Source organism: Anaerostipes caccae L1-92 (assembly GCF_014467075.1).
In the GTDB taxonomy this organism is placed as follows: domain Bacteria; phylum Bacillota; class Clostridia; order Lachnospirales; family Lachnospiraceae; genus Anaerostipes; species Anaerostipes caccae.
The window spans coordinates 1,179,478-1,294,820 of sequence record NZ_AP023027.1 but is presented as its reverse complement, the minus strand read 5'-3'; the positions used below and the strand labels follow the sequence as shown (position 1 = coordinate 1,294,820).

121 protein-coding genes, 1 riboswitch and 1 other annotated feature (2 of these 123 only partly in view) are annotated in these 115,343 nt (G+C 44.8%); of the genes, 21 read left to right on the top strand and 100 right to left on the bottom strand.

Annotation, left to right across the window (positions count from 1 at the left end):
• Positions 1–492, bottom strand: the 5' portion of a protein-coding gene (locus tag ANCC_RS06350) for a Gfo/Idh/MocA family protein (RefSeq protein WP_006568867.1). Its footprint begins 480 nt before the window's first position; 492 of the gene's 972 nt are visible here — the first part of the coding sequence; it begins with the start codon at positions 490–492; the stop codon falls past the left edge of the window.
• A 140-nt stretch (positions 493–632) separates the two neighbouring features.
• Between ANCC_RS06350 and ANCC_RS06345 the strand changes: the two genes are divergently transcribed.
• The gene (locus ANCC_RS06345) at positions 633–974 is read left to right on the top strand and encodes a DNA-directed RNA polymerase subunit delta (RefSeq protein WP_233458252.1); all 342 of its coding nucleotides are present in this window, start codon (positions 633–635) and stop codon (positions 972–974) included.
• Positions 975–1,020: 46 nt separating this feature from the next.
• Here the strand turns inward: ANCC_RS06345 and ANCC_RS06340 are convergent, their stop codons facing one another.
• The 16 genes from ANCC_RS06340 to ANCC_RS06265 all read right to left on the bottom strand — a co-directional run bounded on the left by ANCC_RS06340 (position 1,021) and on the right by ANCC_RS06265 (position 20,362).
• Positions 1,021–1,512: a GNAT family N-acetyltransferase gene (locus ANCC_RS06340; RefSeq protein ID WP_006568865.1), complete on the bottom strand. Its 492-nt coding sequence runs from the start codon at positions 1,510–1,512 to the stop codon at positions 1,021–1,023.
• A 19-nt stretch (positions 1,513–1,531) separates the two neighbouring features.
• Entirely contained in the window at positions 1,532–3,073 is a 1,542-nt protein-coding gene (locus tag ANCC_RS06335; protein ID WP_006568864.1) for a fibronectin type III domain-containing protein, read from the bottom strand.
• Between the two features lie 70 nt (positions 3,074–3,143).
• Positions 3,144–4,031 carry an Hsp33 family molecular chaperone HslO gene (gene hslO, locus ANCC_RS06330; RefSeq protein WP_006568863.1) on the bottom strand — a complete coding sequence of 296 codons (888 nt, stop codon included), beginning with the start codon at positions 4,029–4,031 and terminating at the stop codon, positions 3,144–3,146.
• Positions 4,028–4,792, bottom strand: coding sequence for a class I SAM-dependent DNA methyltransferase (locus tag ANCC_RS06325; protein ID WP_006568862.1), 765 nt, complete (start codon positions 4,790–4,792; stop codon positions 4,028–4,030). The genes hslO and ANCC_RS06325 overlap by 4 nt, the downstream gene beginning before the upstream one ends.
• 13 nt (positions 4,793–4,805) lie before the next feature.
• On the bottom strand, positions 4,806–6,368 hold the full coding sequence (gene cls / locus ANCC_RS06320) for a cardiolipin synthase (RefSeq protein WP_006568861.1): 1,563 nt from the start codon (positions 6,366–6,368) through the stop codon (positions 4,806–4,808).
• A gap of 288 nt (positions 6,369–6,656) precedes the next feature.
• The gene (locus ANCC_RS06315) at positions 6,657–7,430 is read right to left on the bottom strand and encodes an HAD hydrolase family protein (RefSeq protein WP_006568860.1); all 774 of its coding nucleotides are present in this window, start codon (positions 7,428–7,430) and stop codon (positions 6,657–6,659) included.
• A 48-nt stretch (positions 7,431–7,478) separates the two neighbouring features.
• Positions 7,479–8,057: a thiamine phosphate synthase gene (locus ANCC_RS06310; RefSeq protein ID WP_006568859.1), complete on the bottom strand. Its 579-nt coding sequence runs from the start codon at positions 8,055–8,057 to the stop codon at positions 7,479–7,481.
• Between the two features lie 14 nt (positions 8,058–8,071).
• Positions 8,072–9,169, bottom strand: a complete 1,098-nt coding sequence (gene thiH / locus ANCC_RS06305; RefSeq protein ID WP_006568858.1) for a 2-iminoacetate synthase ThiH — start codon at positions 9,167–9,169, stop codon at positions 8,072–8,074.
• Between the two features lie 4 nt (positions 9,170–9,173).
• Positions 9,174–9,941: a thiazole synthase gene (locus ANCC_RS06300; RefSeq protein WP_006568857.1), complete on the bottom strand. Its 768-nt coding sequence runs from the start codon at positions 9,939–9,941 to the stop codon at positions 9,174–9,176.
• Between the two features lie 2 nt (positions 9,942–9,943).
• Complete coding sequence (gene thiF / locus ANCC_RS06295; RefSeq protein WP_006568856.1) at positions 9,944–10,585, bottom strand: sulfur carrier protein ThiS adenylyltransferase ThiF; 642 nt, start codon at positions 10,583–10,585, stop codon at positions 9,944–9,946.
• A complete protein-coding gene (gene thiS, locus ANCC_RS06290; RefSeq protein WP_006568855.1) occupies positions 10,578–10,778 on the bottom strand; it encodes a sulfur carrier protein ThiS in 201 nt (66 codons plus the stop codon). The genes thiF and thiS overlap by 8 nt, the downstream gene beginning before the upstream one ends.
• Positions 10,779–11,411: 633 nt before the next feature.
• Positions 11,412–12,689 (bottom strand): amidohydrolase family protein, encoded by a 1,278-nt coding sequence (locus ANCC_RS06285; RefSeq protein WP_006568853.1) that lies wholly within the window; start codon positions 12,687–12,689, stop codon positions 11,412–11,414.
• 53 nt (positions 12,690–12,742) lie between these two features.
• Positions 12,743–12,841, bottom strand: a riboswitch (purine riboswitch).
• 57 nt (positions 12,842–12,898) lie between these two features.
• Positions 12,899–13,105, bottom strand: a complete 207-nt coding sequence (locus ANCC_RS06280) for an alpha/beta-type small acid-soluble spore protein (RefSeq protein WP_009288761.1) — start codon at positions 13,103–13,105, stop codon at positions 12,899–12,901.
• A gap of 64 nt (positions 13,106–13,169) precedes the next feature.
• Positions 13,170–13,340, bottom strand: coding sequence for a hypothetical protein (locus tag ANCC_RS06275; RefSeq protein WP_009288762.1), 171 nt, complete (start codon positions 13,338–13,340; stop codon positions 13,170–13,172).
• 121 nt (positions 13,341–13,461) lie between these two features.
• The gene (gene addA, locus ANCC_RS06270) at positions 13,462–17,022 is read right to left on the bottom strand and encodes a helicase-exonuclease AddAB subunit AddA (protein WP_006568849.1); all 3,561 of its coding nucleotides are present in this window, start codon (positions 17,020–17,022) and stop codon (positions 13,462–13,464) included.
• Positions 17,009–20,362 (bottom strand): PD-(D/E)XK nuclease family protein, encoded by a 3,354-nt coding sequence (locus ANCC_RS06265; protein WP_006568848.1) that lies wholly within the window; start codon positions 20,360–20,362, stop codon positions 17,009–17,011. The genes addA and ANCC_RS06265 overlap by 14 nt, the downstream gene beginning before the upstream one ends.
• Positions 20,363–20,510: 148 nt before the next feature.
• On the opposite strand from ANCC_RS06265, the gene ANCC_RS06260 reads away from it, so the two are divergent.
• Positions 20,511–20,942, top strand: a complete 432-nt coding sequence (locus ANCC_RS06260; protein ID WP_006568847.1) for a hypothetical protein — start codon at positions 20,511–20,513, stop codon at positions 20,940–20,942.
• 90 nt (positions 20,943–21,032) lie between these two features.
• Here the strand turns inward: ANCC_RS06260 and fic are convergent, their stop codons facing one another.
• From fic to ANCC_RS06245, 3 genes are all read right to left on the bottom strand, one after another.
• Positions 21,033–21,638, bottom strand: coding sequence for a protein adenylyltransferase Fic (gene fic, locus ANCC_RS06255; RefSeq protein ID WP_006568846.1), 606 nt, complete (start codon positions 21,636–21,638; stop codon positions 21,033–21,035).
• A gap of 73 nt (positions 21,639–21,711) precedes the next feature.
• Positions 21,712–22,074: a hypothetical protein gene (locus ANCC_RS06250; RefSeq protein WP_006568845.1), complete on the bottom strand. Its 363-nt coding sequence runs from the start codon at positions 22,072–22,074 to the stop codon at positions 21,712–21,714.
• 50 nt (positions 22,075–22,124) lie between these two features.
• Entirely contained in the window at positions 22,125–22,355 is a 231-nt protein-coding gene (locus ANCC_RS06245) for a helix-turn-helix domain-containing protein (protein ID WP_009288768.1), read from the bottom strand.
• Positions 22,356–22,537: 182 nt separating this feature from the next.
• On the opposite strand from ANCC_RS06245, the gene ANCC_RS06240 reads away from it, so the two are divergent.
• Both ANCC_RS06240 and ANCC_RS06235 read left to right on the top strand, forming a co-directional pair.
• A complete protein-coding gene (locus tag ANCC_RS06240) occupies positions 22,538–22,834 on the top strand; it encodes a helix-turn-helix domain-containing protein (protein ID WP_006568843.1) in 297 nt (98 codons plus the stop codon).
• A gap of 33 nt (positions 22,835–22,867) precedes the next feature.
• Positions 22,868–23,117, top strand: a binding site (T-box leader).
• A gap of 93 nt (positions 23,118–23,210) precedes the next feature.
• A complete protein-coding gene (locus ANCC_RS06235) occupies positions 23,211–24,866 on the top strand; it encodes a 2-isopropylmalate synthase (protein WP_182483052.1) in 1,656 nt (551 codons plus the stop codon).
• A 70-nt stretch (positions 24,867–24,936) separates the two neighbouring features.
• Here the strand turns inward: ANCC_RS06235 and ANCC_RS06230 are convergent, their stop codons facing one another.
• Positions 24,937–25,578 carry a YigZ family protein gene (locus tag ANCC_RS06230; protein ID WP_006568840.1) on the bottom strand — a complete coding sequence of 214 codons (642 nt, stop codon included), beginning with the start codon at positions 25,576–25,578 and terminating at the stop codon, positions 24,937–24,939.
• Positions 25,562–25,858, bottom strand: coding sequence for a DUF6514 family protein (locus ANCC_RS06225; RefSeq protein WP_006568839.1), 297 nt, complete (start codon positions 25,856–25,858; stop codon positions 25,562–25,564). Before ANCC_RS06225 ends, ANCC_RS06230 begins: the two co-directional genes overlap by 17 nt.
• 133 nt (positions 25,859–25,991) lie before the next feature.
• Here ANCC_RS06225 and ANCC_RS06220 point away from each other — a divergent pair, with 133 nt between their 5' ends.
• Positions 25,992–28,538 carry a transglycosylase domain-containing protein gene (locus ANCC_RS06220; RefSeq protein WP_006568838.1) on the top strand — a complete coding sequence of 849 codons (2,547 nt, stop codon included), beginning with the start codon at positions 25,992–25,994 and terminating at the stop codon, positions 28,536–28,538.
• Positions 28,539–28,711: 173 nt separating this feature from the next.
• On the opposite strand, the gene spoVAE is transcribed toward ANCC_RS06220, so the two are convergent.
• From spoVAE to ANCC_RS06190, 6 genes are all read right to left on the bottom strand, one after another.
• Positions 28,712–29,068 carry a stage V sporulation protein AE gene (gene spoVAE, locus ANCC_RS06215; RefSeq protein ID WP_006568837.1) on the bottom strand — a complete coding sequence of 119 codons (357 nt, stop codon included), beginning with the start codon at positions 29,066–29,068 and terminating at the stop codon, positions 28,712–28,714.
• Positions 29,069–30,085 (bottom strand): stage V sporulation protein AD, encoded by a 1,017-nt coding sequence (spoVAD, locus tag ANCC_RS06210; RefSeq protein WP_006568836.1) that lies wholly within the window; start codon positions 30,083–30,085, stop codon positions 29,069–29,071. It lies immediately after the preceding gene.
• Positions 30,085–30,546, bottom strand: coding sequence for a stage V sporulation protein AC (gene spoVAC, locus ANCC_RS06205; protein ID WP_006568835.1), 462 nt, complete (start codon positions 30,544–30,546; stop codon positions 30,085–30,087). The genes spoVAD and spoVAC overlap by 1 nt, the downstream gene beginning before the upstream one ends.
• Positions 30,547–30,856: 310 nt before the next feature.
• Entirely contained in the window at positions 30,857–31,267 is a 411-nt protein-coding gene (locus tag ANCC_RS06200) for a stage V sporulation protein AB (RefSeq protein WP_006568833.1), read from the bottom strand.
• Complete coding sequence (locus ANCC_RS06195; protein WP_009288776.1) at positions 31,254–31,877, bottom strand: stage V sporulation protein AA; 624 nt, start codon at positions 31,875–31,877, stop codon at positions 31,254–31,256. Before ANCC_RS06195 ends, ANCC_RS06200 begins: the two co-directional genes overlap by 14 nt.
• Positions 31,834–32,010: a hypothetical protein gene (locus tag ANCC_RS06190; RefSeq protein WP_022260861.1), complete on the bottom strand. Its 177-nt coding sequence runs from the start codon at positions 32,008–32,010 to the stop codon at positions 31,834–31,836. Before ANCC_RS06190 ends, ANCC_RS06195 begins: the two co-directional genes overlap by 44 nt.
• Before the next feature lie 147 nt (positions 32,011–32,157).
• On the opposite strand from ANCC_RS06190, the gene ANCC_RS06185 reads away from it, so the two are divergent.
• On the top strand, positions 32,158–32,715 hold the full coding sequence (locus tag ANCC_RS06185) for a DUF4364 family protein (protein ID WP_009288777.1): 558 nt from the start codon (positions 32,158–32,160) through the stop codon (positions 32,713–32,715).
• 22 nt (positions 32,716–32,737) lie between these two features.
• Here ANCC_RS06185 and yihA read toward each other — a convergent pair whose 3' ends face one another.
• The 7 genes from yihA to ANCC_RS06150 form a co-directional block, all read right to left on the bottom strand.
• Entirely contained in the window at positions 32,738–33,352 is a 615-nt protein-coding gene (gene yihA / locus ANCC_RS06180) for a ribosome biogenesis GTP-binding protein YihA/YsxC (protein WP_006568829.1), read from the bottom strand.
• 10 nt (positions 33,353–33,362) lie between these two features.
• Positions 33,363–34,298: a calcium/sodium antiporter gene (locus ANCC_RS06175; RefSeq protein WP_009288779.1), complete on the bottom strand. Its 936-nt coding sequence runs from the start codon at positions 34,296–34,298 to the stop codon at positions 33,363–33,365.
• A 16-nt stretch (positions 34,299–34,314) separates the two neighbouring features.
• Entirely contained in the window at positions 34,315–34,875 is a 561-nt protein-coding gene (locus tag ANCC_RS06170; RefSeq protein WP_006568826.1) for a manganese efflux pump MntP, read from the bottom strand.
• Between the two features lie 100 nt (positions 34,876–34,975).
• Positions 34,976–35,746 (bottom strand): polysaccharide deacetylase family protein, encoded by a 771-nt coding sequence (locus ANCC_RS06165; protein ID WP_006568825.1) that lies wholly within the window; start codon positions 35,744–35,746, stop codon positions 34,976–34,978.
• Between the two features lie 135 nt (positions 35,747–35,881).
• On the bottom strand, positions 35,882–38,002 hold the full coding sequence (locus ANCC_RS06160) for a glutamine synthetase III family protein (RefSeq protein WP_006568824.1): 2,121 nt from the start codon (positions 38,000–38,002) through the stop codon (positions 35,882–35,884).
• Positions 38,003–38,205: 203 nt separating this feature from the next.
• Positions 38,206–39,849 carry a hypothetical protein gene (locus ANCC_RS06155; protein ID WP_006568822.1) on the bottom strand — a complete coding sequence of 548 codons (1,644 nt, stop codon included), beginning with the start codon at positions 39,847–39,849 and terminating at the stop codon, positions 38,206–38,208.
• Between the two features lie 85 nt (positions 39,850–39,934).
• Positions 39,935–40,717: a polysaccharide deacetylase family protein gene (locus ANCC_RS06150; protein ID WP_006568821.1), complete on the bottom strand. Its 783-nt coding sequence runs from the start codon at positions 40,715–40,717 to the stop codon at positions 39,935–39,937.
• 272 nt (positions 40,718–40,989) lie between these two features.
• On the opposite strand from ANCC_RS06150, the gene mgtE reads away from it, so the two are divergent.
• Complete coding sequence (mgtE, locus tag ANCC_RS06145) at positions 40,990–42,321, top strand: magnesium transporter (protein WP_006568820.1); 1,332 nt, start codon at positions 40,990–40,992, stop codon at positions 42,319–42,321.
• Positions 42,322–42,410: 89 nt separating this feature from the next.
• Here mgtE and ANCC_RS06140 read toward each other — a convergent pair whose 3' ends face one another.
• The 10 genes from ANCC_RS06140 to ANCC_RS06095 form a co-directional block, all read right to left on the bottom strand.
• Entirely contained in the window at positions 42,411–43,214 is an 804-nt protein-coding gene (locus tag ANCC_RS06140; RefSeq protein ID WP_006568819.1) for an alpha/beta fold hydrolase, read from the bottom strand.
• Positions 43,215–43,235: 21 nt separating this feature from the next.
• A complete protein-coding gene (locus tag ANCC_RS06135; RefSeq protein ID WP_006568818.1) occupies positions 43,236–43,997 on the bottom strand; it encodes an N-acetylmuramoyl-L-alanine amidase in 762 nt (253 codons plus the stop codon).
• A gap of 71 nt (positions 43,998–44,068) precedes the next feature.
• Positions 44,069–44,905: a DUF6179 domain-containing protein gene (locus tag ANCC_RS06130; protein ID WP_233458254.1), complete on the bottom strand. Its 837-nt coding sequence runs from the start codon at positions 44,903–44,905 to the stop codon at positions 44,069–44,071.
• Between the two features lie 35 nt (positions 44,906–44,940).
• Positions 44,941–45,483, bottom strand: a complete 543-nt coding sequence (locus ANCC_RS06125) for a DUF6323 family protein (RefSeq protein WP_006568816.1) — start codon at positions 45,481–45,483, stop codon at positions 44,941–44,943.
• 150 nt (positions 45,484–45,633) lie between these two features.
• On the bottom strand, positions 45,634–45,996 hold the full coding sequence (locus tag ANCC_RS06120) for a hypothetical protein (protein ID WP_006568815.1): 363 nt from the start codon (positions 45,994–45,996) through the stop codon (positions 45,634–45,636).
• Positions 45,997–46,019: 23 nt separating this feature from the next.
• Positions 46,020–46,418 carry a HEPN domain-containing protein gene (locus ANCC_RS06115; protein ID WP_006568814.1) on the bottom strand — a complete coding sequence of 133 codons (399 nt, stop codon included), beginning with the start codon at positions 46,416–46,418 and terminating at the stop codon, positions 46,020–46,022.
• Positions 46,415–46,777 (bottom strand): nucleotidyltransferase domain-containing protein, encoded by a 363-nt coding sequence (locus tag ANCC_RS06110; RefSeq protein ID WP_006568813.1) that lies wholly within the window; start codon positions 46,775–46,777, stop codon positions 46,415–46,417. The genes ANCC_RS06115 and ANCC_RS06110 overlap by 4 nt, the downstream gene beginning before the upstream one ends.
• On the bottom strand, positions 46,777–48,165 hold the full coding sequence (locus tag ANCC_RS06105; RefSeq protein WP_006568812.1) for an MATE family efflux transporter: 1,389 nt from the start codon (positions 48,163–48,165) through the stop codon (positions 46,777–46,779). Before ANCC_RS06105 ends, ANCC_RS06110 begins: the two co-directional genes overlap by 1 nt.
• 10 nt (positions 48,166–48,175) lie before the next feature.
• Positions 48,176–49,342 (bottom strand): cation diffusion facilitator family transporter, encoded by a 1,167-nt coding sequence (locus tag ANCC_RS06100; RefSeq protein WP_006568811.1) that lies wholly within the window; start codon positions 49,340–49,342, stop codon positions 48,176–48,178.
• 38 nt (positions 49,343–49,380) lie between these two features.
• Positions 49,381–50,274 (bottom strand): LysR family transcriptional regulator, encoded by an 894-nt coding sequence (locus ANCC_RS06095; RefSeq protein ID WP_039947061.1) that lies wholly within the window; start codon positions 50,272–50,274, stop codon positions 49,381–49,383.
• 106 nt (positions 50,275–50,380) lie between these two features.
• On the opposite strand from ANCC_RS06095, the gene ANCC_RS06090 reads away from it, so the two are divergent.
• Positions 50,381–50,959 carry a chromate transporter gene (locus tag ANCC_RS06090; protein WP_006568809.1) on the top strand — a complete coding sequence of 193 codons (579 nt, stop codon included), beginning with the start codon at positions 50,381–50,383 and terminating at the stop codon, positions 50,957–50,959.
• Positions 50,950–51,507 (top strand): chromate transporter, encoded by a 558-nt coding sequence (locus tag ANCC_RS06085; RefSeq protein WP_006568808.1) that lies wholly within the window; start codon positions 50,950–50,952, stop codon positions 51,505–51,507. The genes ANCC_RS06090 and ANCC_RS06085 overlap by 10 nt, the downstream gene beginning before the upstream one ends.
• Before the next feature lie 133 nt (positions 51,508–51,640).
• On the opposite strand, the gene ANCC_RS06080 is transcribed toward ANCC_RS06085, so the two are convergent.
• From ANCC_RS06080 to ANCC_RS06065, 4 genes are read right to left on the bottom strand one after another with little or no spacing between them, the layout of a single operon-like run.
• Positions 51,641–52,885: a 3-isopropylmalate dehydratase large subunit gene (locus tag ANCC_RS06080; protein ID WP_006568806.1), complete on the bottom strand. Its 1,245-nt coding sequence runs from the start codon at positions 52,883–52,885 to the stop codon at positions 51,641–51,643.
• 1 nt (position 52,886) lies between these two features.
• On the bottom strand, positions 52,887–53,378 hold the full coding sequence (locus ANCC_RS06075) for a LeuD/DmdB family oxidoreductase small subunit (RefSeq protein WP_006568805.1): 492 nt from the start codon (positions 53,376–53,378) through the stop codon (positions 52,887–52,889).
• A gap of 12 nt (positions 53,379–53,390) precedes the next feature.
• On the bottom strand, positions 53,391–54,632 hold the full coding sequence (locus ANCC_RS06070) for a 3-isopropylmalate dehydratase large subunit (RefSeq protein ID WP_006568804.1): 1,242 nt from the start codon (positions 54,630–54,632) through the stop codon (positions 53,391–53,393).
• 3 nt (positions 54,633–54,635) lie between these two features.
• Complete coding sequence (locus ANCC_RS06065) at positions 54,636–55,112, bottom strand: 3-isopropylmalate dehydratase small subunit (RefSeq protein WP_006568803.1); 477 nt, start codon at positions 55,110–55,112, stop codon at positions 54,636–54,638.
• Between the two features lie 90 nt (positions 55,113–55,202).
• On the opposite strand from ANCC_RS06065, the gene ANCC_RS06060 reads away from it, so the two are divergent.
• A complete protein-coding gene (locus ANCC_RS06060) occupies positions 55,203–55,913 on the top strand; it encodes a lysoplasmalogenase family protein (protein WP_050754310.1) in 711 nt (236 codons plus the stop codon).
• Here ANCC_RS06060 and ANCC_RS06055 read toward each other — a convergent pair.
• The 5 genes from ANCC_RS06055 to ANCC_RS06035 all read right to left on the bottom strand — a co-directional run bounded on the left by ANCC_RS06055 (position 55,870) and on the right by ANCC_RS06035 (position 62,486).
• Positions 55,870–57,357, bottom strand: coding sequence for a TrkH family potassium uptake protein (locus tag ANCC_RS06055; RefSeq protein WP_006568800.1), 1,488 nt, complete (start codon positions 57,355–57,357; stop codon positions 55,870–55,872). The two genes, ANCC_RS06060 and ANCC_RS06055, sit on opposite strands and share 44 nt — an antisense overlap.
• Before the next feature lie 16 nt (positions 57,358–57,373).
• Complete coding sequence (trkA, locus tag ANCC_RS06050; RefSeq protein WP_006568799.1) at positions 57,374–58,741, bottom strand: Trk system potassium transporter TrkA; 1,368 nt, start codon at positions 58,739–58,741, stop codon at positions 57,374–57,376.
• Positions 58,742–58,848: 107 nt separating this feature from the next.
• A complete protein-coding gene (locus ANCC_RS06045; RefSeq protein WP_006568798.1) occupies positions 58,849–60,021 on the bottom strand; it encodes a PstS family phosphate ABC transporter substrate-binding protein in 1,173 nt (390 codons plus the stop codon).
• Positions 60,022–60,094: 73 nt separating this feature from the next.
• Entirely contained in the window at positions 60,095–62,233 is a 2,139-nt protein-coding gene (gene feoB, locus ANCC_RS06040; RefSeq protein ID WP_039947059.1) for a ferrous iron transport protein B, read from the bottom strand.
• 19 nt (positions 62,234–62,252) lie between these two features.
• Positions 62,253–62,486, bottom strand: coding sequence for a FeoA family protein (locus ANCC_RS06035; RefSeq protein ID WP_006568796.1), 234 nt, complete (start codon positions 62,484–62,486; stop codon positions 62,253–62,255).
• A 113-nt stretch (positions 62,487–62,599) separates the two neighbouring features.
• On the opposite strand from ANCC_RS06035, the gene ANCC_RS06030 reads away from it, so the two are divergent.
• The gene (locus ANCC_RS06030; protein ID WP_182483053.1) at positions 62,600–63,052 is read left to right on the top strand and encodes a metal-dependent transcriptional regulator; all 453 of its coding nucleotides are present in this window, start codon (positions 62,600–62,602) and stop codon (positions 63,050–63,052) included.
• A 17-nt stretch (positions 63,053–63,069) separates the two neighbouring features.
• Here ANCC_RS06030 and ANCC_RS06025 read toward each other — a convergent pair whose 3' ends face one another.
• The 17 genes from ANCC_RS06025 to ANCC_RS05945 form a co-directional block, all read right to left on the bottom strand.
• On the bottom strand, positions 63,070–63,675 hold the full coding sequence (locus tag ANCC_RS06025) for a manganese catalase family protein (RefSeq protein WP_006568794.1): 606 nt from the start codon (positions 63,673–63,675) through the stop codon (positions 63,070–63,072).
• A gap of 3 nt (positions 63,676–63,678) precedes the next feature.
• Complete coding sequence (locus tag ANCC_RS06020; protein WP_006568793.1) at positions 63,679–63,939, bottom strand: spore coat protein CotJB; 261 nt, start codon at positions 63,937–63,939, stop codon at positions 63,679–63,681.
• Positions 63,936–64,202: a spore coat associated protein CotJA gene (locus ANCC_RS06015; RefSeq protein ID WP_233458255.1), complete on the bottom strand. Its 267-nt coding sequence runs from the start codon at positions 64,200–64,202 to the stop codon at positions 63,936–63,938. The genes ANCC_RS06020 and ANCC_RS06015 overlap by 4 nt, the downstream gene beginning before the upstream one ends.
• A gap of 152 nt (positions 64,203–64,354) precedes the next feature.
• A complete protein-coding gene (locus ANCC_RS06010; protein ID WP_006568791.1) occupies positions 64,355–64,870 on the bottom strand; it encodes a ferritin in 516 nt (171 codons plus the stop codon).
• 66 nt (positions 64,871–64,936) lie between these two features.
• Positions 64,937–66,454, bottom strand: coding sequence for a sodium/proline symporter PutP (putP, locus tag ANCC_RS06005; RefSeq protein WP_006568790.1), 1,518 nt, complete (start codon positions 66,452–66,454; stop codon positions 64,937–64,939).
• A 102-nt stretch (positions 66,455–66,556) separates the two neighbouring features.
• Positions 66,557–66,745 (bottom strand): PspC domain-containing protein, encoded by a 189-nt coding sequence (locus tag ANCC_RS06000; protein WP_006568789.1) that lies wholly within the window; start codon positions 66,743–66,745, stop codon positions 66,557–66,559.
• Between the two features lie 13 nt (positions 66,746–66,758).
• Complete coding sequence (locus ANCC_RS05995; RefSeq protein ID WP_006568788.1) at positions 66,759–67,520, bottom strand: DUF4097 family beta strand repeat-containing protein; 762 nt, start codon at positions 67,518–67,520, stop codon at positions 66,759–66,761.
• The gene (locus ANCC_RS05990; RefSeq protein WP_006568787.1) at positions 67,517–68,197 is read right to left on the bottom strand and encodes a DUF1700 domain-containing protein; all 681 of its coding nucleotides are present in this window, start codon (positions 68,195–68,197) and stop codon (positions 67,517–67,519) included. The genes ANCC_RS05995 and ANCC_RS05990 overlap by 4 nt, the downstream gene beginning before the upstream one ends.
• Positions 68,190–68,516 (bottom strand): PadR family transcriptional regulator, encoded by a 327-nt coding sequence (locus tag ANCC_RS05985; protein WP_006568786.1) that lies wholly within the window; start codon positions 68,514–68,516, stop codon positions 68,190–68,192. The genes ANCC_RS05990 and ANCC_RS05985 overlap by 8 nt, the downstream gene beginning before the upstream one ends.
• Before the next feature lie 180 nt (positions 68,517–68,696).
• Entirely contained in the window at positions 68,697–68,996 is a 300-nt protein-coding gene (locus ANCC_RS05980; protein WP_006568785.1) for a PTS sugar transporter subunit IIB, read from the bottom strand.
• Positions 68,997–69,063: 67 nt separating this feature from the next.
• Positions 69,064–70,104 carry a zinc-dependent alcohol dehydrogenase gene (locus tag ANCC_RS05975; protein WP_039947056.1) on the bottom strand — a complete coding sequence of 347 codons (1,041 nt, stop codon included), beginning with the start codon at positions 70,102–70,104 and terminating at the stop codon, positions 69,064–69,066.
• A gap of 1 nt (position 70,105) precedes the next feature.
• A complete protein-coding gene (locus ANCC_RS05970; RefSeq protein ID WP_006568783.1) occupies positions 70,106–71,260 on the bottom strand; it encodes an iron-containing alcohol dehydrogenase in 1,155 nt (384 codons plus the stop codon).
• Positions 71,253–71,717: a PTS sugar transporter subunit IIA gene (locus ANCC_RS05965; protein ID WP_006568782.1), complete on the bottom strand. Its 465-nt coding sequence runs from the start codon at positions 71,715–71,717 to the stop codon at positions 71,253–71,255. The genes ANCC_RS05970 and ANCC_RS05965 overlap by 8 nt, the downstream gene beginning before the upstream one ends.
• 81 nt (positions 71,718–71,798) lie before the next feature.
• A complete protein-coding gene (locus ANCC_RS05960) occupies positions 71,799–72,461 on the bottom strand; it encodes a class II aldolase/adducin family protein (RefSeq protein ID WP_006568781.1) in 663 nt (220 codons plus the stop codon).
• A 17-nt stretch (positions 72,462–72,478) separates the two neighbouring features.
• On the bottom strand, positions 72,479–73,528 hold the full coding sequence (locus tag ANCC_RS05955; protein WP_006568780.1) for an alcohol dehydrogenase catalytic domain-containing protein: 1,050 nt from the start codon (positions 73,526–73,528) through the stop codon (positions 72,479–72,481).
• A gap of 65 nt (positions 73,529–73,593) precedes the next feature.
• On the bottom strand, positions 73,594–74,886 hold the full coding sequence (locus ANCC_RS05950; RefSeq protein WP_006568779.1) for a PTS transporter subunit IIC: 1,293 nt from the start codon (positions 74,884–74,886) through the stop codon (positions 73,594–73,596).
• A 24-nt stretch (positions 74,887–74,910) separates the two neighbouring features.
• On the bottom strand, positions 74,911–75,219 hold the full coding sequence (locus ANCC_RS05945; RefSeq protein ID WP_006568778.1) for a PTS sugar transporter subunit IIB: 309 nt from the start codon (positions 75,217–75,219) through the stop codon (positions 74,911–74,913).
• A 272-nt stretch (positions 75,220–75,491) separates the two neighbouring features.
• On the opposite strand from ANCC_RS05945, the gene ANCC_RS05940 reads away from it, so the two are divergent.
• The 3 genes from ANCC_RS05940 (at position 75,492) to ANCC_RS05930 (ending at position 77,390) form a co-directional block, all read left to right on the top strand.
• Positions 75,492–76,262 (top strand): DeoR/GlpR family DNA-binding transcription regulator, encoded by a 771-nt coding sequence (locus ANCC_RS05940; RefSeq protein WP_009288814.1) that lies wholly within the window; start codon positions 75,492–75,494, stop codon positions 76,260–76,262.
• 94 nt (positions 76,263–76,356) lie between these two features.
• Positions 76,357–76,785, top strand: coding sequence for a helix-turn-helix transcriptional regulator (locus tag ANCC_RS05935; RefSeq protein ID WP_039947054.1), 429 nt, complete (start codon positions 76,357–76,359; stop codon positions 76,783–76,785).
• Positions 76,782–77,390 carry an ATP-dependent Clp protease proteolytic subunit gene (locus ANCC_RS05930; RefSeq protein ID WP_006568774.1) on the top strand — a complete coding sequence of 203 codons (609 nt, stop codon included), beginning with the start codon at positions 76,782–76,784 and terminating at the stop codon, positions 77,388–77,390. The genes ANCC_RS05935 and ANCC_RS05930 overlap by 4 nt, the downstream gene beginning before the upstream one ends.
• A gap of 126 nt (positions 77,391–77,516) precedes the next feature.
• Here the strand turns inward: ANCC_RS05930 and ANCC_RS05925 are convergent, their stop codons facing one another.
• From ANCC_RS05925 to ANCC_RS05915, 3 genes are all read right to left on the bottom strand, one after another.
• Positions 77,517–78,818, bottom strand: a complete 1,302-nt coding sequence (locus tag ANCC_RS05925) for a glycoside hydrolase family 10-like protein (protein ID WP_006568773.1) — start codon at positions 78,816–78,818, stop codon at positions 77,517–77,519.
• A 100-nt stretch (positions 78,819–78,918) separates the two neighbouring features.
• Positions 78,919–80,199, bottom strand: coding sequence for a 3-phosphoshikimate 1-carboxyvinyltransferase (gene aroA / locus ANCC_RS05920; RefSeq protein WP_006568772.1), 1,281 nt, complete (start codon positions 80,197–80,199; stop codon positions 78,919–78,921).
• Positions 80,200–80,201: 2 nt separating this feature from the next.
• Positions 80,202–81,311: a prephenate dehydrogenase gene (locus tag ANCC_RS05915; RefSeq protein WP_006568771.1), complete on the bottom strand. Its 1,110-nt coding sequence runs from the start codon at positions 81,309–81,311 to the stop codon at positions 80,202–80,204.
• Positions 81,312–81,481: 170 nt separating this feature from the next.
• On the opposite strand from ANCC_RS05915, the gene ANCC_RS05910 reads away from it, so the two are divergent.
• Entirely contained in the window at positions 81,482–82,063 is a 582-nt protein-coding gene (locus tag ANCC_RS05910; RefSeq protein ID WP_039947052.1) for an HD domain-containing protein, read from the top strand.
• Between the two features lie 56 nt (positions 82,064–82,119).
• Here the strand turns inward: ANCC_RS05910 and ANCC_RS05905 are convergent, their stop codons facing one another.
• From ANCC_RS05905 to ANCC_RS05860, 10 genes are all read right to left on the bottom strand, one after another.
• Positions 82,120–82,905, bottom strand: a complete 786-nt coding sequence (locus ANCC_RS05905; RefSeq protein ID WP_039947050.1) for a ZIP family metal transporter — start codon at positions 82,903–82,905, stop codon at positions 82,120–82,122.
• Between the two features lie 116 nt (positions 82,906–83,021).
• On the bottom strand, positions 83,022–83,807 hold the full coding sequence (phnX, locus tag ANCC_RS05900) for a phosphonoacetaldehyde hydrolase (RefSeq protein ID WP_006568768.1): 786 nt from the start codon (positions 83,805–83,807) through the stop codon (positions 83,022–83,024).
• Entirely contained in the window at positions 83,804–84,901 is a 1,098-nt protein-coding gene (gene phnW, locus ANCC_RS05895) for a 2-aminoethylphosphonate--pyruvate transaminase (protein WP_006568767.1), read from the bottom strand. Before phnW ends, phnX begins: the two co-directional genes overlap by 4 nt.
• 15 nt (positions 84,902–84,916) lie before the next feature.
• Complete coding sequence (locus tag ANCC_RS05890) at positions 84,917–85,924, bottom strand: ABC transporter substrate-binding protein (protein ID WP_006568766.1); 1,008 nt, start codon at positions 85,922–85,924, stop codon at positions 84,917–84,919.
• Positions 85,921–87,603: an ABC transporter permease subunit gene (locus ANCC_RS05885; RefSeq protein WP_006568765.1), complete on the bottom strand. Its 1,683-nt coding sequence runs from the start codon at positions 87,601–87,603 to the stop codon at positions 85,921–85,923. The genes ANCC_RS05890 and ANCC_RS05885 overlap by 4 nt, the downstream gene beginning before the upstream one ends.
• A 15-nt stretch (positions 87,604–87,618) precedes the next feature.
• Positions 87,619–88,401 (bottom strand): ABC transporter ATP-binding protein, encoded by a 783-nt coding sequence (locus ANCC_RS05880; RefSeq protein WP_006568764.1) that lies wholly within the window; start codon positions 88,399–88,401, stop codon positions 87,619–87,621.
• 152 nt (positions 88,402–88,553) lie between these two features.
• Positions 88,554–89,231 (bottom strand): YoaK family protein, encoded by a 678-nt coding sequence (locus tag ANCC_RS05875; RefSeq protein WP_006568763.1) that lies wholly within the window; start codon positions 89,229–89,231, stop codon positions 88,554–88,556.
• 14 nt (positions 89,232–89,245) lie between these two features.
• Positions 89,246–90,514: a M18 family aminopeptidase gene (locus ANCC_RS05870; RefSeq protein WP_050754309.1), complete on the bottom strand. Its 1,269-nt coding sequence runs from the start codon at positions 90,512–90,514 to the stop codon at positions 89,246–89,248.
• Between the two features lie 450 nt (positions 90,515–90,964).
• Complete coding sequence (locus ANCC_RS05865) at positions 90,965–91,378, bottom strand: MarR family winged helix-turn-helix transcriptional regulator (RefSeq protein WP_006568760.1); 414 nt, start codon at positions 91,376–91,378, stop codon at positions 90,965–90,967.
• Positions 91,379–91,583: 205 nt separating this feature from the next.
• Positions 91,584–92,726 carry an acyl-CoA dehydrogenase family protein gene (locus ANCC_RS05860; protein WP_006568758.1) on the bottom strand — a complete coding sequence of 381 codons (1,143 nt, stop codon included), beginning with the start codon at positions 92,724–92,726 and terminating at the stop codon, positions 91,584–91,586.
• Between the two features lie 321 nt (positions 92,727–93,047).
• Between ANCC_RS05860 and ANCC_RS05855 the strand changes: the two genes are divergently transcribed.
• Genes ANCC_RS05855 through ANCC_RS05845 form a run of 3 tightly spaced genes read left to right on the top strand, consistent with a single transcriptional unit; the run spans position 93,048 to position 96,739 of the window.
• Positions 93,048–93,824, top strand: coding sequence for an enoyl-CoA hydratase-related protein (locus tag ANCC_RS05855; RefSeq protein ID WP_039947047.1), 777 nt, complete (start codon positions 93,048–93,050; stop codon positions 93,822–93,824).
• A gap of 21 nt (positions 93,825–93,845) precedes the next feature.
• Positions 93,846–95,405, top strand: coding sequence for an acyl CoA:acetate/3-ketoacid CoA transferase (locus ANCC_RS05850; RefSeq protein ID WP_006568756.1), 1,560 nt, complete (start codon positions 93,846–93,848; stop codon positions 95,403–95,405).
• A gap of 26 nt (positions 95,406–95,431) precedes the next feature.
• Entirely contained in the window at positions 95,432–96,739 is a 1,308-nt protein-coding gene (locus ANCC_RS05845) for a GntP family permease (RefSeq protein WP_006568755.1), read from the top strand.
• A 38-nt stretch (positions 96,740–96,777) separates the two neighbouring features.
• Here the strand turns inward: ANCC_RS05845 and ANCC_RS05840 are convergent, their stop codons facing one another.
• The gene (locus ANCC_RS05840; RefSeq protein WP_006568754.1) at positions 96,778–97,761 is read right to left on the bottom strand and encodes an electron transfer flavoprotein subunit alpha/FixB family protein; all 984 of its coding nucleotides are present in this window, start codon (positions 97,759–97,761) and stop codon (positions 96,778–96,780) included.
• The gene (locus ANCC_RS05835) at positions 97,758–98,498 is read right to left on the bottom strand and encodes an electron transfer flavoprotein subunit beta/FixA family protein (protein ID WP_006568753.1); all 741 of its coding nucleotides are present in this window, start codon (positions 98,496–98,498) and stop codon (positions 97,758–97,760) included. Before ANCC_RS05835 ends, ANCC_RS05840 begins: the two co-directional genes overlap by 4 nt.
• A 192-nt stretch (positions 98,499–98,690) precedes the next feature.
• Here ANCC_RS05835 and ANCC_RS05830 point away from each other — a divergent pair, with 192 nt between their 5' ends.
• Positions 98,691–99,080, top strand: coding sequence for a tautomerase family protein (locus ANCC_RS05830; protein ID WP_006568752.1), 390 nt, complete (start codon positions 98,691–98,693; stop codon positions 99,078–99,080).
• A 58-nt stretch (positions 99,081–99,138) separates the two neighbouring features.
• Here ANCC_RS05830 and ANCC_RS05825 read toward each other — a convergent pair whose 3' ends face one another.
• From ANCC_RS05825 to ANCC_RS05800, 7 genes are all read right to left on the bottom strand, one after another.
• Positions 99,139–101,829, bottom strand: coding sequence for an InlB B-repeat-containing protein (locus ANCC_RS05825; protein ID WP_006568751.1), 2,691 nt, complete (start codon positions 101,827–101,829; stop codon positions 99,139–99,141).
• A gap of 103 nt (positions 101,830–101,932) precedes the next feature.
• Positions 101,933–102,067 (bottom strand): hypothetical protein, encoded by a 135-nt coding sequence (locus ANCC_RS17800; RefSeq protein ID WP_006568750.1) that lies wholly within the window; start codon positions 102,065–102,067, stop codon positions 101,933–101,935.
• 318 nt (positions 102,068–102,385) lie between these two features.
• Entirely contained in the window at positions 102,386–103,537 is a 1,152-nt protein-coding gene (locus ANCC_RS05820; RefSeq protein ID WP_006568749.1) for an iron-containing alcohol dehydrogenase, read from the bottom strand.
• Positions 103,538–103,573: 36 nt separating this feature from the next.
• A complete protein-coding gene (locus tag ANCC_RS05815) occupies positions 103,574–104,359 on the bottom strand; it encodes a 5-deoxy-glucuronate isomerase (RefSeq protein ID WP_039947043.1) in 786 nt (261 codons plus the stop codon).
• 15 nt (positions 104,360–104,374) lie between these two features.
• On the bottom strand, positions 104,375–106,312 hold the full coding sequence (gene iolD / locus ANCC_RS05810; RefSeq protein WP_006568747.1) for a 3D-(3,5/4)-trihydroxycyclohexane-1,2-dione acylhydrolase (decyclizing): 1,938 nt from the start codon (positions 106,310–106,312) through the stop codon (positions 104,375–104,377).
• Between the two features lie 6 nt (positions 106,313–106,318).
• A complete protein-coding gene (gene iolC, locus ANCC_RS05805) occupies positions 106,319–107,335 on the bottom strand; it encodes a 5-dehydro-2-deoxygluconokinase (RefSeq protein ID WP_039947039.1) in 1,017 nt (338 codons plus the stop codon).
• A gap of 793 nt (positions 107,336–108,128) precedes the next feature.
• Positions 108,129–109,160, bottom strand: coding sequence for a LacI family DNA-binding transcriptional regulator (locus ANCC_RS05800; protein WP_054335282.1), 1,032 nt, complete (start codon positions 109,158–109,160; stop codon positions 108,129–108,131).
• A 178-nt stretch (positions 109,161–109,338) separates the two neighbouring features.
• Between ANCC_RS05800 and ANCC_RS05795 the strand changes: the two genes are divergently transcribed.
• Entirely contained in the window at positions 109,339–109,944 is a 606-nt protein-coding gene (locus tag ANCC_RS05795; RefSeq protein ID WP_006565922.1) for a flavin reductase, read from the top strand.
• A 237-nt stretch (positions 109,945–110,181) separates the two neighbouring features.
• On the opposite strand, the gene ANCC_RS05790 is transcribed toward ANCC_RS05795, so the two are convergent.
• The 6 genes from ANCC_RS05790 to ANCC_RS05765 all read right to left on the bottom strand — a co-directional run bounded on the left by ANCC_RS05790 (position 110,182) and on the right by ANCC_RS05765 (position 114,057).
• A complete protein-coding gene (locus ANCC_RS05790; protein ID WP_330367835.1) occupies positions 110,182–110,961 on the bottom strand; it encodes a sialate O-acetylesterase in 780 nt (259 codons plus the stop codon).
• Between the two features lie 213 nt (positions 110,962–111,174).
• Positions 111,175–111,615 (bottom strand): GNAT family N-acetyltransferase, encoded by a 441-nt coding sequence (locus ANCC_RS05785; protein WP_006565924.1) that lies wholly within the window; start codon positions 111,613–111,615, stop codon positions 111,175–111,177.
• Positions 111,616–111,662: 47 nt separating this feature from the next.
• The gene (locus ANCC_RS05780; RefSeq protein WP_006565925.1) at positions 111,663–112,211 is read right to left on the bottom strand and encodes a GNAT family N-acetyltransferase; all 549 of its coding nucleotides are present in this window, start codon (positions 112,209–112,211) and stop codon (positions 111,663–111,665) included.
• Positions 112,212–112,277: 66 nt separating this feature from the next.
• The gene (locus tag ANCC_RS05775) at positions 112,278–112,520 is read right to left on the bottom strand and encodes a GNAT family N-acetyltransferase (protein WP_009288852.1); all 243 of its coding nucleotides are present in this window, start codon (positions 112,518–112,520) and stop codon (positions 112,278–112,280) included.
• Positions 112,521–112,699: 179 nt separating this feature from the next.
• Positions 112,700–113,161 carry a hypothetical protein gene (locus tag ANCC_RS05770; RefSeq protein WP_006565928.1) on the bottom strand — a complete coding sequence of 154 codons (462 nt, stop codon included), beginning with the start codon at positions 113,159–113,161 and terminating at the stop codon, positions 112,700–112,702.
• Positions 113,162–113,223: 62 nt separating this feature from the next.
• Positions 113,224–114,057, bottom strand: a complete 834-nt coding sequence (locus tag ANCC_RS05765) for a Cof-type HAD-IIB family hydrolase (RefSeq protein ID WP_006565929.1) — start codon at positions 114,055–114,057, stop codon at positions 113,224–113,226.
• Between the two features lie 235 nt (positions 114,058–114,292).
• Between ANCC_RS05765 and ANCC_RS05760 the strand changes: the two genes are divergently transcribed.
• Complete coding sequence (locus ANCC_RS05760; protein ID WP_039946231.1) at positions 114,293–115,057, top strand: DeoR/GlpR family DNA-binding transcription regulator; 765 nt, start codon at positions 114,293–114,295, stop codon at positions 115,055–115,057.
• An 86-nt stretch (positions 115,058–115,143) separates the two neighbouring features.
• On the opposite strand, the gene ANCC_RS05755 is transcribed toward ANCC_RS05760, so the two are convergent.
• Positions 115,144–115,343, bottom strand: the 3' portion of a protein-coding gene (locus ANCC_RS05755; protein ID WP_006565932.1) for a cytidylate kinase-like family protein. It continues 409 nt past the right edge of the window; 200 of the gene's 609 nt are visible here — the last part of the coding sequence; the start codon falls outside the window, past its right edge; it ends in the stop codon at positions 115,144–115,146.

Sequence of the window (115,343 nt, the reverse complement as noted above, 5' to 3'; positions counted from 1 at the left end):
AAATCGGTTCGTAGAATCATATCCTTTGTTGCTTCCGAAGTTTACCTGCACCATCTTTACGGTTCCAATGTCTCCTTTGTCAATTCTGTCCTTCAGCTCTTTAAACAGCGGCATATGGCTGATGGTCATGGCTTCCCTTACTGTCAGATTCTTCTCTTCCGCCAGGGAAACGATCTCCTCCAGCTGATGGTCATTGACTGTGATCGCTTTCTCACATAAAATATGTTTCCCGGCCCCAATCGCTTTTTTCATATTCTCATAGTGCTGGCTGTGTGGAGTTGCAATATAGATCACATCAATGTTTTCATCCTCAAGCATTTCTTCATATGATCCGTAGACATTTTCGACGCCGTATTTTTCCGCAAATGCTTCTGTCTTAGTCTGTGTCCGGCTGCTGACCCCGTAGACCTTTCTTCCCATTTTTTCAAATGCCTGCGCCATCTCGTTGGCTATAACCCCGCATCCTAAAATACCCCATTTTAAATCGCTCATCTGATTCTCCTTCCTGAAGTGAAATCATATTTCTTATCTAAATTTTATCACGAAACTTTATTTTGTCAAGCATTGCGTTGCTTTTTCCAATTTTTCATATTACAATGATTATACCAGAAATGAGAAAGGAGCACGACACTATGGGTAAAAAATTGAAAAAATTTCTGAAAGTTGTGACTGCCATCATCTCCATCGGCGGAATTGTATATATCGCCAGAGACCAGATCAAAGCAATCATAGACAAGCTGAAAGAATTAAAGGATCAGGAAAAGGATGAAGATCTCGATGACTGGGATCCGGATGCATTTGACGATGACGATGTTTTCCCGGATTCAGCGGAAGACAGCCGTGATTACTTCTCCATCCACATCACGGACGAAGAAGAAATGAAAGAAGAAACATCTGAGGAAGAGACTCCTTCCGAGGACAACGTTTCCAACGAGGATAAGACTTCTGACACACCAGAAGAAGATGATAAATAAAAGAACTCCTATGCTGATTTTATCGGCATAGGAGTTCTTTAGTTTCTTATAAATCAAGCTGGAGGATGTAGTCATCCATGATAAATCCGTTTCCGATATCAGTTTTTACGGAATCAACCTCTGCAAAGCCTTTCGCTTTGTAAATATCCAGACTGTTCTGATTATATTTGTTGCAGGTAAGATAAATGGCTTTTTTATCCATCTTCTCTGCAAACTCTATGGCCTTTCTTAATAGAATGCTGGAAAGCCCTTTTCCGCGGCTCTTCTTGTGCAGATACAGTTTACTCAGAAACAGACGGTTCCCATCCGGCTTCACGCCGCAGAACCCCACTAACTTTCCTTCGTCATATCCAAGAAAATAGGTATAGTGTTCTTCATCAATCGCCTTTTTTAATGCCTGGTAGCTCTGGAACTTCTCTACCATATAGTCGATCTGTTCCTTTGAGATAATAGATACAAAATATTCGTGCCAGATCTCAGAGGCCAATTCCGCCAGTGTCTGCACTTGTTCTTCTGTCTCACACACTTTAATTTCCATGTTGTCACCCGTCCTGTTTTTATTTTATCTTTACTTTCTTTGCCTTGGAATAGCTTCCAAAATATTTTTTGCCGTTGATCGTCTTATAAGCTCTCACCTTTACGTAGTAAGTCTTTTTTCTCTTCAGTTTCTTGCTTTTATAAGACACTTTTTTGCCGCTGGTATACTGTTTGACTCTCTTGTACTTTCCTTTTTTCCCGGTTCTTATGTAAATTCTGTATCCGCTGGCCCCGGAAATCTTTTTATATTTAATCTTCAGCCGCCGTCCGCTTCTTTTTACCGTAACTCTCGGTTTCGCCGGCCTTGTCCCGGATTTTAACGGCGCAGAGTATGATCCGTAGTATCTGTCACCGAACACATCGCTGTACGCCCGCACTTTATAATAATAAGTCTTACCGGATTTCAGTTTCTTATTTGTGTATGAGGCTGTTTTTGAAGAAAGCTGTTTTAAGTACTTATAACCGGAGTTTTTCTTTGTGGAACGGTAAATCCTGTATCCGGACACGCCGTTTAATTTGTTCCATGAAACTTTGATGGAGGATGTCTTGCTGGAAGACATCTTTGTCTTGATTGTTCCCAAAGGTTTCAGGGATACATTATAAGACAGAGGTATCGTTGAGATCTGTCCCCCTTCGATACAGCCGCCGTGAGAGTCAAGAGTCACTCCCGGCACCGGGTTTCCATTGGCATCGTACGCATCATTATATACGATCAGAAGTTCTGACAGCATGAATGCGATGCGCTTATTTTTAATATCAAAGCTGCCTGTCGTGGCAGCATCCGCAAAGTCCCTTTTTAAATTACTTTTCGCTGTTAAATTCAGAGTGTTGGTTCCTCCGACTTTATTGCCCGAACTTGAACCGTAATATTCATATTTGCCGTTAGAAAACGTGAAATAGCCGTTCGGATCAAGAGTAAATTTGAGTACAGGGGCTGTTCCTGCATTTTTGTATGTCACCCTTAATGTTTTTTTGCTCTGGCAGTAATCAATGGTCCCTATGCTCTTTACTGTTCCGAATCCAAAAAAATAAGCATACTCTCCGCTCCACTGGGATACTGAAATGTCGTGTTCATCCCGGTATCCGGCTGTATCATAGGAAAACGGAATTCTTTTGACAACATCGTTGCCTTCTTTTAGCAAAATTGCAGTCCTGTTAAGACAAGGTTCTGTCTTCTTATCTGCAAAATTTATTTTAAGACTCACTTTGCTTTGTGCCCTCAGTTGTTTTGAAGAGAGCACAAGATCTATATCGTTTGTGCAGCTGTCCTCCTCCAATACTGCTCTGAGATCTGTATAATTCTGATTCCCTGAATTTTCAAGAACCATCACTTTATCTGACGGCATCACAATGGTCTGGTCCAGATTTCTTCCCTTTGAAGAAAGTGCATAGCATTCTTCCTCATTGGGAGCTTCCCCTGCTTTATACTTTTCACCGCTATAACTTTTTACAGTAATTTTTTCATCCAGATTTGGATAGGTCTCTGCCGCCTTTACCTCGCTGATCTGCGGTATGATGAAACACGCTGTCAGCAGTACTGTGATCAGTCTTTTAATCTTCATCTTTCACCCTCCTTTCCTCATATAATATCATTTTCCGACAAAAAAAGCCACGGTCTCCCATGGCTTTTCTTTATCTTCCGGCTTCGGTTTTTTCTGCCATCTGTTTCAGCTCATCCACACTAAATGTGTAATGTGTATTGCAGAAATGACAGTTTACTTCTATATCTTTACCGTCTTTGATCATATCATTAATCTCATCTTTTCCCACGCTGATAACCGCTTTTTCCACCCGCTCCTTGGAACAGTTACAGGAAAACTTTGTCGGCACAGTCTCATAAAACTTGACTCCGAACTCACCCAGCAGTTCATTCATTATGTCTTCCGGAGTTTTCCCCTCCTCCAGATGCGATGTGACAGACTCAAATTCTGCAATCTTTTTCTCCAGAGCAGAGATCACTTCCTCAGACGCATACGGCATCATCTGAATAATAAAGCCCCCGGCATGCCGGACGGTGTTATCCTTATTCATTAAAACGCCAAGCGCCACAGAAGTCGGTATCTGCTCACTCGCGGCAAAGTAGTAGGTCAGGTCCTCTGCGATCTCCCCTGATACAAGATGGGTCTGTCCAGAATACGGTTCTTTCATGCCGATATCTTTTATAACCGTCAGCACCCCTAAGTCCAGGGCCTTTCCTACATCGAGCTTTCCTTCTTTGCTCGGCGGCAGCATCACATCCGGATGTACCGCATATCCCTTTACATTTGCTTTTGAATCAGCAGTCACCGTAAGACCTCCGATAGGACCGCTGCACTTGATTTGAAGCGTGATCAAATCCTGTTCATTCTTGCACATACTCCCCATCATAGCCCCGGCGGTCAGAAGGCGGCCCAGGGCAGCCGTGGCCACCGGGCTTGTATTATGCCTCTGTCTGGCCTCCTCCACAACATCTTTCGTATAGGCAGCGAAAAAACGCACCTGATCGTCTGCCGCCGTACCTCTTACAATATAATCTTTCATTTGTCCACCTCATGATTTATCGTTGAAATAAAATACAGCCGTTCACTCTCTGTCTCCGGCTCTTTTAAAGTATCTGCATCCACGACTTCCCGGATCTCAAACCCGGCCAGGCGCAGTGCCTCCTTTATCTCTTCTGTCTCATATGCCCTCTGAAAATGCACTTCCTCAAACTTCTGATAGAGCCCCGACTCCATCCGGATAAACAGTGTCAGGTCATATTCATTGATGCCGTCTTCCTGATCATAGAAATTCTGCCAGATAAAACTGCACTCCTCCCGGTCTTCCGCAAACGTATTTTCAGCAAGCAGTGTTTTATATTTAAAAAGCGTGTTCATGTCAAACAAAAAGACCCCGTCTTCTTTAAGGTTCTCCCGCACACGCACAAATACCTGTATCAGATCTTCCGGCTCTAATATATAATTGAGGCTGTCACAGGTCGATATGACTGCATCCGCAGGATGCAGAAGATCCAGTTCCCTCATATCCTGACAGATATAGAAAATTTCAGAATTCCCGGAACCGGCAGCAATCTCAAGCATTTCCGGAGAAATGTCCATCCCGGTCATCCGGTACCCAAAACCATCCAGCAGATTCGTCATCCTGCCGGTGCCGCAGCCCAGGTCCAGGACATCTGCTCCGTCCTTAACTTTGTATTTTCTCAGATACTGCCTGATATTTTCTCCCCACAGTCTGTAAGGGGTCTGATCCATAAATTCATCATAAACCTGCGCAAAACTCTGATAGCTTGAAAACTCATCCATTTTCTCCTACTCCTTACAGAAGCGGTGCCAGGACACGGAGCACACTCTGCATCAGCCGCTTCACCATATTGCCCTGACAGTGTTCTTTTGTGATCAGCTCACACTGCTTAAACGTCTTCAGCATATCGATCTTGACTTCCGTCACCGCCAGGCAGTGATACATAAAGACTCCATTTTCAAAATGCAGGTAAAGACTCCGGTAATCCATATTAATAGTTCCTACGGTAGCAATGACGTCATCGCTGACAAAACATTTTGCATGAATGAATCCGGGCGTATACTGATACACTTTTACCCCTGCTTCCACCAGCTGTGCATAGTATGACTGTGTCAGCAAAAAGACAGTCGGTTTATCCGGAATTCCCGGTGTGACAATCCGCACATCGACTCCTCTTTTGGACGCCAGACAGAGCGCTGTCATCATTTCATTATCAATGATCAGATACGGCGTATAGATATATACGTAATCTGTGGCCGCATTGATAATATTGAGATACACATTCTCCCCGACTGTCTCTGTATCCAGGGGATTATCCGCGTAAGGCTGGATAAAGCCGTCGTCGACAAACCGTCCCTCATGGTGGCCGTGGGGCACAAACATGCCGTAGCCCTCATCGGTCTTCCGGATCGCATTCCAGACCTGGAGAAACATCACAGTAAAGTTCCACACCGCATCTCCGATGACCTTGAGTCCCGCATCTTTCCAATAGCCGAAGCGTTCCTTCCGGTTGATATACTCATCTGCCAGATTAAGCCCTCCGGTATATGCCGTATGTCCGTCTATGACCACTACTTTGCGGTGGTCCCTGTTGTTCCATGCAGTGGACACCAGAGGAATGATCGGATTAAATGCCACACAGGAAATGCCGCAGCGTTCCAGTTCTTTATAATACTTGTATGGGAGCAGATCAACACATCCCACATCATCGTACATAAATCGGACTTCCACACCGTCGTCCACCCGTTCTTTGAGGATCTCTAAGATCGTATTCCACATATATCCTTCTTCTACAATGAAGAATTCCATGAAAATATAATACTTTGCTTTTTTCAGGTCTTCGATCATCTCTTCAAACATGGCCTCGCCGGACGGGTAATACTTCGCCGAGGAATTCTGATAGATCGGATACCCTCCGGACGTATCGATATATTTTGCCTGTGCCGCCGCCTGGGGACTCCTCTGTCTTAAGTTGTTCATGACACTCTCGCTCTGGGACAGCAGAAAATCTGTCTCACCCAGAGACCGTTCCAGCTCCAGCCTCAGCTTCTTTGCCGGTTTTTTATTGCCCAGAGTAAGGTATAGAAGACCGCCGAAAATCGGGAAGATCAGAATCGGAATGGTCCACGCCAGCTTATAGGCCGGGTTCTCTTCTTTATTCACAATATATATCACCACTGCAACACTGACCAGCTGAAGTCCCCATTCAATGAACTTAGAATGTTCTCCGATCACCTGGGCCAGCCAGATCAGCCATGCTATCTGGAGCACAATAACGACGCCTACAATCACAAGGCGTCTCAGCAGGACCTTCAGCATCTTCGATATGCCCTTTTTCATTACTTTTAAAATTCTCATAACTCCTCCTGCTGTTCAATAGATCCTTAAATAAAGAACAAAGTAGGCAAGCCCACTTCAGCTCTTAGGCCCCTTAATCTTTGAGGGGCTTGACAACTTTGCGTGCCAGATGCGATTTGACGCTGTCAAATGATTTCCTTACGCATCTGTGTACAGCCCGCGAAGCGTTTTCATTTCATAGAGAAGGTCGTTGACCTTCTCTATGAAATGAAAAGAAGACCAGAAAATTCTGGTCTTACTATTCTATAATGATTTAAGGAATCGTGTCAAGAAGGCTTCTTATCCTTTTTAAATCCAGCCAAAGTGCTCACATGCCTTTTTAATCCCGTCATTTACATTGGTGTCCGTCACATAGTCTGCCTTATCTTTCAGATCCTGGCAGCCGTTCCCCATAGCGATGGAAAACCACTCAGGGCTGAACATATCCAGATCGTTATAATCATCTCCGAACACGACTACATCTTCAAGAGGTCCGTTTAAGTGTTCCATCATTTTTATGATGCCCTCTCTTTTATTGTCCGGCTGGAACATCAGGTATTCAGGCTCAAACCGCAGATGTCCGATGAGATCTTTTGTTGTCAGACGTTCTTCCTCTTCTTTCGGAATTGCTACGTATATTTTATAGAAATCTTCGACCTTATGTATATCCAGAGTATCATCGATAATATAGCGGGTCGGCTCTTTTCTCTTGCCCACCTGTCTTAAAAACAGATCATCGGTCATATAGACATCCTTCGTATCGTCTACAGCGATGCACCATCCGTATCCGAGTTTCTCTGTCTCCTCAATGATTTTAATGCATCCTTCTCTGTCCAGAGGAATATTCTCCACAAACTCATTGTCAATGACAAATCCGTTTCCTCCATTGCAGACCATATTCTTAAAACCGTTGGCCTTTATAAACAGATCCGCTTTATAATGTGCCCTTCCTGTTGCGATTGCCACAAAATGTCCGTTTTCCTCCAGCTTTTCCAGTGCCTCCAGTGCGCTTGGAACTACCTGGTTGGTAGAGCGGTCGGTCAGTGTTCCGTCGATGTCAAAAAAGCAGTATTTCTTTTTCATAAGTACCCTCCATCTTGATATATTTCTATTTCAAGTATGCCCCAGCACTCATGGCTTGTCAATAATTTTAGGAGACTTCATGAAACCTGACATCATACACCCTCCGGCGGCTCCTGTATCTAAAACATCCCCTATATTATACGGAGTGATCCCGCCGATGGCATAGACCGGAATAGACACGGATTGTACCGTTTCTCTCAAAAACTCAAGCCCCCTTGGCGGAACACCCTTTTTGCAGTCCGTCTGAAATATATGTCCGGCAATTACAAACTCTGCGCCCATCCGTTCTGCCTCCACTGCCTCTCCCGGGGCATGAATGGAAGTACTTACATGAATATGCTGATCAATCTTACCTGCATTCTCCCGAAATACAGGGTACGGCAGATGGATCCTGTCTGCTCCCAGGCCGCGGGCCGCATGAAAGTACTTGTGGAGAGTCAGCGAAGCCCCTGTTTTCCTGCATATTTCCATACACCGGGCTGCCAGTTCCCCGTACTCTTCTTCCGAAAGATCTTTTTCCCGCAGGATGATCGTCTTTAACCCCTGTCCCGCGAGAGTCTGCACCGTCTTTAAAAACTCACCGCCGCATTGTTTCCGGTCTGTGACGGCGATCCACTCCTGATTCATGTCAGCCTCCGTTTCTAGACTCTCACATAGTCTGTATAGATACCCTGCATGCCTCTGCGGTCAAGCATATTTACGACTTCATCCACACTTCTCGGATCTGAGATCACAAACTGGGCGTCTCCCTTTTCCTCTTCTTCGTGGCCTCCGACCCCTGTGCTGACCCCGGCGGAAATTTTCGTCGCTGCCATGCCGACCACATGGTCGCGGAATCCGGCCCGTTCTCTCGTAGAAATCGTAATCCCCGCAAACGGCATGAAGATGCGGTGTGCCAGCATCACTTGCAAAAGCTGCCTCTCATGGACGTCTTTTGCATCGTTGGTTTCATTGTTCTTATATGGTCTGAGCCGGGGCACAGAGAAGGAGACTTCCGCCCGGGGATATTTTTTCTGGAGAAGGGACGCATGGATTCCGGAGGCGAATGCATCTTTTCTAAAATCATCAAGCCCCAGCAGGGCTCCGCATCCCACTCCCCTCATACCGCCTTTTAACGCTCTTTCCTGGGCATTCAGGCGATAAGAAAATACTTTTTTCGGACCGCTTAAGTGAACCTCATCATAGGTCTTCGTATTATATGTCTCCTGATAGACGCTGACAAAATCTGCACCTTTATCGTGGATATATGCGTATTCATCCACGTCCATCGGATAGACTTCAATACCAATGGTGGAAAAATATTTCTTTGCCAGCTCTACGGCTTCTCCGATATACTCTACTCCTGACGCCTTTTTAGATTCCCCTGTGAGAATCAGAATTTCTTTCAGCCCTGTCTTTGCGATAGCCTTGTATTCCCGCTCAATCTCCTCCATCGTAAGCTTCGCCCGGTGGATTTTATTCGTGCAGTTAAATCCGCAGTATACGCAGTGATTGACACAATAATTCGCGATATAAAGGGGCGTGAAAAGACAGACAGTATTCCCGAAATGCTTCATTGTCTCCTTTTTTGCTCTCCTGGCCATAGGCTCCAGAAACTCCATGGCAGCCGGAGAGAGCAGTGCCTTGTAGTCCTCAGCACTCACTGTATCCTTTGAAAGGGCTGTGAGCACATCGTCTTTTGTGTAAAGATTGTAATCATATCCATTATACGCCTTTAATACTTCTTCTAATATCTCCATCGGCCTAGTCCTCCAAAAATCCTGTCAACGGAGATGATGCATCTCCTCCCTGATAAAGAACACGTCCCAGCCCCGCAAGGTATGCCTTTCTTCCGGCATCCACTGCCATTTTAAAAGCCTTTGCCATGGATACGACATCTTTTGCTGTTGCCACCGCCGTGTTTGCCAGGACCGCATCGGCTCCCATCTCCATTGCCGCACAGGCCTCGGACGGCTTCCCGATTCCGGCATCCACGATGACCGGAAGATCGATATCGTCAATCAGCATCTGGATAAATTCCTTCGTCAGGAGTCCTTTGTTGCTTCCGATCGGTGCTGCCAGAGGCATGACCGCGGCGGCTCCTGCATTTTCCAGGTCTCTTGCCGTATTCAAGTCAGGAGTTACATACGGAAGAACCGTGAACCCCTCGTCTGCAAGAATCTCCGTGGCTTTGATAGTCTCTGCGTTGTCAGGCATCAGATACTTGGTGTCCCGTATCACTTCGATCTTGATAAAATCACCGCAGCCAACTTCTCTTGCAAGCCTTGCAATGCGCACAGCCTCCCGGGCATTTCTTGCCCCGGAGGTATTTGGAAGCAGTGTCACCGTATCCGGTATGTACTCTAAAATATTGCTGGAACCTGCCTCCTTTGCCCTCCTGAGCGCCATGGTAACGATCTGGGCATCAGCCGCATTTACAGCCTCGGCTGTCTTTTCCAGACTGAACTTTCCGGTTCCAAGCAGAAACCTTGATGTAAATTCCTTTGTTCCGATTTTTAATGTATCACTCATCTTTATACCTCTTCTTCTCCTAAAATCAGCCGTACTGCCATATTCGCCTCATGTCCCGCACAGATGGATACTCTGGCCGCGGTCAGGGATTCTTCGTCGGATATCCCGTGTGTCCCGTCTCCGCACACATAAAGCCGTTTCATTTTCTTTGCCGTTTTTATCTGATTCGAGCTGTAAGCCCCGGCCATCCCGCTGCCGGAAATAACGGTATTGCCAGGCAGCTGAGACAATATACTGTTGACCAGGTCCGCTTTCGCCTCCGGCGAGTCAAATGCTTCGCAGATAATCGGATATGGCCGAAACAGCTCTGCCGCATTTTCTCTGGTAACCCTTCCGTCAAAAAACTCCAGTTCAATCCACGGGTTGATCTGGCGGATCAGTTCGCTCATGGCTTCCGTCTTTTTCATTCCGATCTGGGAAATGGTGTATGCCTGCCGGTTTAGATTGGATGGATCTACCCGGTCAAAATCTGCCAGAAACAGCTTCCTGATCCCCGTTCTTGCAAGCATCAGGGCTATATTGGAGCCAAGACCCCCAAGACCCGCAACGGCCACGGTTCCTTCCCTGAGCCTTTCCCTCACTTCCGGCGTCTGACGTCCGGCCAGTTCCTGTTCAAATCGTTCTCTCGTCAGCATCTCATCCACCGCCTACGAAACTGACAATCTCCAGTGTATCCGCCTCTGTCAGCATAATTGTCTCATACTCGGCCTTTGGCGCGATCTCTCCGTTTCTTTCCACCGCAATGTGCTCAAGCCTGTAACCCTCTTTCAGAAGAAATTGCTTCAGAGTGGTCCTGCCGGCTTCAAGGCATCTTTCTTTTCCATTGACACGCATCATAACTCTCCTTTCGTTTCCCGGAGCTACAAACGAAAAAAAGATGAAGCGTAAGCTCCATCTCTGTGTTCTATCGATTGAAAACTCCCTACGCTAGTGCTAACTAACAGGTTCCATGAATCTTCGGGTTATACCCTCTTCTCAGCCGATAACATCGGTTCTCCAGTTTTACTTGTTTATGAAATTATATGACAGACATTCCTTCTCTGTCTTACGAAAAACTATTATAATCCTGAAACGTAAAAAATTCAAGTATCTTTTTGGTTATTCGCGGTCCCCTCTATGTCGTTTGCGCTTTTTTAACCCACGCCGGGACTCAATATGCTATAAGTAATACATCAGAACATTTGCTTTTGTTTCAACCTACATGGCAGAAGTTAAATAGATAAAAACGCTTTTTCATTAGATCTAGAATGAATATAGTATCATAAATTCGTTAATGATTGTCCCCCAATGGTTAATAAATATTACTATAAAAATCTGCGAAATCCTTAGTTCAAAAATAATTTAGTATATCTGATAGATAAAGTTGAATCTCCTCCATCTTTATTGGAAAAGCAAATGTAATGATAATCGAGTCATCCTCCAGGGACTTCCTCTTAATCGGTCCCTGGAGGATGACTTTTTTCTGTCGGATCATAAGCGCTCAAATATCTTCCTTCCGCCCACATATTTCGCTGTGATCTCTTCTGTTCCGCTTAAATACATGGCTCTTTCCATCCGCTGGTCCATCTGAAGATCGAGTGCTGTTCCCAGAGAAGCATCATTTAAAACGACAGCGTCAAACTCATATCCCTCCTCGAAACTTCCAACCTGCCCGAAAAAGCTTCCGCCTCCCTTGGTCCCAAGATAAAACGCTTCCGGGGCAGACAGCGGTTTTTTCTTTTTATCCAGATATCTCCAGTACATTTTTGATACCTGTACTGCATCTGTCATCACCCGCAGCATCGAAAGGCTGGCACCCCCGGCCATATCGGTCCCAAGACCCACATGAAGCCCTTCCTCCAGCATAGTTCTCACCGGAGCGATCCCTGAGGAAAGATTCAGATTGGATTGGGGACAATGGGCCGCATAGACACCTCTTGCTTTCATCAGTGCCCTCTCCTTTTTTCCGGAGTACACACAGTGAGCCATAACCGTCTTTGCTGTGCCGCCGAAAAGCCCGAAACGGTCATAGGCATCTCCATAGTTTTCAGACCATGGAGCCAGTTCTTTCACCCACTCCACCTCTTCCGGGTTTTCTGACAGATGAGACTGCACATACAGGCCGGTCTCTCTCTGGAATTTCCCAAGCTGCTCCATCAGTTCATCGGAGCAGGAAGGCAGGAACCGCGGCGTCAGGATCGGCCTCATCATCGTCCTGTCTTTCACAGTCTCATACCACTTTCTGGTCTCCTCGGCGGATGTCCGGGCATCCTCTTCCCTGTAATCATCGGGACAGTTCCGGTCCATGCATACCTTCCCCGCAAACCCGCAGATCCCTGCTTTCTCAAGCAGATCCATCAGCAAAACCGCAGCCTCCCTGTGAATCGTCGCAAACACATTGACTCTGGATGTTGCACTCCTTCTCAGATCTTCTGTAAATATCTCATAGGCTTTTTTGGCATATTCAAGGTCACCGTATTTTGATTCTTCCGGAAATGTATAAGTTTCCAGCCAGGGAAGCAGTTCCATGTCCATTCCGATCCCCCGGAAGGAATATTGGGGCGCATGGATATGAAGATCACACAGTCCCGGAAAAATAAGCTTTCCGCTGTAATCCTCCACTCTGATCCCCGAAAATCGTTCAGGTAGTTCTCTCCATATTCCCTTCACCTTTCCGTCCCCGCAGACCAGATAAGAGTCTTCGTGGCACCGGAACTTACCGGGTTCAGGCGTATAAATAATATCTCCTTTTAAGGCAAAATTTTTCATCGGTCTATCCTCCTGATCTGATGAACGCAAAAAAAGTTATTCCCCATTTAGAATATAAAAAGGGAATAACTTATAGTCCGGCTTTCGGAAGCCTGGTAGAAACTCCCGGGCCGTTATCCCGGGAATATATAAGTCTTTTGTATCTTTCTCACAGAGTCATCTTATCAAAGTAGTTTCCAGCTGTCAATCTCCGTGTTCAGGACAACGGTTTAATCTTCTGCTTCCTGTGTTTTCTGTCTCTTTCTCTTGGTCATCAGGCCGCCGATCCTTCCGGTCTCGCTGGCAGAAAGAGCTTTCCAGCCCTCCTCCTTTACTTTGTCAGCCAGTCCAAGTTCCACAGCGATCTCGTACTTTAACCGCTCATCTTCTGTCATCTCTTCAAATGACTTTTCTATAAAATCTTTTTCTTTGGACATCATGTACTCCTTTCTCTTATCCCCCGGCTTTTGCCGGTCCTATATAGGATAACCAAAGAAAGGCCTAGTCATTCATCTGTTCTATGACAATATGTCCTGTTTCATTCTCACTTACTTTAATCTTATCTTTCACTTTTGAGATGTTTGATGTGCCTGCCAGCAGAGTTGCGGCCAGGGCAAATGTTAAACTCTTCTTCATCAATTCTTCTACTGAAAGCGTTGCTTTCTCTGACATGGTCATCACTCCTTTGCTTCATGTCTGATTCGTTCTTTGCTTTCCATGTTTTTATGATAGCAGAAAAATGTGATTTCCCTATGCCCAGTTTCTTAAAATTATCTGACGGGATGTTAAATAATTATAAACTGATGGCTTTCCTGAGAGGAATGGAGTAAATGTAACATTCTTTTACCTTTTTTTGCTCCATCTGTTCCAGCGCTTTTTTGTAGTACTGAAGCTGTGCCCTGTACCTTTCTGCAAGGACCTCCTCTTCCCCGGGTTTTACGCGGTCTGTCTTATAATCCACCAGGACAAGTTCCCCTTCTTCTTTAAAATACAGGTCGATGATCCCCTGGACCACCACATAATCACGGCTTTTCGCCTCCGGTTCCATCTCACTGAACTTTACTCCCATGACAAACTGAGCTTCCTTGTACTGTTCTTTTCGCCCTGCAGCTTTCTTGATCCGCAGTCCCAGATCGGAGTTAAGAAAAGCCAGGATGTCTTCCCGGGGAATCAGTTTTTCCATCCCTTCCTCAATCTTTTCTTCACTGCTCCACCGACTGATTTGTTCTTCCAAAAGCTCCGGTGTATAGTCCAGAGAAAAATCCATAAGTTCCAGTACTTTGTGCACTGCGGTACCTCTGGAGGCCGGAGAAGCTTCTTTCTTCTCCTTCAAAAACTTTGGATACAGCCGCTCTTTCTGCGGTTCCGGCTTGTATGACTCCTCAGGTTCTGCCGCCTGAGACATTCTTTTGATCTCAGAAACAGAATACTTCAGCCTGCCGTCCCTTTCTTTGTCATACGGATACCGGTACGCAAAGGCCTCCCGCATGCCCTGCGCCTCTTCTGATCCTGCCATGGATTCCAGCTCATCCGTTAATAACCCCCTGTCTCTGTAAGATGTGAAAACTTCTTCTGCGCTTGAAAGCGCCACATCCTCCTCTGAGAGAAAATGGATTTCAAAAGGACTCTCCTCCATATTTCCGGCAGCCATGAGAAGCCACTCCAGATAAGACCTGGCGCTCAGCAGATCCACATAGGAGACCGGCCCTTTGCCGCCGGGCTGATGGCGGCTTCCCTGTACTCCCGTCATGATAAGTTTTTCTTTTGCCCTTGTGAGTGCCACATACAAAACGCGCAGTTCTTCTCCAAGCGAATCCTTCACCAGCTGTCTTGAAATCATGCCTTTCATAATGGTCGGCTCTTTCGTTCTCTGCCTGATGTTCACAAGATCCGGTCCTATAAAATAATCCGGATGAAACAAAAGGCTGCCGCCCGTGTCCCGTAAATTAAATTTCTTGTGTGTTTTGGCAAGGAATACAATCGGATATTCCAGTCCCTTGCTCTTATGGATACTCGTGATCGTAACCAGGTTTTCATTTCCGCCCAGTGTATTGGCCTCACCGAAATCCATTTGATATTCTCTGCACTGTTCCATATAGCGGATAAAATGAAATACCCCTTTGTAGCGGCTGGCCTCATAAGTCTTCGCCTGCTCTGCCAGCATCAGAAGATTTCCCTGGCGTTTGGCGCCCTGAGGCATAGCCCCGACATAGTGATAATACCCCGTAAGGTCAAATGCCAGCCAGAGCAGCTCGCGGAGGGACAGGAAGGTTTTCGCCTCCCTGAGCCTTTTCAGCACCGAAAGTGCAGTGTCCGCCTTCTCATCTTTCCCTGCTGCCTCGGTGAGGCAGTCATACATATACTTTTTCTTTCCGCCAAGTTTCAGTTTCGCCAAATCCTCCCCCGTCATGCCGATCATGGGAGACCGGAGAAACGCAGCCATCTCGATGTCCGCATACAGATTATCCACCACAGTCAGAAGGCTCAGCACAGTGCGCACTTCCACCGTATCAAAGTACCCGCTCTGGCTGCTTGATATGGCCGGGATGCCGGCGTCCATTAACACCTCCTGAATCTTCTCTGCATTTCCTTTCACAGACCTCAGGAGAATAACAATATCTCTGTATTCAGCCTTCCGGTAAACTTCACTGCCTTCCTCATCATAATCCAGCACCATCTGAGGTTCAGGCCCGTCCACCATCTTTTTGATCCGGTCTGCGATCATCCTGGCCTCCAGCACATCTTTGTCCTCCTCAGATGCATCGTTCCAATCTCTGCTGACCAACAGAAGTTCCGCATTACCGCCTGCACCACCCGACTCCTCATAAGGAAAACTTGGCACCAGAGCCACATCCTCTGTATATTCGATATTCCCAAGGGATGCGTGCATGATCTGATAAAAAATATCGTTGACCGTAAAAAGCACTTCCCTGCGGCTCCTGAAATTATTTCTCAGTTCAATGAGTTTTGAGTTTTTCCCATCCTTTTTAAATCCGTGATATTTCTCTATGAACAGCTCCGGTCTCGCGAGGCGGAAGCTGTAAATGCTCTGTTTGACATCCCCCACCATAAAAATATTGTGTTCACCAAGGCTTTGTCCGGACACACTCCTTAAAATCGCATCCTGGAGAAAGTTGCTGTCCTGATACTCGTCAATATAGATCTCATGGAAATATTCTGCTTTTTCTTTCGCGATCCCGCTGACGATTGGAGTCCCGTCCTCCGAAAAGCCCGAGGTTAAAAGTTCCAGTGCCAGATGTTCCAGGTCACTGAAATCTAAAAGGTTGTCCAGCTTTTTGCGCTCCATGAAGCGGTGATAAAACTTTTCTGTCAGTCCGATAAAGCCTTCCATAGGCTGCCGTACCCTGCGGATCTGCCGGATGATCTCACTTTCCGGCTTATAAAAATAGCTGCTTCTGATAGAATCGATCAGGTCATAAGCCTTTTTTCTCAAATCCTTGCAGTACTCCTGAAGGTCTTTGTCAATGATATCGTCCTTTTTCTTTCTTCCGTTCAGGCGCGGTTTTGTAAAGGATAAAAACAGCTCTCCGAAATCCTTATATGACTCTGCACTCCGGATCTCTTCCATGGTTTCCAGATCTGCCGTGAGAGTCGGAAGGTAAAAATACGGTCCCCCGGTCTCGGATGCCGCTTCTTTTGCCTTCTTCATTATAGCACAGGCGGATTCCGCCACCGCCTTCGCATCTTTCAGGATTTCCTTCATCCAGACTGCCCGGTGAAGTTCTTCCTTCGTACGGATCTGAAATCCCTGTCTTGCCTGTGAAAGCCAGAGAAGCGGATCGATATGACTTCTGGAACTCTCATAGAGCCCCAGGACATAGTCTCTGATCCGGTCATCGTTTTTCCCCGGAATATAGCTTTCGATAAATTCCACGAAAGCATCGCTCTGTTCGGCGTAGGCCTCCTCCAGCACATCATCCAGCACTTCCAGCTTCATAAGGTCCATCTGTCCCTGGTCTCCAATCGCAAAATTCGGGTCCAGATCGAGCTTGTAGTAGTAATCTCTGATGAGATTGAGACAAAAGCTGTGGATCGTCGTAATCTGAGCCTTGTGAATCAGAGAGAGCTGACGGATCAGATGTTCATTTTCCGGGTCTTCCTCCACCTTCTTTTCTATGGCTCTGCGGATCCTCTCCTTCATTTCATTGGCCGCAGCGTGGGTATAGGTCACCACCAGCAGACGGTCCACATCCACCGGTTCCTCTTTTGACGATATCTTTTCGATGATCCGTTCCACAAGCACAGCCGTCTTTCCAGAGCCTGCCGCGGCAGACACCAAAAGGCTGCAGCCTCTCTCCTCTATGACCTGCTGCTGTTCTTTAGTCCAAGGCATCGTCTGCCCCCTTTCCCTCTGCTAATAACTCCTTTGCCTCAGTAAGGCCGATCTTCTCAAGTTTTCTGGATTTCATCAGTTTTGGCTCATACGCACAAATACTTTTGAATGCACAGTAATCGCACGGCATTGACTGATATTCATACGGACTTATAGAAATATCTCCGTCCATCATAGCCTCTCCGAGCTGCTTCATTTTTTCTTCCACCTTCCGGCCCAGATTCTTAAATTCATTCGTGGAGAGCAGCGCAGATCCTTTTTTGTATCCCGTTTTTGTCCTTGTGACCGGAAGGGTTACGATTCCGTACTCATCCTCCTGCTCCAGATGCTCCACGAGTCCGAAATCCTCATTCACAACTCCCCTGAGCTGAAGATTTTTGAGAACTTCTATCTCAGGCTCCCCGTCTGTTTTCGGCGCTATGACCGGATCGTCCACGTGAAAATAAAACATGCCTGCCGGGACCATCCGCTTTTCGGGGTACTTTTTCCCTTCCAGTTCTAAAATGGCATTCATATAAACGACCAGCTGTACCTGCAGACCATTTAAAATTTTTGTAAAGTCAAACTGCATATTTCCGGATTTATAATCGATGATCTTTAAATATAGATTCTCCTCATCCTCATAGCAGTCCACCCGGTCGATCACCCCGGTAAACTTCATCTTGGTGCCGTCCTTCAGGGAAAGGTTTGCACAGGAGAGACCGTCGTCCGCAGAAAATCCCAGTTCATATTCATACGGAGTGAATTCTCCTCTTTTTATCTGCTGCTCCACAGCCCAGACGGCCCGTTTTGCCATCCTCCTGATCCGCTCCTTTGTATATTGATTCCGGCTGCTGCTCTCAAAAATCTCCTTTTTATCCGGATCTTCATCCAAGGCACGCTCTACCATGGAATCCACAAACCGATCCCGTTCCCTGTCATCTTCCCAGTCCCAGCTTCCTTCCTGCCCCACAAACTGCAGAGTCCGGTGAAATACCTGTCCCATATCCATAGGCAGGATCTCATGTACCAGCCGTTCCCGAAGCCGCAGTCCGTACTGAAGAAAATGGGCAAAGGCGCAGCCTGAGAACTTTTCTACGCGGGTCACGCTGTTTTCCAGTTCCTTACCGTAGAGAAGTGTTGTCAGATGCCTGTCCAGGTTCTTTTCCTCATTGCTGTAGAAATATGCATCCAGATACGGTGAAACCAGCTTTCGTTCATTTAAGACTTCATATAATGCGGCCATCTCCTGATCCGGCTTTTCCTCGCCGAGTTCCTGAAGTTTTTCAACAAACCGTTCTCTTGCCTCGCTGACGGAATAAACTGGTGTCTCTTGCAAATCGAGGTCTTTTTTCAGCCCGGGAAACAGCTTTTCAATTCTTCCAATCAGATATGAAGGAGCTTTGCTTTCCCCGGAGGAATCCATAGAAGCATAAGTCAGATACAGCTTTTCATCCGGCTTTGACATGGCCAGATACAAATAGTACTGCTCCATGTACGCCTGGTTTGCCGCCCCGGGTGCAAGGGAAATTCCGGCTTTTAAAAGTTCTTCTCTCTGAGAGTCCGTCACGAGGCCTCCGCCTTTCGACGGCTTCGGCACTACTCCCTCATTGATGCCGGCAAAAAACAGAACCTTAACCCCTTCCACTCTCGTCCGCTCGATATCTCCGACGATTACCTGATCAAGCCCCGGCGGAATCACGCCCACCGTCATCTCTGAGAGCCCGGTCTCCAGGACCGCGCAAAATTCATCAAAAGAAAGCTCTTCTTCTCCGAGAATCTCCGCCATCTGGTCCATGATGTTTAAAACTTCCCCATAGATCTGATCATAGGTTTTGGCCATAGCCAGATCCCCGGCCGCTTCAAATTCCTCTTTTTTCCTCTCCATCTGTCCCTGGATATCCAGAGTGAGAAAGAACCCGTGAAGGTGCGTAAGTCTCTCTAAAACAGTGATTCCCCGCTTCCTGATCCCTTCCTTGAACGGACCGGTCTCTTTCATAAATGTTTCCCTGGATTGGTTGATCTGTTTCATCTCTTCCTTTGTAAACGCCCGGCTTTTAAAAGGCCTGTTCCACCGGGCATATCCCCGGATGCCGGAAGCGATCACAAAGTTTTCAAGGAGATCGGTCTCCTCTGGTTCAAGGGCAGAAAATCCTGATTTTAAATACCGGAATACCATCTCATAAGAAAAATCCATCTGGATCATTTTCAGCGCAGAAAGAATCGTTTCCACGCATGGATTATTCCTGAGTGCCCTGTTCCCGTCAATAAAGCAGGGAATGCCGAAATCCTCAAAACATTTTTCAAGTTCCGGCTGATACGTTTCCATGTCACCGGTCAGCACGACCAGATCTTTGTACCGGTATCCTTCCTTCCTGACCAGATGTTCAATACAGCCCAGTATGTACCGGCTCTCCTCCTTTGGATTCTTAAGACAGCAGACTCTGATGTCCTTTGTCTTACCCCTGTACACATGAAAAGGATACCGAAACAGGTTCTGCTCCAGATGGCGCAGTTCTTTTGATCCCGCAGCATTCGGGTGCAGAATCACATCCGGCAGTATGGGGACTCCCTGTCTTACCGCCATCTCTTTTAATTGAGAAATCTCTTTTTTGGGCATGGCAAACAGCTCATAATCCCTGTACGGCCCTCCGGCACGTTTCTCATCGATGGTAAACGCCGCCACAATTTTTTTTGCATACGGCAGCAGTTTCTTGAGTACTTTATTTTGTATGGGTGTAAATCCGGTAAACCCGTCAATATAGATCGTGGCACCTTTGAGTTTTTCGGATTCCGTGATCTTTTGAGCCAGTACGTCCAGCAGCTGTTCCGATACCAGATAGCGGTCCTTCATATAGTCCTCAAACTTCTCCAGGACCAGGACGATGTCTTTCATCTTCAGCGTCAGGCTGTCCGTGTTCTCAAAAGATTTTACGGCCTCCTTAAGCTTTTCCAGAGACACATCATACTGGTAGGTTTCCGCAAAGAAAGACTTCATCTCATCGATAAAGCCCTGCTTTTCCATGCCTGAACCGAACACGAGAAGATCCTTTCGGCACTCCCCCATGACCTTTCTTATGACCATGGATTTTCCCTCGTCATTGAGCAGTTCTTTGGGAATATAGGAAAGCTCCTCAAACACTCTGTAAGAAAGGCGGTAGAATCCAACCACGTCGATGTTCATAGTCCCGTGATTCGGATGCCTGGTGATCAGCTCCCTCTGCGCATTCAGCGTCGACTGGTCCGGAACGAGAAAAAAGAAGTTTTCATCCCGATTCTCCATAGACTCTTTTATCATCTGCTGATATATATAATCCGTTTTTCCTGTGCGGCCTGCGCCCAGGACACACTGTAATGCCATCGGCTTCCTCCTGTCATGTTATTTTCATTTTCGGCTTCTATTATACATGAAAACCGCCGCCCGCTCTACATGGAAAAATTTTTTCCGCACAGTTCTATTCTGCCTGTCCGGACCATATACTATAATAGAATCTTTTTAGGAGGACCCTATGTCAGCAAAAACGAAAATCGTCGTATTTAAGGCGAAAGAACTAATCTACACCGGCATCTTTGTCTTGCTTGGAATCTTGCTTATCCTGCTTTTGATTTTTATGTTTGCTCCGTCCAAGGAACATAAGAAAAGCACGGAGACTATGGAGTACATAGAAGGGGTATATTCCTCTCCTCTCACACTGGGAGAAAATGAGCTGGAAGTGGAAGTCACTGTTAAGGACAACAAAGTCAATCATGTTGCTTTAAAGCATTTAGATAAAAGTGTAAAAACCATGTACCCTCTGATTGAACCGGCCCTGGGTGAGATCAACAAACAGCTTCCAAAAGTAAAATCTGTGGATGACATCCAGTTTGATGATGAAAGTCAGTATACCAACACCATCTTAAAACAGTCCATCAAGAATGCCCTGAAGCAGGCACAGAAATAAAAATTTTTATTTTAGAAAAGAAAAAGACACAGCTGCCAGAGTCTCAAAAACGCTCTTGGCTGTGTCTTTTTTGTGACGGATCTCTTTGATTTACAGTTCTTCGGCTTTAAAAGTTGTATATCCCTCATAGTAGTAGCTGTGATCAATGCCCTTCATATAGACTTCACGGCTGTTAATATCGTTTGTCAATGCCGGTCTGAGAATGTGTTTAATCTCTATATCCCTCACAGGGCTGCGCTCCATAGCAAGTAAATAGTCTTCTTTATCCACCTGACTCCAGTCAACGACCTTATGAAGCTCATTTTTAAGTATCAAATCGAGCCAGATACGAGTACTGCGCCCATTGCCTTCTCTGAAAGGATGAGCAATATTCATCTCTACATACTTTTCTACAATCTCTTCAAAGGTAGACTGCGGCATTTTATCAATATTCTCAAGAGCAGTTTCTAAATACATAAGCGGAGCAAAACGAAAATTTCCTTTTGCAAGATTTACCTTGCGGATCTCACCAGCAAAATCGTAAACATCCTCAAAAAGATATTTGTGAATTGCTTTCAGCGAAGAAAATTTTCCTGCTTCCAACTGATCAAGCAGACCGGTTTCAAATAACGCAACAGCTTTTTTCTTGCTGATTCTTTCTTCTTCACGGGCAAGGTCAGCAGAATTATCAATTCCTAATTTATTCTCAAGTGCCATGCTGCACCTCCAACATTTAATGACTTTTTCTACTTCATTATATCACTTCCCTAAAAAGAAACAACTCAGTCCGTCAGCCCTTTAAATATTGGCCCTTTTCCATCCAGTGTTCCACTCCCTCAGCAAGGTCAAATACAATGATACCCTCTTCCCCCGCTTCTGACGCCTCATGAAGGTCCTCCCCGGAGCCCAGGCGGATCTCCCCGATCCGGACAGATGCCGCAAAAAGGCCGCTGCAGTCAAGCAGCTGAGCCTCTTGTCCGGCCACATGCTGTCCTTTTACAAAGGATACGGACATCACAAGCCGGCCGTTTTCTTTATAGATTCCCTCCACATAGGCCAGACTCCCTGCCTCTTCATGAAGCCGGCAGACTCTCTCTTTCCCTTCCTCATATTCTCTGGTTGTATGAACTTTAAATCTGTCCAGAAATCCCATCTCAGTCTCCTGTCTTTTTTAAGTTGATTATAATACAACCAGGTAAAAACTCAACGCCCGATTTGATTTATTTCAAGAAATTCTTCAAACTCTTCCATATTGCCTCCCAGCTCCTGAATCAGCGGGACGATAAATGCAAGCCCGGTCTTTCTCCCATGCAGAGCTTCTGAGATCCTCGGATAGGCGATCCCCATTCTCTCCGCAAGCTTCCTCTGTGTCAATTCCTGACGGATCATCTCAATCTTTACCCATTTTTCAAATTCCTTATACGACTTTATCATTAGCCTCTCCTTTCCCTCATCCGACTGTAAGAAACTTACATAAATTATATCTCTATACGTAGAGAGAGTCAAGAAAATGGTACAATTTTCCACAGTATTTTCGTTACAACTTCGTTTACACTAAATTTCATCTATGCTACAATAAACGAGTAAATTTGTTACACGCCAGAGAGGGAAAATGCATGAAGTTTGCAGAAAATTTAAATGAATATCTGGACAGCCATGATATTTCCAATTATCGTATCTATAAAGACACAGGCCTGTCTGACAGTCTGATCGGATACTGGAGAAAAGGCCAGAAGCAGCCGACTCTGGAGAATCTGGTCATTCTATGTGATTATCTGAACGTTTCGATCGATTACCTTGTCGGCAACATCTCTGCCAGAGAAGAAAAACTGCTCCACTACTACCGCTGCCTGTCCCCGGAAAAGAAGGACGAAGCAGATACCTATATGAATAATTCTGCCATTGACACATAGAATGAAGTGTGGTAGATTATCATTATTAATAATCCAAATGCTTTGATGAGGAATAGTAGGATATAGAAGGCATTCAGAGAGCCGCTGGCTGGTGAAAAGCGGCTGCCCGGTATATGTGAACTCGCCTCTGAGCAGCGTGCTGAACAGCCAGTAGGCATCGCCGGTTCCAACCGTTATATTGGGAAGATATCAGTTGTTTCAACTCGTATCGGTAGTGAGTGCACGCGGTTATGGCGTGAATTAGAGTGGTACCACGGAGTGTCTATGACCCTTCGTCTCTATCCAGAAATGGAAGGAGACGAAGGTTTTTTTTCGCCGTATTGCACGAGTGCAGTCTGTTTTTTATTCTCAATTAATGAAAGGAGATTTAATATCTATGAATTCAGAAAAATATAAACGCCAATACTTTATGCCTCCTGAAGAGTGTCTTGACTGGGCCAGAAAAGAGTACATAACAAAAGCTCCGGACTGGTGCAGCGTGGATCTTCGGGATGGAAACCAGGCACTGATCATCCCGATGAGCCTGGATGAAAAAGTAGAGTTTTTCAAATACCTGGTAAAGGTGGGATTCAAGGAGATCGAGGTAGGATTCCCCGCCGCATCCGAGACAGAATACACGTTCCTGCGCACTCTGATCGAACAGGACCTGATTCCTGATGACGTCACAATCCAGGTGCTGACACAGGCAAGGGAGCATATTATCAAACGTACTTTTGAAGCTTTAAAAGGGGCGAAGCGTGCCATCGTTCATGTATATAATTCTACTTCTCTCGCCCAGAGGGAACAAGTTTTCAAAAAGTCCAAAGAAGAGATTTTAAAGATTGCCACGGACGGCGCCAAACTCCTGAAAAAGCTGGCAGACGAGACAGAAGGGAATTTCCAGTTCGAATACTCTCCGGAGAGTTTCACCGGAACCGAAGTGGAATATGCGCTGGAAGTGTGCAATGCGGTCCTGGACATCTGGAAGCCGTCTCCGGACTGGAAAGTCATCATCAATCTTCCGGTCACCGTTCAGCTCTCCATGACGCACGTGTACGCAAGCCAGATCGAATATATGAGCAAACACATGAAATACCGTGACAGTGTCGTACTGTCCATTCACCCTCACAATGACCGCGGATGCGGTGTGGCGGATACGGAACTGGCCCTTCTGGCAGGAGCAGACCGGGTGGAGGGAACGCTGTTTGGAAATGGCGAGAGGACCGGAAATGTGGATATTGTAACCGTCGCTCTCAATATGTATTCTCACGGAGTGGACCCTAACCTTGACTTTTCCAACCTTCCGGAGCTCACAAAAAATTATGAGCGCCTGACCCGCATGAATGTCTATGAACGCCAGCCCTATTCCGGGAAACTGGTATTCGCGGCATTCTCAGGCTCTCATCAGGACGCCATCGCCAAAGGAATGCACTGGATCGACGACCGCCATCCGGATTACTGGTCTGTTCCTTATCTTCCGATCGACCCGAAAGATATCGGCAGGGAATATGAAAGCGATGTGATCCGAATCAACAGCCAGTCAGGAAAAGGCGGTATCGGCTATGTGCTGGAAGAAAACTTTGGTTTCCATATTCCGGGCAAGATGAGAGAGGATGTAGGCTATACGGTCAAAGACGTATCCGACAAGCAGCACAGGGAACTGGTTCCGAAAGATATTCTGGATGTATTTAAGACCGTGTATGTTAACATATCATCCCCGATCGCTTTAAAAGAATGTCACTTTATCCAGAAAGACGGAGGCATTGAGGCCGAAATCTCACTTGAAAAATCTGGTGTGGATAAACTTTACCACGGAAGGGGTAACGGACGTCTGGATGCGGTGAGCAACGCGCTTCAGCGTCACAGTGATCTGGATTACTCCATCGTAAGTTACCAGGAACACGCACTCACTGTCGGATCGAATTCAAAGGCCTGCTCCTATGTAGCCATTCAAAAGCCAAACGGCACAGTGGTGTGGGGCGCAGGAATTCATGAGGATATCATCACAGCTTCCGTTCTCGCATTAATCAGCGCTGTAAACAGAATACAATAAATATTGAGCCGCGGGCAGACACCCGCGGCTCTTTTTCATCTCTGTTCATTGGCCACAATGATTGATTGTTTTAAAGTTTCTTTTTATCTGACACCGTATATTCGGTGCCCGCGTCCTGTATCTCTGCAGTACCGCCTGACAGGTCAATAATCTTCTTCTCAATCTGTCCGCATCTCGCTTCCGGTACCAAGTACTCCAAAGTTACTTTCTCTGTGTAATCCGTTTTTATGATAGGAATGTCTTCGGTCTCAAGAAAATACTGAATCTTTCCTGCTGCAGAATAATCACATCCTGTCCTGAATCTGCGCCCAAGACCCATGGTCACGATTCCTGCATCCTCCACTGCTTCCTGGGCAGCCTTCGTATATGCCCTCACGAGTCCCCCGGTGCCGAGCAGTGTACCTCCAAAATAACGGGTTACAACGATGACAATATTCAGAAGCTGACTGCCTGTGATTACTTCCAGAATCGGTTTTCCCGCCGTGCCGCTGGGCTCACCGTCGTCATTGGCTCTCTCAAGAGGTCTCTCAATGCCTGCACAAAATGCGCTGCAGTGATGCCTGGCGTCCCTGTATCTGCGCTTTTCATCCTCTATCACCGCCAGCGCCTCTTCTTCCGTGGAAACCGGCACCGCAATCCCGATAAATCTTGACTTTTTTTCTGTCACCAAAGACTGTCCTGTTTTCCGGATCGTTTCATAGTATTCCTTCAATTTTCTCCTCCAACTCCATCACCGCATCCAAACTCTCAAAAAAAGAAATCGGTGTCACTTCATATTTGATCAGCAGCCGAATGAAATGTTCTGCTTCCTGTCTGTTCAAAAAGGCCTCTCTTACCTCTTCTGTCTCAAGAACTTCCGGCTCTCCGGTCGTTCTCTCCAGTGCGGCGCCGTAGCTTCCTCTGGCAGAATCATTCAGCATATAATAGGATACTACAAATCCGCCCCCATTTCCATCTTTCAAATAATTCGTTCCTAATTTCTCCTTCTTCATCTTTTGTTCCTCCTCTTTTGTAAAAAATCTATAACTCTCCTCAAACGTGATTTCAATAAAATACCCTTCATGCGGGCGCGTTATTTACTTGTTATTTCTTATTTGTTATAATGCTAAACATAGGAGGTCTTACATGAACTTTAACAAGCAAAAATCAAAGCAAAAAAAGGATACCCTTTCTTCACCGAAATTACGGCGCAGTTCGCACCTTACGCTTTTTTTCTATAAATATGCACTGGTTGTCATCATCGCACTGATCGTCACGGCCGCCGGTCTGTCCATAGGTTTCATCCGCGGAATTTTAAACAACACCCCGGATGTCTCTCTGGATTCGATCCACTCCAAAGGTTTTATCACAATGATTTACGATAAAGACGGCAAGGTGACAAGAAAGCTCTCTACCAGTGATTCAAACCGTGTCTATGTATCGCTGGACAAGATCCCGGCAAATCTTCAAAATGCCTTTATCTCCATAGAGGATGTGCGGTTTTATAACCACAATGGTATCGACATGCGGGGCATTGCCAGATCCTTCTTCCTGGGTCTCAAAGAAAAGTCTCTGGACCAGGGCGGGAGTACCATCACCCAGCAGCTTGTAAAAAATAATATCCTGGGAATACAGCCTGAAAAAACTACGATCGAACGCATAGAGCGCAAGATCAAAGAACAGTCCCTGGCTCTGGAATTAGAAAAAATCACTTCAAAACAAAAGATTCTGGAAGAATATTTAAATGCGATCAATCTGGGGGAAGGCACATTAGGAGTGCAGACTGCATCCCAAAAATACTTTAATAAAGATGTATCAGATTTGACTTTGTCAGAGTGCACCGTGCTGGCCGGCATCACAAAGAACCCAACAAGAATGAACCCGATCACACATCCTAACAATAATGCTGCCCGGAGGATGTCGATTCTGAAAATCATGCTGGAAGAACATTATATCACAAAAAGTGAATATTCGGAAGCAGTGAATGATAATGTTTATGAAAGAATTCAAAAGATCAATGCAAGGCAGCAGAAAAACTATACCGCCAACTCTTATTTCGATGATGCACTGATCCTTCAGGTGGTCCATGATCTGAAAGATAAACTTGGATATGATGAGACAAAAGCCTACAATGCCATTTACAGCGGAGGTTTAAAAATATATTCCACACAGGACTCCAAGATCCAGAAGATCGCAGATAAAGTGACCAACGACCCGAAGAACTATCCGGCGGGTACGAAAGTGGCTCTGTCTTATTCGCTGACAGGCACAGACAAAAACGGTAAGGAAGTCAGTTATTCGGAAAACGATGTGCTGAGTTATATGAAAAAGCATAAAATCGGTACCAGCCTCATATTCGCAGACAAATCATCTGCCGAAAATATGGCCCGCAAATTCTCCAAATCCTTAAAAAAGAATGGGGTCAGTGTGATCAACGAGCAGGTTTCTACAGTGATCCAGCCACAGATTTCCATGACCATCATAGACCAGCGCACCGGACAGGTGGAAGCCCTTGTAGGCGGCCGCGGAGTCAAATCCGAAAATCTGTCTTTAAACCGCGCTACCGGTACAACAAGACAGCCCGGATCAACCTTCAAAGTACTATCCACATTTCTTCCGGCGCTGGATATGAAAAATATGACATTGGCTACCGTTTACGATGATGCTCCGTATGAATATCTCGATACGGGGCGCCCGGTCCGCAATTATTACAGAGGCTACCGCGGTTTTTCTACCATCAGGGAGGCAATCACGAATTCTATGAATATTGTGTCTGCCAAAACCATGGCTGATGTAACACCGGAAGTCGCCTACGAGTATTTACAGAAACTTGGCTTTACCACCTTAGTCGATAATAAAACTACGGCAGACGGCAAAACCTTTTCCGATGTCAATCAGTCCATGGCTCTGGGCGGCCTGACTTACGGAGTGACCAACCTGGAACTCACAGGCGCTTTTTCTGCAGTGGCCAACGGCGGCACATACCATCGGCCTTCTTTATACACGAAAGTTGTGGATCAGACTGGAAAAGTGCTCTTAAACTCGTCTTCTTCCGGCACTCTCGTTATGAAGGAATCGACTGCTTTCCTTCTCACCGATGCCATGAAGGATGTGGTCAAAAAGGGAACCGGTAAACCCGCTGCACTTTCTTCAGGAATGCCTGCAGCAGGAAAAACCGGTACTACGACCAGCGATTACGACTACTGGTTTTCCGGATATACCCCATATCACACCGCCTCTGTTTGGATGGGATATGACAGGAACACATCATTTTCTTCCGGCAGCCAGCACGAAAAAATCTGGAAACTTGTCATGGACCAGATTGTAAAAGAGAAAAACGAACCGGTGAAAGATTTTTCAAAGCCAAACAATATTGTCAAAGCCCGGATCTGCACAAAGTCAGGAAAACTGGCCGTCAAAGGCATATGTGATCATGATCCCAGAGGCAGCATGATAAAGACAGAGTACTTTGCCCTGGGAACCAAGCCAACCAAGCCCTGTGATATCCATGTGGCCGTAGATATATGCAAAGAATCCGGATATCCTGCCAACAACGCCTGCCCGGAAAATCAGCTGCTGCGGAAAATCTACATTACACGGCCAAAGGGCAGCAGGGGCATCACAGACGACACGCAATATCAGATCCCTGATCTGTACGTAAAATATATGTGCGGCCTGCATATTCCGGAATAATTAATTCCTGATTTCCCTGCGCATCTGTGTACAACCCGCAGAATTTTCCTATGAAACAAAGATAAGAGCGTTTCTGACAGCAGAATCTGCAGTCAGGAACGCTCTTTTATATATATAAAAAGCAATACCGCCGCGATGACGGCATCACTTAGTATCAAATACCTGCCATACGGCTATTTTTTTATTTTCGGCTGGAAGATCAGGGATGCCAGATAGGAGAAGATCAGAGCTGCAGATGTTCCCACAGCTGCAGCGGTAAATCCGCCTTCAAACAGTCCGAGGAATCCATGCTGGTCGATGGCTTCTTTCATTCCTTTCCACAGAGTAAACCCAAATCCTGAGAGAGGTACGGTTGCACCGCATCCTGCAAAATCGGCTATTTTTTCATAAATCCCGAGTGCTCCGAGCACTGCTCCTGAAACAACCAGTATGACCATGATCCGTCCCGGCTGTAGTTTGGTGTTGTCCATTAAAATTTGTACAAGAATACAGATAATTCCCCCGACAATAAATGCTTTTACATATTCCATCTATACTTCCTCTCTTTCCAACAAAACTCCGTGCGCAATACCCGGCACAGTCTCACCTTCATTGAAGCTCGTCTTTGAAAGCAAAGCTCCCGTAGGTACAAACAGGACTCTGTTCCATCCGCCGCTTATCATCTTTCTTGTGATCATAGAGGACAGGACTACAGCGCTGCATGCACATCCCGATCCCCCTGCGTGGGTATCCTGAGTCTCATCCTGATAGACTTCGATGCCGCAGTCTCCGTGTACTTTTGAAATATCATATCCATTGTCCTTCAGAAGTTTTATGAGAATTTCTTTTCCCACCTCTCCCAGATCTCCGGTGTAGATCGCATCATAGTCATCCGGCGTCATTGCAAAATCATTAAAGTGCTGATAAATGACTTCTGCAGCCGCAGGCGCCATGCAGGCTCCCATGTTCATGGAATCTTTCACGCCGTAATCTACGATTTTACCAGTTGTGATTCCCCGGACTTTGATCGGGCTTTTTTCTTTGGAGATTACGAATCCCCCGGCTCCGGTCACGGTCCATGTGGAGGACAGAGGTCTCTGGCTGCCGTATTCCAGCGGGAAACGGAACTGCTTTTCTGCACTTCCTATATGACTGGAGGCAAGGGCCAATGCATAGTCTGCATATCCCGCCGCTACTGTCATAGACGCAAGAGATATGGATTCTCCTGCGGTAGAACATGCTCCGTACAGGCCAAAGAGAGGGATCTCCAGGTCCTTGATCCCGAAAGATGTGGCCATGATCTGCTCCAGGAGATCTCCGGCAAATGCATAGCGCACCTGATTCTTTGTGATCTCTGCTTTTTGTATCGCAAGCAGGGCTGCCTGCCGCATGAATCTTCCCTCTGCCAGTTCCCATGTCTCCTGACCGAACAGAGGATCGTCGATGATCTGGTCAAATGCCTGTCCGAGCGGTCCTTCCCCTTCTTTTTCTCCGACTACAGAGGACCAGCCTTTGAGATAAGGCGGATGTTCGAATTCCAGACTCTGCTTTCCCTTCATAACTTTCATCACATAACCCCCAATCGGACTAATATCATATAAATAATTCCCAAAAGAAAGGAGGATAAGATTCCGTACAGAATGACCGGACCTGCGATTGTAAAGATTTTAACTCCGATCCCGAACACCTGTCCCTCTTTTTGATACTCGATAGCTGGAGAAGCTACAGAATTTGCAAACCCGGTGATCGGAACCAGTCCTCCCGCTCCTCCGAATTTTGTGATCTTTGAATACAGGTTAAATCCTGTGAGGAGAACGCTTAATAGTACAAGAGTTACTGTGACAGCCAGGAGGGCATCTTTCTCTCCCAGATGCAGCCAGTGCATCACTGCCTGTTTGATCCCTTCTCCGATGGTACAGATTGCTCCTCCCACAAAAAACGCACGGACACAGTTCATAAGACAGCTGCTTGCCGGCGTTACCTGTTCTACATATTCGTTATATTGATCTTTTGTCGGTTCATTGTGCATGACAGAATAAGCTCCTTTCGTTTGTGTAAGTATTTATGCAGACGATGCAGATTTTCAATACGAATGGGATGGCATTTACCATCCCATTCGTTTCTGCGGCAGTCGCCGCAGATGATGGCTGCAAAACTTCTTTTTTTATGGCTGTAGTCGCTGAATATACGACATACTCCGTATGTCTTCTGGTCTTCGTCCTTCAGCCGATAAAAAAACTTCGTCTTTTCATCGTCCGAATGCCGATCCCAGTCCACGCTGCGCATGGATATTCAGCTCTGTTTAAAATTCAATTTTTTCTGTTCTCTGCGGCTCGTTGCTAGCGCAAAAATTGCATCCAGCAGCCTGCTATTTTGCCTAGGGCTATGGAATAGATGACGAATGGTATTCCGTCTCTCAGTTTCATTCTTCTTGAGAAGACCGGCAGGCTTTTGAGCATTTCGGCCAGCGCTCCGATCAGGCATCCTGTGAAGATTCCTCCGAACAGTCCATATAAGATCAGCAGCGGATATCCCAGCGGAATGTGCCACCGGTAGATAAATACTGCTGTTCCCAGGACTCCGCCCAGGGTAATGCAGGTTTCATACAGCATGGCGTGAGATATTGTTTTGGAAAGACCTGCAAGTCTCGGAACAACTCCAATCATACTTAAGAATGCCAGGAAACTTCCCGCGATGAGTGCTCCTGCGGATAAGCCGTATACTACAAGTAGTAAGTTACGAAGAAACATCCTGCTCCTCCTTTTTCCGTCCGGCGTCAATCATCAGTGTATCATTTACATCCCGCTCGTAAAGCCGCATCTGGACTTCAAACGGGGTCGGATCATCGGTAAGCTTGATTTTCCCCGCATGATTAAAGAAGATTACGATTCCTATGGCAAGTCCCGCCGTATAGGCCAGATGAAGTATCGTGGGCCCTTTTGGCGGCGTTCCCATGACCAGCTGATATACGGTCGCAAACAAATCGTCAATGGCCACATCCGTATTATAGCTCATGATTGAGAAACTGGCTCCAAAAAAGGCGACCAGGCATACACCAGCAATCTTTAAGTAGTGAGCCCACTTCTTCTCCTGTGTCACTTCTTTTAAATAGACGATAAAATCTTCGGGACCCATATTGACCACTTCTGCAGTTTTGTCAATTTCTTTGATCACTTCCACTGCTTTTAAGATGGAAATAATCTCCCGTTCGTTTCCCCGCTTTTTAAAATGAAAAAGCTTTGCTTCCTTCACCTTTTGTTCCATGTCTTTGTCGGTACAGTAAATGGATGCCACATCTTTTATCTTTACATCCGGATTATGAATACATACACTGTCTTCCGCTTTGATATATACGGTCATGATGTTCCATCCTTTCCAAAACTAACGTCCCATCTTTTCTCTGCTCCTGATTCGTGTCACAGAAAAGAATCACGGATAAGACTGCAAGGAGAATGATCAATGCGATCACCATCCACTGTTTTCTTTGCTTCATAAATATCACCTCTTCATTCTTATGAGATAAATTAGTTGTAGTATCTGTCTTTTTTTCAATTTCATTCATGGATTCTGTTCTTGCAGGAAAGGTATCCAGATGGTATCATTTAAGAAGTGCATGTTTCATAAGGAAAGGAAGGATTGTATGGAAGAAAACGGTCTGACTTTATATAAATTAATGATTTTATTTTTAATAAAAAAAGTGGATTTTCCGCTGAGCAACTCACAGATCTCGGAGTTTATTCTGGACAAAGGGTATACGACCTATTTTAAACTCCAGCAGGCTTTTCACGAACTGGAAGACGAAGACATGCTGCGGACAGAACTGGTAAGAAACGCAAGCCATTATTTTCTGACAGAAGAGGGGAAAGAAGCGATTGATATGTTTGAATACCAGCTCTCCGAGCCTATACGAAATGACATTCTAACATTTTTGGCGACCAAAGAATACCAGCTGAGAGAGGAAACCAATCTGGAAGCCGACTATTTCCCTGCAAAACGCGATGAATATACCGTAAGGCTCAGGATCAAAGAAAAAGACAGCATGCTGCTGGAAGTCAACTTAAACGTAGTATCCAGAGAGCAGGCCATCTATATCTGCGATCACTGGAAGTCTAATCACTCGGATATTTATGCTTATCTGATCAACCGCCTGCTTTTTCAGGACCAGAGCCAGGAGGCAGAAAAAAAGACCGATTCTTAAACAGAACCGGTCTTTTTTATATTCATTCATCTGAAACATGATGTTCCTGTTCCAGAAGAAGCACTTGTTCAATAAAGTCCCATATTTCATCTCTTCCCTGCTTTGAGAGCGAAGAAAAAGGAAAGACCGGTGTCTCCTTATTGAGCCTGAGTTCCTGGCGGATCTCCTTTACATGCTTAGGAAGCTGGCTCCGTTTGAGCTTGTCGCTCTTTGTAGCAATAATGACCGGATGATAGCCGTTATGTACGATCCAGTCATACATCATCACATCATTCTTTGACGGCTTGTGTCTGATATCAATGAGAAGGAACACCAGCTTCAGCTGCTTTGACGTGTGAAGGTACCGTTCAATCATCGCACCCCACTGCTCTTTTACTGACTCCGTGACCTTTGCATATCCATATCCGGGCAGATCTACATAGTACAGTTCTTCGTTGATATTATAATAATTAATGGTCTGAGTTTTCCCCGGCTGAGCGGACACCCTTGCATATGACTTCCGGTTCATCAGTGCGTTGATGAGGGAGGACTTGCCGACATTGGACTTGCCTGCAAATGCTACTTCCGGAAGCTCATTGTCCGGAAGTTTGCTGGTGATCCCACAGACCGTTTCCAGATTAACTGATTTAATGATCATGGTATTCTCCTTATCTTATGAGTAATTGTGCCAGATAAACTGCAAATAATACAAGCATCACAAACCCGCTGCCTCTGGCAAGCTTCCGGTCTTTTGAAGACAGAATCCACAAAACCGCCGCTGATAGAATCGCAGCGAGTGCGTCCGGAATAAAGCTTGTATCAAACGGAACCGGATGAATGACCGCCACGGTCCCTACGACAAACAAGATATTAAAGATATTGCTTCCCACAATATTTCCCACTGCAATGTCTGCTTTTCCTTTAAATGCCGCTGTAACTGAGGTGACCAGCTCCGGCAGAGAAGTGCCGAATGCCACAACTGTCAGGCCGATGATCCGGTCAGAGACATTCAGGGCCTTGGCTATCGAAGTCGCCGCATCTACTGTCACATCGCTTCCCAGTACGATGGCAATCAGCCCGCCGATCGTAAAAACAAGCATTTTTAGCAGGGACGCATTCACTTGTTCTATCTCTTCTTCAATGCCTTCTTTTTTTGTCAGCCTAAACAGATATACAAAAAAACCGATAAACAGCACCCATAGTATCACTCCGTCCAGGCGTGAAAGACTGCCTCCGGCGATTCCCATAGCTGTGAGGACTACAGTGATAACAATTACAAAGGGCATTTCCACCTTTACGGTTCCTTCTTTGATGGCAACTGCACTGACCACTGCGGTAAGCCCGAGAATCAGCAGAATATTCATGATATTGCTTCCAAGAATGTTTCCGACGGTGATTCCAACATTTCCTTTAAACGCTGCCGAAATACTCACTGCCGCCTCAGGAGCGCTGGTCCCGCAGGCGACGATCGTAAGCCCGATCACGATCTGCGGAATTCCAAACTTTGCAGCAATCATAGATGCCCCTTCTACAAAATAATCCGCGCCCTTCATCAGCAGAATAAAGCCTGCCGCTAAAAAGGCTATGTGTGGCAATAAATTCATACGTGTTCCTCTTTTCTCAAAAAAATAAATGCTGTATTAAAATTTTACATCCGAGGATGATTAAAATCAACCCTCCCATAATCTCTGCTTTTTCTTTCAGTTTGTCCCCAAATCTGCTTCCGATGGCAACTCCTGCCAGTGATATGGCAAAGGTAACACTCCCTATGACCGTTACAGCTTCTAAAAGATTGACGCTCAAAAATGAAAACGTGACTCCTACCGCCAGTGCATCGATGCTGGTCGCGACCGCCAAAATAAAAAGCTCCCGGAAAGAAAATCCGCAGTCCTGTGTTTCCTCTTCATCATCGGATATCCCTTCTTTTACCATATTGAAGCCGATCATCACCAGCAGGAAAAATGCGATCCAATGATCAATCTGCATGATCTTTCCCGCAAACTGCTTGCCTGCCAGGTATCCTGCCACTGGCATCAGAGCCTGGAATCCCCCGAAAAACAAAGCGATCCAAAACATTTCATTTTTCCGGATCTTTCCCATATTGAGACCTTTTCCTATAGACACAGCAAACGCATCCATGGAAAGGCCCACACCTATCATCACTACTTCAATTATGTTCATTTTTTAACCCCATTATGTACATTATCGCGTCAGATGGACCAGAGGCCCGACGCCTCCGGTCCATTTTCCGCACTTGATACTCATTCTAAATTACCTGCATTTATTTGTCAACGGACACATGGTGTATCTGCTGCGTATATTTTGTAATCGGCAGTATCTGATAGCCCTCTTTTTTCAAAGTTTTAATCAGAGAGTCCAGACTTTTTACCGTGTTTTCTGCCTCCGCCAGGTCATGCATCAGTACAATGCTGACCTTTTGTTTTTTTACATCTGTTAATATATTCTGGTTCAGCCTTTCAGGACTCAGGTTAAAATTCACTGCATCTCCGCTTAGCGCGTTCCAGTCAAAGTATAAAAGACCTTCTTTGTTGATATACTGAATATAAGGTTTGATATCTCCGGCGCAGGAATTGCTGCTTCCGCCCGGAAAACGGTATATGACAGGCTTTACGTCTGTTATCTCGTACAGCATCTCCTGCAGCTCCTTGATATCCTTTCCAAAAGCGTCTACGGAAGAATAAATCTGGTCATAGTTATGGCTGTAAGAATGCATTGCCAGGGTATGTCCTTCAAGTACGATCCTTTGATACTGCTTTCTGGCCTTCTCCGTCTTTTTTCCCACTACGAAGAACGTCGCTTTCACCTTATTTTTTTTCAAAATATCCAGGATCTCATCGGTATTTTCAGACGGCCCGTCATCAAAGGTCAGATATACCTTTTTATTTGTAATCTTGCTGCCGGCCATCAGTCCGCCTTCGCCCTCTTTCTGGCTCGCAATAAAAAGTCCGTCAGAATGATCCGCCGCATACCGCAGGATGAAACCGATAAAAAATAATGCGCACACAACTGCAAAATAGGTTTTTCGTTTCATAAACTTGCTCCCTCGCTTTCAAATATAGGATGTGAGGAAGCAAGAAAACTATGCTGGCATTTTATAGATAATTTTATATAACAAAAAATCCTGCGGGCGGTTCCATACCGTCTGCAGGATTTTTGATTTCAATACTTATACTTCAAAGATCAGATCTCCGTAGCTCGGCATCGGCCAGTCTTCTTTGGCCACAAGCATTTCAAGCTTATCTGCCGGTTCACGGACAGCATTCATGCATCCGAACACTACGTCGTGATAGAAACGTGCCTGCTCGTTCATGTCTTTAATAGACTGTGCTTTGTCAGTCTCACTCTCCAGAATACCGATTGCCGTATATAATTTCTTAAGATTCTCTGTGATATCGCCGAGCAGGGATTCCTGTACATCCGTATCCATTCCTGTAGCTTTCAAAACAGCGACAGAATCGGCCAGCGTCTTCTGATATTTCATTACCGCAGGAACAATCTGTTTTTTAGCAATATCCAGCGTTGCCAATGCCTCGATATTGATCGTCTGTGCATACTGCTCAAACAGAATCTCAGCACGGGACTCAAGTTCTGCCTCCGTGAAAACACCAAACTTCTCAAACATCTTAACGGATTTTTCGGTAATCAGCGCAGGGATCGCCTCGACCATAGACTTGATATTCGGAAGGCCCCTTCTCTCTGCTTCCTTTACCCATGCATCAGAGTATCCGTCTCCGTTAAATATGACTCTCTGGTGATCCGTGAGCATTCTCTTGGTCAGCTCGTGAGCTTCCATCATCACATCCTGAAGATCTCCCTCTACCTTTTCCAATTCATCACAGACCTCTGAGAGTGCATCTGCAACAATCGTATTCAGCACTACATTCGGGTCAGAGATGGACTGAGTAGAGCCAACCATGCGGAATTCAAATTTGTTTCCGGTAAATGCAAACGGTGATGTCCTGTTGCGGTCAGTGGCATCTTTTTCAAAATCCGGCAGAGTATGTACGCCTGATGCCAGCTTATCCCCGTGTTTGGATCTGGTAGCCTCTCCTCTGGTAACCAGCTGCTTTACCACGTCCTCAAGCTGCTCTCCCAGGAAGATAGAAATGATGGCAGGAGGTGCCTCATTGGCTCCCAGACGGTGGTCATTTCCTGGTGTGGATGCGGCCATGCGAAGCAGATCTGCATGCTCATCGACAGCCTTGATAATAGCTGACAGAATCAGAAGGAACTGCTGGTTATCATGCGGGGTATCACCAGGTTCCAAAAGATTCTTTCCCGTGTTTGTCACGATGGACCAGTTGTTATGTTTACCGGAACCATTAATGCCCTTAAACGGTTTTTCATGGAGAAGGCACTTTAATCCCTGGCGTTCTGCCACACGGCGCATCGTCTCCATCAAAAGCTGATTGTGATCCGTTGCAATATTGTTGGTCGCGTAGATTGGTGCCAGTTCGTGCTGTGCAGGAGCTACTTCATTGTGCTGAGTCTTTGCTGTGATGCCCAGTTTCCAGCTCTCCTCATTGAGCTCTTTCATGAACTTTCCGATCCTCTCGCGGATGATTCCGAAATAATGGTCATCCATCTCCTGTCCTTTTGGAGGCATTGCACCGAATAATGTCCGTCCTGTAAAGATCAGGTCTTTTCTCTGTAGATATTTTTCTTTGTCTACAAGGAAGTATTCCTGTTCCGGTCCCACAGAGGTATTGACATTTTTTACATTCTTCTTTCCAAGCAGGTGTAAAAGCCTGGTGGCCTGAATATCCAGCGCCTGCATAGATCTCAATAAAGGAGTCTTTTTGTCCAGAGCTTCTCCGGTATAGGAACAAAATGCCGTAGGGATACAGAGAATTGTAGAATCCGGTGTCTCTTTAATAAAAGCAGGTGAAGTACAGTCCCACGCAGTGTATCCTCTGGCTTCAAAGGTTGCCCTCAGTCCTCCTGACGGGAAGGAAGAAGCATCCGGCTCACCCTTGATCAGTTCTTTCCCGGAGAATTCCAGGAGCACTTTTCCATTTTCCGTCGGGGTGATAAAAGCATCGTGCTTCTCTGCCGTCACACCGGTCATCGGCTGGAACCAGTGGGTGAAGTGGGTTGCACCTTTTTCAAGAGCCCATTCCTTCATCTCATTGGCAACCACGTCTGCGATGGCAGGGTTTAACTCTGTTCCCTCTTCGATCGTCTTCTTAAGGTCTTTGTAAACTGCCTTCGGAAGCCTCTCCCGCATAACACTGTCGTTAAACACGTTACATCCGAACATTTCTGAAACACTTCTTTTTTCGCTCATAAGATATTTCTTCCTTTCCTGATTTGGACTTCAAATTATAAGAATTTAACCCGCCGGAAACCTGTGACAGATTAAAAAAATAGACGCCAAACAATCCTCGAATCGTTTGACGCCTTTGTCATTACTTCGCTAGGTATAAGATACAATGATTCTTTCGAAAAATCAAGTACTTTTTTGTATTTTGTCAAATACAAAGCCGCCAGCTATTGTGTTATCTGATAAATGCCGCTCTCGTCTTCTTCGTAGGAAATCTTAATCTTGTCTCCGGCATTCCATTTGATCGCACCTTCATTTTTTGAAAATTCTTCCTTATAGACATTGCCTTCCCTGTCGGTGATATACACATAAGTATTGCCTTCAATCGGTATAAAATCAACCTTTTTGATCGTGATCTCCTTCGTCTTCACAGACTCTGCCGCGGCGGCTTCTTTGGCAGAGATAATTCCCTGCTCCTTCAAAAGTCTCTTATATTCCTTCTGGACACCATTTTGAGTGGTAGAAGTCGCCACAATGTTATACTTTCTTACATTGACCATAGCAAACATCTTCACAAGTCCGCCTTTATCCTTCAGAATCATGACATATGTCGGCTCTCCGTTTACATTGATCAGAGCCGGAAATGCCGCAGAATACCTGAGGTTCTGCACCTGTCCCTCGGCCGCTTTCATGGCAGACTGCTCATTGGCTCCGGAAACCGTGTAGTATTTGGATTCCGAAGTTCTCATATTCATAAGAACAAATGCGATATTAGACTGATCTCCATTAACGGATGTGACACCGGTATAAGCCCAGATGTCCCCGTCGATGGCCCTGTATCCATAGTCGTCAGTTGCTATCTTACAGCCCTTCTTGCCGAACACACTGTTAATATAGCCGTTGGAGAGAAGTCCTTTCCAATTATACTTTTGGAGGAGCAGCCTGCCGTCGTATACATGATCCACCCATCTCGGAATATCTTTTGCGTCATAGTAAGTGCTCTTCCCGGTGACGGGATCGCTGATCACGGCACCTTTGACATCCTTAGCCCCGAAGAGCCCCGCGTTTGCCTTCAGCACCGGACAGATATAATAGGGATTTCCTTTATTGTCGATCTCAAAATAGTATCCCTGAAAAATTGCTGTGGGATACTGGAATCTCAGATGTCTCTGAAGGTTCCTGGAAAAGTATGCGGATGTAGAATACTGCATCGGCTTTTTGAGCTTTACATACTTTGCCTCATTGCTGATGGGATCTACCTGTACATAGCCCGGAATCCCTGCTTTGCGGTTTGTCATATACCGGATGAAACTGGCATAATTAAGAGGTGCCACTTTCATCGGCTGCCCGTTATAATCAATCTGGGTATAGTCGTCACTGACCTCATACTGGCTCACCACATCGGACAGAGAGCCAATGGCGCGGTCGCCGATAATCCTTGCCCCTTCCGTGTCCATCAGGGCGATATCTGTGATCTTTTCCGTCTCCTTCATGTCAGTCTCAAATTTCTTATTTTCTACTTTCAGCCTGCCTGCATATTTTTTGGAAGATATGAGCTGGCTTGAAAGAATCATCCCTCCAAGAAAAACGACAATGACAAGGACCAGCAGAGCAGAAAACAACGAAAACAGCTTTGTCTTCTGGCCCATCCCCCTCAATGCGGCCCACGCTGTCAGCACTCCTAAAACTGCGATCAGCACCATCCATATGCCGGTCTCCTGAAAATTAACTGCAGGCAGCGCCACATAATAGTACAGTCCTACTAAAATCAGTGCAGTGAGGATTCCCATTGCTGCCGTTTTCTTTTTCATCTTACCGACTTTAAAGTTTTTGACCCGGTTCAGATCATTCATATCAAACCGAAATACCATCTAAGTCACCTTCTAATCTTGTATTTCACAGTGTCCCTGCGATACCTAGATGTTATCATATTTCACATGAAATTGGTATAAAAATTTATTTTCTGCGCTGTTTGCCCTCCGGATCTATGTAAAAGTTTTTAGTCAGGATCATTCTGGAGACCGGCACAAAAGTATATCCCTCGGACTTTAACCGTTTTATGATTACCGGAAGAGCCTGTTTCGTGTATACAGTTCCTGTGTGCATCAGGATGATTGCACCGTTTTCCATCTTTTTGTTATCACAGACACGTTCAATGATGTCCTGCTTGGAAATGTCTTTCCAGTCCAGGCTGTCAACGGACCACTGAATGACTTCATAATTTAGCTGTCTGGCCGTTTTTACCACATTTTCATCATAGTCTCCGTAGGGAGGCCGGAAAAGTTCCATCTGCTCTCCTGTCACGGCCTGGACTTTGCTGTGAGCCCCCAGAATCTCTTTTTTCTGCTCATCAGAAGACAATCTGGTCATATATTTGTGGTTATCCCCATGGTTGCCAATGTCATGGCCTGCTTTGGCAATCTTCTTTACATCCGCCGGAAACCGCTGTACCCAGTCGCCGGAAAAAAAGAAGGTTGCTTTCACATTTTCTTTTTTTAAGATTTTGAGAACCTGGTTGATGTCCTCATTTCCCCACGCTGTGTCAAAGGTGAGGCTGATTTCCTTCTTCTTTGTATCCACACAGTAAATCGGAAGTTCCTTATTCTCTGCAGGATTTAAGATCCTCACATTTTGATTCCAGACAGAAAGGGCCGCATTGCCCCCGCCAAGCAATGACAGCCCTAAAACAACGATGCAGATAAAACCCGTGATCAGATTTTTCTTATTCACTCTGTCCATCCCCTGTTCAACTTCTATGTACTATTTATATGGAATAGGAGATTGTCTCATTCTGATTTCCTTGACATGACCTTTTCTTAAAGGTATTCTGATAAGAGCGGTGAAACCTGTAAACTGTAAAAAAGAAAGGATGTGAGAGTATGGAATCACCCCGAAGTCAATACGGCATGAATGAAAATTCCAAACCTCCCGCGTACTTTTTCTTAAATACAGGGAGAGGGTTTTTGTTCATGTTTTAATCTTCAGAATTTCATATAAAAGGAGAAAGAAACATGAGAGAAGAAAATATCAGAGCTCTGCTCATGAGGCGGGAATATCCTGCCTTAAAAGTTGTGCTTAATTCTATGAACAACGTAGATTTAGCATCATTATTAGAAAATTTTACAGAAAAAGAATATACGATCCTGTTCCGTCTGATCCAAAAGGAGAAGGCGGCAGAAGTATTCACAGAGATGTCATCTCCCATGCAGGAAACTTTGATCAATGCGTTTACCCGCTCTGAGATCAAAGAACTGTTTGATGATATGTACATGGATGATACGGTGGATATCATCGAAGAAATGCCTGCCAATGTAGTAGAACAGATTTTGGACGTGACTGACAGAGAAACACGGCAGATCATCAACCGTCTCTTAAAATATCCGGAAGACAGTGCGGGAAGCATCATGACAGTGGAATATGTGGACCTGAAAAAAAACATGACTGTCGAACAGGCACTGAAAAAGATTAAACGGGTTGGCATTGACCAGGAGACCATTTATACATGCTACGTGATCGAACAGAAACGGCTTCTTGGGATCGTGACGGCCAAGAGCCTTTTGCTCAATGAAAGCAATGTTCTCATAAAGGACATTATGGAGACAAATCTAATCTACGTGAATACCCATGAGGACAAAGAAAATGTCAGCAAACTGTTCCATAAATACGGCCTTCTGGCAATCCCTGTGGTAGACTTTGAACACTGCATGGTAGGCATCGTGACTTTCGATGATGCCATGGAAGTCTGGCAGGATGAGGTGGAAGAGGACATGTCCATCATGGCGGCTATGCAGCCCAATGAGGAATCCTATTTCGGCACATCTGTCATCAGCCATGCTAAACACAGAATCTTATGGCTGCTTTTCCTCATGCTGTCCGCAACCATTACCGGAGCCATTATCACGAAATATGAGAATGCTTTTCAGACTCTTCCCCTGCTCGTATCCTTCATTCCAATGCTGATGGACACCGGAGGAAACTGTGGTTCCCAGAGTTCAACCCTGATCATCCGCGGAATTGCCGTCGATGAGATCCGGTTCCATGATCTTTTTAAAGTTATATTTAAGGAATTCCGGGTGGCTGTTTTAGTTGGCTTTGTTCTGGCTGCAGTCAATGGACTGCGTATCATGCTCATATACCACAGCCTCAGAATGGCCGTGCTGATCGGGCTTTCCCTCATAGCCACGATCATCCTTGCCAAAATCGTAGGCTGCTGCCTGCCTCTTCTGGCAAAAAAGATCGGACTGGACCCGGCCATCATGGCGGCTCCCCTGATCACCACGCTGGTGGACACCTGCTCCATCCTGATCTATTTTAATATTGCAACCCATCTGTTTTCTCTCTGAACACAGAAACACAAACGGCTGCGGGACCATCCGATAAAAATGTGGTCCCGCAGCCGTTCTGATTTTTCTCTTCTTTTGATGCTTTTCATTTATGCTCTGACAGCATTGAAAAAGTATTTGTTAAATAACTCCAGCTGATCGTACACAATGCCGTGTCCGCTTTCGTCCAGCTGGATCAGCTTGGAACCGCAGATTTCATCATGCTGTATCCGCACCAAATCATTTGACACCACAACATCCTTTTTACCGTGAATGATCCATGTCGGCACATGAACGGCCTGCAGGTCTTCTCTGCCGTCTTCATCTCTCAGAGAAACTGCGGCCCGTACCGTTCCGAGCCCGGAAGCGGAGAGTGCGATCTGTTCAAACCAATTTACCGCCGGTTCAGACTGAGGACTTGCAAACAGCTGCTCATGACTGAAATTATAACAGAGCTGCGGCCGGTCAGTTTCTGCCATTTCGATCAGTTCATTGACATATTCTCTTGTCAGTCCATACGGGAAGTCTCTTCTTTTTGTCCATGATGGAGCTGCAGCTGCCAAAAGAATCAATTTTTTGACACCAAAACTTTTGAATTTCCTCATATATCGAAGGACAATGGCTCCTCCCATAGAAAATCCCACAAGCGTGAAGTTCTTCAGTTTCAGCCTTCTGATTACCTGGAAAATATCCTGAGACATCTGATCATAAGAATAGCCAAAAGCCGGAGTATCAGAATTTCCAAAGCCTCTCAGATCCAGTGTCACCACCCGGTAACCCTGCCTGCATAAAAGTTCCGTCTGATATTCATACATCAGGTGGGATAAAGGCCATCCGTGAATTAAAACGACAGTCTCCTCCCCAAATGGATTATAATCATAGACTGCAATCTTTATTCCATCCGTTGATCTCACATAAAACAAACTATTTCCTCCTTATTTTTTGACCACCAGGGTATCATAGCCTCGCTGCTTCAGCTCATTTTCTAATTGGACTGCTTCATCAAGCGTTCTGAAGTCTCCAAGCTGTACGGCATAATATGGCTCCTCATACACGATATCTCCGTCAAAGCCCTGAGCAAGCGCTTCATTCAGCGCGTACTGCGCATTGGAGAAATTGCGGTACAGTCCGATCTGCACCCGGTAGGTACTGCCAAGCTCCTGTTGTCCTGATCCAATCGTGTCAACAATTCCGTCTGCAATGGCATTTGCAATGTCGTTAAATCTTGAATCAAAAAGCTCATTATCTTTTACCGTATTGATGAAGCCGGCCTCGATCAGTATTGCAGGGATATTCGTCCGTCTGAGAACCGCAAGTCCCGGCCGTTCCTTGACTCCCAGGTCAGTAAATCCAACCTCGCTTAATCTGCGGTTTACATTCCTGGCCATCTCGGCCTTGATACCACTGTCATTGTAAACGAGAGTCTCCACTCCGCTGTATGTGTTGGGAAGCGGGCTTGAATTTCTGTGTATAGAGACAAAGTAATCGGCCCCGCTCTCATTTCCGATCCTGGCCTTCTCAATCGGAGACTGATAGACATCGGTCTGTCTCGTATACTGTACCGGGACTCCCCTGTCTCTCAGCGCCTGACCCACTGCCAGAGTCAGTCTTAATGTATCGTCTTTTTCCCTTCTTCCATTAAACTGGGCACCATTGTCATAACCGCCGTGCCCGGCATCCAAAATTACGCCTGCCATAAAATTCCTCAAATCAACTTTCTTTTGCTAATATATGCAGACAGTCATAAAAAGTGTCCTGAAAAATACAATCAAACATAAAATAATGCATCCAGTGCGTCATATTTCATGGCATTATAAATCCGAACAGCGACTTCATTCCCCTCTCTCTGAAAATATTGTTTCCAGGGCTCCATTCCGGCCCTTTGTATGATAAGTCCAATCATTTCCTGTACTTTATCCCCTATTGTTTCTGTCGGGTCATCTGAAAAATATCTCCGTATCTCTTCTGTATCTGTTCTCGTCAAAGTTAAATCCGTAAGCTGTTTTTTTGAAATCAGACATCCGAGAGACTGGAGCAGGACCAGAGAACAAATATTTTCCATATAATCAACGTCCTGCTTTGCTTCCACATGCCTCAGGAGAGCTGTGATGATGCGGCTGTCGAAACATCTTAAAAGTCTCTGTTCTCTCTCTGCGTCACATAAATACTCATAAATCAGTCTTATTCCGCTTTTCTCTCCATATCTGTTCATCGTTGGATAATCCAGTGTCAGGATATGATCCTGAGGACAGAATCTGGCATCATAGCGCAGAAAAAACTGCGGCATGCCGCTGACCATGGTATCCCTGTAATTGACGCATCCATAATCTTCAAAATCCATGGCCAGACGATCATAGACAGCCTTTGCCTCATATGTTTTTTCTATTACCTTTTCATACCCAATGCTGTAGGCCTCCTCCGCACGAAGGCCCCTTTTGGACCGCAGCGCTCCTCCGTAAGATTCTTCGCACAGGCCGATACAATATATAACTGCCTCCATCAGCATCTGTGCCGTTTCATAGGTGATTGAACTGCTCTCTTTTGATGTATACTTCTCTGTCAGACCGGCTGCCGCCGGAAGCAGCTCCTCTAATCGGTATTCCATAACACTTCTCCCTTCCCGGATGCGGACCAGTTCTGTCACTCCCAGAACATTTCCTTTAATATACTCAGATAGAGTCTGTCATCCCAGCGCTGTTCTTCGCTGAACTGTTCATACTCGCTGCCCCGGCTCTTTTGAACACCGTCATATCCCCCTCTCACAGCTCTGGAGTACCGTTCCAGGCAGGTTCCTCTGAGATATTCCAGGTCCCCAAAACACACAGTCTCAAACTGTTCTCTCATAAATTCAAGAAGTTCATCGTCTGTGAGTCTGTCCATGGATTCATTTTTGAACTGATAAAAAATGTCCTGAAGTTCCTTTAATATTTCAGCATAATGAGCCTGGTCTATAAATTGGGAATCACAAAACGTATAGATCAGTTTATCTAAAATACCTTTCCCGAATTCCACTCTCTGATATTTTCTTAGACTTTCATTCCTCCCTGCGATCAATTCTCTCGCCTGTTCTTTTGACAGGCTCAGTCCAAATCTCCCATCTGTCTTCTCGCTGCATGCTTCAATGACTCTTAGTTCCTCTTCCTCTTTTTCCCTGATCAGCAATTCATAAAAATTCTCTTCCATAAAACGCCCCTTTCACTTGGAGACTCATTATACTGCCGCCGCATTAAGATCACAAGTCTTGAAAAATTCGTCATTTTATGGTAATATAGAGTTAGAAAAAAAAGGAGCAGATATGTGTGTATCTGCTCCTTTTTGTTTCTTGGATTTTCATTATTTATTCGTAAATTCTCCGCTCAGCTGCTGTGCAAACTCTTTCTGCGGTGCTTCATAAAAGAAAACCATCTCTTTTTGATCTTCTTCCTCAATCACAATCTTGTTGTCTTCCTCCAGTTTCAGGCTGCGGATCTGACTCCGTTTCAGCCGCTTCATCTCTTTTATCTCCGGCTCCGGACTTCCCTTTGAATATCCGATCTGTTCAATCAGAAGTTCCTCCTCCGTCAGTGTCAGAACATAATCATTGGACAGCCGGTCCCCGGAAGGATCAGACAGCAGATAAGAGACCGCATTAGAAATGGCATTTGCGATCACCTGTTTGTTTGAAACCTCTTGATAGACTTTTAATACAATCGGCATATTATTCACCTCCCGTCAATTTTTCAATTTTTTATTGGAATCTCTTTCAGTTTTAAAATAGTATCGTACATAATTTCCTTACATTTATCAAATTCTTCTTTTGTCACTGTATAAAAATCGTCGCCCGGATACCTGGCATCATAATAAAAATCTGTTAAATAGGCCAGTCCCACTGTATCCAAATTTAAATTCGGCTTCCACTGATTCATTCTGACTGCAATCTTTTTCATATTATGCTTTCTTAATAAGTCCGAAACATCTTCATCTAAAAAACACAATTCCAGGTAGCCTTTCAGAAATTTTTCTGTCACTTGCTGACACTGTACTGCAAGCTGGTTATAGAAAGTACTCCCCACAGCGAGGATAGATTCCAGATACTCCAAGTCATTTTTTGCAATGTCCAGGTAGTTATTTTTAATCATTTTATCACCTCCAGTATTAACTTTTTATCTCTGTTCAATATTCTCTTAAAAATAGTATTTTCCTTTATAGATTCTTTGTTAGCATAGACGACATCCGTGGATATACCGGATATCTCATCATCTAAGGTCCATCTGATATCCGCTGCCAATGCCCTGTCTTCCAATTTTTGTTCTGTAAATATGAGAAGGTCTATATCACTTCCATTTCGGATATTTCCCCGCGCACAGCTGCCAAATAAATACACTCCTTTTAAACCGGGAATATCAGCTTTTACCAAATAGTCAAGATCCGATTCTATTTTATTAATAAAACGTTTGGGCAAATGCTCATAATTTTCCCGATAAATCTTTATCATCATTATATACTCTCCCCCGTCTCTTTACAATCCTTCTCCCGCTCCACAATTCCTTTTTCCTTCCACTTGCCGCTTCGGTATCTCAAGGTTCCGATCGTAAATGCCGCAGCCCATCCGATCGGGACAGACCACCAGATTCCGGACGCTCCCAGAAAATGAGCCAGGATATAAGCAAATACTACCCTGCATCCGAAATTGCAGAGGGTACCCGCCATAAATACACCCACATCTCCTGCTCCGCGGAGAACCGCATTTACCACGTTCATAAGTCCCATCAGTGCATAAAACACAGATACGACCCTTAAATAATCCACACCGATGGCAATAACTTCTGCATTGACCGCTTCATCCACAAACTGAGCAACCAGCACATCACCTTTAAAAAACAGAATTCCCGTAATGACAACTGCGATGCCTGCCGCCATAAGTCTGCCCGCTCTCAGCCCTTCTCTGATCCGCTCCGGTTTTTTCGCCCCGATATTCTGCGCCGTAAACGTGGACACTGCATTTCCCACGTTTACCATCGGCATGATTGCAATCGAGTCGATCTTCGTAGCCGCCGTATATCCTGCGAGCACCACAGATCCGAAACTGTTGACGAGGCTTTGTACAAACACCATGCCAAATGAAACGATCGACTGCTGCACCATAGACGGCACTGCAATCCGTCCCATCTGGAAAAGAATCTTTCGGTCAAATAAAACCGGCTTTGTTTCTGTCTCGATCTTTTTAAGGCGGAACAGCAGATTGATAAACGAAATGACTGCCGCCAGCCCCTGCGCGATCAGAGTTGCCCATGCGACCCCGGTCACTCCCATTTGAAGCCGGATCACAAAATACAAATCCAGAACAATATTCAAGATCGAGGAGCCTGCCAGAAAATAAAGAGGAATTTTTGACGCGCCAAGTGCATTATAAACCGCGTTTAAAGTATTATACATAAATAAGAACACGAGACCAAACATATAGATTCTCAGATAATCTGCGGCATCCCGGTAAATATCCGCCGGTGTCCTCATCAGTACGAGGATTCCTCCCGTCCCCGCCGCACCTATGATCATTAAAATCAGTCCTAAGACAAATGTAGAAATTAAGGCTGTATAGATCGCCGTCATCATCCGGTCCTGATCCTTTGCCCCAAACAGCTGGGAAATGACAACAGAATAACCGATGCTGGAACCGGTCGCCACTGCTACAAATAAAAAAACAATGGCCGTCGATGCTCCAACGGCGGCAAGTGCCTGTGCACCGACGAATCTTCCCACTACCATAGAATCAATAATGTTATAAAGCTGCTGAAATAAATTGCCCAGCACAATGGGAACCGCAAAGAAAAATAACTTCTTTGCGGGATTTCCTACACTCATGTCATTGGTCAGCTGTTCCTTCATCTTTCACTGTTCAGATATAACTCCGGTCCACTTTGATCACTGCAAAGTAATTTTCCCGGTGTCTTCTGATCTCCTTTCTGATATAAGTCGTAATATCCCCCACTTCCTGGTCACATTCATAGGGCACGACCAGGTCAAAGATCAAGTTGTTGTGCGTTTTTCCCTCTACCATTCTGAAATCATGGATGGACAGTTCGGGCCCGCATTCTTTTACGATCTTTTCCACCATCATTCTTGCCTCGTTGGTCTCTTCATCATCCGTGACAACCGGGTCCATATGAATGGTGGCATCACAGTTAAACTTATGCATCAGATGATATTCAATGTTGTCAATCACGTCATGTGCCTCCAGAATATCAACATTATAGGGCACCTCGGCGTGAAGCGAGATCATCCGCCGGCCCGGGCCGTAGTCATGTACGATAATATCATGCACCCCTACGATCAGCTCATTGTCTAAAACCTCATTTTGTATATCCTCCACCAGTTCCACATCGGGAGCGGTTCCAAGCAGAGGCGAGAGGGTATCCTTTGCAGCTCCGAATCCGGCCCACATAACAAATCCGGCTACTAAAATACCTACATATCCGTCCACGTTGATCCCGGCGAACTTAAAGATCAGCATTCCGCCCAGGACTGCCGTTGTAGCGATGCAGTCGCTTAAACTGTCTGTGGCCGTGGCCTTCATGGCCTCTGAGTCGATCAGGTTTCCGACCTTTTTATTGAAAGCCGACATCCAGAATTTCACCAGTATGGATACGATAAGAATCCCTATGGACACAGGACGGAACACAATGTCTTCCGGACGGAAGATTTTATCAGCAGAAGATTTTAACAGTTCAAAGCCCATTAACAGTATAGCCAGAGAAACCAGAAGTCCTGAAATATATTCGATTCTTCCGTGTCCGAACGGGTGATTTTTGTCCGCCGGACGCCCTGCCATTCGGAAACCAACCAGTGTGATAATAGAAGAAGCCGCGTCAGAAAGGTTGTTGAAGGCATCTGCGGTAATGGAAATGGCCCCTGTAAGAATCCCCGCGGTCAGTTTCCCTGCAAAGAGAAGGATATTGCAGAATATACCCACCGCCCCTCCCATTGTGCCATAGGCCTGACGGACTTTATGGTTTTTTAAATCATCCTTATTTTTAATAAATGCCGATATCAATAATTCTGTCATAATTTTTCATCCCCTTGTGTCAAATATTTTCCATTGTATCACAAATCACTTATATTTTCATTTCTCTCAAGCAATATACTGATAAATTCTTTCATGGGCCCTGTGCGGTACTTATCCTTATGGACAACGATATGATTCTCGTTCTTAAGCTCTATGCCCCTGATTTCTATTTTCTTTAATTTCCCTTTTGAGACTTCCTCTGCCACAAGGCGTTCCGGCAGCACGGTGATTCCAAGGCCTTCCTCTGCCGCCCGGATCAAAACCTGAGAGTTTACACTGGTCCAAAAAGGCTCGGCCTTCAGATCATGCAAAAGCAGGACGCTGTCCAGCACATCCCTGGTCGCACTCCCCTTTTCACGAAGCAGAAGCGGCTGTTCCAGAAGTCTTTCAAGTTCAATATCCTTAACATCTGCCCATGGATGGTCCGGAGAACAAAAAGCATACAGACAAAACGAAGAAAAGGCTGTGCTGTCCAGTGTACTGTCTGAGACAGCACCCTCGATCAGTGCCAGATCGATCTCATTCTTATGGAGCATGGAAAGGACATCCGAAGCCTTGCATACCTGAACACTGACCGGCGTCCCGGGATATGAATCTTTAAATCGTTTCATAGCCCCGGGCAGCCAGAAGCTTGATATGGTGATGCTGGCCCCGACACGGAGTACGGCCTGTTTCTCCAGATCGTACACTCCTTTTTCCAGATCTTCATACAGCTCCAGGATGCGGACTGTCTTTTTTAATAATAACTTCCCCGTCTGGTTTAAAAAGACTTTCTTTGATATACGGTCAAACAGCACAGTGCCAAGTTCTTCTTCCAGTTCATGGATTACATGGGATACTGCCGGCTGGGTCATATAGAGCTTCTTCGCAGCCCCGGTGATACTTCCTTCCTCGCATACTGTTTTAAAAATATATAAACGCCTTATGGTCATAACTTTCCCTCCTATCATTACTATTTTAACATGATATCTATAAAATAATATAATTTTCTTTATATATAAAAAAAACGTATACTGTTAAAAAAGGGGGAAATCCGTAATGAATAAAGATATACTAAAACAATATGCCTGGCTGTTCCGGGTCAATTTGATCGTCAGTGCTTTTACTTTTGGCGGCGGCTACGTGGTCGTTCCCATGTTAAAAAAACATTTTGTGACAAACCGTCATGTTTTATCTGAGGAAGAGCTTTTTGATATCGCAGCGATTGCCCAGTCTTCTCCGGGAGCCATTGCAATTAATCTTTCGGCTCTCACAGGATACCGGATAGCCAAATTAAAGGGAGCCGTCATAAGCTGTATCGCGGCCATCCTGCCGCCGCTGATCCTGCTCTCCATCATTTCCGCTGGATATCAGGCTTTCAGGAGCAGTCATATCGTATCCGCCGTTCTCCTTGGCATGCAGGCAGGAGCCGCGGCACTGATCGTCGACTATATCACTGATATGTGCCGCATGATTTTGAAAAAGAAATCTCTTTTTCTTACCCTCATGGTTCCTGCTGCTTTTTTATCCAACCTCGCCTTCCACATCAATGCCATGCTGATTTTAATCTTATGTTCCGTCCTCTGCCTGTTGAAAGTATGGCTCCATGAAAAAAGGAGGTGCCAGACATGCTCTTAAATCTTGTTCGTTTATTCAGCACCTTCTTTAAAATCGGTCTGTTCAGCATCGGCGGAGGCTATGCGATCCTCCCGATGATCAAAGAACAGGTCGTACTTGCAAAACATTGGCTCACCGGTCAGGAATTTACCGATATCATTACGATCTCACAGATGACGCCCGGCCCTATCGCAGTCAACACTTCCTCCTTCGTGGGGATCCGGGTAGCCGGAATCCCCGGGGCAGTTGTGGCGACTGTGGGATGTGTGATCTGCGGATTTACCATCTCCATCCTTCTATACCGGTTTTTCCAGAAAAAAAGTGATTCATCCTATATGTCCGCTGTGCTGGACGGCCTGAAAGCTTCTTCCTTAGGGCTTGTCCTTTCGGCTGCTTTTTCCATCCTGCTGCTTACCCTGTTTGGCACGGATGAACATGTCGTCCTCTCATCTTTCCAGCTGCCTGCGGCCATTCTGCTCGTAACCGCTGTGCTTCTGCTTAGGAAGTTTAAAAAACCTCCTGTACTTGTAATTGTGTTTACGGGGATTGTCGGACTGCTTATCTATTGATCTTTTTTACAAAAGAGCTCCTGCAAAGCCAGAATTTTGTATTCCTTCTGTCTTTGCAGGAGCTATAATATTATTACCCAATGAATCTATGAATTTTATCTGTAAATAAAGCTTACGTATCTGTGAGCTTTATCTACTCAGCCGCCACGATCTTCCCAGCCACAGCAGATGCCGCCGCCGTCTTCGGTGACCCGAGATAAATTTCAACCTTCGATGTCCCCATTCTTCCAAGAAAATTCCTGTTATTCGTAGCCAAGATCTTCTCCCCGTCGGTGAGGATTCCTCCGGCTCTTCCGCAGCAGAGTCCGCATCCCGGCTGGGTGATAATAGCTCCTGCCTTGGCAAGAATTTTAAGATACCCGGCTTTCGATGCCTCTATATAGATCTTCCTGCTGGCAGGGGTCACGATCAGCTTTACAAAATCAGCAACCTTTTTCCCATCGAGGATTTCTGCCGCTGCTTTCAGATCTTCCAGTCTTCCATTGGTACAGGAACCGATGAATATCTGGTCAAGTTCAGTACCTTCGACCTCAGATACCGGTTTGATCTTATCCACCTGAGACGGACAAGCGACTACTGGAACCAGATCTTCTGCCTTATAGACAACCGTTCTGCAATACTCTGCATCCTCATCTCCATAAATCCAATCCACGTCGGAAAGCTCAACTTCGGAATACTCTGCTGTCTTCTCATCCGGCGCAAATAAGGCCGCCTTTGCCCCAGCCTCAATGGCCATATTGGAAATCGTCATCCGGGAAGCCACACTCATCTCTTCCACTGTACTTCCGGAAAACTCCAGCGCCTTGTAAGTCGCCCCGTCGGCTCCCAGATCACCGATCAGTCTTAAAATAATGTCTTTGGAAGATACATTGTCCGGAAGTTTGCCATCGATGACAACCTTGATTGTTTCCGGTACTCTGACCCACATTTCTCCGGTTCCTAAAATTGATGCCATTTCTGTGTACCCAATGCCTGACGAAAAGCAGCCAACGCATCCATAAGTGGTCGTATGTGAGTCGGTTCCAAATACGATGTCTCCCGGTTTGGCATATCCGCACTCTGTCATGAGCTGATGACAGATCCCATCGCTTCGGTGAATGTTTTTCAATCCGTATTTCTTTACAAACGCATCACCGATCTTAAAATGCCGGATATCTTCCACCGCACTGGCCGGAACCAGATGATCATAAATCAAGACTACTTTGTCCGGGTCCCACAGCTTTGTAAATCCCATCTCTTCAAATTTTTCTGCCACAAACGGAATAAAAATATCATGGATCATTACCCGGTCTACATTGACAGTCACGATCTGACCTGGAGAAACCGACTCCGTCCCTGTGTTTCTTTTGATTATCTTTTCGATGATCGTATTTCCCATGCTATTTCACCCCATTTCTTTTCTTCATTGCTTCCACCAGTCCTCCGGCTTCTATAATGTCCATCAGATTCTGAGGCAGCGGCTGGATCGGATACTCCCTGCCGTCATGCACAATAGACTCGCCCAGCGTTACATCAAGAGTATCTCCTTCTTTCACTTTCTCCTGGATCTGGTCATTTTCGATGAGCAGAAGTCCATTGTTAATAGAGTTCCGGAAGAAAATGCGGGCAAAAGATTTGGCAATGACACATTTTATTTTCAGGGCCTTGATGATCTCCGGCGCCTGCTCTCTGGAGGAACCGCAGCCAAAGTTTTTTCCGGCCACAATGATATCGCCTTCTTTTATCTGAGATGCCAGCTCCGGACGCAGCGGAGAAAATCCGTACTGCTTCATGTCTTCTACGGTCGGAAGCGCCAGATACTCTGTAGGAATGATGATATCCGTATCGATATCATCGCCCAGTACCCATACTTTTCCTGTAAATTTTTCCATATATAAACTCCTTTATCTCTTCACGATTTTCCCTGCGATGGCAGACGCTGTGACGGTCGCCGCAGATCCCAGATAGACATAAGAATCCGGATGTCCCGCACGTCCTTTGAAATTTCTGGTACCGGTGGAGATCAAAACTTCCCCTTCACCGATCACGCCCTGACAGCTTCCCCAGCACACACTGCAGTTGCTGTTCATGACCATGGCTCCGGCTTCCACAAAGATGTCGATCAGTCCTTCGTCCAACGCCTGCACATAAACCTCATTGGAAGCAGGCGCGATCAGGAATCTGACGCCCTCATGAACCTTCTTTCCTTTCAGTATCTCAGCCGCCAGACGCAGCTCATCGATCCGCCCGTTGTTGCAGGAACCTAAGAATGCCTCGTCTATTTTAACGTCTCCGGCTTCTTCCACCGGCACCACATCATCAATTAAATGCGGTCTCGCAACCACCGGCTCTATCTCATCCAGATTAATATGGTATACCTTTTCAAAACGGGCGTCCTCATCACTCACAAATAGGTTTTCTGCCTTACGGCCCCTGGACTCTACATATTCCACAACCTTTTCGTCAGGCTCCACGATTCCGGTTTTAGCTCCTGCCTCCACCGCAAGGTTACACAATACCAGACGTTCATTGATACTTAAGTTGTGTGCCCCTTCTCCTGCAAATTCCATGATCTTATAGTTGCATCCGTTGGCTCCCACCATGCCGATGATGGAAAGGATCAGATCTCTGGCATAGACGCCCTCTCTTAATTTTCCAGTCAGTTCAAAGCGGATCGTCTCAGGCACCATGACCCAGGAAGTCCCCGTGACCATGCCGTATAAAAAGTCCGTGCATCCGATTCCTGTTCCGAAGGCGCCAAGGGCACCGTATGTACAAGTATGGGAATCTGCTCCCATGATCAGCTCTCCAGGACATACATAATCCTCCACCATAATCTGGTGGCAGACTCCCTTTCCTTCATAAAAGGCGATGTCATGTTCCCTGGCAAAGTTCCTCATTTTCCTGTGGGCCTCCGCAGTTTTTGGATTCTCTGCAGGGATATTGTGGTCAATGATGAAGACCAGTTTGTCCTTATCCGCAATTTTAGGATGTTTTAAATCATTGTGATACATATCGATCGTCAGATGTGTCGTTCCGTCATTACTCATCAGGCGGTCCAGTTCCACTGTGTGGATCTCTCCCGCTTTCACTTCCGGCACCCTGGCCGCTCTGGCTATAATCTTTTCTCCAATTGTCATTCCCATAGCCTACACCTCGCCTTCATTCAAAAAGTTGATCAATCCGCCGTGGTCCAAAATGTTCTGCATGTAAGGCGGCAGTTTTGTACAGGGCAGAGTCTCATCCTCTGTTTTAATGAATCCTTCGGTCAAATCCAGTTCGATCTCATCCATCTGATTCACTTTATCGTACAGATCCGGGCTTATAACGACCGGCAGTCCGATGTTGATGGCGTTGCGGTAAAAGATCCTGGCAAAGGATTTTGCAACGATGGCTTTTACTCCCAGGGCCTTTAACACACTCGGCGCCTGTTCTCTGGAGGAGCCGCAGCCAAAATTCTCCCCGGCCACAACGATGTCGCCTTCCTGCACCTTCTTTGAAAAATCCGGATCGATAGACTCAAAGGCATATACTTTCATTTCCTCAATATTCGGCAGCAGCAAATACTGGGATGCTATAATCTGGTCCGTATCCACATCATTGTGGAACTTAAATACTCGACTCATAATCAACCTCCTTGTATAAATTCTCATTTTAATAAGAATACTATAAAACAGGCAAAAAATCCATGGCGTTTTCAGAAAGGAAGGTGCAAAATGAAAAAAACAGACCCCGCAGGGTCCGCTGTACTTCTTTTCGTTTTAACAGAATGTATTCTTTATGTTTTCTTTTTGATGCTGGATCTCACATCTTCCTCAGCCCTTTTAAGTACCATTCTGAAATACTGTTCCATCCTGCTGTGCTTCTTCTTCGGTTTCATCTTCGGCAAAACAAAGGACCGCATACTGGTAATATCCGCCCTGGGGCTGACCGCCGCTGCGGATGCATTTCTCCTGGTCCTTGACACAAATTATACGGCTGGTGTCCTGTGTTTCTGCGGAGTCCAAATGCTGTACTACTGCCGTCTCCTCCGGGCCGGAGGCTTTGCCTTTCTTCCGTTTCTGCCCATTCGTTTTCTTCTCACAGGATGTATGTTTGTATTTTTAGGAATTCTCCACATATGGAATCTTCTCACGGCAGCCGGAGTCTTTTACTTCACCCAGTTACTCTTTAATGCGGCAGAAAGCCTTGCCCTACGCCACATAAGTCTTCCATACAGATTGTTTAGCGCAGGACTCATATTATTTCTCTGCTGTGATCTCTGCGTAGGGCTTTCCAATCTTCCCTCTGCGGCTCCCTTTTCTGTACCGGAACCGGTTTTATCCTTTGCACAGAACGGAATGTGGCTCTTTTATCTGCCGTCCCAGGTTCTGATCACACTTTCTATACTCCCGGACTATTCTTCCTGTACTTCGGAATCTTCTTAAACACCTTGGTATCTCTCCATGTAATAGGACTTATGAGTACCAGCATCGGGAACAGCTCAAGCCTTCCTGCCAGCATATCAAACATCAGGACCACTTTTGAAAAATCAGAGAACATTCCGAAATTGCTGGTTGGTCCCACCAGCTCCAGTCCCGGTCCGATATTATTCAGAGTCGCCGCGACCGCAGTAAAATCTGTGATCAGGTCAAATCCGTCCAAAGCGATCAGAAGTGTGGAAAATGCCAGGATCATCATATAGGTGATCAAGAAAATATTAATAGAACGTATCACCTCATGCTCGACTACATGCTGGTTGAATTTAATTTTCCGGATACTTCTCGGGTGTATGTAAAAATACATTTCTTTTTTAACCGTCTTCAGCATCAGGATCACCCTGGAGACTTTGATCCCTCCCCCGGTGCTTCCGGCACAGGCTCCAATGAACATCAGCATAACCAGAATCACCTTGGAAAATTCCGGCCAGACATTAAAGTCCACGGAGGAATATCCGGTAGTCGTAATAATGGAACCTACCTGAAAGGAGGCATGGCGGAATGCAGATTCCAGGGTTGGAAACAGATCCCTGATATTGTAGGTAATACACAGGACAGCAGCCGCAATGACAAACAGATAGTATTTCAATTCTTCAAACTTCCACGCGTCTTTAAACTTACGGATCAGAATAAAATAGTAAACATTAAAATTTATACCGAACAAAATCATAAAGACTGTCACCGTATATTGAATATAGGGAGAATAGTCGGCAAATCCGGAGTTAAGAATAGAAAAGCCTCCTGTACCGGCACTTCCGAAAGAGAGCAGCATGGAATCAAACAGAGGAAGTCCTCCAAACATAAGCAGAATAATCTCTATCAGCGTCATAAAACAATAGATTCCATAGAGGATCTTGGCGGTCTGCCTTACTTTCGGCACCAGCTTTCCTACGGACGGGCCAGGGCTCTCCGCTTTCATCAGGTGCAGATTTTGTCCTCCTCCCATGGGGAGGATTGCCAGGATAAATACGAGTACCCCCATACCCCCGATCCAGTGGCTGAAGCTTCTCCAGAACAGACTGCACTTTGCCAGCACTTCGACATCGGACAAAATACTGGCTCCCGTGGTGGTGAATCCGGAAATCATTTCAAACATTGCATCAGTAAAAGATGGGATATCTCCATTAAATACAAAAGGAAGACACCCGAAAAAACTCAGCAGAATCCAGCTCAATGCAACGGCCACAAATCCCTCTTTAGCATAGTACTGCATATTTTGGGGTTTCTTATGGCTCAGTAAAAATCCAACAAAGAAGCACAGGAGCATGACTGCAAAGAAAGGGATGCCTCTGGCTTCCCTGTAAATCAGGGCTACCATGCACGGCAGTGACAGAAAAGCCCCCTCAAACAGGATGACCAATCCTAATATGTATCGGATAACAGCGTAATTCATTTTCTTTTTTCTCCAATCATCTCGATTCTTTTTTCAGTATATCACTGATGTCGTGCAGGCCTGTCTTGGTGGTCACAACGATTACGGTGTCACCCACCCGGATCATATCCTGTCCTGTTGGAATTTTCACCGTTCCGTTCCGGTTAATACTGCAGATCAGGATCTGGTCCCTCAGCGGCAGTGTCTGGAGCGGAATACCGATGACCGGTGCATGTTCTTCAATATGAAACTCCAGGGCCTCTGCCTTTCCGTCCACAATCTTATACAAATTCTCTATATTGCTCCCGATAGAATTCTGTTTTGCCCTGACATACTGAACGATATACTGAGCCGTGATATATTCCGGATAAATAAGGCTTCCCAGGTCAAGGCCGTCGATAATATGATTATAACTGACACGTTTCACCTTTGTAATCAGCTTCGCAGGTGTCTGCCCTTTTACAAAGAGGGATAAAAACACATTCTCCTCGTCAAAATTTGTCAGTGCCACAAAGGCATCTGTCTCCAGGAGTCCCTCTTCCAGCAGGACTTCCTGGTCACTTCCGTTTCCGTGGATGATAACCGCTTTGGGAAGCAGTACGCTCAGTTCCTCACACCGGTCAAAGTCCTTATCTATGATTTTTACTGATATGCCCATTTTGAGCAGCTTTTTGGAAAGATAATATGCTGTTTTACTGCCTCCTACGATCATGACATTCCTGACAGGGTTCATCTGAACACCGATTTTCTGAAAGAAGCTGCTGGCACTTCCCGGAGAAGCCACAATCGAAATCCTGTCGTTTTCCTGTAAAACAAAATCCCCGGAAGGAATGAAAACGTCATTCTGCCGTTCCACAGCACAGACGAGAACCTCACCGCGCATTCTCTCGCCTATTTCTTTTATTCGCATCCCATTTAGAATGGAACTCGTTCTCAGGACAAATTTTAACAGTTCAACTTTCCCTTTTGCGAAGGAGTTGATCTCCATGGCTGTGGGAATCCTTAAAATTCTGGACATCTCAGAAGCGGCTGCAAGCTCCGGATTAATGATCATGGAAATCCCCATCTCTTCTTTTATAAAATTGATCTCATCAAAATAAACCGGATTGCTGACCCTCGCAATGGTGGCACATTTTCCGGCTTTTTTAGCGATCAGGCAGCACAGCAGGTTTAATTCATCCGAATTTGTCACCGCAATTAAAAGATCGGCCTCTTCCACTCCGACTTCCGTTAAAACATTATAACTTGCCCCGTTTCCCACAATTCCAAAGACATCATACATGTCTACCATAGACTGGACGACGTATGCCTTCGGATCTACAATGGATATATCATGATTTTCGCTGCTTAACTGTTCTACCAGAGAACGGCCGACTTTTCCGCAGCCTACGATAATGATGTTCATATTCCCCTCATCTTTCCCATACTTCTTTCTTTTTCGCTAAGATAACAGTATCGTAACAAGTATCAGCCAATGAAGCAACAAAGAAATAGCCTGTGAGACAAATATTTTTATTTTATTGGGACATATCCTGTTTTATCAATAATATACTGCCCTTGTTCAGACAGCATCCAGTCCACAAGTTTCTTTACATTCTTTTTCTTATTGCTCTTGAGTGTCACTGCATAAATATAGACATTCAAAGGATAAGTACCATTTCTTATGGTCTCTTTAGAAGGCTTGACCCCATTGACGGAAAGCATTTTAATGTTTGGATTTGCGATCATCTTCTCCGTATAATAGCGGAAAGAAAATCCTATGGAGTTCGTCCGGTTTTCATAGTCAGCTACCTCCTCTATCATTCCTGACATCAAGTCTTCCACCTGATCTGTCGGCGGTATCATGATGTCTTCCTCTTCCATGAACCTCAGAAATTGAGTCTGGCTTCCGCTGTCTTCGTTTCTCTGATAAGCCACGATTTTTTCATTTCTTCCTCCAACTTCTTTCCAGTTCGTAATTTTGCCGGAATATATTTTTTGAATCTGATCTTTCGTGAGACTGCTCACCGGATTGTCCTTATGAACAAAGAAAATAAATCCGTCCTTTCCTATAGGAGTAAGGTTTAGCTTTTCTCCATAATCCCTGGCCCAATCTAACTGCCCCTTCGAAGGATACACCCCAAAAAACAAATCCGTCCTTTTGTCTATTAGTTCATAATATCCATCTACTGTATTGTTATACACAAAAACGCAATTCTCGTCCTCTTCATCCAGCAGTTTTATATTTTCCGGATATACCGCATTAACAACCGCTGAGTAAACAGGGAATAAGGCCGCCGCACCGTCCACAATCGGCAAATTTTTTTTAAGCTTCAAAGCAGACTTTTCTTTCAAACGGGCAATCTTTGACTCCTCATGGAAAGGCAAATATTTTTTCGTGTCAAAGTTCTGATTTAATACCGTATCTTCTTTCTCTTTCCAGGTCAATACTCCACCGACAGTGATCGCTGCACTAAGCAGCAGGTAAACAAGTGCACAGGTTTTCTTTCTCTTCTTTAATTTTTCCGACCAGACTGTTAAAACAACCAAAATAAAAGCTCCGGCAATCAGATAATCAAAGAAGCGGAAAAAGCTGTATGGTGCAGCTGCTATGCGAATCATAGAACCCAGGCACCATACAGCCCATCCCGCAAATCCCCAGACCACTGTCATGATCAGTTTGAATCCAATATCACTCTTCTTCATATTGCCTGCCCTCCTTCTGCATTGTCTTTTGTTTTCCTTGTTATCTTTATTGTAACATAGACAGGCATTTATTTTAACAGATCAGCTGTGACATCATTTTTACGAAAAAGCAGCACAGACAGCCTGCTATGGTGGGAAGCAGAAAAGCGGCAAGCGTCCACTTGAGGCTTCCTGTCTCCTTTTTAATGGTGAGGAGTGTCGTGGAACACGGCCAGTGCATCAGGGAAAACAGCATCATACACAGAGCCGTCGTCTGTGTCCAGCCATTATGTACCAGTAGCTGGCGGATCGTCTCCACACTTCCGGGTTCTGTCAGCATCCCCTGGGACAAATATGCCATGATCATCACCGGCACGACAATTTCATTGGCCGGAAATCCAAGGATAAATGCAGCAAGAATCACTCCGTCCAGCCCGATCATCCTCGCGAACGGGTCCAGCAGCTCTGTAAATCCGCAAAGCAGGGTTGTTCCCCCTATTGAAACATTGGCCAGAATCCAGATCAGCAGCCCTGCCGGTGCTGCCACAGCCGCCGCACGGCCCAGGACAAATAAAGTCCGGTCAAAAATTGATCTTACAATGACTTTCCCGATCTGAGGCCTTCGAAACGGCGGAAGTTCCAGTGTAAAAGATGCCGGCATCCCTTTTAGAACTGTTTTTGACAGCAATTTTGAAACTGCAAGGGTCATAAATACACCCAGCAGAATCAGCAGCGTCAGCAGCACCGCCGAGCCGATGGAGGCGGGCAGTCCGTCTCCTGTCCCTACAAAAAACAGGGTAATCATAAGGATCAGAGTGGGAAATCTGCCGTTGCATGGTACAAATGAGTTTGTGAGGATCGCTATCAGCCTTTCCCTGGGCGAATCAATGATCCGGCACCCGACGATCCCCGCCGCATTGCATCCAAAGCCCATACACATAGTCAGTGCCTGTTTTCCGCATGTACAGCATCTCTTAAAGGACCGGTCCAGATTATATGCGACTCTCGGAAGATAGCCGGCGTCTTCCAGAAGTGTAAACAGAGGAAAAAAGATCGCCATCGGCGGCAGCATGACGGATACGACCCAAGCTAAAACCCGGTAAACTCCTGAGAACAGCATACTGCAAAGCCATGCAGGCAGTCCCGCCTTAAGAAACATCCCTGCAAGGCGGTCTTCCGCCCAAAACAGAGCCTTTGACAGCAGTTCTGAAGGGTAGTTGGCTCCAACGATCGTAACCCACAGCACTACGGCCAAAAGTCCGATCATCACCGGATATCCGGTTTTCCTGCTGGTCAGAATATCATCCAGCTTCCGGTCCCTTTTGATATAATCTTTTGTCCCGAATAAAACTGTATTGCCGCAGATGTCCTGAGCTGTTTTTACAAGCCCTGAGACAATCCTGTCTTCAAGCTCCTCTGTCCCCTCTTCTGAAAGAATCTGCTCTGCTTTTTTAACAGCCTGATTCACATCCGGATCTTCCCTGAGCCCGGTTCCCAGCTGCTGCTCCATTTCCATCAACAGGGCAGGATCTGATTCCAGAAGCATAAGCGCAGACCACCTGACAGGAAACTTATCTGATACCTTTTGATTCATCGCTGGTTCTAGACTTTTTAGTGCTTTCTCCAGATAAAAATCATACTCTGGTTTTAACGGCTTTTGATTCCACCGGCCGTCGGCAACGGCATCGACAGCCTGCATCAGTTCCGCAAGACCCTCTCCGCTTCTGGCAGCCGCTGCAACCACCGGTACTCCCAGTTTTTCTGAGATTGCCCGGACATCAATGGTAATCCCTTTCTTTTCTGCCTCATCCATCAGGTTTACACAGACGACTACCCGGTTCGTGATCTCTAAAGTCTGGAGAACCAGGTTCAGATTTCTCTCCAGACAGCAGGCATCACATACGACAATGACCGCATCTGGTTTTTCAAAACAAATAAAATTCCTGGCTACTTCTTCTTCCGCAGAATGTGCCAGCAGGGAATAGGTCCCGGGTATATCGACCATAACATAGGAATTATTCTCTGTTCTGCAGTACCCCTGTGCATTTGCCACTGTCTTTCCCGGCCAGTTCCCTGTGTGCTGTCTCATTCCCGTCAAATTGTTGAACACCGTACTTTTCCCTACATTGGGATTCCCCGCTATGGCAACAACTTTATCCTTTGAATTCTGCTTTTTTACGTTCAGCCCCGAATCTACAGATTTCATTCCGGTGGAATGACTGGTCAGTCCCATCGCATTGTCTCCTCCTGTTTTAAATTCTCACTACAATATCTTTCATATCTTCAGAACGTATCGCGATTACCGCACCTCTGATCAAAAAAGCCGCCGGGTCTCCTGCCGGGCTCTTCCCGACGCATTCTATCTTCGTGTCCTTCACCAGTCCAATGTCCAGAAGCCTCCTGCGGATGCTCCCCCTGGTTTTAAGTTCTTTTACCACTGCCGTTTCACCCGGATTTAATTCATTTAAACTGCAATTCTGACTCATAAAATGATTCACTCCTTAATATCTATTAGGATAGGGAAACTTTATTTCTCAATGCTATTATATTGAGGGACAAAAGAAAGCGTTACAATATTTTTAGGAAAAGGAAGCGGCTCATGGAAAAAAGAGAAGGATTTTATACACTGAAAGGGTATCAGAACGGAGAAGCCCACAATATGACGGCCTCCATGGAAGATTATCTGGAAATGATCTGCCGCCTGCTCCTGACAGAACAAGTCGTCAGGGTAAACCAGCTGGCCCACATGCTCCATGTCAAGCCTTCCTCTGCTTCAAAAATGGTAAAAAATTTAAAGGATCTGGGATATCTCTTATCTGAAAAATACGGATATATCCGGCTCACCGACAAAGGCAGAAAAGCCGGGGATTATCTTTTATTCCGGCATGATATCCTGAACCGTTTTCTGTGCATGATCAATGAAAGTGAAGACGAACTGGAACAGGTGGAAAAAATTGAACACTTTATAAATGAAAAGACCATTTATAATATAGAAAATTTTCTAAAAATCCACGAAAAAGAAAAACGGCAGAACAAAGGTCCTGCCGTTTAAAACGAGAAAACTGCGTATTATTTTGTTTTACAGTCGAAAGCCGGGTTGAAAGCATAGAAGTTTTTAGAATCGAGATGATCCTGTACTCTTCTCAGGGCCTCACCGAATCTCTGATAATGCACGATTTCCCGTTCTCTCAGGAAAGCGATCGGATCTCTGACATCCGGGTCTTTAATCAAACGAAGCAGGTTGTCATACGTCGTTCTGGCTTTCTGCTCAGCTGCCAAATCTTCATTCAAATCGGTGATCGGATCTCCGACAGACTGGAAGAAATCTGCTTTAAAAGGTTCTCCGCTGGCTGCCTGAGGCCAAACACCGGTTGTATGATCGACATAGTACTGGTCAAACCCAGCCGCCTGAATTTGTTCAGGAGTCAAATCACGTGTGAGCTGATGAACAATAGAACAAACCATTTCCAGATGGGCAAGTTCTTCTGTTCCAACATCTGTTAGCACGCCGCATACTTCTTTATACGGCATCGCAAATCTCTGTGAAAGATATCTCATGGATGCGCCCAGCTCACCGTTCGGTCCGCCGTATTGAGTGATGATGACTTTCGCAAGCATCGGATCACATTTTTTGATGTTGACTTTATATTCCAAACGTTTCTCATAATTCCACATAGTCTAACATCCCTCCTTCTGCCAAGGCCATTTTGTGGTTGCCCAGGTGAATGTGTCAGTGATCTCTGCAGAATCAATGGTTAATGGCTCAAAGTATTGGGAATACTCTTTAACAGCCTTATTTCTGGCACACTGGTACTGATTAAAGTGACTGATTGCCTCCTGGTCATCCGGATGGGTATCCAGGTACAGTGTCGTATCGATCAAGGCAAAGCTGACTGCATCAATATATCTCAATAATTTTTCCTGATCATATTTATTCATCGTCTGCACCCCGCTTTCCCATAAAATGGTTTGTTAAGTTCCGGGAAAATGGTACCGCATGCCAATCCCTCTTCAGGACAATAGATCTGATCCCAATGCTGCCACGGCACATATGCCATTGCGAGTGCCATGGAATCCACGCCGTCATGGTGGTGACCGTAATTACCATTTCTTTTCATTTTTGAATTATAGCCGCACGTTCGGTCCATCTCATATGGTGCCGGCTGTCCGCATGAGCATCTCTGCTGATTGTATTTTTCCAACGAATTATCTCCTTTCAATTCTGATAATATCAGTTTATGTGAACATCCATAGAATGTGCAGAACAGCTTTTATTTATATTATGAGATCAGAGTCATGAACGCCAAAAAAAGGATTGCCTAAAAAGAAGGCAATCCCGGAAAATTTTATGAAATTATAATACCGTCAGTGACGGAGCAGCATAGACTCTTGCCTGAAGCTCTGCGTCCAGCATATATAAGCCTTTCGGATCAGTCCCAAACATTTCAAATTTTTGAACGAGGGAATCCGTATTGTTTTCCTCTTCCATCTGCTCTTTCACAAACCAGTCCAGGAACTGCATACTCCTGAAGTCCTTGCACTGATATGCCGCATCATAGATATTGTTGATCAGAGAAGTAACATACTGCTCATGCTCCAATGCCGCTTTCAATGGGTCTGCCGGTTCTTCAAAGCTCTTGTCGGGTTTTGCCACTGCCTCCAGTGTTACTCTGCAGTTATTTGCCTGGAGATACTCCATAAATAAAATGGCATGATCCCTCTCTTCCTGTGCCTGAATCTTAAACCAGTTGGCAAATCCGTCCAGATTTTTGTCCACATAGTAGTTGGACATATCTAAATACAGATAGGAAGAATAAAACTCCTTATTGATCTGATCGTTCATCAATTCTGCTACTTTTTCATTTAACATACTGTGCTTCCCCTTTCTTTATGTAAAACTTACCATATCCATATCATAACGCATAAATTTCAAACTTTAAAGAGGCTTTCTTGCTTCTTCAAATTCTTCCTGCATTTCTTTGGTCGGTTCTTCTGTCAGGAGACTGACAACGATGATCAGCAGAGAAGACACGATAAATGCAGGCAGCAGACAGTAAATCTCAAAAATTCCGCCCAGCTTCGCAAACGTATACGGCCAGACAAGGGCGATGACACCGCCGCTGACCATTCCTGCAACTGCACCCTTTAAATTGGTCCGCTTCCAGAACAGAGCAAATAAGATCAGCGGGCCAAACGCTCCGCCAAATCCTGCCCAGGCATTTTCCACCAGCTTAAATACAGAGCTGTTTTCATCCAGTGCAATGATAACTCCGATGGCAGCGATGACGACCGTAGTAACCCTGGAAATAATCAGGATTTTTTTCTCAGATGCTTTTCTTTTAAAGAATCCCTCATACATATTTTTCGATACACAGGAAGAAGCAATCAACAGCTGGGAGTCTGATGTACTCATGGTCGCTGCCAGAATTCCTGACAAGATAATACCCGCAAAGAGCAAAGGAATAATTCCCTTAAACAGGTGCATTGTCATATAGATAAAAATTCTCTGATTTCCGCTGCCTGCAAGCTCCGCTACGTTCGGATAAAGAGCCGCTCCGGTAAATCCGATGCACACAGCTACCGTCAGTGAAATCAATACCCAAACCATAGCGATCCTTCTGGATTTTTTGATCTCATTAACGTTCTTGATGGCCATAAAACGTACAAGGATATGCGGGACACCGAAGTATCCGAGTCCCCATGCAAGCCCTGAAAGGATGGGGATTATGCCTTGGGATACTGCATGTCCGGTGGCCGGATCATGATATTTCATAACATCAAAGAAGCCTTCCATAGTCTTTCCGTGTTCTACAATATTTCCAACGCCGCCCACAGCCGCGACACCCACGATCAGGACTGTGACGATCGCAAAGGACATTAAAAGCCCCTGGATCAGGTCTGTGGTGCTGGCGGCAAGGAATCCGCCGATCGATGTATAGATAACGATAACTGCCGCGCAGGCGATCATACTTGCCTGGTAATTGAGCCCGAATACTGAGTTAAACAGAGTTCCGCAGGCAGCAAATCCGGACGCTGTATAGACCGTAAAACAGATCAGGATCATGATGGATGAGACAAACATTAAGATCTTCTTCTCATCTTTGAATCGGTTGCTGAAAAAGTCGGGAACCGTGATAGAGTTGTTGGAAACTTCCGTATAGCGGCGCAGACGTTTTGCAACGATCTTCCAGTTCAAATAGGTTCCTAAGATCAGGCCGATGGCAGTCCATCCCGCCTGGCTGAAGCCGGATGCATAAGCCAGTCCCGGAAGTCCCATCAACAGCCAGCTGCTCATGTCAGAAGCCTCGGCGCTCATTGCCGTAACCCAGGGACCGAGTCCTCTTCCTCCCAGAAAATAGTCTTCAGAAGTCTTATTCTTCTTGCTGTAAATCACTCCGATGTACACAACCATTGCCATGTAGGCAATCATGGCGATCAAAATTGGTGTTTTCATATGATTTCTCCTCTTTGTCAAAATATAAGACCAAGCCTTTTGACTTGGTCTTTTTCGGATAATATTATATCATAGCTTTGACAACGGATGCAATTACTATTTTTAATACCTTCTCTCTGGTATGATGACTGCCGCCACAATGTAAACCAAGATTCCGGTTCCTGAACATCCCAGCAGTACGGCGCCCAATCGTACCAAGGTCGGGTCCACATCGAAATATTCTGCGATTCCTCCACAGACGCCGCAGACCATTTTGTCCTCTCTTGATTTATATAATCGTTTACTGCTCATGAAAATCTCCTCCTTATATATTGTTCAAAAAGTCTATGTTAATGTCTCCGCTTCCGCATTGAACATCAATAAATTTGGTCCCATTACCCCAGGTTCCTTCTTTATTGCTGTGTTCCAGTTCGTGTCCGTCAAAGACTACGTCTCCACTTCCCACATTAATATTATACCTGTAATTAACCCTGCTGTCCCATATGTCCGCCTCTATATTCCCGCTTCCGCACTGAATATCAATATTATCAGACTTGATTCCGGACAATTTGATGTCTCCACTTCCGCACTGAATCCTCATTCTTTTGGATTTCAATTCCTCTGATACAAAATCTCCGCTCCCCACATCCAGACTGAAATCATCCAGGTTTACATCTTTTGGTATGCTCAAAATTGCCTGTTCATATCCATAATCAAAGAAAAAGGGACGGTGAACCGAAGATTTTGACCGGATCGTCAGTTCATTGAGGCCCTCGTTTAGCTGAGATTGAAACAGTTTGCGGCTTCCTTTTGTAGTGAGCACGATCTGACTTCCTTCTCCTCTGACAATGGACAGATCCCTGCTGCCTACCTTTATTGTTATCTTCTTTACTTTGTCTTTCGGAAATTCCAGCCGCTCTGCCTCTTCGTCTTCATATTTGCCTGAGTAGCCATTTACTTTATCTCTCACATAGTGATAAGTATCCGTAAAGGAAAATCCCATCGCTGCCGCTGCGATAATGCAGCCTGCTCCTGCAACTGTAAATACCAGACAGATGATCAGACAGACCTTATAAAATTTTTTCATGCTTCTTCTCCCCCTTTATGAAACAGCCTCCGGATCAGATTTACGACTCCTCTGATCAAGGGCGGAAATACTGTTACGAGGATCCAGACAAAAAGTACACAGAACAAGAGTCCCACTGCCATCATAATCAAACCGCCGCCGCACATCATAAATCCTGTGGGAAGCTGCGTAAACATCTTTACAATTCCGGCAGCGAATACACCGATCCCTCCTGCCAGAAGCCCCACACTGATTCCGGCAACTCCGGATATAAAGCCGAAAAATATACCGACAATTCCGACTGCTGTTCCTCCAATCACACCAATCAGAGGAAGCCCCAGTACCACTGTACCCACAACAATCAAAACAATGAGGATCAGATTCCGGTCCCGGTTCCCTTTGAAATGAAAGCCCGATTCTTTCTTTGCTTTCTCTGGCATCTTCGTGTTTTCATCATATCTCCGGTTATGATATCCATTTTCTGTATATTCATCTTCTCCGGTCGTACCGTTCAGTGAATCCCGGATCATGGCGGCGATTTTTTCAGGGCTCCCCAATTCCTCGATCACCTGCTGCTCACGTTCCGGTCCCGCCTCCTCAAAATAATCCACATAATATCCAATTGCATCATCCCGTTCTTCCGGCGCAATGTCCTGAAGCAAATATGCCAGTTGGTCCAGAAATTCTTTTTTACTCATGGACTGCTCCTCCTTCAAATATTTTCGTAATCTTAAATGAGTAAGATTTCCACTCTGTCCTATATAAGTTCAGCTGGATCATACCCTGACTGGTCACTTTATAGTACCTGCGGTTCCTCCCGTCGCACTGCCTGTCGTAAACTTCCAGGCAGCCTTCATTTCTGAGTCTGCGCAGCACAGGATATAAAGTGGACTCTGATACATCCAGGACTCTTCGTACATCCTGGGTAATCTTATACCCATAGGACCCTTCTTCTTCTTTTGAGACTACCGCGAGGACAATGGCGTCCAGCAAAGCAGCTCCTGTATTAAATACCATAGACACACTCCCATATCATAATATTGTAGTCAAAATATCTTTTGACCCTGATATCATATTATTTTTTTATCAATACTATATGATATATAATATACTTAATTTTATAATATGTCAATAAAAAAGAAGCATATCGCTTTGCTGTGATATGCTTCTTTTTTATGTTTCCTTCTGTTCCGCATTTTAATTTTTTAGAATGTCGAGTATTGTTTCTTTGATTTTCTCTACTGTTTTATCCTTCTTTATACCTGTTATAAATGAAGTAACATTGATGATTGGACAAGGGACTTCTCCCCGGTAATTGTTCGTAACAAAAATGATGTCCATACCGTCGGAATTGGCCGGTATATCTGAAATGGAGCATTTTGTAAGCTGAACTCTCACCCCCAGTTCGTCAAATATTTCCTGAATATTGCCTGCCGCAACCGTTGAAGTTGCAATCCCGCTTCCACAGGCTACCATCGCATTGATCAGTCTGTTCATACTCTCTCCCTTCTGTGTGTTTTCGTTGTTTATTATTATATAATAACTGCACACAGATAGAAAGTCTTTATGGCCTCAGCATGATTTTAAATCCATCCCTGCTTTCCGCTTTTTGGAATGCTCTGTCCCATTGTTCCAGAGGATAGCTGCCGCTGATGAACTTTTTAAATTCGTCTTGATGTTCGCTTAACAAGTTTAAAGCTTCATGCCATCCTTTTGGAGTGGAGGAACAGGACGGAAGAACTTTAATCTGGCTGCCAAAAACTTTTGTCATATTGACAGAGTAGCCTGTGCTTGATTCATCAATGGCTCCGACCACAATCCTTCCCAGCTTTTTCACCACATGAAAAGTGCTTTGAAAAACAGCTTCTTTCCCTACCGCATCAACCGCCATATCCGCGTATCCGCCGAAATAATCTAATATATTTTTCGGCAGTTTCTCATCATTGATAAAACATTGGATCCCGTTGTCCTGCAAAACTTCCATTCTGTGTCTGGAATGTTTCGTTCCGACAATCACAGGGACCGCCCCATTTGCCCTGACTGTCATTGCACAGCAGGCGCCGATGGGTCCGGGACCAAAAATTACTGCTTTTTCTCCTCTCCTGATCTTTCCTATTTCTTCGACAATTCTTACAGAACATGCCAGAGGCTCCGTAAGGGCAGCCGTATCCAGAGGCAGCTCCTCCGGAATCTTTATGGCATTTTTCGCGGGACAAACAAGGAATTCTGCAAATGCGCCGTTTATATCAGATCCAATGCCTTTTCTTTCTCTGCAGAGTCCCCAGTTTCCGGTCAGACAGTATTCACATCTCCCACAAGGTTTTACCATCGTATGACAGACAACTCTGTCACCAACTTCCACATGGTGAACGGCACTGCCCTTTTCCCACACAATCCCGCTGAACTCATGTCCCGGAATCACAGGAGGCCTCAGTTTACTGTCAGGGGCGGAACAATCCATGTGGAACATTTTGATATCTGATCCGCAGATCCCTGCATAGGACACCTTCACTTTTAACCAGTCGTCTCCCGGCAGCCGGGGTTCCGGAAGGTCCATAAGCACCATATCGTTTGGTTTCTCACTGATTCTTTTTAATCCTTTCATGTTATTTTGCCAGCTCATATACTTTCCGGATATCTTCTTCGTAAAGCTCCACAAAATGCCCGGCGCATCGGTTTTTGCAGAGAAAGTCCATATCCTTTTCACAGACTCCAAGTTCATGAAGGGTCACAGGCATTCCAAGTGATTTAAAAAATTCTTTTGTTCTCCGGATTCCCTCTAAAGCCACTGCTTCCTGGTCAAAGGGGTCATTTGGTACTCTCCATACTTCTGTTGCAAAACGTACAAACCTCGGTATATCATGTTTATATACATACCGCATCCATGCAGGTGCGATGGTTGCAAGGCCCGCTCCATGAGCGGAATCATACAGCCCGCCGATCACGTCCTGTATCATGTGGCTGGCTAAATCGATCTCACGTCCCACGCCGCAGATCCCGTTGTGAGCAATGACCCCAGCCCACATAATTTCTGCCCTTGCTTCATAGTGGTCCGGTTTCTCCATCACTACCGGACCATATTTTATCATCGTCCGCAAGACACCCTCGCTCAGCTGATCCGTAAGTTCCGTCCCCTTTGTATTGGTAAAATAGCGTTCGATCACATGCATCATAATGTCTGTAATCCCGCACGCCGTCTGATATTTGGGCAGACTGAACGTCAGCTCCGGATTCTCGATGGCATAGGCAGGACGAAATACTTCGCTGTGCAGTCCTACTTTTATATTATGTTCCTCGTCTTTTAACAGACATGCCTCGGAGCCCTCGCTCCCGGATGCCGCAATCGTTACAATGGCCCCAATGGGGAGTGCCTTCTCAAACGGAATATTTTTTTGGAAGTGCTCCCAAAAATCATCCCCGCACAGCGCCCCTGCTGCAGTGGCTTTGGCCGTATCAATGCAGCTTCCTCCGCCGATAGCAAGAACCGAGTCCACCTTTTCTTCTTTTGCTGTTTCTATACATTTCAAGGTATAATCAAGCCTGGGATTTGCTTTTACACCGCCTGCTTCTACAAATTCAATCTGTCCTTCTGCAAGTGTTTCTTTCACCCGGTCAAGAATACCTGACCTTAGTTCCGGACCGCTCATATGAAAAATCATGACCTTTCTTGAACCGATCCAGTCAAGCAGTTCTCCCAAATTGTCCTCTGCATTTTTTCCAAAACAAAATTTAGTGGGACTGTAAAATGTAAAGTTATCCATTGCTTCTCCTTTCCTGATCTGTCCATTTTCTCTGAAGGTCGTTCTCCAGACTGCTGCAGGACATTGTTTTTGCATTTTTTAACAGTTTCACATCCTGTACAGTCCCGATAATCTTATTCAGCATTCCCAGCTGATCATCATTAGATTTTAATGCCATATTGAACACAAATTCTGCCTCGGCCTGTCTGGAATCATCCTCCATTAAAGAGAAAGCAACCGGTTTTTTAAGTCTCAGTACACACACCGCAGGAGATATTACATGGACAGAGTCCGTGTGGGGAATTGCCACTGGAATCGGTGTATCCAGTCCCGTGGGAAACTGTTTCTCCCTTTCAACACATCCCTCATAAAAACTTTCTTTTACGAAACCTTCCTCATAAAGCTTCTGGAATGTAAGCCTTAATGCTTCTTCTTTGTTCCGAGCCTCACCTTCTATAACAAAAACCTTTTTCATCATTTCCGTTCTTCACCCCTTTCCTTTTCCTGAAAGTGATAAGGGCCTGGACTTTTGATCCGAAGTCCAAACCCATCTGCTATGTTACTGTTTTATGCCGCTTACTTCTTTAAAAACAGAGGATGAAAAATCCATAAATTCTTCCGGCATTGTTTTTACTTTTCCTGCAGCCCTGATGCTTAAATACAATCTGCAGTTTCTTTCAATATTATCGCTGGCAAGCAGTGCCTCATCCATATTTTTTCCCACACCGATGGCTCCGTGGTTTGACAGCAGTACGCCGCCTTTTTCTCCTATGGCTGCTCGTGCAAACTCTGCAAGTTCTGGGCTCCCCGGAGGGGCAAACCCGGCGATATCCATATCTCCGCCGAGTCCAAAAGCCGCTTCAATGTCCACCGCCGGGATCATATTAACCCCTTGAACACTGGCTGCCGCAGTGGCATATGGTGAATGAGAGTGTACAATGGCTTTTACATCGTTTCTCTCCCGATAAATTCCCCGATGCATGGTAAATTCAATGGACGGTTTTTTATCCCCCTCTACAATATTTCCGTCCAGGTCTGCCACGACCAGATCCTTTTCTTCCATAATGTTATACGGATAGCTGGACGGCGTGATGACAAACAAATTCTCTCCTTCCACAATGGATGAGACATTTCCTGCTGTACCAAGTACATATCCATTACCGGAAATAATTTTGCAGGCACGCACAACTTCTGATTTTGCTTTATTTAATGCTTCAGACATTTTTCACCTCCCAATAATCAGTCCCAGTTGATGGCATTTTTAATTCCTTCCTGTCTTCCATGGGCTTCCACCGCCTCAATGAGCTGTTCCCACGGGTATTCACCCGTTACAAAAGTATCTACAGGAATTTCGCCATTGATGATCATATCAGCCGCCATCTGCACATGTCTTGGAGTTGTGTGATAGAATCCCGTCAATGTCACCCCATCGTAGTGAATTCTATGTGTATCAACGGTAATGGTTGTACCTGCTTTGCATCCTCCAAACAGATTGACAAATCCTGCTTTGCGGACAATATTAATTGCATTTTCCCATGCAGCCGGCTGTCCGGAAGCATCAATCGCTGAGTCTGCACCTCGTCCGTCCGGTGTCAGTGCCCGGATTTCTTTCACCGGATCTTCCACACCGGTCAGGTCAAACACAATATCTGTCCCCAGAGATTTGCTGACTTCCAAACGTTTTGCACTAAAGTCTGCATGGATCACTTTTGCTCCCTTTTTCTTCATGAGCATGGCAATCATCAGTCCGATAGGGCCTGCCCCCAGGATAACCACATAGTCACCAAAATGTACCGGAGTCATATCTGCACCGTAGACAGCACAGGAAAATGGCTCTACCAATGCAGCTGCCTTATACGGAACCTGATCCGGGACATGGAACAGGTTTGTTTTCACAATCTGGTCCGGCACTGCCACATACTGAGAATGTCCGCCTTTGATGCGCACCAGAGACTCACATTCCCCGTCATTCCGGCCGATCTTGCAGTAATAACAGCTTCCGCACGGCGCCGTATTATGGGTAACTACCCTGTCTCCCACTTTAAATCCTTCTACATCTTTTCCTACTTTTACAATTTCCCCCGCAACTTCATGGCCAAATGTAGCACCCGGTTTTTCTCCCGGATATCCTCGCTTATATGTTTTTACATCGGTTCCGCATGTCAGGGTAACCTTTGTTTTGATCAATACCCCTTTATCATCGATCTCCGGTACCGGAACATCTACAAATCTTACATCTAAAGGTGCATACCATAATGCTGCTTTCATTGTTGCTGGAATTTCACTCATAACTTACCTCCTAATTTGAAATTAATATTTGAAATATTTATCTGCATGCAATAAATAAATACTACCTAGATCAACCCTGCAAACTTTGCAATGATCGCGATGATCACGTTGTAAATGGTGTCGCAGACTGTACCAACCACCTGTGCTCCGCCGGACAGGTCCATAGTCCCGGCCGCCTTTACTACCAGTGTTGTAAGCCCTGCCATAAAGCTCATGGCAATCAGCTCATATACAGTAACCATAATTGCTGAGATCAGTGTCTTCAGTACATTACCTTTGGATGCCCATGAAGAAACGGTCGTCGTATAAACCATGCCGCCTACAAGGCCAATGGGAAAGAAATTCACTCCCGGAACGATAAATCCCAATGCTATTGTAATCGGTATCATGATGACAGCTGTCTGAATGGCGCAGGTATCACCAAGCCCCAATGCCACGTCCATACCGATATTAATGTCGTATTCGTCTCCAAGCTTTTTCTGCATAAATTCAGAGGCAGCCTGTCCGATAGGTCCCAATCCTTCCAACAAAACAGATACCATCTTTGGAAGCAATACAATGGCTGCCGCAATGGAAATGCTGATCGTCAAAGTATTTGCCGCAGACTGTTTTGTAATAATACAAAGGATGATACCGATCACAAAACTCATAACCGACGTATCTCCGAAAATTCCTAATCTCTTACTGAGGGTCTTTAAATCAAATTTCGTATCTTTGATTCCGGGAATTCTGTCCAGGACCCAGTTTGTCATTTTAGCGATCGGGTAAGCCGTTACCATAGCAAATTGGGTGGTAACGGCCGTTCCCTCCTGTCCGAAATAGTCCTGCCAGCTTTCTGCGGTGGCATCTGCCACCTTCAGCACGATGACCGAACAGACAAGAGCCGCAATCGTTCCCGCAATTCCCGCGGTAATAACGGAAGCTCCTCCGAGTCTCATCGGATAATAAACCATACACGCGGTAATTAAAAAATGCCAGTAATTCCACAAGTCCACGTTTAATGTTTTTGTAAACCGGAATCTCACCAGAATAAAATTTAATATAAACCCCAGCGGAATCACCAGCATCGCAAAGGGTGTTGACCATCCTGCCGCTCCGAGCGCCGGCCATCCGCCGTCGATGACAGTAAATCCGCTCCCAAGATTCTGATAATATCCGGAGATGTTCCCCATCGCTCCGGTAAGGATTCCCAGTGCCGTGTTAATTCCAAGAAATCCAATCCCTACCATCAATCCGTTTCTGACTGCTTTCTTTACTCCTATCCTAAAGTAAAGACCCAGCACTGCTATGACAAACGGCAGCATGGCGGAAGCTCCTACATCCGAAATAAATTTTACTATCGTATTGATCAGTTCCATATAATCCTCCTTTGTTTTCCCACACTATCCATTAATCTTTTCATTCAGACCTGTAATGACATCTTTAATCTCTGCAATCTTTTTGCCTTTTTTTATTCCGGTCAGAAAAGCTGTAACATTGACTACCGGACACGAAATTTCTTCTCTATAGCAATTTGTCACAAACACAATATCCATCTCATCTGCTTTTTCAGATATTTCCGGAACCGTACCTTTTATGATTTTTACATCAATCCCAAGTTCCTGAAATATTTCATGGACTGCATTTGCTGCAACCGTCGAAGTCGCAATGCCGCTGCCGCATGCTACCATCGCTCTGATCTCTCTTCCCATAACTTCACCTCCTTACATTTTGATACTTTTATTTCATTTTTTGTTTACTTATTGAGATTTATGATTCTTTTTTGTCGTTTTATTGATTTGTTTGATTCAATATTAATTCTGTTTTCCTCTTTTGTCAACCTTTTTATCTATAAAATTCATATTTTTGATTTATTAATTTCAATTTTGGATAAAATATTGACATCTTTGTGTCATTTCAGTATTATGGTAGAAAGAAATATGATGTCCCATTAGAGTTGTGTTCTGTACAGAAAGGAAAGACTATGGCAAAAAGAGAAAAAAGACTGAATGAATTGTTATCTTATATTAAAACTTATGAGTATGTTCCAATCCCCCAGCTGATGAGCGATTTTAATGTTTCAAAATCAACGATCATTCGTGACCTGTCCATTTTAGATGAACAGGGACTGATTGAGCGGATCCACGGCGGAGCCCGCGCGCTTTCCGATGACCGGATCACAAAATTTAATATTCGGGAAAAGCTCAATGAAAAAGAAAAAACTGCGATTGTGCGCCGTGCCGCAATGCAGGTCCATGACAATGACACGATCTATCTGGATACAGGTTCTACCTGTTTTCTCCTTTACAAAGAGATCACCGCAAAGAATGTCACGGTTTTCACCCCTAATCTGGCGATCATTCATTATGGCCCCCGTTCCAACGTGACACATATTTATGCCCTTGAAGGAGAGGTGTCCACCTCCAACTATTCACTGACCGGCAACCTGACACTTGAAAATATGAAAAGGATCTATCCGGAAAAAATTTTCTTTTCTGCTCTTGGTCTTCACAACCACCATAATCATGAGATCCAATGTGCAAATGAGATTCAGATGAGCACTATAAGGATCATTTGTGAGATGGAAGGGTTAAAGATTCTTATGCTGGATTCTTCAAAGATCGGTCTTCACAAAGCATTCCAGGGAAATCCGGTCCGTGACGTTGACCTGCTGATCACAGATTCCAATATTTTGGCTGAGGATGCCAAAAGTATTCAAAACAGTGCGAAAGAGATGATTGTTGCAGACTTGTGACATATCATGAAAAAGTAAAGTGGGCAGTAAAACAGCATTTTTTATTAAGACACGGAAACTCATACTAATTATAATGATGGAAGGAGGTGAAACTATGAAACAGCAAAAAGAGATTGTAGAAAAAGTCGTGAATTACATTGAGGATAATATCAAAAGTGAAATTAGTGTAGATATAATTGCTAAAAATATCGGTTACTCAAAATTTTATCTGAATCGCATATTTTCTGAACGTACAGGAATTACCATTTATAAATACCTGCAAAGCCGCAGGCTTACCATTGCTGCGGAAAAACTGATAAAAACAAACGAGCCTATTACAGAAATTGCTTATGAAGCCGGATATGACTCTCAGCAGGCATTTTCACTTGCTTTTAAACAGTTATACGTATACCCGCCCAAAATTTATAGAAATATGAAGGTTTTTGTGCCAAAGCAAAACAGAATCTCCTTGCGTGGAAATTTCTATTATACACAAAATATTAGGTTTATCCGCAGGATTAAAGAAAAGGAGCTGGCCGCATGAGTACAATTCCTTATGTCATTGAGCAAACGAACCAGGGAGAACGAAGCTATGATATTTTCTCACGTTTGCTGTCAGACAGAATTATTTTTCTGGGTGAAGAGGTAAGTGATATTTCTGCCAGTTTAATTGTAGCACAAATGCTCTTTCTGGAAGCCCAGGACCCAGGCAGAGATATTCAGCTCTATATTAACAGTCCGGGAGGTTCCGTAACTGCCGGCTTTGCAATCTATGACACTATGAAATATATTCAATGTGATGTTGCCACAATATGCGTTGGTTTAGCTGCAAGTTTTGGAGCGTTTTTATTAGCCGGAGGCACACAGGGCAAGCGAATGGCGTTGCCCAATGCTGAAATTATGATACATCAGCCGGCTATACATGGCAATGGTATCCAGGGACCAGCCAGCGATATAAAAATAATGTCTGATTATATGCAAAAGAACAAACAAAGATTAAACAGAATATTAGCTGAAAATACAGGGCGCAGCATCGAAGAAATTGAAAGAGATACTGACAGGGATCATTTTATGAGTGCCGAAGAAGCACTGAAATATGGTCTCATTGATTCTGTTATTTCCAAAAGGCAGAAAAAGCAGCACCTCTGATCTCTGTAAGAAAGACCGGTCGCGGAGTGTTTTTATTTCATAAGGAAGGTCATAGAACTTTCCTATGAAACAAAAAAGAGATTATTCAGAATTCTATATTTCTGAATAATCTCTTTAAATTTTTCTTTACTTTAAAACTGTCTTCAGCTGGTTTACTGCTTTCCTGCTGGTCTTGCTTTTAAGGTCCTGATAGTCAAAGAATGCAAATCCGTCCACTTTGTACTTGCGGCCATACTGTACCTGTTTTTTCAGCACCTTCGTGTCACTCTTCCATTCTTTTCTCTCTGCCCGGTTCTGTCCAGCATTGTGTCCTGCCCGGTAGACTCCGATCCCAATATAGAGCTTCACTTTTTTCTTCCTTGCAGCCTTCACCCATCGTCTCGTCACTTTGTCAAATGCAGCCGTCGGATGTTTGAATCCCCAGTAGATCTGAGGACAGATATAATCCACATAAGCCGTGGAGTTCAGCCATTTATGAATATCTACATAGTAAGAATACTTGCTGGTCAGATTGTCAATGTTTCCTGCCGGACTGATGCCGAAGGTCACGTTCGGGTCCACACTTTTGATCGTCTTTTTCATCCTCTTGACCAGGTTATTTACCTGAGCCCTTCGGTATGTATAAATGCTTTTTTTCTTCTTTTTGTAGGAAGATTTGTTGTATTCTTTGGCATCGAATGCTTTCTTGACATTCTTCTTTGAAAAACTCGGATAGAAATAGTCATCCATATGGATTCCATCCACATCGTACTTCTGGACAATCTCCTTTGCCCCGTTCACGATCAGGTTTTGTACGGCCTTTTTGGATGGGTTGTAATAAAGACTTCCCCCGTAGGAAAGTACATTCCTCCTTGTAGATTTCTTTGCATTCCACTTTCTGGCCGGGTTGTTCTTTGACAGCTTTTTATAGCTGGTGCTGCCCTTGGTCACCCTGTAAGGATTCACCCATGCCTCAATCGCCATTCCTTTGGAATGTGCCACAGATACCATGATCTTCAGCGGATCATATCCCGGGCTTCTGCCCTGTTTCCCTGAGATATATTTGGACCAGGGAAAGTACTTGGACTTATAAATAGCATCACCGAACGGCCTTACCTGCACGATTACACGGTTCATGCCAAGGCTCTTTCCCTTGTTTACAACTTTTGTAAAATACTTTTTAAAATTGGATGCGTTATTCTTTTTATAGGCGTCACGATATTCATCATAATCATAGAATGAAAACCAAAAAGCCTTATATTCTTCTGATGCTTTTGTTGTCTTTGCCTTCTGTTCTGTCTCTGTCACAGCGGTCTTTGGCTGTACCTTTGCGATCTGATTTCTTCTCTGGGCAGCCCGCACCACTGCCTCACTGCTTAAACTGACAAACATGGCACTGGCAACCAGCCACGCTGTCAGACGCAGGATCTTCACCCTTGATTCTTTCATACTCTTCGATCCTTCCCTTCCCACTATCTGATTCTGTCAATTTTCTGTCACTGCTGTCTCCATTGTATGAAGAATTTTCCAGCTTGTCAATGGAAGAATCCTATTGTCCGGCGAGCATCTGTAACTGCTCGTAGAAGTTTGGATATGACACGTCCACACACTCTGCATCCTCAATGACCGTTGTTCCCTGTGCATTGATCCCTGCGACAGAAAATGTCATGGCAATCCGGTGGTCATACTTGCAGTGAATAGTCGCTCCTCTCAGCGGATTTCCGCCGCGGATGATCATTCCGTCGTCGGTTGCCTCGGCGTCTGCTCCCATTTTTACCAGATTGTCTACAGTCAGATCAATTCTATTGGATTCCTTCACTTTTAGTTCTGCCGCATTTTTAATCACGGTCTCGCCCTCTGCAAATGCCGCCATCAGCGCAATGACAGGGATCTCATCAATCAGTGTGGGAATCAGCTCTCCGCCGATCTCCGTGCCTTTCAGCCTGCTTGTTTTTACTGTAATATCTGCCGTCGGTTCTCCGTTATCGTCTTTTACATTGGACATCGTAAGATCTGCCCCCATAGCTTCACAGACTTTGATGATGCCGTTCCTGGTCGGGTTAATGCCGACCTGTTTCAAGGTAATACAGGAATCCGGAGTCACAAGTCCCGCGGCAATGAAAAACGCTGCAGATGAAATATCCCCCGGCACTGCAATGTCCGTGGCCGTCATCTCTTTTGGCGGCATCACGGATGCCGTTGTACCCTCCGACAATACCTGAACTCCGAAAGACTTAAGCATCAGTTCCGTATGGTTCCTGGACAGCGCAGGCTCTGTGACACTCGTTCTGCCGTCCGCATAGAGTCCCGCAAGAAGAACTGCGGATTTTACCTGTGCGGAGGCCACCGGCGATTCATAGCGGACTGCCTTCAATGGTTTTCCGGTTATTTTAAGCGGAGCACATCCGTCTCCATTGACACTCTCAATCTCCGCTCCCATCATGGAGAGCGGCTTCATGATGCGCCCCATGGGGCGTTTGTTTAAAGATGCATCGCCTGAAAGTGTGACTTCAAAATCCTGTCCGCTCAGAATCCCGGAGATCAGCCGGGTGGTCGTCCCGCTGTTTCCCACATCCAGCTGTTTCTCAGGTTTTTTAAGTCCACGGAGGCCGTTGCCGTGTACCGTAACCACTGTGCCTTCCTGTTCTATCCTGACTCCCATTGCCCGGAAACAGTCTATGGTAGCCAGGCAGTCCGCACCGGATAAAAAGTTTGTGATATGTGTCGTTCCCTTTGCCAGAGACCCGAACATGACTGCCCTGTGGCTGATGGATTTATCTCCCGGTATGGATATCGTGCCTTTTAGTCCTTCTACTTTCTTAAGTTTCATTTCTAGTTCCTTTCATATACACTGTAATTTTTATCCTGCAGTATCTCTCTGGCGCGTTTGGCAGAGACATCATCGTAGAGCATAATCTTTAAGACACCCTCTTCAAACTCCCGGTTATGGATGATTCCGATATTTTTAATACTGATATTATTAAGCGCCAGCAAAGTCGTAGTCGTAGACAAGGTTCCCGGCTCATCCGGAATATCTACAAATATCTCATAAGATTTTTCCATCAGTCCCACAGCACTGTCCGGAACGGTCTCCCGGTACTCTCCTGCCTCTTTAAAATACTCGTTCAGATAACTGTGGTCGTCTCTGTCCAGCGCATGGATCATTTCGGAAATACTGTCTTTGATCTGCACTAGAAGCTCTTTTATATTTTCCTTATTGGAAAGACTGATCTGTTCCCAGACTACAGGAGAGGATGATGCAATCCTTGTGATATCTTTAAACCCGCCGGCTGCCAGCTGTTTTAAGATGCCGTCTTCGGTGTCCATATTTCTCACCGTATGTACCAGTTCTGCCGCCATAATATGCGGAACATGGCTGATCGCGGCAGTAAAAGCGTCGTGGCGCTTTGCATCCAGCAGGATCGTCAATGCACCCAGTTCTTCTATAAAAGATGTAAATTCTTTCACCTTCTCGGTATTTACTTTTTCTGTAGGCGTAATAAAATAATAGGCATTTTCAATCAAACGGTCAGAGCTGTAAGAAAATCCGGCTTTTTCTGAACCAACCATGGGATGTCCTCCGATAAAGCAGGTTTCCATGTCCAGATCTTTTACTTTTTTATGAATCCCGCCTTTTACGCTTCCCACATCCGTCACAATGCATCCCTCTTTCAGATATGGCTTCAGCTGTTCTAAAAACTGGAGATTATGCTGTACCGGTGCGCACAGAAAAATATAGCTGCATTCAGAGAAACCACTGTTAAGTTCCGCCGCCGGGCGGTCCAGAACTCCTTCCTCCACAGCCTTTTTCAGGGCTTCTTTATCTGTGTCATATCCGATCACCGTATAGTTCGGAAATACTCGTCGTACATTTTTGGCAATGGACCCTCCGATGAGTCCAAGCCCAATAAATCCTATTGTAAAATTCGTCTCTGTTGACATATAGATCGCTCTCCTTGTGTTGATTGATATGGTTCATTTTACCGTGGCTATGGGGAAAAGTCAACACATCGTCACTTTAAAGCATCAAAGCAGAGAATTCCTTCATTGACCGCATCTTAAAAATGATTTATGATAAGTATGTAAAAACATCCGCAAAAAAGGAGAAACCCATGTTTGAGAAAGCAATTATCTTTGCAGCGAAAGCCCATTCCGGCCAGAAGCGAAAGGGAACCGATATCCCATTTATGATCCATCCCCTGGAAGTCGCCTCGATCGTTGCCGGCATCACGCCGGATGAAGAGATGATGTGCGCTGCGGTCCTCCACGATGTCATCGAAGACTGCAGAGATGTGACCGGCGAGGATATACGGAGGGAATTTGGGGATAAAGTAGCGGATTATGTTCTGATGGAAAGTGAAGATAAGAGCAGATCCTGGATTGAGAGAAAACGTCATACAGTGGATTTTTTAAAACACCGTGCAAAACGTCCTGCCAAAGTCATTGCCCTTGGGGACAAGCTAGCCAACGTCCGTTCTCTGGCCAGGGACTACAAACTCCTTGGAGACGAGCTGTGGCAGCGTTTTAATATGAAAGATAAGAATATGCAGGGCTGGTATTACAAAAGCATGATCGAGTGTTTTAAAGAGTTTTCTGATTACCATGAATACAACGAGTACTGCTGTCTGGTTGAACAGGTGTTTAAAGACACCATTGATATTGATATAGAGAATGAAAAAACAGGCGTGAGATAAATATTTCACGCCTGTTTTCGCTCTCTGAGCCGAACCCCAAAGCAGCTGTGCTCCAGCTATCCCAAGGCTACATCCAGTACCATCATGATCAGGAATCCAACCATGACACCCAGGGTTCCGGTGTGAGAGTGTTCCCCAAGATGTGCCTCAGGGATGAGTTCTTCCACTACTACATAAATCATAGCTCCTGCGGCAAAAGACAAAAGCCACGGCATATAAGTTCCAAGTCCTTCTGCCGCCAGCACGGCCAGCACACCGAACACAAATTCCACCGCGCCGGACAGTGCCCCGAACACAAATGCCTTTCCTTTGGATAAGCCTTCTCTCCTCAGCGGAAGAGAAATTGCCGCCCCTTCCGGAAAATTCTGAATCCCGATCCCGATGGCCAGGGCGACAGCACCGCTGAATCCCACGCCTCCGTGCCCGCTCGCCACGGCGAAAGCTACACCCACGGCCATTCCCTCCGGAATGTTGTGTAAGGTAACGGCGAGGACGAGCAGAGTCGTCCTTTTAAACGAGGAAGAAAGTCCCTCCGGATGTTTCTCCCCCAGATGCAGATGCGGCATCAGCCGGTCCATCAAAAGAAGGAAGACTCCTCCGAGGATAAAGCCTCCGGCAGCCGGTATCCAGCCGATCTGCCCATTGGCTTCTGCCTCTTCGATAGCAGGGATGAGAAGGGACCATACAGACGCTGCGATCATGACACCTGCGGCAAATCCCAAAAAGACCCTCTGCATATTTTCCTGCACGTCTTTCTTTAAGAAAAAAACAGTGGCTGCGCCGAGAGCTGTCATCAAAAATGTAAATCCCGTACCTCCGGCCGCCCACTTTAAAGCTTCCATATATCCCACTCCTTTATTGCTTTTTGTTAAAACTAAATAAGCCATATCTTAAATGATATGACTTATTATTTCATATTTCTATATTATATGCAATCTTATCGAAAACATAAAGACCTTTATTGAGTCAGTTTTTTCAGCAGCTCCTCTAATCCGGACAAATTTTGTATTACATAATGGGCACCGGCATTTTTAAAGGTTTCCTTTACTTTTCTGCACACAGTTTCCTTCTGTGAATCTGTCATATTTTCGTATTCCTCTTTGGTCAGTCCCATCTCTGAGCTTCCTTCCACCACACCCACAGAAATGACACCCGCATGCCGTGCCTCTTTGATGTCAGAAACCGTATCTCCGATCTTCACCACATTTTTTACCGTGGAAACCTTCAAAGCTTCCAGATTTTTAAATATCATATATGGATAAGGCCGCCCGATTCCTTCTGTGGAATCCGGTGAAAACCATGCGTCAGGCTCATATCCCTGTTCCTTTGCACCTTTCGTCACGACTTCCATCATAGCATCCGTATAGCCGGTCGTGGAGCCGATCTTAATGTTCTTCTCCCTGAGAAACTCCACCGTTTCCGGCACATACGGCTTGAGTGTTGTAAACTGGTCTAAAATACTCATGAGTTTGGATTCAAATAAATCATACATCTGAAGCACGTGATCCTCGGAAGGTTCCGTTCCATGTTCCTTCACCCACAAGTCATGAATCCGCGGCATGGAAAGCATCGTCCTGATGTGATCGATCTTCAGCATTCCCATAGGTTCTCTCACCTCATCCATGGTCGGCTCGATTCCAAAATGTTTAAATACTTCCACGAAAGCCTGCACCGGTGCAAAACATCCGTAATCTACCGTAGTTCCTGCCCAGTCAAAGATAACTGCTTCTATACATCTGCTCATTGTTCCTTCTCCTTTAAAAATTGCTCCATGATTTCTGAGAGTTTCTCAATATCCTCAGGATATATTTCTCCAATGGTGCCGATGCGGAATGTCTCGGCTTCCGTCACCTTCCCCGGATAGATCGCATACCCGCGCTCTTTGATATAATGATACATCTCACTGAACGTAAAATCTGTATCTGCCGGATACAAAAACGTAGTGATGACCGGTCCCTGATGAGCGCCGTCAATATAAGGCTGCATACCCATAGACTGAAACCGTTCGATCAAAATGCGGTTGTTTTCCCGGTAGCGGGCCGCCCTTTTTGCAATTCCGCCTTCTGCTTCCAGTTCTTTAAGCGCTTTTGCAAAGGCAAGGACCGTATGAGTAGGGGAGGTAAATCTCCATTTTCCGTCCTTCTCCATCGTTTCCCACTGGTCATATAAGTCCAGGGACAGGCTTCTGGCGTTTCCTTTACTGTCTGACAGCTTCTTTTTATCGGCGATGATAAAAGAAAAGCCCGGAACACCCTGAATACATTTATTTGCGCTGCTTATGAGAAAATCAATGCCTAATTGTCCGACTTCAATGTCCACGCCTCCAAAACTGCTCATAGCATCGACGATTAACGTCTTATTGTATTCCTTCACCACAGAAGCAATGGCCTCAATATCATTGAGAATGCCGGAAGTCGTCTCACTGTGCACCATAGCCGCATGAGTGATTGCAGGATCTTCTCTCAGTATCTTTTCAACAACTGCTGCCTGGGGAACCTTTCTATAATCTTCCCGATAAATTTCATAAGGTATCCCCGCATGCTCTGCAATGTCCGCCATACGCTCCCCATATGCACCGTTAGCAATGATCAAAAGCTTTCCGTTTTCATTTATCACGCTGGTGATCACGGATTCTACACCGAAGGTCCCACTGCCCTGCATGAGGACGGCCGTATAGTCGTCCTCTGACACGTGCGCAAGGGAAAGCAGCTGTTTCCTTATCGTCTGGGTGATGTTTTTATAATCTTCATCCCAGGTACAGTGATCAAAAAGCATCTCTTGTTTTACAGTGTCCGTGGTTGTAAGCGGACCGGGGGTTAATAACTTATAGTGGTTCATCTTTCTACCTTTCTCTTATTTTGCGCTTTCTGATAATTCCTGATGTTTTTCCAGAAGATCCAAAGTCAGTTTTTCTTTAAATACTTTTGGGTTTCCGGATTTGTTTTCACTCGATTCGTCCTCGCCGTTATAAATCGGGATCGGATACGTCTTAATTAAGTCTGTTCTTCCCTTTTTGATGATGCATTCTGCCATCTCAAGGGCAAGCTTTTTCTTGCCGCTGTCTTTTTTGTCCACTACGGAAACACACTCTGTCAGAGAAAAGTTTCCTTCTTTCGGGTCTACATAATCAATCGGAAGACCGTCCTTTTTGTCTGCCACCGCCTGCTGTCTTAAACCAAATCCAATGGCCACTTCCCCTGCCCGGACCTTCTTGATCGGAGCGGAGCCTGAATCTTCGATGTGGTCTCCTGCATTCTGGTAAATGTCGTGGAGGATGCTTTTTGCTTCTTTCTCCCCATATTCAGACACAAGGCCCTGTATCAAAAGCCATGCGGTGGAAGATGCTTTGATATCCGTCACGGAAATAGATCCTTTATACACGGGCTTTGCCAGGTCTTTGATGGATTTCGGTTTCGGAAGTTTCTTCTCCTTCATTACTTCCGTGTTCAGGATCAATGTTCCTTCCTGTGCCGTGATTGGTGACTCATACTTCTGAAAATCAGATTCTTTCTTTAAGTTCCTGCCGAAACCAAGATCCGCAAACATCTTGTTTTTCTTCTGGGCACTCTCAATATAGAAGGTGCTCATCGTCACCATATCGGCCTCTATATTTTTGCCCTCTGCGATCAGCTTTCCTCCCAGTTCTGAGGTTCCAAACGTCTGAAGAATATATTTCCCTTTGTATCCGTTTCCGTCCAGCGCTTTTTTCATAGCCTCCACGGCTTCGTCGTCTGCGTTGGAATAGATCACCACCTGCTCATCCTGTTTTTTCGCGGAACACCCGGAGGCAAGCACTCCGGTCGCTGCCAGAAGGGCAGCCATACACATCACTGATGCTCTTTTTAACCATGTCTTTCTCATAAACTTCTCTCCTTGTTTTTTCTAATATGTAATTTAAAGAATTGTCCTGCCGCCCCTCCCTCTGTGGCCCCTGCAAGCTTGGTAAATGCAAACTTACCGACGATATTTGTCGCAAGGATCAGAAGGGAAAGCACAAACACTTCGTTAAATTTGTTATAATACTGCAGTTCTTTGATCTTTGTCGTGATAACCATGGTCCTGGCCCCTGCGATAAAGATGACCGCACTGATCGTCACCATGGCATTGATAAAGTAATAGCTAAAAACTTCGATAATCGTGCTCAGCGCATTTGGCGTCACGATCCTCAAGATCGTTTTTGCCCAGCTGTCTCCCATAAGCATCGCCGTTGTCTCCCATGAGGCGTTCATTTTCCCCAGGGAACTCTTCATCATCAGATAAGGCGTGGAAAAAAAGTGGACCACGTTGCAGATGATGATCAGCAAAAATGTATTTTGAAGACTGGTGCCTGAAAATAGGAATAAAAATGCGAGGCCCAGCACCATTCCGGGTATCGTGTTCGTCACCAGGGCAATTCCTTCTATGATGTCTTTTGCCTTTTGACTGATCTTACTCCTGGCTGTCACCAGGGCGCTTCCATATGCGGCTATAGTGCCGAGTGCTGCCGTGGCCGCTGCTACAAACAATGAATTTGTGTAGACATTGAAAAGGTTCGGGTCCTCAAAGACATTTCTGAAATTGTCCAGTGTAAAACTAAGCCTGTAGGGCCATTCTTCCACAAATGGAATTACAAAAATGACTGCAAATACAGATAAGACGCTGACGATCAGAAGAATACTGACCCCGCCGCATAAACCATCTCTGACTCTGTTCTTTTTCAGTTCGATCTTGGAAATCTTGTTATACCTAATCTGGTATTTCTCCAATATTTTTAAAACCGTAATGCTGACGACAGACGGCACAAGCATTACGACAGCCACTACCGCGCCGTTTTGGAAATTCGGTATGCTTCCGAGCATCTCGCTGTAAAGCAGAGATGCGATGGTCTTAAACTTTCCTCCCACTGCCGCCGGAATACCGAAATCCGTAAAACTCAAGAAAAAAGACTGAATCACGGATGCAGCCAGCGTTCCTAAAAGAGGACGAAGCACTGTCATTTTGAAATTTGCAAAGGCACTGTCACCCATCACTCTGGACACAACCATATACTTTTTATCTATGTAGCCCATCGTATTATTGATCAGCATGAATGAAATAGGCAGAGTATAAATGACGTAGCCCATCAAAAGACCTTTCATTCCGTAGATTTCAAACAGCTGCTTCCCGAACAGCCGGGTCAGAAGCCCCTGTTTTCCGAAAGAATAAATGATTGCAAAACCGTAGGTAATCGTCGGCAGAAACATGGGCAGCACAGCGGCTCCTTTGATAAATGTCTTGATCCAGTTCGGTGTGTTTGTATAGTGGATTGTATAAGCCAGGATAAATGCCAGCAGAGTCGTAACCGCCGCGCTCAGTCCCGCAACGCCGAAGCTGTTTCTCAAGATTTCCAAAAAATCTTTCCGCGCAAAAACAGACTGAAAATTTTGTAAGGTAAGCCCTCCTCCTTCTGTCGTAAACGACTTCATCAGAAGCTGTACCACCGGGACTGCTAAAAATGTAAGAAAGATCAGCGCGATCCCGGCAAATATGATTTTAATCTCTTTTTCTTTTCTATGTTTCATCTCATTTCTGCCGCCTTATGAAACAAGGCTTTCCTTTCCGGGCTGTATATTCAGCTGATTTTTAAACAGCGTGAAGATATTGTTCTTCTTGATCTCCAGCTGGTTCAGGATAAAATTCTTCACAAAATCATTCTGGGGCGCATTGACGATCTGTTCCGGCTCGCTGTACTGGGAAATCCGCCCTTCATTTACGATCAGCACCCGGTCAGAAAGTGTCAGAGCCTCTTCGGGATCATGAGTCACGATGACCGTAGTCAGATGAAATTCTTTCGCAATCGTCTTGATCCTGTTTTTTATGGATTCCTTAATCACTCCGTCCAGTGCGCTTAAAGGCTCATCTAAGAGAAGGATTTTGGGCTTCATGACCAAAGTCCTTGCCAGTGCCACTCTCTGCTTCTGTCCTCCTGAAAGCTGCTCAATCTTTTTCGGAAGATGATCCTTCAGTCCAAGCAGGCCGATCAGTTCGTCCACTTCCTCTTTTGACGAAATGTCCGGCTTATTTTTCAGCCCGTATGTAATGTTTTGATATACATTCAAGTTCGGGAACAGAGCATAATCCTGAAACACGATGTTGAATCCCCTCTTTTCCATTGGGGAATCCGTGATATCTTTTCCGTTAAACTCAATTTTTCCGCTGTCCGGTTCTGTAATTCCGAGGATCATATTTAATAGTGTTGTCTTTCCGCAGCCGGACGGCCCCAGGATGGAAACGATTTCTCCATCCGGAATCTCCAGCGATATTCCGTCCAGCACCGTGGTACCGTCATAGGATTTCTTTATATTTTGTAATTTCAGCATAAACTTCCATTCCTTTCTCAATCAATATCATCTCTTTGAACAAGACTAAGTCTATCACCGGAAGTTTGAATTTATTTGAATACCATGTTAAATGTTGGTAAAAAAACAGAAGGAAGATCTCCTGCTAAAGATCTTCCTTCTTACTAATTTCTTTATTTAATTTTCTTTGTCTCCATAAACATCATGAAAAATGCTGCCAGAAGAAGTGCAGAACAGATCAAAACGGCATTGTGAGAAAGCACATTTCCTGCCGCCGTGCCTGCTGCCGCACCTACTATAAAAAACAAAATAATCCCAAAGTATTTCAGGCTCCTGTTCAGCAGTTCCCGGTCTTTCGTCTGGAAATATTGAAACAGGATTTCCATTCCGCTTCTTAAGTTTCCTGTGCACATGGTCGTCGCATAGGCATTTCCGTGTACCTTCCGAAATGTCTCCACCTGCATGGCACAGACAAAGGATATGATCACATTGGCGATCATATCCGCCTCTCCCGAAGGAATAAAGGCAGCCAGGCAGATCATCACCGCTTCGATCATGACAATGATCTGTCTCCAATGGATTTTAGGATACTGTTTAAAATACTTCTTAATGAGTTCCACCACAATGACTCCGGCCGCAAAGGCCAGAATGGGGATGGCGTAATGGACAGCCCCCTGCCACTTTCCTTTTTGCAGGCTGATGCCCAGCAGTACGATATTTCCGGTCTGGGCATTGGCAAACACTCCGCCTCTGAAAAGATAACTGTACGCATCCAGAAATCCCCCGACAACTGCCAAAACGGCACCCAGCTGAAAAGCCTCGGACATCTGGATTTTCTTATGCTGTTTCACTGAATCTGCCTCCCTTAACCGCGGTAAAATTCCTGAAGAGCCCTGATCATATATTCTGTGTCCCTGGCTCCTGCCGTCTCATAGGCAGAATGCATGGCAAGCTGGGCAAGGCCGATATCCACGGCTTTTAACGATACACTGCCCGTCAGAATATTTCCGAGAGTGGAGCCTCCCGGCAAGTCTGAACGGTTGTGGAAGGTCTGATAAGGAACTCCGGCTTTTTCACAGATATGTTTCATCATCGCACCGGAGTATGCATCCGTCGTATATTTTTGATTGGCACTGTACTTGATTACAATTCCTTCATTCATATACGGCCGGTTCGTAAGATCTGCCTTTCCGGGCTGGTTTGGGTGTACCGCATGAGCATTGTCCGCAGAGATCATAAAGCTCTCCGCCACGGCCATCCGGTACTGCTCCCCGGTTCTCCCCAGCGCCTCATTTACCCGCCACAGAACATCTTCTAAAAATGTAGATCCGGCTCCCTGTTTTGTTTCGCTGCCGACCTCCTCATTGTCAAACGCACAAAAGACATTCATATACTCTCTGCCCTCACTGTTGACAAAAGCCTGCAAAGATGCGAATACACACTGAAGGTCATCGAGCCTCGGTGCCGACATAAACTCGCCGTTTGCTCCCCATACAGTTCCCGGCATCCGATTATACAGGTAAAGATCTGTACCGAGAATATCATTTTCATTTACACCTGCCTCGGATGCAGCTGTCCGCATAAATGTCTTTTCGGCTGTCTGGTCCCCCAAGACAGGAAGCATATGAATCTGAGGGTTCAGTGCGTCATCCTCTGCTCCCCTTTTCATATGGATCGCAAGCCTTGGGATCATCAAGAGATCTTTCTCTATATGAATCAGCTTTTCCGTAAGTTTTTCCCCGTCTCCCACAATAATTTTTCCTGCCACAGAGAGCGGACGGTCAAGCCAGGAGTCCATGAGCATTCCCCCATATTTTTCGGTATTTAATTTTGTATAATGCTTTTCTGCCTGTAATTCCATATTCTCTTTGATCTTAAAAGCGGGTGAGTCCGTATGGGATGCGGTAATATGAAACCCTTTTAATTTTTTCTCCGGTATACAGAAAGCAGCCAACGAAGAACCGTTTCTGCTGGTAAAATACTTACCGCCCTTTTCTATCTTCCATGCCTCCTGCTCCCTCAGTTCCGTAAATCCATTTTCTGTCAATTCTCTCTTTATCTGTTCCACAGCGTGATAGCTGCACGGACTCTTTTCAATAAACTGAAACAACTGCCGGTTAATCTGATCTGACATGTTCTGCCTCCTTCTCAGCATCTCTTCTTTATAAAAACAAAAAATAAGTTTACCAGGCAAAAAAATAATAAAATAATTGTAACAGGCAAACATTTTATAGCCTGAAACTCATTTCCTGCCCAAATCATAAAAACTATCAAAACAATGGATGCCGGAATTATATATCCAAATCCCTTCTTCATGTTTAATAGTTTTATCTGTATATATATACTTAGCATTAAAACAATAATCACAGCAATTGTATATAATCTATAACTGTCCATTTTACTATAACCCCCTGTCTCATCTGATCAAGTCAATGCATTTTTACTTCTAAATTAAGCCCTATTATATGCCAATCAACTTCAAATGTAAATTATCTGATTCCCCATACCCTTAATAGAACAAAAAAATAGCAGCCAGAAAGACACCTTTCCGCTGCATATTCTTTCGATATAAAATTCTTAGCAATCAGATTCCCGCCAGGTGCCTTAAGGATTCCTTCAGTGCTTCCTGTTCCTGCTGTCCCATATCTTTCAGTACGATTCTGTTGACCTCTTCCACTGTTTCGAGAATCGGTTCTTCCAAGTCATTCCCCTTATCCGTCAATATAATCTCTACAAAACGCCGGTCTTCTTTGCTGACTTTTCTCTTGATCAATCCCTTTTTCTCCATTCTCTCAAGAACACCTGAGATTGTAGAGTTTTCCAGCCTCAGTTCTTCTGCGATCTCCTTCGGGCTGTTTTTCTTTTTCACCCAAAGACAGTACATCACACCGTACTGAACCGGAGTCACATCAAATTTTGAAAGCTGTGCGCTCATCTCCTGAAACACCGCGTGCTGGGCGGTGGTCAAAAGATAGTTGATACATTGATTCAATTCCATCGGTTCCTTGTCCCTCCTACACAAAACTGCATGCAGACACTTCAAATTGTTTGCATGCTATATATCTCATCATATCTGTTACAAAAACTTCTGTCAAGAAGACAAACTATTATTTTAAGGCTTTTCATCATTCTTACGAAACATAAAAATGGGGATGCCATAAATGACATCCCTGAAAACTTAGGATTCATATTCCAAAATCATACTATCTGAAAATCGCTCCGCTCACAACCAGCTTCTGGATCTCGTTGGTTCCCTCGTAGATCTGAGTGATCTTAGCGTCTCTCATCATACGTTCTACATGGTAACCCTTCATATATCCGTTTCCGCCCAGCATCTGCACCGCCTCTGTTGTCACGTGCATGGCCGCCTCTGTACAGAGGTATTTTGCCTTTGCTGCCGGAATGGAATAGGATCTTCCTTCCTGTTTGTCCGTAGCCGCTTTGTAAAGCATTAGTTTTGCGGCATCAATTTCCATTTCAAGTTCCGCCATCTTAAATGCAAGATACTGGTTTCTGTATAATGGTTTGCCAAACTGTTCTCTCGTCTTTAAGTATTCTTTTGCAATCTCAAATGCACCTTCTGCAATTCCAAGTCCCTGTGCAGCAACACCGATACGGCCTCCGTCCAGAGTCTTCATCGCCAGTTTAAATCCGTCTCCGGAAGGAACGATCATATTTTCTGCCGGCACCCGTACGTTTTCCAGTATCATCTCTGAAACCTGTGCGGAGCGGATTCCCATCTTATCTTCCACTTTGCCCACTGAAAATCCGGGAGTTCCTTTCTTCACCACGAAACAGGACAGTCCCTTGGCTTTCTTCTCAGGTTCCGTCAGGGCATACACCGCCGTATAATCGGCTAAAGGCCCGTTCGTATTGAAGCATTTCATACCGTTTAATATGTACTCGTCTCCGTCTCTTTCCGCAACTGTGACACATCCTCCTGCATCAGATCCCGCATTCGGTTCTGTGAGACCGAAAGATCCGAAATGCTGTCCTGACAATACCGGTGCCAGAAATTCATTCTTTTTCTCGACCGGAGCGTCAGAATTCATAATACTTCCTCCATATAAGGAAGTGGATACAGAATATGAAATCCCCACAGAAGCATCTACTTTAGAGACCTCCTCCACTGCCAATACATAAGACAGGTAATCGGCTCCCTGGCCTCCGACTTCTTTCGGATAAGGAAGTCCGATCAGTCCAAGATCTCCCATCTTCTTATAGAGATCTACCGGAAATTCACTGTTGGCATCTCTCTCTAACACTCCCGGCTGTAACTCCGTCTGAGCAAAGTTTCTTGCTGTCTCCTGAATGGCTGCCTGCTGTTCGGTTAACTCAAAATTCATAAATAATTACTCCTTTCGCCCAAAATAGACTATAAACTTAACATAAATGTACCATTTTATTTCCCTATATTTGTATGCCAATATTTTGTAAGCTAAATATATCACTCCTTGTGCATATTGTCAATAAACTTTTATATTTTTTTATATAATTATACAATTTAAATAAAACATATTGATAAACCATTGACAAGCAACCAAAAATAGTCCATATTAGAAGCATAAATAATATTTTGTATCCCAAATATTTGTACGCCAATATGTTAATTTTCTAACAAGAGCTGATCAAGTGCAATGTATATGTTATTTCAAGGAGGATTTACAATGAACAATTTATTAATGGAAGTAGAAAACGAGATCGCAGTAGTTACAATCAACAGACCAAAATCTTTAAACGCCTTAAACAGTGAGACATTAGCAGAATTAGACCAGTGCTTTTCCGAGATCTCCCGCCGTAAGGACATCAGAGTTGTTATCCTTACAGGATCAGGTGAAAAATCATTTGTGGCCGGAGCCGATATTTCTGAAATGGTCAATGCCTCTCCTGCAGAAGGAAGACAGATGGGTCTGCTGGCAAAAGAAGCATTCCTTAAATTAGAGACAATGCCTCAGGTAACGATCGCCGCAGTCAACGGATATGCACTCGGAGGCGGATGTGAAATCTCCATGGCCTGTGACATCCGTGTAGCCGCAGAAAACGCAAGATTCGCACAGCCGGAAACAGGACTAGGAATTCTCCCGGGATTCGGCGGAACACAGCGTCTCTCCCGCTTAGTCGGAAAAGGCCGTGCAAAAGAACTGATCTTTACATGTGACCAGATCGATGCTGAGGAGGCTTACAGGATCGGACTTGCAAACAAGGTAGTTCCTCAGACAGAACTGATTGATTACTGCAAAAAGATGGCAGCAAAGATCATGTCCAAAGGAAGTTATGCCATCTCTCTTGCAAAAGAAGCGATCAACACAGGCATGGATACCGATTTAAGCAGCGGACTTACATTAGAGGCAGACTTATTCGGACTGGCATTTTCTACGGAAGACAAAAAAGAAGGCATGACCGCATTCCTTGAGAAACGCAAAGCAGATTTAAAAGATTTCTAAAATAAATGAAGGAGATAAACTATGGGAAAAGTTAAGATTATTACAGCAGATCAGGCAGCTGCCCTGGTAGAAGATAATACAACCGTCACTACCAGCGGATTTGTTGCCAGCGGAATGCCGGAAGCCCTTACAAAGGCTCTGGAAAAAAGATTTTTGGAAACCGGTTCTCCGAAAAACCTGACTTTATTTTACGCTGCTGCCCAGGGAAACCGTGACGGAAGCGGTGCGGATCATTTTGCCCATGAAGGAATGACCAAACGTGTCATCGGCGGACACTGGAACATGGTCCCGACGCTTGGACAGCTGGTCCTTGACAATAAAATCGAAGGATACAATCTGCCCCAGGGCACTCTGGCACAGCTCTATCGTGCCATCGCCGGTCATAAACCCGGCGTGATCACTCATGTTGGATTAAATACATTTGCCGACCCGCGCATTGAAGGCGGCAAATTGAATGACATTACGACCGAGGACATTGTAGATGTGATCGAGATCTTAGGAGAAGAGAAATTATTATATAAATCTTTTCCGCTGAACATCGGATTCATACGGGGTACATATGCTGACGAACACGGCAACGTGACACTTTCCCATGAATGCTGTACAACGGAAGTCACAACCATGGCTCAGGCCGTGAAGAACAGCGGCGGAAAAATTGTAGTACAGGTGGAAAAGGTCGTCGCAGACGGCACCTTAGATCCAAAATTGGTCAAGATCCCGGGAATCTATGTGGATGCAGTCGTGGAAGCAGAAGACATGAAAGACCACGAACAGTGCGTGGGATGCGACTATGACGGTGCTATGACCGGAGACTTCCGTATTCCTTTGAGCAGCCTTGAGTATCCTCCTCTTTCCGCAAAAAAGATCATCGGACGGAGAGCTGCCATGGAACTGACAGAAAACACCGTAGTCAACTTAGGCATCGGTATTCCTGAATATATCTCTATGGTTGCCAATGAAGAAGGCATCGGAGATTACATGACTCTGACCGTAGAGGCGGGACCTGTCGGCGGTGTGCCTCAGGGAGGAGCCAAATTCGGAGGGTCCGTCAATCCCGAGTGTATCTTAGACCAGCCGTACCAGTTTGATTTCTATGATGGAGGCGGTGTCGACTATGCATTCTTAGGCCTCGCACAGGCGGACAAAGACGGAAACATCAATGTCAGCAAATTTGGTCCAAGGATCGCAGGCTGCGGCGGTTTTGTAAACATCACTCAGAATGCAAAACGCTGCTACTTCTGCGGAACCTTTACTGCAGGCGGTTTAAAAACGTCGGTAAAAGACGGAAAACTTGTCGTTGACCAGGAAGGAAAATCCAACAAGTTCCTGGATACAGTTGAACAGATTACGTTCAGCGGCGAGTACGCAAATAAAGTCGGCCAGCCGGTTCTCTATATCACAGAGCGCGCTGTCTTTGAACTGAGAAAAGACGGTGTCTATCTGACAGAAGTTGCCCCTGGCATCGATATCCAAACACAGATCATCGACCATATGGGATTCACTCCTAAAATGGACGGTACGCCAAAGCTTATGGATGAAAGAATTTTCAGAGATGAGCTGATGGGTCTGAAACACGATTAGCAATCCACAAATAAAGGAGGGTTTTTGTGAATTTACAAATCTTAGTCTTAGTCCTGGCGATTGTCCTGTTCGGAGTCTTAGCTTTTAAACAGATGAGTGCCCTGATCCTGGCTCCCCTTGTCACGATCTTCGTGGTCATCTGCTCTAAGCTTCCAATCCTGGACTCGCTGAAAAATGCATTTATGCCTGCAGCATCCGACTACGTGACAAAGTATTTTCTCGTATTCTTTGTCGGCGCACTGTTCGGCTCCGTTTATCAATATACCGGAGCCGCAGAATCCATAGCCAGAGCGATCGCAGGGCTCTGCCGCGGAAAATTCGTGGCACCGATCATCATGATCATCACCGGTCTTTTGACCTTTGGAGGAGTCAGTGGCTTCGTTGTATTTTTTGTTATCTATCCAATCGCATTAAACTTATTCAAGGAAGCGAATCTTACAAGAAGGCTCATCCCGGCCGCAATCTCTGCCGGATGCTGGACCTGGTCCATGAGCGGTCCCGGTTCTCCTTCTATTCAGAATGTCATTGCCATGGATAACCTTGGCACACCGGCAACAGCCGCATTTGTTCCATCTCTGATCACGACTGCGGCTATGTTTATCATGATTTTTGTCTGGCTGGAAATGCGGGCAAGAAAGTTTACGAAAAAGGGATATCGTTTTATCGATAAGTCCTTAAAATATCAGCTGAGTGAAGAAGAGATGGCCATCGATGAAGATAAAAATCTTCCCCACGTTGCTATCGCTGTCCTTCCGATTGTGCTCATTCTGGTGCTCTTCAACATCGTGAAGCTTCCTGTGGAGACATCTGTATTTGCAGGTGTAGCCCTGGCTACCATTCTGATGTTTAACAGAGTCAAGGGCATCAACGAATGGATCAACGTATTTAACAAAGGTGCTTCTGACTCCGGCGTTGCTATCTTAAATACTGCAATCGTTGTAGGTTTTGGAGGCGTTGTACAGAAAACTCAGGGCTTTACCGACCTGGTTGCCGCTCTGAAAGACATGAGCATGCCTCCTCTGGTGTTTGTAATGATCACCGTGGCTGTCTGTGCAGGAGCCTGCGGCTCTGCTTCCGGCGGTATGGGGGTTGCCTTTAATGCTTTGAAGTCTACCTATATTAAAATGGGAATCCCGCTGCCTTATGTGCACAGGATTTCCGCCATCGCAGCCGGTACTTTAGATACACTTCCTCATCAGGGAGCGCAGATCACACTGCTCGGCATTTGTAAAATGACCCATAAAGAAGCTTACTGGGATATTGCGGTTACGCAGATTATCATACCATTTATATCCTGCGGAATCTTTATCGTCTTAGCTTCTTTTGGATTATAAACTTAACATTGAAGATCCGGTCCTCCGGGTCTTCTTTTTTACAACGGCAGTTTCAAAAATTCTTCCAATATCTTTTTTGCATCTCCCACAATGCCATAATCGCAGTATTTAAAAACAGCTGCATTCGGGTTACTGTTCACTGCGATCACTGTCCCGGCCCTGACTCCGGTCATGTGCTGAACCGCCCCGGAAATTCCAAATGCTATATAAATGTCCGGTTTCGTTATACACCCTGTCTGTCCAATCTGCTGCTCCGGAAGCATCCACCCTGCATCCACACACGGCCTTGTACATCCGGCCTGTGCTCCGATCCTTTCGGCGAACTGTAAAAGCAGCCGAAATCCCTCCGGACCTTTCAGCCCTCTTCCCCCGGCCGCAATGATATGTGCATCTTCCAGGGAAATCTTCTTTTCTTCTTTTATAAGATCCAGTGTTCTTTTTCTTTCTGTTATCTCCTGCAGCCAGTCTGCCGAAAACGCAGTAAACTTTCCTTCTCTGCCGTCTGTCTCACAGGCCTTTTTAAATACTCCCGGCTTTGCCAGCGCCATCTGCACAGGAGCCTCCGGCATCGAAACCACAGACATGCTCTTCCCGTCAAAAGCAGGCTTAGTGACCAGCAGTTCCCCTGTTTCCTTGTCAATCTCCAATCCGGCAGCATCCGTAATCACTTCTGTTCCAAGCATGGCGGCCAGAGTCGGCAGCAGTGTCTTTCCGAACAACGTTGCCCCTCCCAGAATCATATCCGGTTTCTGCTCCTTAACAATCTCATACAGAATCCTGCTGTGAGTCTCCAGCTGCTTTTGTTTAAGACTTGGATGATCCGCCGCTATGATTCGGTCTGCGGGATACCTGAGAAGATCCTTACATGTTTTTTCGACATCATTTCCCACGATTGTCAAAATCAATTCTGCATCCAGAGAATCTGCCAGCTTCCTGCCTTCTCCCAGAAGCTCAACTGTCACGTGGGCCGCATGTTGATTCTGTATCTCTCCTATGATCAAAATTTTTGATGTTTTCTTCATACGGCCTCCTTTTCTTTGATCAGCTGCCAAAGCTTTTCCGCCAGCTCCTGCTCGTCTCTGCCGGTCAGCATCTGTCTGTTTTTCGGCGCCTCATCCGGTATATACTCCCGAACCTGTTTTATGATCTTTTTTGTTTTCCCCTGTTCGGCCTTCGAAACAGGAATCACCGTACTCTCTGCATATGCGGACATAATGTCAGCAACATTCGGGTGTCTCAGCGCATTGTCTTCTCTTACCGAGAGAACCAGGGCAGGCAAAGAACTCTCTGTCCGCTCTGTTCCCTCTAAAGCCATACACCAATTAAATATTTTCTTGTCTGAAACTTTCATTTTTTTTGAATAGGCAATCAGAGGAATCTTCAGGAAAAATGCCGTTATGGCCGCCATATGGGCAGCATCCCCGTCAATGGCCTGACGGCCGCACAGAATAATATCAAACATACCTTCTGCCTCTATCGCCCCGGCAAGCAGTTTTGCGCTGTGGCTGATATCGCCGGTTTCCTTTTTAAAGACCAGAACCGCTCTGTCCACTCCCCATGTCAAAGCCTCCCGCGCAGTCTTCTCTGCTTCCGGCGGACCGATCACCATGGCTGTCACTGTGCCCCCCCCCTCCTGATCTCTCAGATTCAGAGCTTCTTTCAAAACATTTTTATCACTGTCGCTGATCCCTTCCGCAGTCTGATATTTCACTTGTTCCTCTTTTGGCGGAACTTCTTTTAAATAAACCAATATGTTCAACCTTTTTTCACTCCCTTCCCAGCCTTAATCCGAAGTTTATTTCAAATAAAGTTGTTGACTCTGAAAAACTGCTGTGCTATGATACGCATACAAATTAATTTGCATCCCATTAGTTCGTATGCTAATTAATTATTACTGTTATATTACCACCATTATTTTTATCTGTCAACGATAGAAAGTGAGGATTCTGTTATGCCATTGATTCAAGTAGACTTACAAAAACAAGATGATAAAAAAAGACTGAAAAATATTTTGGATACCATTCACGAATGTGCGGTTGAAGCCTTTGAAATACCGGAGCGGGACCGCTATCAGATCGTCAGTCAGCACGATCCGGAAGAAATGATCCTCCTAGATACCGGCCTTGGATTTGAGCGCACAAAGGATCAAATCGTGGTCCGTGTCACAAGCAAACAGAGACCCCGGGAGAAAAAAGAAAAACTTTACTCCCTGCTCTGTGAAAGACTAAATGTAAACTGCGGGATTCCGCCAAAAGACCTGCTCGTCTCCATAACAGAAAACAGCGATGCCGACTGGAGTTTCGGATTCGGGAAAGCCCAATTTCTGACCGGAGACCTCTAAATTACTCAGAGCCCAGACAGGCAGCCACTAAAAGAACATTGACTGCCTGTCTGCAAGTTTATTTCTTTGTTCTTCTCCAAAGTCCGCATGCCAGCCCCGCTGCTGAAACTGTACATAAAATCAAAAGATACCCTTTTCCCCCGTCGCTCGTCTCTGCGATAGTTCTCTCTACTTTCTTCTTTTCAGGTACCTCTCTGTATCCCCATGTATTCCCGCTCTCCCGGTCTGTTGTCTCCGTTTTTTCTGAAGCGGTTTCACTGTCAGCCGGATCTTCTTCCGGTGTGATCTCCCATTTTGCTCTTAAAACTATATTCTGATGGACCGGCATGTTAAAATCCCATAGTACTTCTCTGCCATCATCATCTGTAACATACCATCCTTTGAATGTATAGCCTTCTCTTACAGGGTCCTTTGGCTCTACTGCTGTCTTTCCGCCTTCAATGATCTGGTCCCGCGGAGCATTTTCGCCGCCGTTGGGATCAAAACTTACCACATGGCTTCCGGTCAATGTCACTTTGACTGAGGCACTGCCTCCCTCTATTACAAATGTGAAATCAAAAGTTCCTGTCTTTCCTGCTGCCTTAGCCTCATTGATTATCTGAAGCTGCTTTTCGTCAACGCACAGGTCTGCATTGTCGCCATATTGATCTTTGCCCTTTGCCTCACATAAATCAATCATATCTTTTACGGCAAGCTGTTCTCCTCCTGTTTCCAAAACCACATCATTGGCGCCGATAAACGGATTGATATTTTCTTTGCCGTAATCTGCGCTGTCACTGCCTCTCTGACGCAGAAAAACGGTAATCTTCACATCTGTTCCCTCCGGCGTCCGGAACGTAAGCGGATATCCCCCAATCTCACCTGCTATTTTAGCATCATTGATACATTTAACTTCTTCCAAATCCGCAAATCCAATGTCTTTTAAAGCAATCTTCTGACCCGTGTTATCCTCTGCTTTTACCCTGGAAATCTCTTTCAGCTGTTCCTCTGTAAATGCCTCTCCTCCGGTTTTGCTTATGATATTTTTAGCCTTGATAATCTCCCCATTGTCAGGATTCTCTTCGGCTTCATCAAACGTACCGTTTAACGTTACCCTGACCGTAACAGAAACACCGTCCGGAGCCGAAAAAGTAAGATCAAAAATTCCGGATTTTCCATCTGCCTTCGTCTTGTTAATCTTCTGCACTTGTTCCTGATCAAGCTGAAAATCTTTCAGTTCTATATTATTTCCTTTCTGATCTTTCCCTTTTACCTGCCCATACTGTTTCAGCTGTTCTTCTGTAAACGGATCTCCTCCGCTGTCTTTTTCAAAATGGTTGGCTCCGATCAGCGAAATCGGATCTTCTTCTTTATAATCCTGCGCATCCGTACCGTTGTTTCTCAATGAAACTGTGACTGTCACCTTTGTACCACTTTCCGTGCGGAAAGTCAGAAAAAAATCCCCTGTCTTTCCTTCCTTCTTAGCCTGATTGACCGCACTAAGCTGGCTTTCGTCATCCAGAAGCAATTTCTGGTCATCTATAGTATTTCCGTTTTTGTCTTTTGCAGTGACTTTCGCCAGAGTCCTGATCTGTTCCCGGCTGAATCCCTCTCCGCCTGTCCTGCTGATGACATGATTTGCGCCGATCTGTTCTTTTGTTGCAGAATCAATACTGTTGCTGTCCCTGAATGGTCCAAAATATACTTGTGTGAAAAAGTTTCCCACAGAAAAAGAACTCTCCGCTGCAAACGGGGTGTTCTCTGTAAATATAAAGTCCGTCAGAGATGTCCCATCCTGTACGTATCCCTGATAACCGGTTTCCGGTGCAGCCGTAATCCCTGATACCTTTCCATTTCCTGCCGCAGATCCTATTCCAGGCATTTTTGACTTAGAATCGCCGATGGCTGTCACAACTGTATCTCCTCCGCTGATACGGATATTGCGTGTGATCATAGAATCACCAGGATCTCCCATGGAAGCGCCGATTCCCGGGGCATTTTCTCCTCCCCGGGCTTTGACAACCCCTCCGCTGATGTAAACTCCATCGACTTTGGTCCCATATCCTGATCCGATGCCGGAACCATGGCTTGTCCCTATGGCTTCTACATTTCCTCCCTTGATATAAATATCTTTGGCATAACATGATGAAACATAATGTTCCGTCCAGCAGGCAGCCCCGATCGCCGGGCAGTGTTCACCTCCAAGAGCTGTGATATTACCTCCCTCGATCGTAAAATTACAAAAACCGGATTCCTTTGGATTCGTTCGGTTCTTTATGCTGTTTCCCAAAGCTCCCACATGATATCCTACGCCTTGTACCGTGATACTTCCGCAGGCTGCATCGCATTTGTGCCCTTTTTGTCCGCTGTTTACACACCTCAGTGTAAGACTTCCATCCATGCCGTCCTTCGTAAGGGCATTGCTCTGATCTTTTGTACAATATAGGCGGTTTTTTCCAACCAACGTAATAGTCACATCTGCATGAGAAACATTCAGACTATCCGTCGCAGCACAGGAGATATCAACATTTTCAAAAGTAAGATCTGTCTTCACTTTAGGCTCAACAACAATGTAGTATTTTGTAGTCTTCCCGGTGATCCGGTATCCCTGCGGATTCAGGGCACCGCTGTCAGCCGGAGTATCGCCTACCAGAGCACCGGTGGCAGTGATCCTGATATTCCCTCTGCTTACATCCAGAAGAACCTGCCCGTCCTTTGCTTTCTTTACTGCATGCTTTCTCTGTTTTCCTGATTTCTCCTCAGTTTTCAATTCGGATTCATCTTTAAACGATTCCTTCAGCTCCGGAATTTCCTCCGTGTTCGCTGCTTCTTTTGTTTTTGTCTGTTCCGGTTCCCGGGTTAATTGATGTACTTCAGTTCCGTAAATACCCCCCCCCGGATTTTCCAGACATTTCCTGATCTTCTGCTCTCAAAATCGTTCCGGCTCCGGTTCCCACAGCCAGAATCAGTGCGGCCGCCACGATCCGTCTCTCCCATGGTTTCTTCATTCTTTCTCATCCTTTCCATTGCCTTTCAGCGCGCTCTTCCGGGCAATAAATAAATTTTGTCTCTATAAGAACCTTGTCCTCAAAAAAGGGTTAGATAAAGATTGATTTTTTAAAAAGAAGCATGGACCCAGGAGAAAGAAAGGTCCATGCTTCTTACTATGCAGATCAATACTTAACAATTCATTTTAAGCCAGGTATTGGAGGGTTTGGCTTTAAGTATATCTTTTGATTGTTTTTATTTTTAGGAGTTTCAGTGGCATAAATCTGCATTAATCTATATTTAAGTACGTAAAACGCACGTACTTACTGCGTTGGAATTTACCACAGATTGCGGTAAATTTCTTTGACTTCTTCTGCAGTGATGTCTTTTCTTGTGTTGGACGGGCTTCCGCTGTCCATGGCATCGTTGGCCATTTTGTCGATCACACCGAAGAATTCTTCTTTATTGATTCCATATTCCTCTAAGGAAGGAGTTTCAAGCTCATCGCAGATATCCACAACTGCCTGAAGGAATTTTTCACTTGCTGCCTGGTCTGTATCAGTCTCAGCTGCCACATTAATCGCTTTGCCAAGTTCACCAAAACGGTCATAAGCTCCATCCAGTGCATAGATAAAGCACTCTTTTAAAAGCATAGCATTGGAAAGTCCGTGTGCAACATGGAACATGGCACCGATCGGACGGCTCATTCCATGCACTAAGGTTACTGACGCATTGTTAAAAGCGATTCCTGCTTCCAGCGCCGCAATTGACATCTGTTCTCTTGCTTCTACATTCTTTCCGTCTTTGAATGCGGCAGGAAGATACTTGAAAATTCTTTTGATCGCAGAAAGCGCAAATGTATCGGATAATGGCTGTGCCAGCTTTGATGTATAAGCCTCTGCCGCATGAGTCAGAGCGTCAAGTCCTGTAGCCGCAGTGATCTTAGGAGGTGCAGTCATTGTAAACTGAGGATCGATGATGGCAAGATCCGGCATTAAAACAGCGCCTTTGAGCAGCATCTTGATATCATTTTTCGTATCTGTAATGATGGTAAACTGAGTTGCCTCAGAACCTGTACCCGCTGTGGTAGGAATGGCAACAAGTGTCGGTGTTTCCTCTGTGATCACTTTTCCCATGTAATCAGAAATCTGTCCGCCGCTGGTTACCAGTGCACCGATCGCTTTCATAGAGTCAATCGGGCTGCCGCCTCCAAGAGCGACAATAAAGTCACATCCTTCTTCTTTATAAAGATTAAGGCCCTCTTCGATCATTGTGTCGGTCGGCTCACCGTTGATCTCACTGTAGATCACATATTCAATGTTCTGGTTTTTTAAAGCAGTTTCTACTTTTGCTGCGTTTCCAAGCTCGACCATCACCTTATCTGTAACAATCAGCGCCTTTTTGCCGAGAGTTCCTAATTTTCCTTCTGCCATATCGAGTGCGCCTTCGCCAGTATAAATCTGGCCCGGCGCAATAAATTCTCTTGCCATATTCTTATCCTCCTATGCTTTCTGATATTTTTCTGTTTAAAATTCCGCATCATGAAGCCATACGTAGCGCTCATCTTCATTTCTGTCTGTCTGGAGCCACGGATTTCCGTCGAGATGGCGGATCATCCAGCAGGTATACATCTGGTATCCCGGAGCAACTGCCTGGGGATGGAGTTCTCCTCCCGGAATCGCCGAAAAGCTTCCGTCTGTGCTCTTGAATACCTGGTCACCCACAAAGCTCGCCCCGAATCCTTCCGGATGGTCAAACAGGAAGTAATAAGTTTCCGGCTGCGGATGTCTGTGAGGAAGATATCCTGACCAGTTCCCGCGGTCATTTAAAACCTCACCCAATACCATGTTAGAGTATGGCGCAATGTTATGGTCAAAGATGGTATTGACACGGCGTTTCGCAACATTTCCGAACTTTCCTACGCAGGAATATCCCCAAGGAGCATCTTCCGGCGCATACAGTTTACTCTCAAATGTCTGGTCATTCATTGTGGACTGTACCAAGATTTCAGAGTCTGCTTTTGCTTCCACTATGACTTTGGCTCCTGTACAGATATGTACTGCCCAAGGTCCTTCTGTAAACACATCTTTTCTTGTAACTTCTTTGGAAGTTTCATCAAATGAGAAAACTACATCTCCTTTCAGCAGGAGGACCGCCGTCTCTTCCCCTGCCCTGCAGAAGGTCTTCACATCCCCCGCATTTAAGCGGAAGACGCGAATATCCATCAGCATTTCTTTATATTCATTATCGTATGTTGTTAAAACTTTTTCCCCGTTTGCATCAAATTCAGGATAGCCGAATACCTTTCCCATTATCATACCTCTTTTCTAATACTGTCTTGCGTTTGCACGGCCTTCTAATACTCCTTCACATGCTTTTCGCACGCTTTCTTTCTCAGAAGTTGTTGCAATGCCTACATTCCACCAGGATTTATAACCATCTGTCATCGTCTTAGGGATTACCTTTAAGTCGATCAGAGTCGCAACATCCTGTTTCTTTGCGTCGATCAGCGCCTCTTCCAGTTCTTTGATCGTTCTTACACTGTATGTCTTGAGTCCGTATCCCTCTCCGACTTTTGCATAGTCAACCGGGATCAGATCCCCTTTGATTTCATTTTTTTCGTCGCGGTATCTGAACTCTGTCGCAAGACTTCCCACACCATGGTTCATTTGAAGGTTGTTGATACATCCGAATCCGCAGTTGTCAAACACGAGGATATTGATCTTCTGTTTTTCCTGCATGGCCGTCATGATCTCACTGTGCAGCATCTGGAAGCTGGCATCTCCGACGACCACATAGGATTCGTGCTCAGGCTCTGCCATCTTTACTCCGAGAGCGCCTGCCACTTCGTATCCCATACAGGAGTAACCATATTCAGCATGGTATCCGCCCCGTTTGTCCGTAGTCCAGATCCTCTGCATACAGCTCGGCAGACTTCCCCCTGCTGTCACAATATTAGCGTCTTCATCAATCACCTCACGGATTTTGCACAGTGCGGCAGTCTGAGTGATAAGTCCCCCTGTAAGTTTTACGTATTCAGGAATCGTACGCGGATCTCTCGCTTTGATCTCCGGCTCAAAGTTATCACCTGTATACTCAATATTCGCAAGGCGGTCCATTTCTTTATCCCAGGCTGCCTTTGCGTCCTGGATCTCTGTTGTGTAAGCAGACTTGTATCCTTCCTCTTTTAGTCTGGCAGAAAGAGCTTCCACTGTCACTTTCGCGTCTCCGACAGCTTTCACTGCATCCATTTTATATGCATGGTATTTATTGTTGTTGATCGTCACCATTTTCACATCAGGATTTTTGAACTGTCCTTTGGATCCTGTTGTAAAGTCTGAAAGCCTGGTTCCCACTGCAATGACCACATCAGCTTCATCAGCGATGGTATTGGCAGCCAGGGTTCCTGTTACACCAATTCCTCCTAAGCAGTAAGGGTGGCTTGACTTGCAGGCGCTTTTTCCTGCCTGGCTCTCTCCGAACGGAATGTTAAAGTCTTCGCAGAATTTTTCTACAGCTTCTCCTGCCTCAGAATACTTCACGCCTCCGCCTACAATCACTAACGGATTCTTTGCTTCTTTAATAATATTAACAAGGTCCTCGATCTCTTCTTTTACTGCGCAGGGTCTTGTGATCCTATGTACACGTTTTTCAAACAGGTAGTCAGGGAAATCATAAGATTCTCCTTCTACATCCTGGGAAAGTGCGATGCAGACGGCACCTGTCTCTGACGGGTCTGTGAGAACACGCATTGCGTTTACCATAGCTGTCATCAGCTGTTCCGGACGGATGATTCTGTCCCAATACTTACAGACCGGTTTGAATGCATCATTTGTTGTTATTGAAAGGCTGTCGCTTTTCTCTAACTGCTGCAGCACCGGGTCCGGCTGTCTTGTGGCGAATGTATCGGCAGGCAGGACCAAAAGCGGGATATTATTGACGGTTGCCGTAGCCGCTGCTGTCACCATGTTTGCTGCTCCAGGTCCTACGGAAGACGCACATGGTATGATTTTTCTTCTATTGTTCTGTTTTGCATAAGCTGTTGCAACATGGCACATTCCCTGCTCATTTCGCCCCTGGAGAACTTTTAAACTTCCCGGGTTGGTGTCCAGGGCTTCTCCCAATCCAACGGCAATGCCGTGTCCGAAGATGGTAAAGATGCCTTCTACAAATTTTGTTTCTTCCCCGTCAAATTCCACATACTGATTGTCAAGGAACTTCACAAGAGCCTGTGCTACTGTCATTCTGGCTGTACTCATTTTCATATCCTCCTATACTCTCGCAATCATTTCGCCGTATTTTTCTTTTGTCTCGCGGATAAAATCTTTGACTTCCTGAGGGTTTGGAAGCTCTTCTGAACAGGAATGGCTTCTCACCATCATAGCCGCTTCCGCGCTTCCGAATTCCAGACACTCGATCATATCCCATCCTTCAAAGACTCCATATAAGAATCCGGATGCATAGCCGTCTCCGCCTCCGAAGCCTTTTAATGCCTCAACCGGGAACGGTTTGATTGAATAGTCATTTCCGTCATTGGTATATGCTGTAGATCCCTTCTTACCGTGCTTGATGACAACGATCTTTGCATTCTCATTGTTCCATGCCTGTGCAGATTCTTTGTCTGATCTGCCCGGTTTTATCAGTTTTTCTGTCAGGTCAAATTCTTCTCTGGATCCCATAATAATATCTGCCTCTCTGGCTACTAAAGAGTAGTAGATTGAGATTTCATCAGAATTTTTCCAGTTGTATTCTCTATAGTCAATATCGAAGATGATCTTTGTATCATTTTTCTTAGCAAGCATCACTGCTTTTAACACCGCTTCTCTGGACGGGCTCTGCGCCAATGCAGTTCCGGAAACCAAGATTGCTTTCGTGTTCTTTATGTATTCTTCGTCGATGTCATCCACAGATAACTGCAAGTCTGCGATACAGTTGCGGTACATTAAGATACTGCTTTCCTCTCTGGAGAGGATTTCTGTAAAGGTGAGTCCAAGTTTTTCTCCGTTGGTACATTTTGAAATATGGGATGTATCGATTCCTTCTTTATCAAAAAAATCTACTACGTACTCTCCGAACTGGTCGTCGGACACTTTTCCGATAAATCCTGCTTTCTTTCCGTGTCTCGTGATCCCCACCGCGATGTTTGCAGGTGATCCTCCCACATACTTCTTAAATGTGGTGCACTCGGATAACGGATGGAAATAGTCTACCGGATTAAAGTCGATGGCTACCCTTCCGATAAGCACTAAATCCATTGGTCTTGTCTGGTCAAATTCAACATACTTCATAACTTTCACCTCAGTTTTGTTTTCCACGCTCACTGCGTGTTATTTGCGTGTTTTATTGTTTTATTCACTCTTTTAAAATGCGTTTTGTGTGCTTTTCTTTATGTGTTTATATTATCACGCACGCTATTTGTGTGCAAGCACTTTTTATAAAAAAGATTGTTTTTGCTACATTTCACAAATGTATACACACTTCTTGAGTATTATTGCACAATTATATAACACGCATAAGCACGCAAATATACAAAAAAAAGAGGATTGAAACACTATGATTCTATGTTTCAATCCTTATTCAACTATGGCAAAATAACACCTTCTCTTGTTAAGCTGTCATCTTCAGCAGATTCTGCGGCCATGTTCCACATATTCCAACGATAATTTTTTAGCACGATTGGAGGAGCCCATTTCAAAACGTGACGAAAATAGTAATAAAAAACTGTCGTTGAATCGTTCCGTTTGTTTAATGGATACTTATCCAGTAGATATTGCGTCCATTTTCCATATGATTGGAGTGAGGCATTCTAAGAGCCGAACGGAAATCATGCGGAAAATGTCATACCCATAGGGCACACCGTATTTCATACCCTTTGGGTGGCGCGCTCTGCGCGATGAGGTATAAGTTATTTACCACTATTTCCGTCGCGCTTTTGAAATGCGCTCCTACAATAGCGGTAAATAACTTTCGAAAAGTGGCACCTTTTTTGACAGAGGCCCTTCTCCAACAGACATTACGTCCATTTTCCACATGATTGGAGTGAGGCATTCTAAGAGCCGAACGGAAATCATGTGGAAAATGTCATACATTATATTTATTTTTTATCTTTATATCTGTATAGATATGGTCCGTCTCCGGCATCTGTCCTTTTTGGATCATGTTATACAGAAGATTCGGAGGCCGGTATCCCTGTTCGTATCCTTCCTGGTCAATCAAAAAATCATACCGGTCTTCTTTCAGTGCTTTCGTATTTTTCGGCGTGGCGTCATACACTATGACATAAGGGCGTTTCTCAAGTTTCAGTTTCTCGAAAGCCAGACACACCCCGGCCTGCCCGCCGGATGCCACAAAGACACCGGAAAGATCCGGGGCGATCGCCATCGTATTCTCAATGATCTTCTGCACTTCCCTCGTCTCGTCAAAACTGCTCTGGACTCCGAGCAGTTCCATGTCAGGATATGCATTCTTAATCTCCTGTACGAATCCCTCCACACGGAGGCTGTTTACACTGTTAGTGAAAAACCCTGTGATCACAAGGACCTTCCCTTTTCCCCGTGTCAGCATTCCCATGAGTCCCGCGGCAGTACGGCCGCTTTTTTTGTTATCCAGGCCTACAAAGCACGCTCGTTTTGTGCCAACGATATCTGAGTTGAATGTCACTACCGGAATTTCTTTTTCTTCCATCAAGCGGTTCAGCCGTTCTCTCACATACTCTGACTGCACCGGCATGATCGCAAGGCCGTCGATCCCTTTTGATTCCAACTCATCAATCGCTTCCATCTGAGCCTCTTCATCTACTGATTCTATATCCTTTAATAAAAGTTCCACTCCTAAATATTCAAGTTCTCTCCCCGCATCCCGGATTCCCTCTTTGACCGGAATCATAAAAGAAGCCTCGGAGAGCTGGGTGATAACTCCGATTTTTATATGTTTGTCCGGATTCTGCGTGTTCTTTCTAGACTTTCTGTTGGAATGGTAGTCTAGTTCTTTGGCAATCGCCAGAATCCGCTCCGCCACTTCCGGCTTAATCCTGCCCCTGTTATTCAGCGCCCGGTCAACAGTACCACGGGAGACTCCGGCACGTTCTGCAATTTCTTTGATTGTTCCTGCCATGTGCTTTCCTCACTTTTTTCTTAAATTTTGACACATTGCACGCATTTGTTTTATTATAACCTCGCCTCTTACAAAAGTAAAGGTTTATCCCGTCTCCTGCCATTGCAAATCATACATAAATGGATTATACTATGAATATATTGAGTATAATAATCAAGTATAGAAGGAGGTTTTATTTATGAATCAAGCAGCAATGTTTCAGCTGAGCTACGGCCTTTTTGTTTTGTCTGCAAAAAACGGCGAAAAGGATAACGGATGTATCGTGAACACCGTACAGCAGATCACCACGACGCCGAACCGCATTTCCATAGCTGTCAATAAAGATAATTTCACCCATGATATGATCAAAGATACAGGTTCTTTTAATGTTTCCATTCTTTCCGAGGAAGTGACTTTTGACATCTTTAAGCATTTTGGATTCCAGAGCGGACGGGATGTTGACAAATTAAAGAACTTTTCTGACTATGAACGTTCCTCCAACGGTATCTTTTATCTGAATAAATACGCCAACGCTTTTCTCAGTGCTTCCGTCGCTGAGACTGTTGATCTCGGCACGCACACAATGTTTATTGCCGATGTGACAGACGGGGAAGTTTTATCGCAAGTTCCTTCTGTTACTTACGCCTATTACCATAAGCACATCAAACCGCAGCCTCAGGAAACAAAAAAGACAGGATGGCGGTGTAAAATCTGCGGTTATATTTATGAAGGCGAGGAACTTCCTGCCGATTTCATTTGTCCGATCTGCAAACATGGTGCTTCTGATTTTGAGCGCATTGTATGACATCTTCTGTATGATTTCCGTTCGGCACTTAGAATCCCTCACTCCAGTCATGCAGAAAATGGATATAATGTCTAACGGAATGATATTTCTTGAACAAAAAGGGGTTTTCAACGATTGTTAAGAAAACTCATAGCTTCGTTTGCTAAAAAGCAGCCAGATTTTTTCTGGCTGCTTTTGACTGTGCTTTATTTATATATTAATTCATATTTTCCATTCGGAAAACTGAATTTTATGTTCCTACTTAAAAAATTTCATTACTTCTTCCAAAGAACCTTCCCCCAATGTAAATTGCTCTAATGTTATATATCTTTTTTCTGCAATCGTGTATTCTTTTTCACAGCATAGGTTTACTATTTCTACTTCATTATCTAATGGCTTGTTCACATTTGATTTAGTCTGATAAGCCTCGAAATATCTTATTCCCAATCTTCGTTGGGACTCTGCGTTGATATGAATACCATCTGGATTGGAATATAATCGTTCTCCAGTTACAAAATAACAATTCCTATTATTTTCTGCGTATCTAAGTAATTCTTGATTAATCAAGTCATACTCTACACAACTTCTCCCAAAACCTGATTTCCCCAAATAATCGCCCAAACCGCCAACAATAAACGGAACCTCTGTAACGCCCAGTTCTTTTCTGAATGAATTAACTAAGACATCAAGTTTTCGATAATAGTCTTTATATTTCTCGCTATGGCTATCACTTTCTCCTTGATGCCACAAAATTGCAATTAATTCACTAGTTTTCATAGCAAACTTTGCCTCACTAATTGCATGGCAAAATAAAGTTTCTTCTGCATTCCATTCGTCAATAGAGCTACCTCCTTCTGCACAGGGAATTAGTCCAATCTGCTCACTTTCATTAGCATTGCACCAAGCCTGCGCAAATGATGCCGCTGGTCCAACACCAGCAACAGATCTGTCAAAATGAATGGGTTCTGACATCATCTGCCATCTACCATTTCTAAGCATAAGAATATTTTCGTTATAAATTGGCATGACTTCATGCAAAAAAACCACGTCCTGCCATATTAGATTGACCTATAAGTAAAACTGATTTCATTTTTAATCTCCTTGTAAATTCTGATTTATTGTTTTACAACGATTGTGATCAAGAGTAAGTCATCATTTTCTGTATTAGGCTGATTTTGACTATACTTAAACTATATGTGATTATGCATTGTTTGTATCTTAACTCATATTTTCCATTCGGCAAACCGGAATTTATGGTTCCCATTTCAGATAAACCATATCTACTAACTGAACTCCGCCTTCAAACATAGGGTGATCATAATGATCTGTAAAAAAATTCTTTACTCTGTGTGATTCTTTAAAACCGCAGTTTTTATAAAAAGAAAGCGCCGAATAACAATCACCGGTTCCGACGAACAGAGCACTGCAGTCAGAACAATAAGCAAACAGGAACTGTATCAGTTTTTTTCCATATCCTTTTCTCCAGTAATCAGGCAAAACCGCAATGTTTTTGAGTTCATAGACGCCATCATCTTCTTGTGTAATTACGCATTCAGCTTTCACACCATTATCATCCAAAATAAACATTTCGCCACGTTCAAGGTATTCGTCTATCATATTTTCCGATTCATCAGCCAGCAATAACAAGTCTATATAATTTTTCTTTTTGTCTGTAATTTTTCGTATATCCACTACATCCCTCCATAAATTCTAATTTTCATAACACTTTAACCTGAATTTTATCTGTCCAACTCTAAAAAATATTCTCGGTTATCAAAGTGACGAACTCCATCAACATGAGAAGTAATACCATCCCTTTCATAAACAAAACCAAGCTTCTCAAGCACCTTTGCAGAAGCAGGGTTTTCTTTTGCATGACAGCCAGCAATTCGTTTTATACCCAAATTGGCGGCAGCAAAACTGAAAATTGCCTGCATCGCTTCGGTGGTATAGCCGTGATTCCAATGCGTTTTCATGATATTATATCCGACTTGAAATTGTTGCCATCGTTCTTCCCAAATTAACCCACCGGAACCGAAAAGTTCCCCTGTTTCTTTCAATACAAATCCCCAAATGTAATTGTCATTTTCTAGGATATTTCCTATATCATCTTGTTTCCACTCAATTTCCTTCAGCCATTCAATTGTATCATCAATTGAATAGTGAGGAAGCCAACTTACATATTCCGCTACTTTCGCATCGCCCGTCCACCCATGATAAGCGATATCCGCATCTTCAAGCGTAAGCGGGCGGAGAAACAAACGTTCTGTTTCTATTATTTTTATCATTTCAGCATCCCTACAAATTCTAATTTATCGGGTACAGCATTTACCCCAAAGCATAGCATATAAGAGTTATTGCACCTTTGGTTTTACAATATAAATTGTTCCCTCAATAGCATAACCCAGCTTTTCATAATAAGGGTTGTTACCGCTTAGAACATATATCTCTTTGCCAGAAAAATCATTGCATACCTGCTCCATCAGCAGTCTGCCAAATTCTTTGCCGCGATGAGATTTATCCACCAGGAGGTCATAAACGTAAACACCAAACCCATCATCGTCTCGGCAGCGGATATAGCCGCAAAGCTGCTCCATTCCTCTCCCTCTCGCTCAAGCAGAGCAAAAAGCCGGCTTTTGTCTTCTGCATGAAAACGTCTAATCATAACTTGATTTTTTGACACTGTGTATTCCTCTCTATTTAGTTATTATCTACTCCTGATCCGTCAATGGCTGCTTTTATACAAGAAATACTAATCATGTAGAAAATGTCATATCTAGTTGATTCGCTCAGCATTCATTTCCGCATTAATATGCCATTCCCCATTTTCTTTTACGGTAACATTCTGCCAATGAAAACTATGGTCCTCGATCTTAGTAAAAACCCACTTTCTTCTCTTATCATTAATGAATGTAAGAACTATCATATCGTCTTGTTTTCTTGCTTCAAGTCTTATTATTTTTCCAGTGTAACCATAAGCGACATCCCATGCATGTGTATCGGGATTATAAATGCGAAGCGACGTTCCATATTCATAATCTGGCAGGATAATAACATCTTGAATTGCCATTCCTTCAAGAACCCATGAAAAGTGCCATTCACCTTTAACTACAAAACTATTGTTATTGTCTACATAGTCAATTTTCCAGCTGCCAATAAGTTTTCCAAAATAATCGTATTCATCAGGCAGTGCTGTATTTTTTCTTTCGCTTATCAGTGCTTCTAAAAAGTCCTGCATATTCTAACGCCTCCTCTAAAAATAAATAATATCTGTTACAAACTTTTGATATCTCTATATTTTTAATTCAGCACCAGTTTTTCAATGGCTTTGGCCACGCCATCCCTGTTATGGTCGTCCGTAATATAATCTGCTATCGCTTTCATATCATCTGAGCCGTTTTCCATGACAACTCCGATCCCGGCTGCCAAGATCATTTCATAATCATTTTCGGCATCTCCGCAGGCCATGACATTTTCCTTTTTCAAATCCAGATGTTCCATCAGGTGAGCAAGTGCATCTCCCTTATTACATGAATCAAGGGAAATCTCCAGATTATTTTTCAGAGAGGCCACAACCGTATATAATCCGCTTTCCGTCAATTCTTTTCTGGCTTTTGCCCGCTCTTCCTGATCTTCAAAAAACAGCGTCATCTTTTCAGATGTTCCGCCTTCCTGTATAATATAGTCCTTGAGATCTTCCACCGGTGTTCTGGATGCATGTATCATCTCCTCAGAATATTCTCCCAGATGAAACGACCCGAGTCTGTCCAGTTCTTCCTTATAGCAGTACACTTCTCCATCTTTGGCTATGCTCCGAAAAGCATGATATGGTCTGACATCTTCCAGGAGCTTAAGTACCTGATCCGTCTCAAACTGGTTCTTGTAGATTGATTTTTTCTTATGCAGATCATAAACTCTGGCTCCATTGCTCAGAATACAGTATCTCATTCTCTTAAGAGCCGTCAGCTTTTTCGGAAGGCCGTTCACTGACCGTCCGGTTGCAGGGACAATCTGAATCCCCCTGTCCATCGCCGCTTCTAAAACTTCTATTGTATGTTCTGTAATTTCCTTGCTGCTTGTCAAAAGTGTACCGTCCATGTCCATGGCGATCAGCTTAATTTCTCGTTTTTTCATCCCGTCCCCCGATGTTCTTTCCGTGTATTTCTGGTTTCTGTTTTATTATACCTCAGAAAAAAATTCCGGAAAAGACCTCCTTTCATTAAATTCCATATCTGAGCGCCATCTGAAACCCAGCAGTCTGTGTTCTCTAAAAACCTTCTCACAACTTACTAGTTCCTTCTTTTCAATTTACTCATAATATACTATAATAAAAGCAATGACAGATACTATATCAGAAAGAGGAATATATATGCGTACAAAACGAATCGATGAAATAGAACAGTATATTATACAAGAAAAATCGGTATCTCTCGACACCTTATGCGATGTCTTTCAGGTATCTAAAAATACGATACGCAGAGATATCGATACACTTGCAAAGACAGGAAAAATCAAAAAAGTTTATGGAGGCGTCACTCTCAATGAAACACTTCCTTCCAAAAAGCTGCTTCCATTTGCAGAACGCCACGAAAAATATATGGAAGAAAAAAAGGCGATCTGCCGCCTTGCCGCAGATCATGTAAAAGACGGGGATATTATTTATATTGATACCGGAACAACCTGCCATAACCTGGTGGATTATATTTCTGAAAAGCGCTGTACGATCATAACAAACAGCCTTCAGGTATCCTTAAAGGCCCTGCCGTATGAAAACCTTACCGTAATCTCTCTTCCCGGTTATTTAAAAAGAGAGACTCTTTCTTTCGTTGATGTAAAAATAGCAGACTATCTGAAAGCGTTTAATATCGGAAAAGCATTCATGGCATGCACAGGTCTTTCGATGGAAAACGGTCTGACCAATGCATCCGAAGAGGAGTACAGAGTAAAGGAGGCAGTCACTGCAAACAGTATGGAACGCTTTGTTCTCGCGGATCATTCCAAATTCGGCATCTTTTCTCTGATGACTTACTGCCCGCTGGAAAAGATCCATTACATTCTCACAGATCAGCCGATTCCGGAAGAATACGAGAATTTCTGCAGTATGAATTCTATCACTGTTGAAACAATAAGATAGTAGCTTTTCACAAATCAAAAACTGTTATGACGCAAAAATGCTCCGCAGGCTTCAAACGCGGAGCATCTATATAATGAAATCATCTCTTATTTACTTTTTCTGCGCTTTTCAATATAGGACAGGATCATATCCGCGGCATCTTCTGCAGTTGTTTTTCCCATATTCAGAGCCAGATCATAATTTCTTACATCGCCCCATTCCTGTCCCGTATAATAATTGTAATAAGATTCCCTTGTCTTATCTTCTTTTCTCATCTCTTCAAGGGTAACTTCCCTTCCCTCAGCTT

Coding starts and splice junctions, on each gene's coding strand:
- ANCC_RS06345 (WP_233458252.1), top strand. CDS start 633: ATGGGTAAAAAATTGAAAAAATTTCTGAAAGTTGTGACTGCCATCATC.
- ANCC_RS06340 (WP_006568865.1), bottom strand. CDS start 1,512: ATGGAAATTAAAGTGTGTGAGACAGAAGAACAAGTGCAGACACTGGCG.
- ANCC_RS06335 (WP_006568864.1), bottom strand. CDS start 3,073: ATGAAGATTAAAAGACTGATCACAGTACTGCTGACAGCGTGTTTCATC.
- hslO (WP_006568863.1), bottom strand. CDS start 4,031: ATGAAAGATTATATTGTAAGAGGTACGGCGGCAGACGATCAGGTGCGT.
- ANCC_RS06325 (WP_006568862.1), bottom strand. CDS start 4,792: ATGGATGAGTTTTCAAGCTATCAGAGTTTTGCGCAGGTTTATGATGAA.
- cls (WP_006568861.1), bottom strand. CDS start 6,368: ATGAGAATTTTAAAAGTAATGAAAAAGGGCATATCGAAGATGCTGAAG.
- ANCC_RS06315 (WP_006568860.1), bottom strand. CDS start 7,430: ATGAAAAAGAAATACTGCTTTTTTGACATCGACGGAACACTGACCGAC.
- ANCC_RS06310 (WP_006568859.1), bottom strand. CDS start 8,057: ATGAATCAGGAGTGGATCGCCGTCACAGACCGGAAACAATGCGGCGGT.
- thiH (WP_006568858.1), bottom strand. CDS start 9,169: ATGGAGATATTAGAAGAAGTATTAAAGGCGTATAATGGATATGATTAC.
- ANCC_RS06300 (WP_006568857.1), bottom strand. CDS start 9,941: ATGAGTGATACATTAAAAATCGGAACAAAGGAATTTACATCAAGGTTT.
- thiS (WP_006568855.1), bottom strand. CDS start 10,778: ATGATGCGTGTCAATGGAAAAGAAAGATGCCTTGAAGCCGGCAGGACC.
- ANCC_RS06285 (WP_006568853.1), bottom strand. CDS start 12,689: ATGAAAAATTTTGCCTTAAAAGGAGATATTATTTATACGCCTGAACCC.
- ANCC_RS06280 (WP_009288761.1), bottom strand. CDS start 13,105: ATGTCCAAAGAAAAAGATTTTATAGAAAAGTCATTTGAAGAGATGACA.
- ANCC_RS06275 (WP_009288762.1), bottom strand. CDS start 13,340: ATGTCAGAGAAAGCAACGCTTTCAGTAGAAGAATTGATGAAGAAGAGT.
- addA (WP_006568849.1), bottom strand. CDS start 17,022: ATGCCTTGGACTAAAGAACAGCAGCAGGTCATAGAGGAGAGAGGCTGC.
- ANCC_RS06265 (WP_006568848.1), bottom strand. CDS start 20,362: ATGGCATTACAGTGTGTCCTGGGCGCAGGCCGCACAGGAAAAACGGAT.
- ANCC_RS06260 (WP_006568847.1), top strand. CDS start 20,511: ATGTCAGCAAAAACGAAAATCGTCGTATTTAAGGCGAAAGAACTAATC.
- fic (WP_006568846.1), bottom strand. CDS start 21,638: ATGGCACTTGAGAATAAATTAGGAATTGATAATTCTGCTGACCTTGCC.
- ANCC_RS06250 (WP_006568845.1), bottom strand. CDS start 22,074: ATGGGATTTCTGGACAGATTTAAAGTTCATACAACCAGAGAATATGAG.
- ANCC_RS06245 (WP_009288768.1), bottom strand. CDS start 22,355: ATGATAAAGTCGTATAAGGAATTTGAAAAATGGGTAAAGATTGAGATG.
- ANCC_RS06240 (WP_006568843.1), top strand. CDS start 22,538: ATGAAGTTTGCAGAAAATTTAAATGAATATCTGGACAGCCATGATATT.
- ANCC_RS06235 (WP_182483052.1), top strand. CDS start 23,211: ATGAATTCAGAAAAATATAAACGCCAATACTTTATGCCTCCTGAAGAG.
- ANCC_RS06225 (WP_006568839.1), bottom strand. CDS start 25,858: ATGAAGAAGGAGAAATTAGGAACGAATTATTTGAAAGATGGAAATGGG.
- ANCC_RS06220 (WP_006568838.1), top strand. CDS start 25,992: ATGAACTTTAACAAGCAAAAATCAAAGCAAAAAAAGGATACCCTTTCT.
- spoVAE (WP_006568837.1), bottom strand. CDS start 29,068: ATGGAATATGTAAAAGCATTTATTGTCGGGGGAATTATCTGTATTCTT.
- spoVAD (WP_006568836.1), bottom strand. CDS start 30,085: ATGAAAGTTATGAAGGGAAAGCAGAGTCTGGAATTCGAACATCCGCCT.
- spoVAC (WP_006568835.1), bottom strand. CDS start 30,546: ATGCACAATGAACCGACAAAAGATCAATATAACGAATATGTAGAACAG.
- ANCC_RS06200 (WP_006568833.1), bottom strand. CDS start 31,267: ATGTTTCTTCGTAACTTACTACTTGTAGTATACGGCTTATCCGCAGGA.
- ANCC_RS06195 (WP_009288776.1), bottom strand. CDS start 31,877: ATGACCGTATATATCAAAGCGGAAGACAGTGTATGTATTCATAATCCG.
- ANCC_RS06190 (WP_022260861.1), bottom strand. CDS start 32,010: ATGAAGCAAAGAAAACAGTGGATGGTGATCGCATTGATCATTCTCCTT.
- ANCC_RS06185 (WP_009288777.1), top strand. CDS start 32,158: ATGGAAGAAAACGGTCTGACTTTATATAAATTAATGATTTTATTTTTA.
- yihA (WP_006568829.1), bottom strand. CDS start 33,352: ATGATCATTAAATCAGTTAATCTGGAAACGGTCTGTGGGATCACCAGC.
- ANCC_RS06175 (WP_009288779.1), bottom strand. CDS start 34,298: ATGAATTTATTGCCACACATAGCCTTTTTAGCGGCAGGCTTTATTCTG.
- ANCC_RS06170 (WP_006568826.1), bottom strand. CDS start 34,875: ATGAACATAATTGAAGTAGTGATGATAGGTGTGGGCCTTTCCATGGAT.
- ANCC_RS06165 (WP_006568825.1), bottom strand. CDS start 35,746: ATGAAACGAAAAACCTATTTTGCAGTTGTGTGCGCATTATTTTTTATC.
- ANCC_RS06160 (WP_006568824.1), bottom strand. CDS start 38,002: ATGAGCGAAAAAAGAAGTGTTTCAGAAATGTTCGGATGTAACGTGTTT.
- ANCC_RS06155 (WP_006568822.1), bottom strand. CDS start 39,849: ATGGTATTTCGGTTTGATATGAATGATCTGAACCGGGTCAAAAACTTT.
- ANCC_RS06150 (WP_006568821.1), bottom strand. CDS start 40,717: ATGGACAGAGTGAATAAGAAAAATCTGATCACGGGTTTTATCTGCATC.
- mgtE (WP_006568820.1), top strand. CDS start 40,990: ATGAGAGAAGAAAATATCAGAGCTCTGCTCATGAGGCGGGAATATCCT.
- ANCC_RS06135 (WP_006568818.1), bottom strand. CDS start 43,997: ATGGCAGGCGTAATTTTGGATGCCGGGCACGGCGGTTATGACAATGGT.
- ANCC_RS06130 (WP_233458254.1), bottom strand. CDS start 44,905: ATGGAATACCGATTAGAGGAGCTGCTTCCGGCGGCAGCCGGTCTGACA.
- ANCC_RS06125 (WP_006568816.1), bottom strand. CDS start 45,483: ATGGAAGAGAATTTTTATGAATTGCTGATCAGGGAAAAAGAGGAAGAG.
- ANCC_RS06120 (WP_006568815.1), bottom strand. CDS start 45,996: ATGCCGATTGTATTAAAAGTCTATCAAGAGGTTTCAAACAAACAGGTG.
- ANCC_RS06115 (WP_006568814.1), bottom strand. CDS start 46,418: ATGATTAAAAATAACTACCTGGACATTGCAAAAAATGACTTGGAGTAT.
- ANCC_RS06110 (WP_006568813.1), bottom strand. CDS start 46,777: ATGATGATAAAGATTTATCGGGAAAATTATGAGCATTTGCCCAAACGT.
- ANCC_RS06105 (WP_006568812.1), bottom strand. CDS start 48,165: ATGAAGGAACAGCTGACCAATGACATGAGTGTAGGAAATCCCGCAAAG.
- ANCC_RS06100 (WP_006568811.1), bottom strand. CDS start 49,342: ATGACAGAATTATTGATATCGGCATTTATTAAAAATAAGGATGATTTA.
- ANCC_RS06095 (WP_039947061.1), bottom strand. CDS start 50,274: ATGACCATAAGGCGTTTATATATTTTTAAAACAGTATGCGAGGAAGGA.
- ANCC_RS06090 (WP_006568809.1), top strand. CDS start 50,381: ATGAATAAAGATATACTAAAACAATATGCCTGGCTGTTCCGGGTCAAT.
- ANCC_RS06085 (WP_006568808.1), top strand. CDS start 50,950: ATGCTCTTAAATCTTGTTCGTTTATTCAGCACCTTCTTTAAAATCGGT.
- ANCC_RS06080 (WP_006568806.1), bottom strand. CDS start 52,885: ATGGGAAATACGATCATCGAAAAGATAATCAAAAGAAACACAGGGACG.
- ANCC_RS06075 (WP_006568805.1), bottom strand. CDS start 53,378: ATGGAAAAATTTACAGGAAAAGTATGGGTACTGGGCGATGATATCGAT.
- ANCC_RS06070 (WP_006568804.1), bottom strand. CDS start 54,632: ATGGGAATGACAATTGGAGAAAAGATTATAGCCAGAGCGGCCAGGGTG.
- ANCC_RS06065 (WP_006568803.1), bottom strand. CDS start 55,112: ATGAGTCGAGTATTTAAGTTCCACAATGATGTGGATACGGACCAGATT.
- ANCC_RS06060 (WP_050754310.1), top strand. CDS start 55,203: ATGAAAAAAACAGACCCCGCAGGGTCCGCTGTACTTCTTTTCGTTTTA.
- ANCC_RS06055 (WP_006568800.1), bottom strand. CDS start 57,357: ATGAATTACGCTGTTATCCGATACATATTAGGATTGGTCATCCTGTTT.
- trkA (WP_006568799.1), bottom strand. CDS start 58,741: ATGAACATCATTATCGTAGGCTGCGGAAAAGTCGGCCGTTCTCTGGTA.
- ANCC_RS06045 (WP_006568798.1), bottom strand. CDS start 60,021: ATGAAGAAGAGTGATATTGGATTCAAACTGATCATGACAGTGGTCTGG.
- feoB (WP_039947059.1), bottom strand. CDS start 62,233: ATGGGACTGACCAGTCATTCCACCGGAATGAAATCTGTAGATTCGGGG.
- ANCC_RS06035 (WP_006568796.1), bottom strand. CDS start 62,486: ATGAGTCAGAATTGCAGTTTAAATGAATTAAATCCGGGTGAAACGGCA.
- ANCC_RS06030 (WP_182483053.1), top strand. CDS start 62,600: ATGGAAAAAAGAGAAGGATTTTATACACTGAAAGGGTATCAGAACGGA.
- ANCC_RS06025 (WP_006568794.1), bottom strand. CDS start 63,675: ATGTGGAATTATGAGAAACGTTTGGAATATAAAGTCAACATCAAAAAA.
- ANCC_RS06020 (WP_006568793.1), bottom strand. CDS start 63,939: ATGAATAAATATGATCAGGAAAAATTATTGAGATATATTGATGCAGTC.
- ANCC_RS06010 (WP_006568791.1), bottom strand. CDS start 64,870: ATGTTAAATGAAAAAGTAGCAGAATTGATGAACGATCAGATCAATAAG.
- putP (WP_006568790.1), bottom strand. CDS start 66,454: ATGAAAACACCAATTTTGATCGCCATGATTGCCTACATGGCAATGGTT.
- ANCC_RS06000 (WP_006568789.1), bottom strand. CDS start 66,745: ATGAGCAGTAAACGATTATATAAATCAAGAGAGGACAAAATGGTCTGC.
- ANCC_RS05995 (WP_006568788.1), bottom strand. CDS start 67,520: ATGAAAAAATTTTATAAGGTCTGTCTGATCATCTGTCTGGTATTTACA.
- ANCC_RS05990 (WP_006568787.1), bottom strand. CDS start 68,197: ATGAGTAAAAAAGAATTTCTGGACCAACTGGCATATTTGCTTCAGGAC.
- ANCC_RS05985 (WP_006568786.1), bottom strand. CDS start 68,516: ATGGTATTTAATACAGGAGCTGCTTTGCTGGACGCCATTGTCCTCGCG.
- ANCC_RS05980 (WP_006568785.1), bottom strand. CDS start 68,996: ATGAACAGACTGATCAATGCGATGGTAGCCTGTGGAAGCGGGATTGCA.
- ANCC_RS05975 (WP_039947056.1), bottom strand. CDS start 70,104: ATGAAAGGATTAAAAAGAATCAGTGAGAAACCAAACGATATGGTGCTT.
- ANCC_RS05970 (WP_006568783.1), bottom strand. CDS start 71,260: ATGGATAACTTTACATTTTACAGTCCCACTAAATTTTGTTTTGGAAAA.
- ANCC_RS05965 (WP_006568782.1), bottom strand. CDS start 71,717: ATGATGAAAAAGGTTTTTGTTATAGAAGGTGAGGCTCGGAACAAAGAA.
- ANCC_RS05960 (WP_006568781.1), bottom strand. CDS start 72,461: ATGTCTGAAGCATTAAATAAAGCAAAATCAGAAGTTGTGCGTGCCTGC.
- ANCC_RS05955 (WP_006568780.1), bottom strand. CDS start 73,528: ATGAGTGAAATTCCAGCAACAATGAAAGCAGCATTATGGTATGCACCT.
- ANCC_RS05950 (WP_006568779.1), bottom strand. CDS start 74,886: ATGGAACTGATCAATACGATAGTAAAATTTATTTCGGATGTAGGAGCT.
- ANCC_RS05945 (WP_006568778.1), bottom strand. CDS start 75,219: ATGGGAAGAGAGATCAGAGCGATGGTAGCATGCGGCAGCGGCATTGCG.
- ANCC_RS05940 (WP_009288814.1), top strand. CDS start 75,492: ATGGCAAAAAGAGAAAAAAGACTGAATGAATTGTTATCTTATATTAAA.
- ANCC_RS05935 (WP_039947054.1), top strand. CDS start 76,357: ATGAAACAGCAAAAAGAGATTGTAGAAAAAGTCGTGAATTACATTGAG.
- ANCC_RS05930 (WP_006568774.1), top strand. CDS start 76,782: ATGAGTACAATTCCTTATGTCATTGAGCAAACGAACCAGGGAGAACGA.
- ANCC_RS05925 (WP_006568773.1), bottom strand. CDS start 78,818: ATGAAAGAATCAAGGGTGAAGATCCTGCGTCTGACAGCGTGGCTGGTT.
- aroA (WP_006568772.1), bottom strand. CDS start 80,199: ATGAAACTTAAGAAAGTAGAAGGACTAAAAGGCACGATATCCATACCG.
- ANCC_RS05915 (WP_006568771.1), bottom strand. CDS start 81,311: ATGTCAACAGAGACGAATTTTACAATAGGATTTATTGGGCTTGGACTC.
- ANCC_RS05910 (WP_039947052.1), top strand. CDS start 81,482: ATGTTTGAGAAAGCAATTATCTTTGCAGCGAAAGCCCATTCCGGCCAG.
- ANCC_RS05905 (WP_039947050.1), bottom strand. CDS start 82,905: ATGGAAGCTTTAAAGTGGGCGGCCGGAGGTACGGGATTTACATTTTTG.
- phnX (WP_006568768.1), bottom strand. CDS start 83,807: ATGAGCAGATGTATAGAAGCAGTTATCTTTGACTGGGCAGGAACTACG.
- phnW (WP_006568767.1), bottom strand. CDS start 84,901: ATGAACCACTATAAGTTATTAACCCCCGGTCCGCTTACAACCACGGAC.
- ANCC_RS05890 (WP_006568766.1), bottom strand. CDS start 85,924: ATGAGAAAGACATGGTTAAAAAGAGCATCAGTGATGTGTATGGCTGCC.
- ANCC_RS05885 (WP_006568765.1), bottom strand. CDS start 87,603: ATGAAACATAGAAAAGAAAAAGAGATTAAAATCATATTTGCCGGGATC.
- ANCC_RS05880 (WP_006568764.1), bottom strand. CDS start 88,401: ATGCTGAAATTACAAAATATAAAGAAATCCTATGACGGTACCACGGTG.
- ANCC_RS05870 (WP_050754309.1), bottom strand. CDS start 90,514: ATGTCAGATCAGATTAACCGGCAGTTGTTTCAGTTTATTGAAAAGAGT.
- ANCC_RS05865 (WP_006568760.1), bottom strand. CDS start 91,378: ATGGAATTGAATCAATGTATCAACTATCTTTTGACCACCGCCCAGCAC.
- ANCC_RS05860 (WP_006568758.1), bottom strand. CDS start 92,726: ATGAATTTTGAGTTAACCGAACAGCAGGCAGCCATTCAGGAGACAGCA.
- ANCC_RS05855 (WP_039947047.1), top strand. CDS start 93,048: ATGAACAATTTATTAATGGAAGTAGAAAACGAGATCGCAGTAGTTACA.
- ANCC_RS05850 (WP_006568756.1), top strand. CDS start 93,846: ATGGGAAAAGTTAAGATTATTACAGCAGATCAGGCAGCTGCCCTGGTA.
- ANCC_RS05840 (WP_006568754.1), bottom strand. CDS start 97,761: ATGAAGAAAACATCAAAAATTTTGATCATAGGAGAGATACAGAATCAA.
- ANCC_RS05830 (WP_006568752.1), top strand. CDS start 98,691: ATGCCATTGATTCAAGTAGACTTACAAAAACAAGATGATAAAAAAAGA.
- ANCC_RS17800 (WP_006568750.1), bottom strand. CDS start 102,067: ATGAAGAAACCATGGGAGAGACGGATCGTGGCGGCCGCACTGATTCTG.
- ANCC_RS05820 (WP_006568749.1), bottom strand. CDS start 103,537: ATGGCAAGAGAATTTATTGCGCCGGGCCAGATTTATACTGGCGAAGGC.
- ANCC_RS05815 (WP_039947043.1), bottom strand. CDS start 104,359: ATGGGAAAGGTATTCGGCTATCCTGAATTTGATGCAAACGGGGAAAAA.
- iolD (WP_006568747.1), bottom strand. CDS start 106,312: ATGAAAATGAGTACAGCCAGAATGACAGTAGCACAGGCTCTTGTGAAG.
- iolC (WP_039947039.1), bottom strand. CDS start 107,335: ATGAAGTATGTTGAATTTGACCAGACAAGACCAATGGATTTAGTGCTT.
- ANCC_RS05800 (WP_054335282.1), bottom strand. CDS start 109,160: ATGGCAGGAACAATCAAAGAAATTGCAGAACGTGCCGGAGTCTCCCGT.
- ANCC_RS05795 (WP_006565922.1), top strand. CDS start 109,339: ATGAATCAAGCAGCAATGTTTCAGCTGAGCTACGGCCTTTTTGTTTTG.
- ANCC_RS05780 (WP_006565925.1), bottom strand. CDS start 112,211: ATGATAAAAATAATAGAAACAGAACGTTTGTTTCTCCGCCCGCTTACG.
- ANCC_RS05775 (WP_009288852.1), bottom strand. CDS start 112,520: ATGGAGCAGCTTTGCGGCTATATCCGCTGCCGAGACGATGATGGGTTT.
- ANCC_RS05770 (WP_006565928.1), bottom strand. CDS start 113,161: ATGCAGGACTTTTTAGAAGCACTGATAAGCGAAAGAAAAAATACAGCA.
- ANCC_RS05765 (WP_006565929.1), bottom strand. CDS start 114,057: ATGAAAAAACGAGAAATTAAGCTGATCGCCATGGACATGGACGGTACA.
- ANCC_RS05760 (WP_039946231.1), top strand. CDS start 114,293: ATGCGTACAAAACGAATCGATGAAATAGAACAGTATATTATACAAGAA.